The organism is Flagellimonas oceanensis (assembly GCF_003992595.1).
Taxonomy (GTDB): Bacteria; Bacteroidota; Bacteroidia; order Flavobacteriales; family Flavobacteriaceae; genus Flagellimonas; species Flagellimonas oceanensis.
Map to the genome: position 1 here is coordinate 1 of NZ_RZNA01000003.1, position 115,343 is coordinate 115,343.

The 115,343-nt window shown below is 41.5% G+C and carries 94 protein-coding genes, 3 tRNA genes and 1 pseudogene (1 of these 98 running past the window's edge); 67 read left to right on the top strand and 31 right to left on the bottom strand.

The window, feature by feature from the left end:
• Positions 1-11 precede the first annotated feature (11 nt).
• The 3 genes from EO132_RS00090 to mce form a co-directional block, all read right to left on the bottom strand.
• The gene (locus EO132_RS00090; protein WP_127136011.1) at positions 12-1,277 is read right to left on the bottom strand and encodes an IS256 family transposase; all 1,266 of its coding nucleotides are present in this window, start codon (positions 1,275-1,277) and stop codon (positions 12-14) included.
• A 292-nt stretch (positions 1,278-1,569) separates the two neighbouring features.
• Positions 1,570-1,643: transfer RNA gene (locus EO132_RS00095), tRNA-Ile, on the bottom strand.
• Positions 1,644-1,702: 59 nt separating this feature from the next.
• A complete protein-coding gene (gene mce / locus EO132_RS00100) occupies positions 1,703-2,110 on the bottom strand; it encodes a methylmalonyl-CoA epimerase (protein WP_127136012.1) in 408 nt (135 codons plus the stop codon).
• A gap of 101 nt (positions 2,111-2,211) precedes the next feature.
• Here mce and rbfA point away from each other — a divergent pair, with 101 nt between their 5' ends.
• On the top strand, positions 2,212-2,607 hold the full coding sequence (rbfA, locus tag EO132_RS00105) for a 30S ribosome-binding factor RbfA (RefSeq protein WP_127136013.1): 396 nt from the start codon (positions 2,212-2,214) through the stop codon (positions 2,605-2,607).
• 2 nt (positions 2,608-2,609) lie between these two features.
• Positions 2,610-3,812 carry an ABC transporter permease gene (locus EO132_RS00110; protein WP_127136014.1) on the top strand — a complete coding sequence of 401 codons (1,203 nt, stop codon included), beginning with the start codon at positions 2,610-2,612 and terminating at the stop codon, positions 3,810-3,812.
• Here EO132_RS00110 and dusB read toward each other — a convergent pair.
• On the bottom strand, positions 3,809-4,801 hold the full coding sequence (dusB, locus tag EO132_RS00115) for a tRNA dihydrouridine synthase DusB (protein ID WP_127136015.1): 993 nt from the start codon (positions 4,799-4,801) through the stop codon (positions 3,809-3,811). The genes EO132_RS00110 and dusB overlap by 4 nt on opposite strands.
• 52 nt (positions 4,802-4,853) lie before the next feature.
• The gene (locus EO132_RS00120; protein ID WP_127136016.1) at positions 4,854-7,274 is read right to left on the bottom strand and encodes an outer membrane beta-barrel family protein; all 2,421 of its coding nucleotides are present in this window, start codon (positions 7,272-7,274) and stop codon (positions 4,854-4,856) included.
• 150 nt (positions 7,275-7,424) lie between these two features.
• Here EO132_RS00120 and lepA point away from each other — a divergent pair, with 150 nt between their 5' ends.
• Entirely contained in the window at positions 7,425-9,221 is a 1,797-nt protein-coding gene (gene lepA, locus EO132_RS00125; RefSeq protein WP_127136017.1) for a translation elongation factor 4, read from the top strand.
• A gap of 578 nt (positions 9,222-9,799) precedes the next feature.
• Here the strand turns inward: lepA and EO132_RS00130 are convergent.
• A complete protein-coding gene (locus EO132_RS00130; protein ID WP_127136018.1) occupies positions 9,800-11,647 on the bottom strand; it encodes a cation:proton antiporter in 1,848 nt (615 codons plus the stop codon).
• 210 nt (positions 11,648-11,857) lie between these two features.
• On the opposite strand from EO132_RS00130, the gene EO132_RS00135 reads away from it, so the two are divergent.
• The 7 genes from EO132_RS00135 (at position 11,858) to EO132_RS19500 (ending at position 20,531) form a co-directional block, all read left to right on the top strand.
• On the top strand, positions 11,858-12,724 hold the full coding sequence (locus EO132_RS00135) for an MBL fold metallo-hydrolase (protein ID WP_127136019.1): 867 nt from the start codon (positions 11,858-11,860) through the stop codon (positions 12,722-12,724).
• Positions 12,725-12,749: 25 nt separating this feature from the next.
• Complete coding sequence (locus EO132_RS00140) at positions 12,750-14,399, top strand: S8 family peptidase (protein ID WP_127136020.1); 1,650 nt, start codon at positions 12,750-12,752, stop codon at positions 14,397-14,399.
• A 3-nt stretch (positions 14,400-14,402) separates the two neighbouring features.
• Positions 14,403-16,259, top strand: coding sequence for a M1 family metallopeptidase (locus EO132_RS00145; protein WP_127136021.1), 1,857 nt, complete (start codon positions 14,403-14,405; stop codon positions 16,257-16,259).
• Between the two features lie 107 nt (positions 16,260-16,366).
• Positions 16,367-16,819, top strand: a complete 453-nt coding sequence (rnpA, locus tag EO132_RS00150) for a ribonuclease P protein component (RefSeq protein ID WP_127136022.1) — start codon at positions 16,367-16,369, stop codon at positions 16,817-16,819.
• Positions 16,803-18,428, top strand: a complete 1,626-nt coding sequence (locus EO132_RS00155) for a S41 family peptidase (RefSeq protein ID WP_127136023.1) — start codon at positions 16,803-16,805, stop codon at positions 18,426-18,428. Before rnpA ends, EO132_RS00155 begins: the two co-directional genes overlap by 17 nt.
• A 424-nt stretch (positions 18,429-18,852) precedes the next feature.
• On the top strand, positions 18,853-20,100 hold the full coding sequence (gene dcm / locus EO132_RS00160; protein ID WP_127136024.1) for a DNA (cytosine-5-)-methyltransferase: 1,248 nt from the start codon (positions 18,853-18,855) through the stop codon (positions 20,098-20,100).
• Positions 20,101-20,258: 158 nt separating this feature from the next.
• The gene (locus EO132_RS19500; RefSeq protein ID WP_235856345.1) at positions 20,259-20,531 is read left to right on the top strand and encodes a hypothetical protein; all 273 of its coding nucleotides are present in this window, start codon (positions 20,259-20,261) and stop codon (positions 20,529-20,531) included.
• Between the two features lie 154 nt (positions 20,532-20,685).
• Here EO132_RS19500 and EO132_RS00170 read toward each other — a convergent pair whose 3' ends face one another.
• Genes EO132_RS00170 through EO132_RS00180 form a run of 3 tightly spaced genes read right to left on the bottom strand, consistent with a single transcriptional unit; the run spans position 20,686 to position 22,486 of the window.
• Positions 20,686-21,126, bottom strand: coding sequence for a GNAT family N-acetyltransferase (locus EO132_RS00170; protein WP_127136025.1), 441 nt, complete (start codon positions 21,124-21,126; stop codon positions 20,686-20,688).
• The gene (locus EO132_RS00175; RefSeq protein ID WP_127136026.1) at positions 21,126-22,049 is read right to left on the bottom strand and encodes a cation diffusion facilitator family transporter; all 924 of its coding nucleotides are present in this window, start codon (positions 22,047-22,049) and stop codon (positions 21,126-21,128) included. Before EO132_RS00175 ends, EO132_RS00170 begins: the two co-directional genes overlap by 1 nt.
• A 5-nt stretch (positions 22,050-22,054) precedes the next feature.
• Positions 22,055-22,486, bottom strand: coding sequence for an RpiB/LacA/LacB family sugar-phosphate isomerase (locus tag EO132_RS00180; protein ID WP_127136027.1), 432 nt, complete (start codon positions 22,484-22,486; stop codon positions 22,055-22,057).
• 593 nt (positions 22,487-23,079) lie between these two features.
• Here EO132_RS00180 and rnr point away from each other — a divergent pair.
• From rnr to EO132_RS00195, 3 genes are read left to right on the top strand one after another with little or no spacing between them, the layout of a single operon-like run.
• Complete coding sequence (gene rnr, locus EO132_RS00185) at positions 23,080-25,263, top strand: ribonuclease R (protein WP_127136028.1); 2,184 nt, start codon at positions 23,080-23,082, stop codon at positions 25,261-25,263.
• Positions 25,264-25,315: 52 nt separating this feature from the next.
• Positions 25,316-25,996, top strand: coding sequence for a head GIN domain-containing protein (locus EO132_RS00190; RefSeq protein WP_127136029.1), 681 nt, complete (start codon positions 25,316-25,318; stop codon positions 25,994-25,996).
• A gap of 3 nt (positions 25,997-25,999) precedes the next feature.
• Complete coding sequence (locus tag EO132_RS00195; RefSeq protein ID WP_127136030.1) at positions 26,000-26,662, top strand: LysE family translocator; 663 nt, start codon at positions 26,000-26,002, stop codon at positions 26,660-26,662.
• Between the two features lie 34 nt (positions 26,663-26,696).
• Here the strand turns inward: EO132_RS00195 and EO132_RS00200 are convergent.
• The 7 genes from EO132_RS00200 to EO132_RS00225 form a co-directional block, all read right to left on the bottom strand.
• Positions 26,697-26,767, bottom strand: a tRNA-Cys gene (locus EO132_RS00200).
• Between the two features lie 95 nt (positions 26,768-26,862).
• Positions 26,863-26,934, bottom strand: a tRNA-Cys gene (locus EO132_RS19115).
• A 64-nt stretch (positions 26,935-26,998) separates the two neighbouring features.
• The gene (gene folB, locus EO132_RS00205; RefSeq protein WP_127136031.1) at positions 26,999-27,355 is read right to left on the bottom strand and encodes a dihydroneopterin aldolase; all 357 of its coding nucleotides are present in this window, start codon (positions 27,353-27,355) and stop codon (positions 26,999-27,001) included.
• 46 nt (positions 27,356-27,401) lie between these two features.
• Positions 27,402-28,361, bottom strand: a complete 960-nt coding sequence (locus EO132_RS00210) for a PorP/SprF family type IX secretion system membrane protein (RefSeq protein WP_127136032.1) — start codon at positions 28,359-28,361, stop codon at positions 27,402-27,404.
• A 20-nt stretch (positions 28,362-28,381) separates the two neighbouring features.
• Positions 28,382-42,595, bottom strand: coding sequence for a T9SS type B sorting domain-containing protein (locus EO132_RS00215; protein WP_127136033.1), 14,214 nt, complete (start codon positions 42,593-42,595; stop codon positions 28,382-28,384).
• A 15-nt stretch (positions 42,596-42,610) separates the two neighbouring features.
• On the bottom strand, positions 42,611-44,689 hold the full coding sequence (locus tag EO132_RS00220) for a PorP/SprF family type IX secretion system membrane protein (RefSeq protein WP_127136034.1): 2,079 nt from the start codon (positions 44,687-44,689) through the stop codon (positions 42,611-42,613).
• A gap of 6 nt (positions 44,690-44,695) precedes the next feature.
• Positions 44,696-46,954: a T9SS type B sorting domain-containing protein gene (locus tag EO132_RS00225; RefSeq protein ID WP_127136035.1), complete on the bottom strand. Its 2,259-nt coding sequence runs from the start codon at positions 46,952-46,954 to the stop codon at positions 44,696-44,698.
• Between the two features lie 265 nt (positions 46,955-47,219).
• Here EO132_RS00225 and EO132_RS00230 point away from each other — a divergent pair, with 265 nt between their 5' ends.
• The 4 genes from EO132_RS00230 to EO132_RS00245 all read left to right on the top strand — a co-directional run bounded on the left by EO132_RS00230 (position 47,220) and on the right by EO132_RS00245 (position 50,118).
• Complete coding sequence (locus EO132_RS00230; protein WP_127136036.1) at positions 47,220-48,905, top strand: glutamine--tRNA ligase/YqeY domain fusion protein; 1,686 nt, start codon at positions 47,220-47,222, stop codon at positions 48,903-48,905.
• Positions 48,906-49,222: 317 nt separating this feature from the next.
• Positions 49,223-49,552, top strand: a complete 330-nt coding sequence (locus tag EO132_RS00235; protein ID WP_127136037.1) for a YtxH domain-containing protein — start codon at positions 49,223-49,225, stop codon at positions 49,550-49,552.
• Between the two features lie 3 nt (positions 49,553-49,555).
• A complete protein-coding gene (locus EO132_RS00240) occupies positions 49,556-49,906 on the top strand; it encodes a phage holin family protein (RefSeq protein ID WP_127136038.1) in 351 nt (116 codons plus the stop codon).
• Positions 49,903-50,118 (top strand): DUF6327 family protein, encoded by a 216-nt coding sequence (locus EO132_RS00245; protein ID WP_127136039.1) that lies wholly within the window; start codon positions 49,903-49,905, stop codon positions 50,116-50,118. The genes EO132_RS00240 and EO132_RS00245 overlap by 4 nt, the downstream gene beginning before the upstream one ends.
• A gap of 65 nt (positions 50,119-50,183) precedes the next feature.
• Here the strand turns inward: EO132_RS00245 and EO132_RS00250 are convergent, their stop codons facing one another.
• Both EO132_RS00250 and gltX read right to left on the bottom strand, forming a co-directional pair.
• Positions 50,184-51,119, bottom strand: coding sequence for an SPFH domain-containing protein (locus EO132_RS00250; protein WP_127136040.1), 936 nt, complete (start codon positions 51,117-51,119; stop codon positions 50,184-50,186).
• Positions 51,120-51,213: 94 nt separating this feature from the next.
• Positions 51,214-52,710, bottom strand: coding sequence for a glutamate--tRNA ligase (gene gltX / locus EO132_RS00255; RefSeq protein ID WP_127136041.1), 1,497 nt, complete (start codon positions 52,708-52,710; stop codon positions 51,214-51,216).
• Between the two features lie 165 nt (positions 52,711-52,875).
• On the opposite strand from gltX, the gene EO132_RS00260 reads away from it, so the two are divergent.
• The 6 genes from EO132_RS00260 to EO132_RS00285 all read left to right on the top strand — a co-directional run bounded on the left by EO132_RS00260 (position 52,876) and on the right by EO132_RS00285 (position 60,785).
• Positions 52,876-56,301, top strand: a complete 3,426-nt coding sequence (locus tag EO132_RS00260; protein WP_127136042.1) for a hypothetical protein — start codon at positions 52,876-52,878, stop codon at positions 56,299-56,301.
• A complete protein-coding gene (ybeY, locus tag EO132_RS00265) occupies positions 56,294-56,713 on the top strand; it encodes an rRNA maturation RNase YbeY (protein ID WP_127136043.1) in 420 nt (139 codons plus the stop codon). The genes EO132_RS00260 and ybeY overlap by 8 nt, the downstream gene beginning before the upstream one ends.
• 2 nt (positions 56,714-56,715) lie before the next feature.
• Positions 56,716-58,584, top strand: a complete 1,869-nt coding sequence (gene mnmG / locus EO132_RS00270; RefSeq protein ID WP_127136044.1) for a tRNA uridine-5-carboxymethylaminomethyl(34) synthesis enzyme MnmG — start codon at positions 56,716-56,718, stop codon at positions 58,582-58,584.
• Between the two features lie 99 nt (positions 58,585-58,683).
• Positions 58,684-59,229, top strand: coding sequence for a hypothetical protein (locus EO132_RS00275; protein WP_127136045.1), 546 nt, complete (start codon positions 58,684-58,686; stop codon positions 59,227-59,229).
• A complete protein-coding gene (locus EO132_RS00280; RefSeq protein WP_127136046.1) occupies positions 59,207-60,037 on the top strand; it encodes a class I SAM-dependent methyltransferase in 831 nt (276 codons plus the stop codon). Before EO132_RS00275 ends, EO132_RS00280 begins: the two co-directional genes overlap by 23 nt.
• Positions 60,038-60,278: 241 nt before the next feature.
• Positions 60,279-60,785, top strand: a complete 507-nt coding sequence (locus tag EO132_RS00285) for an OmpH/Skp family outer membrane protein (protein WP_127136047.1) — start codon at positions 60,279-60,281, stop codon at positions 60,783-60,785.
• 37 nt (positions 60,786-60,822) lie between these two features.
• Here EO132_RS00285 and EO132_RS00290 read toward each other — a convergent pair whose 3' ends face one another.
• The 5 genes from EO132_RS00290 to EO132_RS00310 are packed head-to-tail and all read right to left on the bottom strand — an operon-like array spanning position 60,823 to position 63,648.
• A complete protein-coding gene (locus EO132_RS00290) occupies positions 60,823-61,416 on the bottom strand; it encodes a DUF7010 family protein (RefSeq protein WP_127136048.1) in 594 nt (197 codons plus the stop codon).
• A gap of 18 nt (positions 61,417-61,434) precedes the next feature.
• Complete coding sequence (locus EO132_RS00295) at positions 61,435-61,617, bottom strand: hypothetical protein (RefSeq protein WP_127136049.1); 183 nt, start codon at positions 61,615-61,617, stop codon at positions 61,435-61,437.
• A gap of 9 nt (positions 61,618-61,626) precedes the next feature.
• Positions 61,627-62,076, bottom strand: coding sequence for a hypothetical protein (locus EO132_RS00300; RefSeq protein ID WP_127136050.1), 450 nt, complete (start codon positions 62,074-62,076; stop codon positions 61,627-61,629).
• Positions 62,077-62,088: 12 nt separating this feature from the next.
• Positions 62,089-62,484, bottom strand: coding sequence for a DoxX family protein (locus EO132_RS00305; protein WP_127136051.1), 396 nt, complete (start codon positions 62,482-62,484; stop codon positions 62,089-62,091).
• 12 nt (positions 62,485-62,496) lie between these two features.
• Positions 62,497-63,648, bottom strand: a complete 1,152-nt coding sequence (locus EO132_RS00310) for a DNA polymerase III subunit (RefSeq protein ID WP_127136052.1) — start codon at positions 63,646-63,648, stop codon at positions 62,497-62,499.
• A gap of 182 nt (positions 63,649-63,830) precedes the next feature.
• Between EO132_RS00310 and EO132_RS00315 the strand changes: the two genes are divergently transcribed.
• The 3 genes from EO132_RS00315 to EO132_RS00325 all read left to right on the top strand — a co-directional run bounded on the left by EO132_RS00315 (position 63,831) and on the right by EO132_RS00325 (position 67,759).
• Positions 63,831-65,021, top strand: coding sequence for a phosphoglycerate kinase (locus EO132_RS00315; RefSeq protein ID WP_127136053.1), 1,191 nt, complete (start codon positions 63,831-63,833; stop codon positions 65,019-65,021).
• Positions 65,022-65,140: 119 nt separating this feature from the next.
• Positions 65,141-66,745 carry a lytic transglycosylase domain-containing protein gene (locus EO132_RS00320; protein ID WP_127136054.1) on the top strand — a complete coding sequence of 535 codons (1,605 nt, stop codon included), beginning with the start codon at positions 65,141-65,143 and terminating at the stop codon, positions 66,743-66,745.
• Positions 66,746-66,757: 12 nt separating this feature from the next.
• A complete protein-coding gene (locus tag EO132_RS00325; RefSeq protein WP_127136055.1) occupies positions 66,758-67,759 on the top strand; it encodes a DUF4837 family protein in 1,002 nt (333 codons plus the stop codon).
• Positions 67,760-67,835: 76 nt separating this feature from the next.
• On the opposite strand, the gene EO132_RS19120 is transcribed toward EO132_RS00325, so the two are convergent.
• The 3 genes from EO132_RS19120 to tatA form a co-directional block, all read right to left on the bottom strand.
• Complete coding sequence (locus tag EO132_RS19120; RefSeq protein WP_164732245.1) at positions 67,836-68,006, bottom strand: DUF6747 family protein; 171 nt, start codon at positions 68,004-68,006, stop codon at positions 67,836-67,838.
• Positions 68,007-68,258: 252 nt separating this feature from the next.
• Positions 68,259-70,310, bottom strand: a complete 2,052-nt coding sequence (locus EO132_RS00330) for an OmpA family protein (RefSeq protein WP_127136056.1) — start codon at positions 70,308-70,310, stop codon at positions 68,259-68,261.
• 219 nt (positions 70,311-70,529) lie between these two features.
• Positions 70,530-70,727: a twin-arginine translocase TatA/TatE family subunit gene (gene tatA, locus EO132_RS00335; RefSeq protein WP_127136057.1), complete on the bottom strand. Its 198-nt coding sequence runs from the start codon at positions 70,725-70,727 to the stop codon at positions 70,530-70,532.
• A 165-nt stretch (positions 70,728-70,892) separates the two neighbouring features.
• On the opposite strand from tatA, the gene EO132_RS00340 reads away from it, so the two are divergent.
• The 19 genes from EO132_RS00340 to EO132_RS00430 all read left to right on the top strand — a co-directional run bounded on the left by EO132_RS00340 (position 70,893) and on the right by EO132_RS00430 (position 90,758).
• Positions 70,893-71,762: a M23 family metallopeptidase gene (locus EO132_RS00340; protein ID WP_127136058.1), complete on the top strand. Its 870-nt coding sequence runs from the start codon at positions 70,893-70,895 to the stop codon at positions 71,760-71,762.
• The gene (locus tag EO132_RS00345; RefSeq protein ID WP_127136059.1) at positions 71,763-73,262 is read left to right on the top strand and encodes a GH3 family acyl-acid amido synthetase; all 1,500 of its coding nucleotides are present in this window, start codon (positions 71,763-71,765) and stop codon (positions 73,260-73,262) included.
• Positions 73,263-73,312: 50 nt separating this feature from the next.
• Positions 73,313-75,001, top strand: a complete 1,689-nt coding sequence (locus tag EO132_RS00350; protein WP_127136060.1) for a DUF6909 family protein — start codon at positions 73,313-73,315, stop codon at positions 74,999-75,001.
• Positions 75,002-75,005: 4 nt separating this feature from the next.
• Complete coding sequence (locus tag EO132_RS00355; RefSeq protein ID WP_127136061.1) at positions 75,006-76,055, top strand: hypothetical protein; 1,050 nt, start codon at positions 75,006-75,008, stop codon at positions 76,053-76,055.
• Entirely contained in the window at positions 76,052-76,870 is an 819-nt protein-coding gene (rfbD, locus tag EO132_RS00360; protein WP_262707578.1) for a dTDP-4-dehydrorhamnose reductase, read from the top strand. The genes EO132_RS00355 and rfbD overlap by 4 nt, the downstream gene beginning before the upstream one ends.
• 22 nt (positions 76,871-76,892) lie before the next feature.
• The gene (rfbB, locus tag EO132_RS00365) at positions 76,893-77,951 is read left to right on the top strand and encodes a dTDP-glucose 4,6-dehydratase (RefSeq protein ID WP_127136063.1); all 1,059 of its coding nucleotides are present in this window, start codon (positions 76,893-76,895) and stop codon (positions 77,949-77,951) included.
• A gap of 12 nt (positions 77,952-77,963) precedes the next feature.
• On the top strand, positions 77,964-78,836 hold the full coding sequence (gene rfbA, locus EO132_RS00370; RefSeq protein WP_127136064.1) for a glucose-1-phosphate thymidylyltransferase RfbA: 873 nt from the start codon (positions 77,964-77,966) through the stop codon (positions 78,834-78,836).
• On the top strand, positions 78,833-79,366 hold the full coding sequence (gene rfbC, locus EO132_RS00375; RefSeq protein ID WP_127136065.1) for a dTDP-4-dehydrorhamnose 3,5-epimerase: 534 nt from the start codon (positions 78,833-78,835) through the stop codon (positions 79,364-79,366). Before rfbA ends, rfbC begins: the two co-directional genes overlap by 4 nt.
• 400 nt (positions 79,367-79,766) lie before the next feature.
• Positions 79,767-80,783, top strand: coding sequence for an MBOAT family O-acyltransferase (locus EO132_RS00380; RefSeq protein ID WP_235856346.1), 1,017 nt, complete (start codon positions 79,767-79,769; stop codon positions 80,781-80,783).
• 8 nt (positions 80,784-80,791) lie between these two features.
• Positions 80,792-82,519 carry an alginate O-acetyltransferase AlgX-related protein gene (locus tag EO132_RS00385; RefSeq protein ID WP_164732246.1) on the top strand — a complete coding sequence of 576 codons (1,728 nt, stop codon included), beginning with the start codon at positions 80,792-80,794 and terminating at the stop codon, positions 82,517-82,519.
• 11 nt (positions 82,520-82,530) lie between these two features.
• Positions 82,531-83,067, top strand: a complete 537-nt coding sequence (locus EO132_RS00390; protein WP_127136068.1) for a hypothetical protein — start codon at positions 82,531-82,533, stop codon at positions 83,065-83,067.
• A gap of 17 nt (positions 83,068-83,084) precedes the next feature.
• The gene (locus EO132_RS19690) at positions 83,085-83,639 is read left to right on the top strand and encodes an acyltransferase (RefSeq protein WP_127136069.1); all 555 of its coding nucleotides are present in this window, start codon (positions 83,085-83,087) and stop codon (positions 83,637-83,639) included.
• A 2-nt stretch (positions 83,640-83,641) separates the two neighbouring features.
• Positions 83,642-84,328, top strand: coding sequence for a cytidylyltransferase domain-containing protein (locus EO132_RS00400; protein ID WP_127136070.1), 687 nt, complete (start codon positions 83,642-83,644; stop codon positions 84,326-84,328).
• Entirely contained in the window at positions 84,315-85,334 is a 1,020-nt protein-coding gene (locus tag EO132_RS00405) for an N-acetylneuraminate synthase family protein (protein WP_127136071.1), read from the top strand. Before EO132_RS00400 ends, EO132_RS00405 begins: the two co-directional genes overlap by 14 nt.
• Positions 85,334-85,966, top strand: coding sequence for an acyltransferase (locus EO132_RS00410; protein ID WP_127136072.1), 633 nt, complete (start codon positions 85,334-85,336; stop codon positions 85,964-85,966). The genes EO132_RS00405 and EO132_RS00410 overlap by 1 nt, the downstream gene beginning before the upstream one ends.
• Positions 85,963-87,339 carry a glycosyltransferase family 2 protein gene (locus tag EO132_RS00415; RefSeq protein ID WP_127136073.1) on the top strand — a complete coding sequence of 459 codons (1,377 nt, stop codon included), beginning with the start codon at positions 85,963-85,965 and terminating at the stop codon, positions 87,337-87,339. Before EO132_RS00410 ends, EO132_RS00415 begins: the two co-directional genes overlap by 4 nt.
• Complete coding sequence (locus EO132_RS00420) at positions 87,323-88,555, top strand: MATE family efflux transporter (protein ID WP_164732247.1); 1,233 nt, start codon at positions 87,323-87,325, stop codon at positions 88,553-88,555. The genes EO132_RS00415 and EO132_RS00420 overlap by 17 nt, the downstream gene beginning before the upstream one ends.
• Positions 88,556-88,689: 134 nt before the next feature.
• Positions 88,690-89,520, top strand: a complete 831-nt coding sequence (locus tag EO132_RS00425; RefSeq protein ID WP_205780290.1) for a polysialyltransferase family glycosyltransferase — start codon at positions 88,690-88,692, stop codon at positions 89,518-89,520.
• Entirely contained in the window at positions 89,520-90,758 is a 1,239-nt protein-coding gene (locus tag EO132_RS00430) for an O-antigen polymerase (RefSeq protein ID WP_127136076.1), read from the top strand. The genes EO132_RS00425 and EO132_RS00430 overlap by 1 nt, the downstream gene beginning before the upstream one ends.
• 3 nt (positions 90,759-90,761) lie before the next feature.
• On the opposite strand, the gene EO132_RS00435 is transcribed toward EO132_RS00430, so the two are convergent.
• Positions 90,762-91,829 carry an acyltransferase family protein gene (locus tag EO132_RS00435; protein ID WP_262707575.1) on the bottom strand — a complete coding sequence of 356 codons (1,068 nt, stop codon included), beginning with the start codon at positions 91,827-91,829 and terminating at the stop codon, positions 90,762-90,764.
• 70 nt (positions 91,830-91,899) lie between these two features.
• Here EO132_RS00435 and EO132_RS00440 point away from each other — a divergent pair, with 70 nt between their 5' ends.
• The 5 genes from EO132_RS00440 (at position 91,900) to purD (ending at position 97,836) form a co-directional block, all read left to right on the top strand.
• On the top strand, positions 91,900-92,991 hold the full coding sequence (locus EO132_RS00440) for a DUF1972 domain-containing protein (RefSeq protein ID WP_127136078.1): 1,092 nt from the start codon (positions 91,900-91,902) through the stop codon (positions 92,989-92,991).
• Positions 92,954-94,162, top strand: coding sequence for an O-antigen ligase family protein (locus EO132_RS00445; RefSeq protein ID WP_164732249.1), 1,209 nt, complete (start codon positions 92,954-92,956; stop codon positions 94,160-94,162). Before EO132_RS00440 ends, EO132_RS00445 begins: the two co-directional genes overlap by 38 nt.
• 75 nt (positions 94,163-94,237) lie before the next feature.
• Positions 94,238-95,536 carry an undecaprenyl-phosphate glucose phosphotransferase gene (locus tag EO132_RS00450; RefSeq protein WP_313781214.1) on the top strand — a complete coding sequence of 433 codons (1,299 nt, stop codon included), beginning with the start codon at positions 94,238-94,240 and terminating at the stop codon, positions 95,534-95,536.
• Positions 95,537-95,542: 6 nt separating this feature from the next.
• Positions 95,543-96,520: a UDP-glucuronic acid decarboxylase family protein gene (locus EO132_RS00455; RefSeq protein WP_127136081.1), complete on the top strand. Its 978-nt coding sequence runs from the start codon at positions 95,543-95,545 to the stop codon at positions 96,518-96,520.
• 44 nt (positions 96,521-96,564) lie between these two features.
• The gene (gene purD / locus EO132_RS00460; protein ID WP_127136082.1) at positions 96,565-97,836 is read left to right on the top strand and encodes a phosphoribosylamine--glycine ligase; all 1,272 of its coding nucleotides are present in this window, start codon (positions 96,565-96,567) and stop codon (positions 97,834-97,836) included.
• On the opposite strand, the gene EO132_RS00465 is transcribed toward purD, so the two are convergent.
• Positions 97,831-98,052 (bottom strand): DUF6341 family protein, encoded by a 222-nt coding sequence (locus EO132_RS00465; RefSeq protein ID WP_127136083.1) that lies wholly within the window; start codon positions 98,050-98,052, stop codon positions 97,831-97,833. The genes purD and EO132_RS00465 overlap by 6 nt on opposite strands.
• 39 nt (positions 98,053-98,091) lie before the next feature.
• Between EO132_RS00465 and EO132_RS00470 the strand changes: the two genes are divergently transcribed.
• From EO132_RS00470 to EO132_RS00485, 4 genes are all read left to right on the top strand, one after another.
• Positions 98,092-99,021 (top strand): DUF6427 family protein, encoded by a 930-nt coding sequence (locus EO132_RS00470; protein ID WP_127136084.1) that lies wholly within the window; start codon positions 98,092-98,094, stop codon positions 99,019-99,021.
• 39 nt (positions 99,022-99,060) lie between these two features.
• Positions 99,061-99,666: a DUF4254 domain-containing protein gene (locus EO132_RS00475; protein ID WP_127136085.1), complete on the top strand. Its 606-nt coding sequence runs from the start codon at positions 99,061-99,063 to the stop codon at positions 99,664-99,666.
• Positions 99,650-100,699, top strand: a complete 1,050-nt coding sequence (locus EO132_RS00480; RefSeq protein ID WP_127136086.1) for a glycosyltransferase family 9 protein — start codon at positions 99,650-99,652, stop codon at positions 100,697-100,699. Before EO132_RS00475 ends, EO132_RS00480 begins: the two co-directional genes overlap by 17 nt.
• A 102-nt stretch (positions 100,700-100,801) precedes the next feature.
• Positions 100,802-101,740 carry a hypothetical protein gene (locus EO132_RS00485; protein ID WP_127136087.1) on the top strand — a complete coding sequence of 313 codons (939 nt, stop codon included), beginning with the start codon at positions 100,802-100,804 and terminating at the stop codon, positions 101,738-101,740.
• Here the strand turns inward: EO132_RS00485 and arsS are convergent.
• A complete protein-coding gene (gene arsS, locus EO132_RS00490; protein WP_127136088.1) occupies positions 101,737-102,825 on the bottom strand; it encodes an arsenosugar biosynthesis radical SAM (seleno)protein ArsS in 1,089 nt (362 codons plus the stop codon). The two genes, EO132_RS00485 and arsS, sit on opposite strands and share 4 nt — an antisense overlap.
• Positions 102,826-102,838: 13 nt before the next feature.
• On the bottom strand, positions 102,839-103,174 hold the full coding sequence (locus EO132_RS00495) for an arsenosugar biosynthesis-associated peroxidase-like protein (protein WP_119607732.1): 336 nt from the start codon (positions 103,172-103,174) through the stop codon (positions 102,839-102,841).
• 209 nt (positions 103,175-103,383) lie between these two features.
• On the opposite strand from EO132_RS00495, the gene EO132_RS00500 reads away from it, so the two are divergent.
• A complete protein-coding gene (locus EO132_RS00500; protein ID WP_127136089.1) occupies positions 103,384-104,157 on the top strand; it encodes a patatin-like phospholipase family protein in 774 nt (257 codons plus the stop codon).
• A 13-nt stretch (positions 104,158-104,170) separates the two neighbouring features.
• Here EO132_RS00500 and EO132_RS00505 read toward each other — a convergent pair whose 3' ends face one another.
• Entirely contained in the window at positions 104,171-105,217 is a 1,047-nt protein-coding gene (locus EO132_RS00505; RefSeq protein ID WP_127136090.1) for a ferredoxin--NADP reductase, read from the bottom strand.
• A 119-nt stretch (positions 105,218-105,336) separates the two neighbouring features.
• Between EO132_RS00505 and EO132_RS00510 the strand changes: the two genes are divergently transcribed.
• From EO132_RS00510 to atpA, 12 genes and pseudogenes are all read left to right on the top strand, one after another.
• Positions 105,337-106,806 (top strand): DUF5687 family protein, encoded by a 1,470-nt coding sequence (locus EO132_RS00510; protein ID WP_127136091.1) that lies wholly within the window; start codon positions 105,337-105,339, stop codon positions 106,804-106,806.
• Between the two features lie 21 nt (positions 106,807-106,827).
• Positions 106,828-107,523: an ABC transporter ATP-binding protein gene (locus EO132_RS00515; RefSeq protein ID WP_127136092.1), complete on the top strand. Its 696-nt coding sequence runs from the start codon at positions 106,828-106,830 to the stop codon at positions 107,521-107,523.
• A 38-nt stretch (positions 107,524-107,561) separates the two neighbouring features.
• Positions 107,562-108,239 (top strand): hypothetical protein, encoded by a 678-nt coding sequence (locus EO132_RS00520; RefSeq protein WP_127136093.1) that lies wholly within the window; start codon positions 107,562-107,564, stop codon positions 108,237-108,239.
• Between the two features lie 84 nt (positions 108,240-108,323).
• Positions 108,324-110,869 (top strand): annotated as a pseudogene (porW, locus tag EO132_RS00525) (type IX secretion system periplasmic lipoprotein PorW/SprE).
• 6 nt (positions 110,870-110,875) lie between these two features.
• Positions 110,876-111,295 carry a bactofilin family protein gene (locus EO132_RS00530; protein WP_127136094.1) on the top strand — a complete coding sequence of 140 codons (420 nt, stop codon included), beginning with the start codon at positions 110,876-110,878 and terminating at the stop codon, positions 111,293-111,295.
• Positions 111,273-111,506 carry an AtpZ/AtpI family protein gene (locus EO132_RS00535; RefSeq protein ID WP_127136095.1) on the top strand — a complete coding sequence of 78 codons (234 nt, stop codon included), beginning with the start codon at positions 111,273-111,275 and terminating at the stop codon, positions 111,504-111,506. Before EO132_RS00530 ends, EO132_RS00535 begins: the two co-directional genes overlap by 23 nt.
• The gene (locus EO132_RS00540) at positions 111,503-111,892 is read left to right on the top strand and encodes a hypothetical protein (protein WP_127136096.1); all 390 of its coding nucleotides are present in this window, start codon (positions 111,503-111,505) and stop codon (positions 111,890-111,892) included. Before EO132_RS00535 ends, EO132_RS00540 begins: the two co-directional genes overlap by 4 nt.
• Before the next feature lie 118 nt (positions 111,893-112,010).
• Complete coding sequence (gene atpB, locus EO132_RS00545; RefSeq protein WP_127136097.1) at positions 112,011-113,150, top strand: F0F1 ATP synthase subunit A; 1,140 nt, start codon at positions 112,011-112,013, stop codon at positions 113,148-113,150.
• A 31-nt stretch (positions 113,151-113,181) separates the two neighbouring features.
• Positions 113,182-113,373, top strand: coding sequence for an ATP synthase F0 subunit C (gene atpE / locus EO132_RS00550; RefSeq protein ID WP_053970734.1), 192 nt, complete (start codon positions 113,182-113,184; stop codon positions 113,371-113,373).
• Between the two features lie 95 nt (positions 113,374-113,468).
• Complete coding sequence (locus EO132_RS00555) at positions 113,469-113,969, top strand: F0F1 ATP synthase subunit B (RefSeq protein WP_127136098.1); 501 nt, start codon at positions 113,469-113,471, stop codon at positions 113,967-113,969.
• Between the two features lie 6 nt (positions 113,970-113,975).
• On the top strand, positions 113,976-114,515 hold the full coding sequence (gene atpH, locus EO132_RS00560; protein ID WP_127136099.1) for an ATP synthase F1 subunit delta: 540 nt from the start codon (positions 113,976-113,978) through the stop codon (positions 114,513-114,515).
• Between the two features lie 2 nt (positions 114,516-114,517).
• Positions 114,518-115,343, top strand: the 5' portion of a protein-coding gene (gene atpA, locus EO132_RS00565) for a F0F1 ATP synthase subunit alpha (RefSeq protein WP_127136100.1). It continues 755 nt past the right edge of the window; the window shows 826 of its 1,581 coding nt (coding positions 1-826); the start codon lies at positions 114,518-114,520; its stop codon lies off the right edge, out of view.

The following is a 115,343-nucleotide window of genomic DNA, read 5'->3' on the forward strand; positions in this document are numbered from 1 at the left end:
GGGTCTGTAAATTAAACTCTGTCCGATCCATCAATCCCTCTGGGGCTAGCCCCAGAGGGATTGGGATTTAATTCCAAGGGAATCCTCTCCCCAAATTTAATATAAAGTTGCTGGACCACCAGGCTCCAATTCTGCAGGGGCGATGTCCATTTCTTCTCGATGTTCCTGGTGGCCAGGTAGACCAGCTTGAGCAGGGCCATATCGTTTGTAAAGGCCCCTTTGGTCTTGGTGACCTTGCGTACCTGGCGGTGGAAGCCCTCCACGGCATTGGTGGTATAGATCAGTTTGCGGATGGGCGGGGTGTATTGGAAGTACTGGGAGAGCTCTTCCCAGTTGTTCTGCCAGGATTCAATGACCACGGGATATTTGCCTCCCCATTTTTCGCCCAGGGCCAGGAGTCCGTCCTCGGCCACCTCCTTACTGGTGGCCCGGTATACCTCTTTGAGGTCCCGCATGAACTCCTTTTGGTCCTTTGAGGCAATATACCTGAGGGAATTGCGTATCTGGTGTACAATGCACTTCTGTACCTGGGTCTTTGGGAATATGCTGAGTATGGCCTCGGTAAAGCCCTTCAGGTTATCGGTACAGGCAATAAGGATGTCCTGCAGTCCACGGTTGTTCAGGTCGGTCAGCACCTGGAGCCAGAAGTTGGCACCCTCGCTCTCGGAGATGTACATGCCCAAAACTTCCTTATATCCCTCCTTGTTGATGCCAAGTATGTTATAAAGGGCCTTGTGCTCGATCTTCCCATCGACCTTTACCTTGTAGTGCATGGCATCCAGCCACACGATGCAATAGAGGGGCTCCAGGGGACGGTTCTGCCACGCCTTTACATCGGGGACGATCCGATCGGTGATCTGGCTTAAGACCGTATGGGAGATCTCCGTATCGTACATCTCCTTGATATGGGACGAGATGTCGCGGTAACTCATCCCAAGGCCGTAGAGCCCGATGATCTTCTCCGAGAGATTGTCCGCCAGGATGGTCTGGCGTTTCTTCACAAGTTCCGGCTCAAAGCTGCTCTGGCGGTCCTGCGGGGTATCGATGTCGAAGGTCCCAAAACCACTTTTCAGCGTCTTTTTTCCCTTGCCATTGCGTTTGTTGCCCTTGGTGCGCTCACCCTCGTCCAGATGGCCGTCCATCTCCGCCTCAAGGGCCTTCTCGATCACATTCTTCAGCATGGGGGCAAAGGCGCCTCCCTCACCGAAAAGGTTCTTGCCCGACATGAACTGCTCGAGCACCTTCTTTTCAAATTCTGTCTGTTCTTTCTTTGTCATGGTACTGTCTGAATAAAATTAATACTTCTAATCTTTTTCAGACAGAGTTCAGTTTACAGCCTAACACCACAAAAATTATTACAAATTCTAATCGCTAAAGGACACAACACACTTTTAGGCTTACTTTCTACTCTTTCACGAAGTTTTTCTGATTCTCTTAAAATCAGCGAGCCATATTTGGCAATATATAAAGATGAGATAAACTGAATGTTTTTGAAATGTTGTACCTATGTTGTACCCATATAAAAAAGAAAAACCTCCCAATTGCTTGAAAGGTTTATCTTTGTTGAGGTGGTCCCACCTGGGCTCGAACCAGGGACCCCCTGATTATGAGTCAGGTGCTCTAACCAGCTGAGCTATAGGACCCGCATTTTGCGGATGCAATATTAGTGTTTATTTTTCTTCAGCGCAAGGTTTTAACGGCTCTACTCCTCTTTTATTTCTTGGCAAAGCTCCACCAGTACGCCATTCGTGCCCTTTGGATGCAAAAACGCCACCAGTTTGTTATCCGCCCCTTTTTTGGGTGTCTCGTTCAAAACCACGAAGCCCTCATCTTTTAATCGGTCTATTTCCGAAACAATATCCTCCACCGCAAAGGCCACATGGTGGATGCCCTCTCCTTTCTTATCCAAATATTTAGCGATGGGGCTATCAGGTTTGGTAGCCTCCAATAATTCTATCTTATTGGGACCCGATTGAAAGAAGGACGTCTTTACCCCTTCCGAGGCAACTTCCTCTATTTTGTAGTGGGGCACACCCAACAATTTTTCAAACAAAGCATTGGATGCCTCTAAATCTTTTACTGCAATCCCGATGTGTTCAATTTTATCCATAGTTGCTATAATAGGCGTTAAAAATTCACCTTTTGTCAAAATTACGCACTGTAAATGGTTCATAAAGTGAGGTTAGTCATTAATTCGCTTATTTTTGCAGTATGGAGGAAACACAAAGACAGAAAAAAATAGCAGGAATCATTCAACAAGACCTGGCCGATATTTTACAACGGGCCGCTACCGATGGTGGCCTCAAGGGAACTTTGATCTCCGTGTCCAAGGTTTCCGTAACCGTAGATTTATCCTTGGCCAAGGTCTACGTGAGTATTTTTCCGAACAAAGGTGCCAAAGAATTGTTGGAGGGCATTAAAGAGAACCAAGTGGCCATTCGCTACGAGCTGGCCCAGCGCACCAAACACCAATTAAGACGTGTGCCCGAGCTCAATTTTTATCTGGACGATTCCTTGGAATATATAGAAGGGATTGAAAAATCATTGAAAAGAGAAGAAAACCCTATCGAGAACAGAGACTTGCTCGACAAACGTAAGAAATCCTGATTTTGAACTTTCCTCTTTATATCGCAAAGCGTTACTTACGGTCCAAAAGCAGCCAAAATGCGGTTAATATCATCAATTTCATCACTTTTTTAGTGATTGTGATAGGTTCTGCGGCTCTTTTTATCGTGCTTTCCGCTTTTGCTGGTCTAAAGACGTTCAGCCTTTCCTTTTCCAATACATTTGATCCCGATTTGAAGGCATCGCCCACCATGGGCAAGCATTTTACCCTTTCTGCAGATGAAGAATCAGACCTTGCGGAAATCGAGGGGCTGGCTAATTTTTCCAAAGAATTGGAAGAGCGGGCCTATCTTACCTACAAAGAAAAAAGTACCATTGCCTACATCAAAGGTGTAGACGAAAACTACCGAGCCGTTACAGGGGTGGACAGTACGCTCATTTATGGAAATTGGGGGCCCGATATCTACAATGCCGTTATTGGTTTTGGGATTTACAACCTGTTGGGCGTGCCCACGAACAATAGGGCTCCCATGGAAGTTTTGGTTCCGAAACCTGGAGAGGGCTCTCTATCACAAGGCTTTAATCCCAAACCTTATGATGACCTTTCCTTAGTCGTGAGCGGAGTATACGCGGTAGAAGAATCTTTGGACAAAAAATATGTGTTTGCCCGTCTTCCGTTAGTGCAAGAGCTATTACAGAAAGATAGTACCGATGTCTCTGGCATCAATTTTAAATTGATGGAGAATGCCTCCCCGAACGATGTTAGGAACTCCATTGCCGAAGTTTTGGGCGAAAAAGCTTCCGTTTTAACGCGGAGGGAACAAAACACCTCGCTCTACCGAATGTTGAATACGGAAAATTTAGCGACCTATCTGATTTTCACACTTGTATTGATCATTGCGCTTTTTAACGTGGTCGGGGCCATTATCATGATGATTTTGGACAAACAGCAGAACTCCAAAACACTGTTTAGTCTGGGCACGACCATCAAAGAACTACGTCGCATCTATTTTATTCAGGGTATCTTGGTTACTTCGTTTGGGGGGCTGATCGGTGTAGTGATCGGTTCTTTATTGATTGGATCCCAACTGGCCTTTGGGTGGTTGAAGATTACACCGTCTTTGGCCTATCCAGTGGAATTCAATGTCATCAACTTGTTGATTGTCATTGGAACCATCGTGGTTTTGGGGATTATCTCTTCGAAAATCGCGAGCAGCCGAATTACCCAAAAATTGATTTCCGCTTAAGCGAACTGATAATCACCGAATTTCTCCTGAACCTCGTCAAAAGCGGCAAAAACATCCGCGGCATCATCGTTGGTCACCATTTTCATTCGGTATTCCTTAAAGTGTGGAATGCCCTTAAAATAGTTGGTATAGTGTCTTCTGGTTTCAAACACACCTAGTTTTTCACCTTTCCAATCAATGGCCATCTGCAAGTGTCTTCGAGCAGCCTCTACCCGTTCCAGCATGGTGGGAGGTGCCAAGTGCTCACCTGTTTTAAAATAGTGCTTAACTTCTTTAAAAAACCAAGGGTAACCAATACTTGCCCTACCGATCATGGCGCCGTCCAATCCATATTCGTCACGCATTTTTACCGCTGCTTCGGGGGTGTCCACATCGCCGTTTCCAAAAACCGGAATGTGCATCCGTTGATTGTTCTTTACCTCGGCAATGGGTTTCCAATCCGCCTCGCCCTTGTACATCTGTACACGGGTACGTCCGTGAATGGAGATGGCCTCAATGCCAACATCCTGCAATCGTTCCGCCACCTCAATAATTTTGATGGAGCTTTGGTCCCAACCCAAACGTGTTTTTACGGTTACGGGCAACTTGGTTCGCTTTACTATTTCCTCGGTCAATTTTACCATTAAGGGAATATCCCGTAAAATACCCGCTCCGGCATTTTTGCTGACCACCTTTTTAACCGGACAGCCAAAATTGATATCGATGATGTCCGGATTCGATTTTTCCACAATATCCACCGCCTGCAACATAGAATCCAGTTCGGCACCAAATATTTGGATGCCCACAGGACGTTCCTTCTCATAAATGTCCAGTTTTATGACGCTCTTTGCGGCATCCCTGATCAATCCTTCGGAAGAAATAAACTCGGTATACACCATATCGGCGCCCTGCTCCTTGCACAGTTTACGGAAAGGAGGGTCGCTCACATCTTCCATTGGCGCTAGAAGAAGCGGAAAATCAGGGAGTTCTATGTTTCCAATTTTTGGCAAATCCTACGGTTTTTTGGACTGCAAAAGTACAAAATCGCTAAGAATCAAAAAGCTAGTTCTGCGATTGTAGTCGATCGCGTTCATTTTTGTCGATGCCACGCTCGTTATCCTCCAATCGGAAATTCCCAAAGTTATAGGTAAAACCAAACCGGATAAACTGCGTTTCGGGACGTCTTCTGTAAAAATTATCCTGATTGAGGTACTGCGAACGGTACGTTGGCACATATTGCTCTAAGATATCTTCGGCAGCAAGCGACAAGGTGATTTTATTGTCGAACAGGGTTTTTCTTAAGCCTATTGTGAGGTTAAATTGTTCGTCGGAAACATATGACCCAAAAAGAAACTTGGAAATATATGTTCCCGCAATCTCCCCTGTAAAAGTTCCATCTTTTGACAAGGTCAAATAGTTGCCCAAATAGGCATAAACCCCATTTACTTCGTTCGTAAAGCGTACATTGCCGCTCTCTTCGGCCAAAAAAGTCTCTTCTTCGTGGAACAAGGAGGTGTAGGCATACATAAACCATGCAGGGGCAATGGATTTACTCAAGGTAAAATCCAACCCGTAGGATTGACTTTCCAGCACATTCTGCTTCAGCTCCACCAAAGTTTGGTCGTCATTGTCCTGAAACACCAAATAGGCAATGTTACTTCCATTGTCGCGGTAATACACGTCAAAGAAATATTCGCTGTTCAATGTATAGTTAAAGTTGAAATTATTGCTGAAGCTTGGCCTCAACCCAGGGTTTCCTTCCTCAAAATCGTTTTCATTATAAAAAAAGCGGAAAGGGTTTAAATCGTTGTATTTAGGCCTATTGATATTTCGTCCATAATCAAAAGAAAAGCTATGCTTATCCGATGGCGAGTAGAGTAGGTATACGGACGGGAATGGTTCAAAAAAGTCTTGGGTATTGGTCTCTCCCAATGAAATGGAGTTTCCTTCTGCCATGGTCAATTCGCCGCGAACTCCAAGTTTCATAGACCATTTATCCCAATTTTTCACAAAACTCAAATAGGCGGCATACACGTCCTCATCGTAAATATACCTGTCGGACTGTGATGCATCCACCGTGTTGCTTGAGCCATTAAAATTGAAAAAGTTCATCGTATTTTCGGAGGTAATCGATGAAATCTTGGCCCCGGATTCAAACGAAGCGCTTCCAATTGGGGTGGAATAATCCAGCTGTCCCGTAAAAATCTTGATTTCTTGGTCCGAGTCTGTATCAAAACCAAAGTCCCTCAAAAAAGTGCCGTTGGCATCAAAATAATTGGAAGACAGCCGTTGGAACATTTCCCCATTAAAATAGGTATAGTGCCCATTCGCTCGGATTTGAGCCCCCTCTTTCTTCAGCTTGTGCACATAGGTCAGGTCGAATGCCAGGTTGGTGTTGTCCATGTTGGCATTGTTCTGTGTCGTGAACGTGGAGTCCAATTGTGCTTGGCCGTTCCTCATTTCGTTGTTGAGCAAGGTTTCCTGCTCTTGATCCAAATTGAAAAGCAGGTTGGATGTGACATTCAAGCTGTTTCGGTCATTAAAATCATAATCCAGGATAAAGCTTGCATTTTGCGATTGTGATCTATCGGTTAGTTTGTAATCCGTATCCCAAATAGAGAAAACATCATTGGATTCATCCATAAAATTGATGCCCTTTTTGGTTTTATTGATTTCCTTTTTGGGGTTGATGGTATAATTAGCGAACAAGTTGAGTTTGTCCGTTTTGTAATAATGACTGGTTCCAATACTGAACTTAGGAAACACGGCCTGTGTAAAAGTTCCGTTGACGCTGCCCTTGTATCCTGGAACAATGTTTTTACTGGTCACGATGTTCAATATCGGTCCGCCTTCGGCATCGTAACTGGCGGGGGGGGTTGCAATTACTTCAACCGATTTAATATTGGTGCCCGAAAGCCCCTTTAACAAATCCTGAACCTCTTGTCCCGAGAGCTGTACCTTTCTATCGTTGAGGTAGACGGTTGCATTTTGACCACGAATCAATAATTCATCTTGATTGACGATGACCCCAGGTGTATTTTTAAGAATGTCCCATGATGTCCCTTGGGAAACGACAGTGTTTTCAACCGAGAAGACCAGTCTGTCTGGCAGTCGTTGAAGCTTTGGACGTTGCGCTGTGACCACTACCTCATCCAATTCATTGGTTTCCATGGGAATGATGAGTGCTCCAAGGGAAATATTGTCTTTTATGTCCAATGCCCTCGGCTCGGAACCTCTGCCCACGTAACTTGCCTGCAACAAATAAAGGTCGGGTGCTACTTCAGATAGTTCAAAAAAGCCTTCCTCGTTAGCGGAACTACCCTGCACAAAAGTTGAATCCGTGGCTTGTAGCAGTAAGATATTTGCATAGGGAATTACCTGATTCTGCTCATCCACCACCTTTCCCGTAATCGAAAAGGTTTGGGCGTACATGCCATATATCGCAGAAAACACCAATAAAACACTAAAGGCGAGGTTCTTCATTAGAGGTTTGGGTTGAACATCAAATCTAAGAAATTATTTTTGAGCGAAATATGCCACAATTTTCTTATCGACAAAAAACATTTGCAGGTATTTAAAACAATTATATTTGCAGTTGATTAAATCCCTTTTTTAGGGTATGTTATTGTTGATATGGAGAAGATCAGGAATTTTTGCATCATTGCACATATAGACCACGGTAAAAGTACCTTGGCAGACCGTTTGTTGGATTTTACAGGCTCAGTGACCGAACGCGAAAAACAGGACCAGCTGCTTGACAATATGGACTTGGAGCGCGAACGCGGTATCACGATAAAGAGTCACGCCATTCAAATGGATTACGTGCACAATGGAGAAACCTACACCCTTAACCTGATCGACACTCCCGGACACGTCGATTTTTCATATGAGGTTTCCAGATCTATCGCAGCCTGTGAAGGCGCTCTTTTGGTAGTGGATGCCGCACAGAGTATTCAAGCGCAGACCATTTCCAACCTTTATCTGGCCCTGGAAAACGATTTGGAAATCATTCCCGTCCTCAACAAAGTGGATCTCCCAAGTGCCAATCCCGAAGAAGTTACCGATGATATTGTGGACCTTTTGGGCTGCAAACCAGAGGAAGTGATTCCTGCCAGTGCAAAAACAGGAATAGGTATCGAAGAAATCTTAACGGCCATTATTGAACGCATTCCCCCTCCAAAAGGAAACCGTGACGAGCCGTTACAGGCCTTGGTCTTTGATTCCGTTTACAACCCATTTAGAGGTGTTGAAACCTATTTTAGGGTAGTCAACGGAGAAATCACAAAAGGACAAAAAATAAAATTCGTTGCCACGGGCAAATCCTATGACGCGGATGAAATTGGTACATTAAAGTTGACCCAGCATCCCAAAAAGAAGATTTCCACGGGTGATGTGGGTTATTTGATCACAGGAATCAAAGACGCTCGCGAAGTAAAAGTGGGGGATACCATTACCGATTCGGCAGAGCCGACCAAAAACCCCATTGGTGGTTTTGAGGATGTAAAGCCTATGGTTTTTGCTGGTATCTATCCTGTGGACACCGAAGATTTTGAGGATTTGCGTTCTTCCATGGAAAAACTGCAGTTGAACGATGCTTCTTTGGTCTTTACACCTGAGAGCAGTGCTGCTTTGGGCTTTGGTTTCCGTTGTGGGTTCTTGGGAATGTTGCACATGGAAATCATTCAAGAGCGTTTGGAGCGGGAGTTTGATATGACCGTGATCACTACCGTGCCCAACGTTAGTTATCATGCCTACACCACCAAAGGTGACCCTGAACCAATCATCGTAAACAACCCAACAGATCTTCCTGACCCTTCGACCATTGATAGGGTCGAGGAACCATATATTAAGGCCACCATCATCACAAAAGCCGATTTTGTAGGCAACGTGATGTCCCTATGTATTGAAAAGCGTGGACAAATCGTGAATCAAACGTACTTGACCACAGAGCGGGTGGAGTTGGTTTTTGATATGCCTTTGGCAGAAATCGTTTTTGATTTTTATGATCGCTTAAAAACGGTTTCCAAAGGATATGCTTCGTTTGATTATTCCCCTATTGGAATGCGTACCTCCAAATTGGTTCGTGTGGATATTTTATTGAATGCACAACCTGTGGATGCCCTTTCCGCTCTGGTTCACTTTGACAATGCCTACCATATCGGTAAAAAGATGTGTGAGAAATTGAAAGAATTGATTCCAAGGCAACAGTTCGACATTCCGATCCAAGCAGCGATTGGTTCCAAGATTATTTCCAGGGAAACCATTAAAGCGTTGCGGAAGGATGTGACCGCTAAATGTTACGGTGGGGACATTTCCCGAAAACGTAAATTGCTCGAAAAGCAGAAAAAAGGTAAAAAGCGTATGCGCCAGGTGGGCAATGTGGAAATTCCACAACAAGCTTTCATGGCCGTGCTAAAACTAAATGATTAACGCCTCCCTTTTTAAATAAAAGTTGTCTTAAAACTGTAGTTCGCCAGTATCATATTGACAGGTTATTCCTATAAATTCATAGGGGAGATACCCCTCTAATTCGCCCTCTGTGATTGTTTGAGTTATCCTATTCATTGGTAAATTATATGTGCCATCACCATTATCACAAATTGTAAACTCATTTCCAATTTAGGAGATGCAAGATTCACATCCGTCTTCTTTACAAGATTTATCAACAAACCCTTTAAGAGTGCGCCCATCCAAATCTGATTTAGAGATTGTGGTGGTTATACCATAAGCAGTGCTTTCATAGGTTCCATCCCCGTTATCACAAACTTCAAATTTGTTTCCTAGTTCCGAGGTACATGATTCACATTAAGGCCCATCATCTTTTGAACAGGCGGTCATAAACGCTGCGACCATTGCAGCCACTAGTACAAGTTTTTTCATGTTTAAATGATTTATATTGGTTAATGAGCCACCAAAATACTTGTACTAAATCTTTTATTTACCCCTCAATCGATGGATGCCCTATATGAATTGTTGTATCGGAAATATCCCTTTATTTGCTGTTTGCGCTACTCTTCTTCTCCGCCATTTTTCTCAACCTCTAGAATTTTACCAAGGTAAACCAATTTGAAGCCTTCGCCCTTTGGGGTAAAGTCCTTACTGTTGGCTGGAATAATTTCAATGCTACCATTGGGAGCCTTCGTAAACAACGGAACAATATCACGCTCCTGGTAAGTAATGTCGATAAGTTTATCGTAATGTTCTTTGTCCTCTAGATCTATTTCATGAATGGTTGGATGCTTACGCACCGTATCCATCAGCTGAATAAAATCGTCCGTGTGGGAAAAGAGACCTTCTTTAGGGTTGTTCTCTGGATCATTTACCTCTTCGGTGTTCACCAAACGAAACGCACCATTCTCTCCAAACTGTTTCTGGAACTTATTGATGGCAAATTTGTTGATATCCGAGTTGCCTGTGAGCGCCATCAAATAGCCCATGTCGTTCAACTCGATATTATCGGTAAGCGTATCGGAAAAAATGTTGGCCGTGATAGCTTCCAACCCTAATTTTTTGGCCTTTTCCACATTGTTCTGGTTGTTATCTATCAAAACAACGTGCCTGTTGTTCTTTCTTAGGTAATTACCAATCAGCCTAGATAGTTTGGATGCACCAATAATCAAAATACCTTCGGACTTCTTCAAGAACACCCCTACAAGCTTGGCAAACAATCGGGCTGTAGTGGCATTCAACAATACCGTTCCCAACACGATCATAAACACCAAAGGAGTGATATAATCCGCCCCAGGTTCCCCCCTAAGCTTCAATTTAGAGCCAAAAAGGGATGCAATACCTGCAGCAACGATACCTCTGGGGCCCACCCACCCTATAAAGAGCTTTTCGTTGAACTTTAAATTGGACCCCTGTGAACTCAGAAACACCCCCAAGGGCCTCACAATGAAAACGATTACGGCAAAAAGTGCTACGGTGTTCCAATTGTATATCAGTTCCATGTCGCTCATGTTGATGTTGGCGGCCAATAGAATAAAAAGTATCGAGATCAAGAGTACACTCAAGGATTCTTTGAAATAAAGCAGTTCCTTAATATTGGGCAGGTTCATGTTTCCCATGACCATACCCATGACCACAACGGCCAAAAGCCCTGATTCATGAGCAAAAAGATCGGATTCCACATAAACCAGAAGTACGGTACTCAAGGAAACCACATTGAGTAAATAGTGTGGGATAAAGTCCTTTTTAATGGCAAACGCAAGTGCATGGGCAAAAGTGAATCCAAAAGTGGTCCCAAACAGAATAATTTTACCAAACTCAATAAGGGCTGTTTGTGTAAAGGCTTGCCCTTCTCCAACACTGATAAACTCAAATACCAATACCGCCACCAATGCGCCAATGGGATCAATGAGGATTCCTTCCCATTTTAATACGGCGGAAACGTCTTTTTTGAGCGGAATGTTCCTTAAAATCGGTGTGATTACCGTAGGTCCAGTAACAATGATCAACCCGGAGAACAAGAAGGAAATTTGCCAAGAGAGCCCGAAAATGTAATGGGCCGCTACCCCAGCACCAAAAAAAGTAACAATGGTCCCGATGGTGATCAATTTGGTAATTACCGGTCCCACGTTGGATATTTCGGCCCTTTTCAACGTCAGTCCCCCTTCAAAAAGAATGACACTAATGGCCAAGGACACGAAGTAGTATAGCCCTTCTCCTGGAAATAGGCCTTTCTCTCCGTTCCAAATTGGTTCTATAAGTTTTGATCCGTCTTCGGTATATAAAGTGGCGATGGGGCCCACCAACAATCCAATCAATATCAAAGGCAAAATTGCCGGTAGTTTAAACCGCCAAGCCACCCATTGAGCAATAATGCCTAGAATTATAATTCCAGCAAGTTCGAGCATGGTCTAAGTTTTGTGGAAATTTACTGTTTTTCTTTTAGATATTCATTATAGCTAGAGGTTGTCAAACAGATTGATGGTGCCCTAACCGTTCAAACCTTAGCCGATTTAACGAAACTCATCCTCTTTTTGTTAAAATACGGCCAATATATCTTTATTTTTTCGCCATTTGGGTAGTGCTTTTCTTATTTTGCAACCCATTTTACTTTCAGAATGACAATTTATCCCATAGAGACCGGTAATTTTAAGTTGGATGGTGGTGCCATGTTCGGTGTGGTTCCCAAATCCATTTGGAACAGAACCAACCCTGCGGACAGCAATAACATGATCGACCTTGCTGCACGTTGCCTTTTGATAGAAGATGGCGACAGGCTTATTCTAATCGACAATGGACTTGGAAACAAACAATCTGAAAAATTCTTCAGCTACTACTACCTGTGGGGCGACCATTCTTTGGACAAGTCCTTGAAAAACGCAGGTTTCCATAGAGATGATATTACAGATGTTTTTTTGACCCATTTACATTTTGATCATTGTGGAGGCAGTATTCAATGGAACAAGGACCGGACCGGATATGAACCCGCATTTAAAAATGCCAAATTCTGGACCAACAAAGATCATTGGGAATGGGCAACCAAGCCAAATGCAAGGGAAAAAGCCTCTTTCTTAAAAGAGAACCTTTTACCTATGCAAGAAAGTGGTCAGCTTCATTTTGTGGACCGACAGGAATCCTCCTTTGTTGAAAATTCGGAACTCGGTTTCGGCATCCACTTTGTGGATGGACACACGGATAAGCAAATGCTTCCCCATTTAACATACAAGGGTAAGACCTTGGTTTTTATTGCTGATTTAATTCCCACCGTAGGTCACATTCCGCTTCCTTATGTAATGGGATACGATACCCGACCATTACTGACCCTAAAAGAAAAACAATCATTTTTAAATAAAGCCGTGGAGAACGATTGGCTGCTATTGTTCGAGCACGATGCCCACAATCAAATCTGTTCATTAAAACAGACCGAAAAAGGAGCTCGTTTGGATCAATTGTTTACCTACGGAGAACTATTCAAAGTACAATAACCTCACTTTTTTACATATACATTTTATGAATCGCACATATAATAAACTATCATTCCTATCCGTATCCGCCGCTCTGTTTTTAATGGGGTGTGGATCAACCGCATTGGTTTCAACCCCTGTTGAGAACATTGATGCTGTTCCCTTAAAAGTTGCCGATCTTACCGAAGCCGAGAAGAAAAATTGGGGCCACTTGGACCTTATCAAAGACACCATTCCCGGTATGAGCGTGGATAGGGCTTACAATGAAATCATTCAGAATAGAAAGGGAAAAACTATAGTAGTTGCCGTTTTGGATTCTGGAATGGACTTGGAACACGAAGATTTAAAAAATGTTCTCTGGACCAATTCCGATGAAATACCCAATAATGGCAAGGACGATGATGGCAACGGATATGTGGACGATGTTCACGGTTATAACTTTTTGGGCGATTCTTACAACGAGCAATTGGAATACGTAAGAATGCTTCGTTTGAACATCGGGGATGCATCCGAAAGGGCAGAAGCAAGACTTCTGCTTGACAAGGAATACCCGGAAGCTGTTCAGAACAAACAGCAATACGAGCAAATATTCCAAGTGGTAAAAGGCGCTGATCAGTTGGTAAAAACCGAATTGGGCAAAGAAAGCTACACCAAAGAGGATCTGCTTTCCATCGAACCTAAAACCACGCAAATGGAACAAAGTGTTGCCGTTTTGACCCAAATGTTCACCTATGGCGATAGCATTCCTGAAGTTTTGGACGAGCTCGAAGAGGGCATCAAATATTTTACGGAACAGGCCAATTATAACCTCAACAAAGACTTCAACGGGAGAGCGCCTGTGGGTGACGACCCTTATGATATTTCTGATGTTCCCTATGGCAATGGAAACCCAAAAAATCAAGTGGATAGTGAAAGCCACGGCACCCATGTGGCCGGAATCATCGCCGCTAAGCGAAATAACGGAATTGGAATGAACGGTGTGGCCAATAATGTTGAGATTATGAGCATTAGAGCCGTTCCCAACGGAGATGAATATGACAAGGACATTGCTTTAGGCATTCGCTATGCGGTTGATAACGGTGCGTCCATAATCAACTGTAGTTTTGGAAAATCATTCTCCCCAAAAGCCGAATGGGTATACGAAGCCATAAAATATGCGGCTTCCAAAGATGTTTTGATCGTACACGCTGCAGGTAATGATGGCGAGGACTTGGAAGACCCTAAAAACAGAAATTACCCCAATGACGATATGGAAGGGGATAGTGAGTTTGTGGACAATATGATAACCGTTGGCGCATTGTCCAGCAGTTATGGTTCTGAGATGGTGGCCTCTTTCTCGAATTACGGTAATCAACGTGTTGATGTATTCGCCCCTGGAGCAGAAATTTATTCTTCCATGCCCAATAGCGAATATGAATTTCAAGGCGGAACATCAATGGCTGCCCCAGCAGTTGCCGGTGTTGCGGCCCTGATTCGTTCCTTTCATCCAAATTTATCAGCTTCACAGGTAAAAAATATCATTATGCAGTCCGGTCTTAGAACAAAAACATCGGTGATTGTAGCTGGAGATGAGACCAAAGCCACAACTTTTGACAAAATTTCCAAGTCAGGTAAAATGGTAAATGCATATAATGCCTTAATTTTAGCAGATAACATCTCAAAAGGTAAATTGACCTTAGAAACTAACTCAAAATAACCTATGAAGCATTTAAAATCACTCTTTTTCTCCGCTTTTCTTGGAGCAAGTTTTTTCATTACTGCGCAAAACAACGCGTATTGGCAGCAGCATGTGGACTATACCATGGATGTGGAGATGGATGTAGAAACATTCCGGTACACCGGCACCCAAAAACTGGTCTATACCAACAATTCCCCGGATGAATTGAGCCGTGTTTTTTATCATTTGTACTACAATGCCTTCCAGCCCGGAAGTGAAATGGACATAAGGCTCCAGAACATCAAAGACCCTGACAAAAGGATGATGGAAGACGACAAAAGTAGAATTGCGTCACTATCAGAAACCGAAATAGGATACTTGCATGCAAAATCCCTTACCCAAGATGGCCAACCTGTTACCTTTACTGAAGAAGGAACCATTTTGGTGGTAGACTTGGCCAAACCTATCCCTTCTGGAGGAAAAACCACCTTGGAAATGAGGTTTGAGGGGCAAGTTCCCGAACAAATCAGACGTTCTGGTAGAAACAGTAGAGAGGGTGTGGCACTTTCGATGAGCCAATGGTACCCTAAGCTTTCCGAATACGATTTTGAAGGATGGCACCCCAATCCATACATTGCTCGTGAATTTCACGGGGTGTGGGGCGATTTTGATGTAAAACTCACATTGGATAAGGATTATACTGTTGGAGGTACGGGTTACCTTCAGAATCCTCAAGAAATAGGCCATGGCTATGAAGCCAATGACACCAAGGTAAAAACAAAGGGGAAAACTTTGACCTGGCACTTTAAGGCTCCCAATGTACACGATTTCATGTGGGCCGCTGACCCAGATTACATCCATGATGTTTATGAGATGGTAGATGGGCCAACGCTTCACTTTTTGTACAAAAACGATCCTGAGATTATTGAGAACTGGAAAAAGCTTCAGCCCAAAACAGCGGAAGCTATGGCATTCTACAGCAAAAACATAGGGGAATACCCGTACGATCAATACTCTGTCATTCAAGGAGGTGATGGAGGAATGGAGTATGCCATGAGCACCTTGATTACCGGTGGGCGAAATTTTGGGGGCTTAGTAGGGGTAATGGCCCATGAAATGGCCCACTCTTGGTTTCAACATATATTGGCCACCAATGAGTCCGAGCATGAGTGGATGGATGAAGGCTTCACTTCGTTTATCAGTAGCCTATGTATGAACGAGATAATGGATAGAAACAAGGAGAATCCCTTCCAAGGATCTTACAGAGGCTATTTTGCCTTGGTCAACTCTGGTTTGGAAATGCCACAAACCACACATGCAGACAGATATACCACCAATTTTGCCTATAGTGTTGCCGCTTACAGTAAAGGGTCTATTTTCCTTTCCCAGTTGGGTTATATAATCGGTCAGGACAAACTCATGGAGACCATTCATAAATATTTTGAGGACTTCAAATTCAAGCACCCTGTTCCGAACGATATCAAAAGAACGGCAGAGAAAGTATCGGGCATGGAGCTTAACTGGTATTTGACCGATTGGGCACAGACCACCAACACCATTGACTACGGCATTAAAAGCGTTGAAGCAGATGGTGAAAACACCAAGGTTACCATGGAGCGCATCGGAGAAATGCCAATGCCATTGGATATTTTGGTCGTTGGCAAAGATGGAACACAGAAAACTTACTATGTACCATTGCGTATGATGTACGGGGAAAAAGACAATCCTTATCCCAACCTAGAGCGTACCGTTTTGGAAGATTGGCCTTGGGCTTACCCAACATACGAGTTTAGCTTGGATATGCCTTTGGATAATGTAAAAGCCATTATGATCGACCCATCGCAATTGATGGCCGATGTAGATGGGGAAAACAATGTATACCAAGCAGAGGAGGAGTAATTCCCTTTTCCTTATAAAATAGCAAGGGCGGCCGTTTGTGTCGCCCTTTTTTATTCCATGTAAGATTTATTTAAGTAATTTACCTTTTCAAAGGAGTTATATCTGAAATGCAACGTGAAAAGCCTGGTTTTGAAACAGAAAAAACACCCCTAAATTTCTCGAAGGGGGTTAATTCTGATTTTTCCTTCCCCAAAAAAGAGAAGCTTACCAATAAAAAACTATTCGAAGCCCTTTTTACCGAAGGTAAAGCCCTTAAGGAATTTCCTATCAAACTTATTTATCTACCCACCCATTTTGATGATGGCACGCAGGTCAAGGTTGCAGTAGTCGCTCCCAAAAAACGCTTTAAAACAGCAGTGGACCGTAACCGTATCAAAAGGTTGCTGCGAGAGGCGTACAGGCTCAACAAGCCCTTGATTTTTAACAACATTGAGGGAAATTTTGCGTTCATATTTTTATACCTTGGCAAGAAGACACCAACGTTCAATGAAGTGGATACAGCAATGAAAAAGCTGTTACATGCCTTTATAAATATAGAATCCGATGAAAAGATTGATTAAAAAACAGGTTTTGATTCCCATTTTGGCCGTGGCCGTTCTGGTAGGTGCCAGTAGTTTTAAAAGCGACTTTTTTGAGATTGCCAAACAGATAGAAATCTTTACTACCCTGTTCAAGGAACTCAACATGAACTACGTGGACGAGACCAATCCCGCTGAGCTGATGGATTCCGCCATAAAAAATATGTTGGGTGAGTTAGATCCCTATACCCAGTTTTTGAACGAGCAGGATGTGGAATCTTACAAAATCAATAATTCCGGTGAATATTCAGGGATAGGAGCCTTGGTACGTTCATATGAGAACAAATTAGTGGTCGTGGAACCGTATGAAGGATATGCTGCGGATAAGGCAGGCCTTAAGGCAGGGGATGAGATTATCAAGATCGGGGAGACCTTAGTGGCCGATTTTGACGATAATGCAGGGGAATTGCTAAAAGGCGCCAATAATTCTTCCGTCGAAGTTACTTTTTTAAGGCAAGGAGCCACCAAAACCGCAACCATCACACGTGAAGGTGTAGAGGTTGATGCGGTTCCTTTCTATGATATGATCGATGACAAAACAGGATACATCGTATTGTCCCGCTTCAACAGGAAAGCTTCCAAACAAACGAAATCGGCCATGCAAGACCTTAAAGGTCGTGGTGCGGAAAGATTGGTGTTGGACCTCCGTGGAAATCCAGGAGGACTCCTATCAGAAGCCATTAACGTGACCAATCTGTTCGTGCCCAAGGGCGAATTGATTGTAACAACGAAATCCAAGGTCAAAAAATTCAATCAAGAATATAAGACCAGAAACAAACCCGAGGATGAAGAGATTCCCTTGGTCGTCCTAATCAATGGAAAAAGCGCCTCTGCGAGTGAGATTGTTTCGGGCGGACTGCAAGATTTAGATCGTGCCGTAATTATCGGGGCCAGAAGTTTTGGCAAGGGATTGGTGCAACGTCCTTTGAAATTGACGTATGGCACCCAATTGAAAGTGACCATTTCCAGATATTACACCCCATCAGGAAGGTGCATCCAATCGTTGGATTACTGGAACCGTGATGAAGAAGGCAATGCAGTTCGAAACACAACATTCAATGAATTTACCACTAGAAATGGCCGCAAAGTCTGGGATGGTGGTGGTGTAATGCCCGATATAACCATTGAATCCCTAAAGACCAATTCCTTGATTGAAGCTCTGGAAGAAAACAATATTGTTTTTGATTTTGCAACGGAATATTTCTACGATCACAGTTTTGATTCTGTGGACAACTTCAAATTTTCCGACGCGGACTACAGTGCTTTTAAGACCTATGCCAAAGACCAGAATTTCTCCTACCAGACCAAAACAGAAAAGGTGTTGGAAGAGACCATCAATAGTGATGATACGTTATTGGGTTCAGAAGTCCAAGAAAAGTACAAAGACCTTCTGTTCGCTGTAAACAGGGGTAAAATTGAGGCTTTGGATACCTTTGAAAATGAAATCAAAAAGAACCTTGAGGACGAAATCATTACCCGATACTTTTATCGTGATGGGCTTTACAAATACTATTTAGGTAACGATGAGGCCATTCTTACCGCCAAAGAGTTGTTGGCCGATGCAACAAAATATGCCGATATTTTAAAATAAAAAAAACCTTCAACCAACTCATATAGGTCATCTATCAATTCAAATACGGTAACCGTCAAGTTTAGCAAAAAATTTACATAGCAAGGTGCTAACTTAACTGAAAAACCAGAAAATGACCTACACGATTTTAACCCTGACCTTGGTTGGGATTGTTCTTCTGTTTTGGCTTTACAACCTGATGAAGAATTGTTTTTCTCAGTCTTTCTGTATTTTGAGAAACCGAAAAAGCAGTTCCATTATTACCAAAGATGCCTCCATTATCTCAGTAAGAACCATCAAAAAAGGAAAAAAACCGCTTCCTGAACATTTTATTTATGGTGGTGGCCTTTATTTTTTCGGCTGTTTTTGTCTTCTCGTTTTACCAAACCGTTTTCGGTGCCCATATTTAAAATCGTAAAAGCAAGAATAAATCCTATTTTTGGGCATGCAACAACTCAAGGTCTGTGAACTTTTTGCCGGTGTGGGCGGCTTCCGTCTCGGATTGGAAAATACGGGCAAATATTCCGTTGTATGGAGCAATCAATGGGAACCTTCCACCAAAATGCAGCATGCTTCTTTGGTCTATGAAGCTCGTTTTGGTGCTGAAAATCATTCCAACGCAAATATTGAAACTGTTGCTACTGAGGAAATTCCAGATTTTGATATGCTGGTAGGCGGCTTTCCCTGCCAAGACTATTCCGTGGCCACATCTTTGAAAAATTCCAAAGGACTCATCGGAAAAAAAGGGGTTTTGTGGTGGTCCATCCATCGGATTTTGTCCGAGAAAAAGAAAAAACCGAAATATCTTTTTTTAGAAAACGTAGATCGTCTTTTAAAATCGCCGTCGAATCAACGCGGAAGAGATTTTGCCGTGATGCTCCGCAGTTTATCGGATTTAGGCTATGCTGTGGAATGGCGCGTAATAAATGCGTCTGAGTATGGAATGCCACAGCGACGAAGGCGCGTTTTTTTTCTGGCGTATTTTAAAGGTTCAGAGCTATATAAAAAACTCCTAGAATCCGAGTCGATTGACTGGATACTCAGAGACGGAACCTTTTGTGATGCCTTTCCTGTGGCCCAAACGTCTGAAAAACCGATTGAATTTGAATTGGACGAGGATTTAGTATCCGTATCTGATAATTTTAATCCTGAAAAAGGGCTTTCCCCATTTTTGAACACGGGTATTTGTGTAGATGGGAAGGTTTCAACCCTTAAAACAACACCTTCCTACGATGGTAAAAGAATCCTTTTATCGGATATTCTGATGGCAGATGACATACCACCTGAATATTATATAGATGTCAATGATTTGCCCAAATGGGAATATTTAAAAGGCTCCAAAAAAGAAATACGCAAGACCAAAGCTGGTTTTGAATACAATTACAGTGAGGGCAGCATGGTTTTTCCCGATGCCCTTGATCAACCTTCCAGAACCATTATAACCGGAGAGGGCGGCAAGTCCCCATCCCGGTTTAAGCACGTAGTCCAAACCTCCAAGGGGCTGCGAAGACTTTTACCTGTTGAATTGGAACGGTTGAACATGTTTCCGGAAAATCACACAAAATTGGAGGGCATTTCAGATGCCAAACGTGCCTTTTTTATGGGTAACGCTCTGGTAGTGGGTATTGTGGAACGGGTTGGTACATCCTTGTTCCAGAAAATATCCCAACTTGAAAAGCAATTTCAAAGCTGATCTATCCAAAGAAAAACAACTGACCTCCTTATTGGATTTTTATTATCAAAAACACTTGAAGAATTACACCTTTGAACGTGTTTCCCTTCTTAAAAAACAATTGCAAGGCATTGATTTTATCCTAAGGGATAAGCAATCGGGAAAGCAATTTTTTCTGGATGAAAAAGCTCAACTGCATTACATCAACGAAAGCTTGCCCACATTTGCCTTTGAACTATTTTATCAAAAAAGGGGTTCAAAAACAGGGCTGGTTGTTCGATGCTTCCAAAAAAACACAGTTTTATGCCTTGATCACCAGTATTTTTTCTGACGAAAAAGATGAGTTCACAAGTTGTAATATCACTTTTGTAAATCGGGAGAAACTGATTTTTCTGTTGGACAAAAAAGGATTATCCAGAACATGTCTGGAACATATCATTTCGGAAAACTAAAATGTACACGGCAAATGGATATTAGAGCAATTAAACTCAAAAGCTGAGGGTTACCTCTTTTTTTCTACCCAAAACAAAGCGGAAAAACCAGTAAACCTCGTTCTTAAACTTGACTATTTGGAGCGCTTTGGTGTGGCGAAAAAGTTGGTTTAAACTACTCTTTCAACATTCTTCTATGGGGAATTCCATCTTCCAAATATTCTTCGCCAAAGGCGTTAAAACCAAGGTCGGTATAAAACTTCAACAGATAACATTGTGCAGAAATTTCAATGGGTTGATTCGGAAACCTTTGGTCTATAGCAGTCAGTGAGGCTTGCATAATCTCTTTACCCAAACCATATTTACGTTGGTCTTGGCTTACCACTACCCTTCCAATACTTGTATTTTTAAAATAGTCCCCAGGTTTAAAGATTCGGGTATATGCAACCACATCGCCATCTTTACTTCCGATGACGTGTAGTGCTTTTTGGTCCTTGTTGTCCACATCTTGGTACACACAATCCTGTTCCACTACAAAAACTTCACTACGGAGTCTTAGTATTTGGTACAGCTCATCAGTGGACAGCTCATCAAAAGTTTTAACGGATACCTGCATTAATCTTGGACTATTACACTTTTGGAATCGCATTTATCAAACTCCGGCTGTATGTTCACGTGGTTGATACCGTGCTTGTGGTAGACATGCTCCTCTATTTTTTCAAGGATTTCGTCAAATTCTGACAATCGGATGTCATTTTTAAAATCGATGTGGGCTTCCAAATGAACCTCTTCTTCATTCAATTGCCAAATATGTACATGGTGCACATTTTTTACGGGTTCTATAGTACAGATGGATTCCACAATATCTTGAATAACCACGGATTTCGGTGTAAAAAGCATCAACACCTTAGTGGATTCCTTTAAAAGGTCATATCCCATATAAATCAAGTATACGCCAATAATCATGGTAAGCAATGCATCTACCCAGTAAATCTGGAAGTACTTCATCAAAACACCACCTATCAACACGGCTACGGAGGCCATCATATCGGTAAGGAGATGTAAATAGGCGGATTTCATGTTCATGTTGTGATTGGAATCCTTTTTCAACAGCAAGACACTGAATCCATTTCCTGCAATGGCAATCAGAGCCAACCAAATCACAAGATTGGATTCAATGGTCCGTGGATCCAGCAGTCTTTCAACGGCTTCCTTCATTAAAATAATGGCCACAACAACAAGGGTGGCGGCGTTTATGAAAGCCGCTAAAATTTCAGCACGTTTATAACCGAAGGTTTTAAGGCTGGATGCCTGGCGTTTCCCCAACCTTTGTGCACCATAACTAATGACCAAAGAAAGAACATCGCTGAAATTGTGAAGGGCATCGGACAACAAGGCCAGACTCCCCGATAACAATCCCCCGATAATTTGGGCCAGGGTAATGCCAATGTTAAGGACAATTGAGATAAGAAGGTTTCTTCCCTTTAAATCGGGATGTGCATGCGTATGTGAATGTCCGTGATGATGATGGTGACCCATAGGGCTTATCTACAAGGAATTTTTTCTATTCTACGTTCGTGTCTGCCACCTTGGAACTCGGTATTCAAAAATGTCTCCACCATATCCAATGCCTGCGGAAGTGAAATAAAACGTGCGGGCAAACTCAATATATTGGCATCGTTGTGTTCCCGTGCCAATTGGGTTATTTCCCTGTTCCAGCAAAGGGCACCGCGAATGTTTTGGTGTTTGTTGATTGTCATGGTAGCGCCATTACCACTACCACAAAGTACTATTCCAAAATCTACCTTACCTTCGGCAACGTCAGTGGCAACTGGATGGGTAAAATCCGGATAGTCCACACTATCGGTACCATCGGTACCATAGTTGACAACTTCCATTCCCTTGGATTTTAGAAGACCTATGATAGCAAGTTTATAATCGGTTCCTGCATGGTCGTTTCCTATGGCAATTTTCATGGTTTTGTATTAAAATGGGTACATCACAAAGGTACAATATCTTTTCATGTTATGCTGTTTATAAAAATGAAGGGATTTTTGCATTGGGTTCAAATACAAACAATTAACAATAACACCTTTTTGTTAACTATTTGCAGAAAACTAATGGTAATGAAATTTTGTTTTTCAAGAAAATCGATCAGTAGAAATTATTATTTAATGTTGGGGTAATATTCCATTAAAAATTAATCAACCAATATGAACCTTTTTTTGTGGGTAATTAACATTAAAATCACATTAACTTTTCAATAAATTGATGTTGATAACGGTTATTAAAAACCGTGGACAAAAAATCTAATCCGTTGATTTTTAATTTTCTTGTCTTCTGACAAATTGTGAACAACTAATTGGGATCGTTCAAAGCAACTTTTTAATGAAAATTTTATTCCACATTTCAACGATCCATCATAATCATCATTTTAATAAAATTTAAAAAGGAAGAAAAAAGATAATATTGATTATTGTTGATAAAGTTCATTTTGTTTTGGATTACTTTTCCTTTCCTTGTTGGTCAAGGATTATAATTCGTATTTTTCAAAAAAATAAGGACGTTAATGTCAAAGAAAAAGAAGAGAGCTGGTAGTCAGCGAAAGAATGAAATTACGAAGGGCATTTTCACCGTACTGGAAAAAGAACCATCCAAGACCTTCAATTACAAGCAAATAGCTTCTAAATTAGGTATTACCGATACACAAGATAGAAACCTTTTGATCAAACGTTTGGGGCAATTAAAAGCCACCGAACGTATCGTGGAGCCCGAAAGGGGCAAGTACCGGAAAAAAGCATCCCAATATACGTACTACACTGGAAGGGTTGATTTGACCACTAGTGGCAATGCCTATATTGTAGTGGATGAATTGGAGGATGACATTTTTGTATCCAACAACAATCTCAATAGGGCTTTTCATGGAGATACCGTAGAGGTATTTATAAAACCTAGAAAGAAGAGCAAGAAAATGGAGGGGGAAATCTCCAAAGTGCTCGAACGGAAAAAGACTTCTTATGTAGGTATTGTGGACAAGCAAAAAAGCTTTGCTTTTGTTCGACCTACCGATTCCAGGATGTACACTGATATTTTCATACCGCCTGAAAAATTGAAGAAAGCCAATGATGGTGATAAAGTATTGGTCAACCTTGGCGATTGGCCCGATGATACCGATTCTCCTTATGGGGAAATTGTGGAGGTATTGGGCAGACCTGGAGAGCACAATACGGAGATCCATGCAATTTTGGCCGAGTATGGTCTGCCGCATGAATTTCCTTATGAAGTGGAACAGTTCGCCAAAACCTTGGATACCAGTATCAAGGAATCGGAAATCGCGAAGCGTAGGGATATGCGGGACGTATTGACCTTTACCATAGATCCCAAGGATGCCAAGGATTTTGATGATGCACTTTCCTTTCAACAATTGGAGAACGGTAACTATGAAATCGGAATCCATATCGCCGATGTTTCGCATTATGTGCAGCCCGATACCGTTCTGGAAGGGGAAGCCTACGACCGTGCCACATCCGTTTATTTGGTGGACCGTGTGGTTCCGATGTTGCCTGAAGTGCTGTCCAACAAAGCCTGTTCACTGAGACCGAATGAAGAAAAATATACGTTTTCCGCAGTTTTCGAGATGGACGATAAGGCCAGATTGGTAAAACAATGGTTCGGCAGGACTGCCATTAATTCCAACGAACGCTTTGCCTACGAAGAGGCCCAACACATTATTGAAACGGAGCAGAACAGGATTCCAAAAGACATATCCATCAGGGAAGGAGCCTATTCCGTTTCTGATGATATTGTCCAAGCAGTGCTCACTTTTGATAGATTGGCCAAAATCATGAGACAGGCCCGTATGGATGCTGGGGCCATCTCTTTTGATAAGATCGAGGTTAAATTCCATCTGTCCGAAGATAATGAACCCGTGGGTGTCTATTTCAAGGAAGCCAAGGATGCCAACAAGTTGATAGAGGAGTTCATGCTCCTGGCCAATAGGAAGGTTGCGGAATTTATTGGCAAGCAAAAGAAGACATTTGTGTACCGTGTGCACGACAAGCCCGATGAGGAAAAATTAATGGCCCTCAACGGGGTTATTTCCAGATTTGGACATAGTATCGACCTTAAGGACAGTAAAACCATCAATAAGTCCCTGAACCAGTTATTGGAGGACGTAAAGGGTAAGAAAGAACAGAACTTGGTGGATACCTTGGCGATTCGCAGTATGAGCAAGGCCATCTATACCACGGAGAATATCGGGCACTATGGATTGGGGTTTGAATACTACACGCATTTTACCTCTCCCATACGGCGTTATCCCGATGTGATGGTGCACAGATTGCTGCAGCATTACTTGGATAAGGAAAAAACACCAAAGGCCACTTTGTACGAGGAAAAGTGCAAACATTCTTCGGATATGGAACTATTGGCGGCCAATGCGGAACGTGATTCCATAAAGTACATGCAGATCAAGTTCATGGAAGACCATAAGGATCAAGAATTCTTGGGCGTGATTTCAGGTGTTACCGAATGGGGCATCTATGTAGAGATTGTGGAGAACAAATGTGAGGGCATGGTTCGTATCCGGGACATCAAGGATGACTATTATGTGTTTGATGAACGCCAGTATGCGATTGTCGGCGAACGGACCAAGCGAATGTACCAGCTGGGGGATGAAGTATATGTGATGGTAAAGAACACGGATTTGATCAAACGGCATCTGGACTTTTCGTTGATCGGTAAAAAGAAATGATACTATTTTGGAATAAAATTTGTTATCCTATTGAGAACCAAATTTTTATAACATGAGAGTCATTACGTTTGTTATAGTATTCCTATCCCTTCAATTTATTGGGGCACAGGATGCGACCATAACCCAAAACCTGCAAAAGTTTACCCAGGTCAAGGGCTTTGATGGAATTTCCATCAATCTTATCAAATCCAATGAGAACAAAGCGGTGGTCACAGGGGCCAATACCGATAATGTGGCCATTGTAAATAATGATGGTGTCTTGAAAATCCGAATGGAAATCATTAAAATATTCAGTGGATACAGAACCTATGTGGATTTATATCATTCGGAAGAACTGGTGGTAATAGATGTAAACGAAGATGCAAGAATATCATCCGATGATACCTATGTACAGGAAGTTTTGGAACTTAAGGCACAAGAGGGTGGAAAACTCGAAATCAATTGTGAAGTGGACCAACTATTGATCAAAGCGGTATCTGGAGGAGAGATTTTTGCCGGTGGATTTTCAAATAACCAGGATGTGATCATCAATACCGGTGGTACTTACAATGGAAGAACCTTTAAGACAAAATTTACCACCATCAGCGTGAATGCTGGAGGAACTGCGGAAATATTCGCATCAAACTATGTGAAGGCCAATGTGAAGGCCGGTGGTGAGGTGCTGGTTTATGGGGATCCCAAAACAATGGACGAACACACCCTTTTCGGTGGAAAAATAAAAAGAGTAAAGTAAAGAATGATTGACGATATCCAAGCTGCTATCCCTTTGGGATTTTTGTTGAGCTTTATGATTGGCCCCGTTTTCTTTGTTTTGTTGGAAACAAGTGCGACAAAAGGCTTTAGGGCAGGGGTTAGTTTGGATATAGGTGTAATTCTGGCCGATATCGTTTTTTTGCTCATTGCCTATTTCAGTAGTTTTCAGTTATTGGAGAATTTGAGCAATGAACCGGGACTTTTTGTGTTCGGGGGAATGATTTTACTGGTCTACGGAATCTTTCTGTTTGTGAAAAAGGCAAAGAAAAAGTCCAATGTCAAGGCTTCCAAGGGAACTTATCTTGGTCTTTTGGTAAAAGGTTTTCTTTTGAACTTCATCAATATCGGTGTATTGGCCTTTTGGTTGGGATTGATCATAGTTGTGGGGCCTAGCTTGGAAAACAATCCGAATCGAATGATGGTTTTCTTCAGTACTGTACTGATTGTTTATTTTGCCACGGATCTGATGAAAATAGTTTTGGCAAAGCAATTAAAGCGCTATTTAACGCAAGAACGTATTGTGCTTATTAAAAAAGGCCTGGGCATAGTTTTGATTATTTGCGGGATTGTACTGATTACCAAAGGATTTTTGCCCAAGGACCAGTTTGATATACAGGAGAAAATTGAAAGGATAGAGAACCTGTAAAACAAAAAAACCCAGCACATTGTACTGGGTTTTGAGGCATCGAGCGGATTCGAACCGCTGTACAAGCTTTTGCAGAGCTCTGCCTAGCCACTCGGCCACGATGCCAATTGGATCGCAAAGCTAAAAATATTTTATGAATTTTTAGATGGAAAAAGTAATCTAAATAAAATGTAGCATACTTTAATAAAAGCATATCTTTGAGGCATCGGGTGGACTCGAACCACCATAAAAATCCTTGCGGGACTTTGTCTATCCAATTCGACCACAATGCCGTTTGTATTGTTGCAAACAAAAATAATAAAAGATTAACATTGGTCACTTGCTAAAAGTGGTTGTTCATCGAGTAATTCCGAGTTTCACCGAAACACTCTCTACATCACCACCAATGGGTGGGTTTATTTTGGAAACTTCCACTTCCACTTCGGTTACTTCCTTGATTTCCTTGAATATACGGTCAATGATGCGTTTGGCCACGTGTTCCAATAAATTGGAACGCACTGTCATTTCCTCTTTGATTATATTATTCAAGTGGACATAATCCACTGTTTCGGATAGTTGGTCCGAAACGGCAGGTTGGGAAAGGTCAGCGGTAATTTCAAGATCTACCCTGTAATCGCTCCCTATGAGCATTTCTTCCTTTAAACATCCGTGGTTGGAATGTATTCTAATGTTTTTTAACCTGATTTTGCCCAAAGTCCTCGTATTAAGAAAGGGCAAAAATAGGGTAAAACGGTTTAAATCAATACATGCACCTACAGTTACTTATCCCTTGGAATAGATCCATTCCCACGGTAAGCACATGGGTTCCTGTACTATAGCCTAAGATTTCGTTGGTTATCACTTGATAGGAATACCCAAAATAGAAATTACTTTTCTTCAGACCCGCTATGGGTGCAATGTAGAGTGGACTCCCCAACTGGTCATTCAAAAAACGATAGGTAAGGCCCACATAATAGTAGTCTTCAAAATCCCTGAAACGGAATTTGGTGTTCAAATCGGTAACGGAACGGCCATCACTCTCGAACCATTGGAAAAATACAGAAGGCTCTATTTCCAATCTACTGTTCTTGCTCTTGGAAAAGCTATAGCCTGTATAAGCATAGTAATTTCTGAGTTTATTGGGTTCAATGGTAATAATATCGGTATTGAAGTTGGATAGATCTTTGTTGAGTACGTTTCCCGCATTCAAACTAAAAAAGAACTTATCGAAGCGATAAAGTACACCGAGATCGAAGTTATGGTTGGTTGTGGCCTTGTCATCCGCGGGCAATTGACCGTTGTTTTCCTCGAATTCCTCCACATCTATCCTAAACTGGTTAAAGTTATAGGAGATACCAAAGGAAAGGAAGACATCCTCGTAATAGTCCAGTGTCAAGTGGTGGGCAAAGGATACCCGTGCCCCTCGTTGTCTGGTGTAGCCATTACTATCGTTGTATAAAAGCATACCTACCCCAGATCTATTTCCTACCCTTGCATCGGCGGCCAAGGTCTGGGTATCCGGAGCATCCTCTATACCTACCCACTGCGTCAAGCCGTTTAAACGAACTTTTATATGATCCCCTATACCTGCATAGGTAGGGGACATCAAAAATGGATTATCGGCTATGTATTGGGATAATTGGGGTACGGTCAACTCTTGTCCTTTGACAACGAATGCCAAGGAAAACAATAGTATAGTTGAGTAGACTTTTTTTAACATGGGGTAATGTAGGTTAAGCGTTATTCTCTGTATAATGTAAAGTGACCTACAAACTCTCTGTTGTCTTGTTCTCCTTCGAGTCGGACAACATACCAGTAGTCTCCGGTCGGTAATGGTTTTCCATCGTAATTTCCATCCCAACCTTGGACGTTTCGGGTCATCTCTTCCACTACTCTACCATAACGATCGTAAATCTTAATTAGTACGTCCGGGAACCCTTCAATGTTGTCAGGTATCCATATATCGTTGCGACCGTCGCCATCTGGAGTGAAAAAGTTCGGAAAATCAATGTCCATGAACTCCATGTATATCTCCGCAGTAGCTTCACAACCGTTCTGATCAATAACCGTTACCGTATACGTACCGGTTTCACTGATGTAGTATATGTTATCGGTTCCGTTGTCGATATCATTGAAATAGTAGGTATATTCCTCTACGCCCCCAGCTGCTATTGCGGTTATTTGATTGTAAATATTGTTTTCCAAAACCAATGTAAGTGGTTCGTAAGCTTCAATGGTAAAGTCGTAGGTGGTCATACATCCATTGGCATGTGCAATGGTAAGATAATGTTCACCTGGTGTCATATTGCCAAAGTCAGCGGATAGTTGCATATCCGCTGGATCTGTGGAATCCAAAGCGTACATAAGGTCGGCCCTTATGGATTCATCCTCCAATTCAATCTCCAAATAATTGTCAGGAACACTGCCCGTACACTCATAAATTGGAGTTACGGTAGCGGCAAGGTTTACACCGGGTCCTATTTCGACAATCACATTGGTTTCACAACCTTGTGCATCCCTGATGAACACCACATGATTTCCTGCTGCCAGGTCTTGGAAGATGAACTGGTCTTGGACAAAGTTTCCATCAGCACTTGAATTCAAACTGGTTTCATAAGGAGCTGTTCCTCCGGATATTTGCAATTCGAATGAACCATCCCCACTTTCAAAACATACTTCGTCCATAATGTTGACAGCTTCTGCCACGATGGGTTCTGGTTGTGTGATCTCAAATTGGAAGGTTATGAAACATCCGTTCACATCTTGGGCGATTACATCATAGATACCGGGTTCTAGATCAGTAAATGTGTTCGTCGTATCAAACTGATCTAGATTTGGTGAAATGGCGTAAAGGATTTCACCTGTTCCACCCGATACCTCTACTGTAATAGTACCATCGTTCATTCCTGAACATGTAATATCTGTAAATTCTTCTCTATCCACCACCAATGGCTCTGGATTTACTATGGTGATTACCGGTGATACCTCAACACAGTCCTCACTGGTTACCCTTACGTAGTATTCGCCTGCTGGCAATCCATTGAATGTTCCATTGGTTTGTGGACCATCGATCAAATTGGTCAATGCGGCATCGCTGAACAATTCATAGTTGTAGTTGCCCAATCCACCTGTTGCCTGGGCAATTATGGTGGCAGATGCTTCGCCCATACAGTTGATAATGGCCGCGGACCCATCGATATCCAGCATCAATTCCGGAACTTCGTCAACAGTCACTTGGTTTGATATCATGGCATCACAACCATTGGCATCACGAACATAGTATTGATATGCTCCTGGTCCTACATCGAAAGTATGGGTATCACCACTATCCATCGCTGTAAAGTTGATTCCATCGGTACTGTAGAAATACGGTGCAGTACCTCCTATTGCGGTTAATTCCAACTGGGCATCATCGTTACAGGTCATTTCACTCAACTGAATAAGCGAGGCACTTGTTTCTGTGGGTTCTGTTATGGTTACGGTATCTGTGGTATCACTACAGTTCCAACCATCTGTAACGGTAATACTGTAGGTTCCAGCACCCAATCCATTAAAGGTATTGCTACCTTGTGAACCGGTCGTGAAAATGATGCTTGTACCGGTTTGATTATAGTAATTCAACTGGTAGTTATAAGAACCACTTCCTCCGGCAACATTGTCCGCCCAAACAGAAGCACTGTCATCTCCGTAGCACAATAGATCTATTGGAGCAGCGTCAATGTCAGCTGTGATTGGGTCTGGTACTTCCAAAGTCAATCCTCTATCTTCATAACAACCCCCATCATCGGTAACCCGTACGGTGTACACTCCAGCTGATAATCCCGTGAAGACGTAACTTGATACATCGTTCATGGTATAAACTTGTGATGTGGTCGTATTGGTCAGTACAATATCATAAGGTGCATAGCCCCCTGTTGGATTGATCAAAATCTCACCTTGATCATTGGTACAGGTAACATTTGCTACTTCTTGTGGTGTGTAACCCAATTCAGCACTTGGAGAAATAATGGTTACCGTACCTGATACTGCTGGACAGAAAGGTGCATTGGTCCCCACAATTTCCACGTAATAGTTGCCACCTCTCAGGTCTGGGTGGGTTATGGCTACCGAACCAGAAGAAGTATTATCGCTTCCAGATACGATCAGTGTACCATCCGTTCTATATACATCATAGTCATAATCTCCTGAATAGCCTGAAACATTTATAGTTAATTCTCCTGCATCATCAAAGCACATAGCTGGTCCTGTTGCTGCCGCATCAACGTCAATGGTGTCGTATGGAGCAATTGTATAGGTTTCCTCTACGTAACATCCTGTGACATCGTTAGTGGCACGGAAGGTATAACTACCGGCTTGGGTCAACTCAAAAGTAGCGGTTGTGATGGTTGAAGCTGTCATTGATCCATAAGGATTACCAATAGGTAACAGTTCAAATGTATAGGTATCACCAGGGTTACTTTCCGTAACGGTAAGGTTTACCCTTTCTGGATCGTTACAAGTTATGGCAAAATCCTGCGCAATACCCAAGGTAAAGGTATTCAAGGGTTGAATAGTGATAGTGTCTGGATATTCACAACCATTGGCATCCCTAACAATGTAGTTGATCGTTTGAACGGTTCCATCGTCCACTACATCAAAAGTGTTGTCCGATGTAAAGCTGTTCCCCCCAAAACTGTACAGATAAGGGTTGGGACCTGCAAATGGGGTACCTCCACTTGGGGTTACGGTAATGGTCGATTCATTCACGGTGTTGCCTGGAGAACACACAAAGTCAGTGGCCGTGGCCGTAGCACCCAACGGATTGGGTTGATCAACGGTTTCGGTTTTGATGTCCTCACACTCCCTATCAGAAACCACACGTACTTGGTAAGTTCCTTGGGGAAGATTCTCGAACAATGGTTCATCTTGAAGCGGTCTGCTTGGAGCACCTACACTTATTCCGATCAATTCGTATTGATATGGTGGATTAAGCGCAGTGGAAGGATCTAGTTGGGCCAAGATACTACCATCACTGCCTCCAGCACAACTTACGTTGATAATGGTTGCATCCTGTAATACGGGATCCACCTTATCATCCAATGTTTGGCGGACTTCATAGGTACAAGGCTCGGAAGTATCCAAATCGGTAATGGTGAAGATATATTCCCCAGGTTCCGTAAGACCTGTGAAAACACCATCCGCATCTGCATCAATAGTAATATTGCCCAATGGATCTTCAACACTGTACTGCAAGTTGGAAGAGCCACCAACTACGTTGATGGTGATCTGTCCTCCTGGATTCATGGTACAGTCAATGGTCTTATCCACGGTAGCATTGGCTGTCATGGCATTGTACAATTCCAAATTATCCGGAAGTGTTATGGAACAGCCCCACTGATCGGTAATCAGTACTTCGTATGTACCTGCGCCCAACCCAGAGAAAATAGTACTGGTCTGAGGAGAGCCAAAATTGCTTCCATCCTTGATCAATTGATACATGTAGTTGCTTCCTTGTCCACCGGTAGTGCCCACTACTTCAATCTCGCCCTGTAAATTCACACAGTTGGACTGGTTGATTTGCAATGTGGCCGATATGGGGTCTGGATCTTCAAGAGTGATTGTATCAATATGTTCTTCACAACCTCTGGTATCTCTTGTCCAAACTTCATAAGTATTTGCGGTAAGTCCAGAGAAAATAGGGTTTGATACGTAGGTACCGGGAGCGCCAACACCTACATAGTAAGTGTATCCACCCCATCCACCAGAAGCGAGGACTTCAATAGTGCCGTCATCCACACAAGTAATCTCGGTAGCAATGGCAGAACCAGTGATTGCCGCATTGGGCCCTGCTATGTTGAAGGCTTCCAAATTGGTACATTCCGGGAATGCATCCTGGGAAACCTCAACGGTATAGCTTCCGGCCGGCAAAGAAATAGGGGCAGTTGGCCCTGTAGTAGCAGAGGTTCCGTTGGTTACAGGAATATCATCAGCGGTGTTGGTAGGTGTTCCATTGGTATCATAAATGGTCCAGTTAAACCCTCCTGCATATGTGGCGTCCAGAAGCTCAAATGTTACTTCGCCAGTGGCCGTACCATAACAGATGACATTGCTTACAACATTCACATCAATATTGAATGTGTTGGGGTTGGTTATGGTTTCAGAAGTGGAAACCACACAACCTGTATCCAAATGACGAACAAGGAAATTATGGGTTCCAGCATCCAAACCACCAAATACATTAGGGTTTTGCCAAGAAGAACCGTTGTCGATACTGTATTCGAAACGGGAGGGGTCGCCCAAGGTCGATGTAACCGTAATGGTAATTTCCCCATCCATCCCTGGATTACAGCTCAATGGGTTTGTGATGGCCGCTACGGCATCGGTTATCTGGTCATAAGGAGCAATAACTGCCGTTGTTGTTCCCAAACATCCATTGTCATCATATACATTGATGGTATAGTTTCCTCCATTTGTATCGGTTTCAAAGTAAGTAGGATTACTACCTGATTGAACCACTACCGAACCTGCATCGTTGATAAACTCGTAACGAACATAAGTTCCACTTCCTCCAGTTATGGATGAAGTATCCACGGTAATGCTGGCGTTGTTTGGATTGTTGCCCACGGCACATGCAAACTCCACCACATCAATATCGATGTTGTCGATCGGTTCGGGTTCGGTTATAGTAACCGATTCTAAATCATCGCAATTATTGGCTGCGACAACTTCTATATCATAGGTTATACCTGTTGTGGAACCTGCTAGTCCTGTAAAGGTAGCCGTTGTGGCCGTTGAGCTTGAAGGCGCAATCGGTGTACTGATGGAACCATCGGAAGCTGAAATAATTTGAAATGTATACGGACCTATTCCATTGTCCACTGCTTGAACGGAAATGGTTCCGTCATCAACACCATTACAGGTTACATCCGTGTAGGTTGTTGTAAAGGAAGGGTGAGGAGCTTCAGGTACATCCACTGTAATTGTTTTGGGACAGTTTGGTGGTGATGTTCCCATATCGAATACAATAACATTGTAGCTTCCTGCCACACCTGCACCAGTCCAAGTTAATGGATTGGTTGTAAGTACACTTCTTGGTTCGTCATATGCTGTTCCTGGTCCATCAATGATGTATTCATAATTTCCAGACCCGGAAATCACTTCGATTTCAAGTTCTGCATTACCATTAGTGCCCAACTCGCAATCCAATTCAACGGTTTGAGTCACTATAAATTCCAATGGAGGGTGTATATCGAATGTTACATCATCAATACAACCGTTCAGGTCTCTTACTTCAATGGTCTGACCCAAGCCTGAGCTCAATCCTGAAATCAGGTGTTGATCGCTTCCATCAAAAGCAAAGTTTTGGAATGCCCCGCCATTTACACTGATTTGGAAAGGCGCCATGGCCTCAGCAGGATTATCCAAAGTGACCATTACTTCAAACAAGCCTTCATCGACACATTCGTCGACAATGGCAATGGATATTTCCGGGCTTGGGTCTTCATCAACTGTAACAGTATCACTTTGAATACAATCGTTGGCATCTTTTACATAAACGATATAATTTCCACCATTATCTACCGTGGCAGTAGTGGAACTGGTCCACCCGCTCGATGTTGGTGTCGGAGCTGGATCTGTGGTCGGTAGATATTGGAATTCATATGGGGGCAAGCCAAATCTTGCAGTTGCTGTAATAACCCCTGAATCTGGATTACAATTTGCATTGGTCGGTGAGTCAGCAGATATTTCAAGCAAGGTTGGAGCTTGTTCAATTAGGAATGGATCTGAGGCAATTACACATCCAGCATTTGGGCCATCAGCTTCTTCAAAAAGAATGTAGTATTCACCAGGACTTAAACCAGATGCAGTATCAGTTTCTGGACCGCCCATAACTCCGGATATTGTACCTGTAATTCCTGTTGAGACATTGGTTACATTATAGAAAATCTCATAATTTACGTTGTTTCCTCCATAACCCGAAACGGTAAAGTCAACACTCCCATCCATGGCGCCGGTACATGAAATATCTGTTGAAGCATCTATTGTTGGTGCCAAAGTTGAATTTGTCGCTACTGGAACCGTTGCTTCTTGAACATATTCACAGTTGGTGTCAGTATCAAATACTATGAAAGTATAGGTAACACCGGGAGTCAACCCAGTAAACAAGTATGAGTTGGCCGGTGCAGGTGGTGAAGGGTCTTCCGAAAACCAAGCAGGATCAGCTGCATTAAATGCAGGGGCAGGATAAACAGCAAAATAAAAAGTCCCCACACCCAAGGTTCCATTTGAAGCTTGTGCTTCAACGGTCATTTCTCCACTGCCCGGAGTACATCCAGCGGCACCTATAGTGGTTATCAATATATCCGGACCCGTTGTAATAGTAACTGTGGATATATTTTGACAGCCATTGGCATCTGTGATTTGTACGGTGTAATCTCCAAAATCAAGCCCTGTGAAGGTATGATCATTGGTGCCGGTTGAGGTGTCGTAAGTAAGGTTTACACTAAAATCGTTGTTGGATACCTGATAGATATAGTCTGGTGTTCCTCCAGAAGCATCCACGGTAATTGTTCCCAACTCAGTCGTTGATGCAACACAAGTAAGATTAGTGTGCGATGTATTTGGAGAAATTGCTGTAGGTTCAGAAATTGTTACCGAGTATGGGTCTGATACACAACCTTTAGCATCGGTCACAGTAACTTGGTAGTCACCAGCGGGCAATCCTGTGGTCTGGGTTAAATAGTCTATTCCCGTAATTGTCTCGTATACATTTATGGTGTAGGGAGGAACTCCTACGGAGGTATCGATCACAATGTCGAGTGCACCGGTACTTTCCCCATTACAGAGAATATCAGTTGGTGTAACATTGCTTATCACAGGTTGATCTGCAGGAGTCACTACAATACTGTTGGTCGTAGTGGTACAACCAGCTGAATCGGTTACACGAAACATATAGGTTCCATCAGTGTTCGTATTGAATACATTTCCTGTGAACCCTGTTGTGTTATAAGTAGTTCCTCCATCATTGGACCATTCGTAGGAATACGAACCAGTACCGCCGTTCGCGGTCACGGTAATGGTGGCATCTGCCAAACAGGTCAAATCATTATCAAGGAAAGCCGAAGCGTTCAAAGCAGGATTTATCGTTGCTGTATCCTGGACAGAACAACCATACTGATCTCGAACATCGATAGTATAGGTTCCGGCAGTTAGGTTGTTAAATGTATATGTCAGATCGGTTGAGGGCGAAGGAGTCATCCAAGCGCCGCCATTTAAACTGAACTGATAGTTTCCATTTCCGCTGGTTACATCCACTTGAATACTTCCGTCATTGTTTCCACTATAACAAACAATCGGCGCTAGATCAAATGCAATGACTTCGGCTGGATCTACGGTAATGTTCGTTGTATCCTCGCATAGGTTTGTATCCCTTGCCCTGATTACATAATCGCCTGCAGGTAGACCAGAGAACACATTTGAAGATTGGTATGCTACAATAATAGTGGGCGTAGCACTTGTATCCTCCAATTGATATTGATAGGCAGGTGTACCTCCGGTAGCTGTGGCAGTAATCGTTGCCCCACCGTTGGTACAGGTAAGTTCCGTAGTCACGGATGCTGTGACATCAACCACATCGGGTTGTGTCAAGGTTTGGTTCAAGGCTACGGAACATGCGGGATCTCTAAGATCAACCAGGGTAATGGTATGATTCCCTGCTGCAAGACCGGAAATAGTAATTGGACTGGCTGTTTGCGTGCTGGACACTGGATTACCATCCACTTGATAGGTAAACCCTATTCCAGAATCAAAGTTTTCAACTTCAAAAGTGATGGTTCCATCATCAGCACTGTTACAAGTAAGATCGGTAAATGAAGTAACGGCCCCATCAAAAGCATGACCGTCCTCAACATTCACATCCAATGTGATGGCTCCGCCACAAACTTCAGGAATCTGATAGGCCTCGATATCATCTATGGCAATATCATTTCCATCTGTTACGGAAGAGTTCGTACGGATTACAATATCCAAATTGGAATTGGACCCAGGGTTAAGCGTTACATTATAGTCGTGCCAATCGGTAACCCCGGTATTTTTTGGGATACTTCCAGTTGTTGTGCTTTGAATCACTGTTCCTCCTGCATCGACCAATTGGATTTCTATGGACGGATCCCCACCGCTTGTCCCTGTTCTCAGCAAGTTAAATGCCCAAAGTGATACGGTAATGTCCCTGTTGGGCACCACTTCAACGTCTGTTTTTTGATACACAATCCCACCTACGCCGGCTACTCCACCTACATTGATGGCCAAGAACCTACCATTGGACAAGCCTGAATGGTCATCGGGGCTTTCCCAGGTTCCATAAGGGTTTATGATTTCCTGTGTTACGGAATACTCCCCATCTTGAATATGGGTGTCCGTACCAAAACCACATAGGCTCGTGCTGCCATCTTGAGGCTCGTAACAATACACGGGATCTATTTCAGAGATACTCGTATTTGGTCCTGTTCCGAAGTTTTCAGAAAGCAAAATACTTGGAGATGGTGCCGAATTACTAAGATAATTAATGGTTATGGTATGGTTTCCAACGGGCACATCATTAAATACATTGGAGTCGTTGGGCGTATTTGGCGAACCATCAATTTCATAGGTGTAGTCAAAATCCGAACTGTCAGGTGTTACCGTAATAGTTCCTTCGCCATCACATTCATAATCCACGGAAGCGGTTGCACCGGGAGGGGTTGGTTCAGGGTCGATCGTGACCGACATAGGATACGTACATAGATTGGCATCCCTAATGTAAAGGGTATGTGTGCCAGGCAAAAGGTATCCAATGGAGCTGGCTCCATAGGTAGAGCCGCCATCAAAACTGTATTCGTAAGGAGCGGTACCCCCGATGGCATTGGTAATCCGTACCTCAGCACCCATACCTGGATAACATTCTGCCAAAGCAGTAACTGCAGCAGAGGCTGAAAGGGTAATTGGCTCGGTAATGGAATATATTTCGGTTACTTCACAATTGTTGGCATCCCTTACACGGATATTGTAACTGCCAGCAGGTTGGTTGTAAAATGTATTGGAAGTCTGATATGTTGCACCATTGTCAATACTATAGGTGTATGGTGCTTCTCCACCACTTGCTGTAATGGTAATTTGTGCTTGTGACTCACCACTACAAAGAATATCGGTATTGGTCACAGTAATAGCCAACGGATCATCTTGGACAATGGTAATGTCATAGGAGGCTTCGCAATATCCTGAAGCTCCACCATTATCCCGTACATAAACATCGTAATCACCAGCTACTACACCTGTAATAGGGTTTGTTGGGGCAAAATCGGAATCGGCTGGGGTTGCTCCATCCGCAACCACGGCATATACGTAGTTCCCATCGCCACCAGCTGCGGTAACGGTTATTTCGGTGTCCGCTTCACAAGCAGTAATGTTTGGAGCGGAAGCCACTACGCTGAGTTCTGGGTCTATGGTAATGGATTCGGAATCAGTACATCCGTTGCCATCCCTAATATCAATTGTGTAATCTCCTGGTGCAAGTCCAGAAAACACATTGTTCGTAATAAATGGTCCTCCATTTAAGCTGTACTCATAATTTCCATCACCTCCAGCGATTACATTGGCTGTCAAGGTCAATCCCACGGCGTCATCGTAACAAATATCGTTGGGAACAATTTCCAGTTCTGGGGCAACGGCTTCGTTTATGGTAAAGATATCCGTGAACTCACAACCGTTGGCATCTGTTACAGTGTAGTTGTAGTCTCCGCCAAGGGTCAAACCACTGAATGAGCCATTATTCTGTGAAGCAGGAGGAATATAACCTGTGGGACCGGAAGTGATCTCGTAGGTGTAGCTTCCCCATCCACCTGTGGCCACAATGTTCACTGAACCATCTGCCAAACAGGTAGGTTGTACAATTGTTGGTGTTGCATCAAGTAAAGATGGTGGCGCATTAATGGTCACATCAGCGGTATCCGTACAATTGGTAAGATTATCGGTTACGGTAATGGTGTATGTTCCTTCGGCCAATCCGGTCAGGGAAATGGTACTGTTGGTCTCGTTTGTTCCAGAGAAATTGTCTGGTCCAGTAACGGTGTAATCGTAATCTGAATTAAAATTATTTACGGTGTATTGAAGTTCGCCATCGCTATTGCCAAAACAAGTAATATTGTTTACGAGCTGCCCGGTTACTGAAATTTCAGTTACTGGAGCAATGGTATAACTTTCTTCATAGCTACATCCATCATTATCTGTTACTCGGAACATGTAAGTTCCGGGAGCCAATCCTGTAAATGTATTGTTGTTACCATTGTTTACAGCACTTGTCGCTGGTGAGATAAGTTCGTACACCAAGTTCGGTTCCCCTCCTGTTACCGATAAAGTGATATCGGAAATAAAGGTTGGACACAGCGGGTCTGTAGCTGAAAAATCGATATCCGTTGGAGGTTCCAAAGGATCAATGGTAATGGAATTGGTTGTAAATGTACATCCTAAATCATCCCTAACGGTTACCGTGTAAGTTCCATCTGTAAGGTTATTAAAGGTAGTGGAACTACCAAAGTTAACCCCGTCTATACTGTATTCGTATGGTGCAGTACCCCCAATTACATTTTGAACATTGATGATTCCATCTTGCAAACAGGTGTATTCCTGAGTCAACACGGCATCTGCATCCAAAGCAAAAGAAGGAGCTGAAATACTTGAATATTCAAAATAATCACATGAAGCACTACCTTTTCGTTGGTTGATGACCACTACATAATCACCATCGGTCAATCCTGGGAAGTTACCAGATGCGTTTGTTGCCAAAGCATTTGCATAATCGTAATTTGTTTCATCAAATCCGGTTGCATCAAACAGGTAATAGGTCAATTGATAGCCATTGTCATCGACAAGGTTGAATGTGATTGAACCTGTGGAATCACCATAGCAAACCACATCTGTAACGGTTGTTGCGTTATACTCTGCAGCTGGCCTGAACTCAATGCTTACTGTATTGGAAAAGTTGTAACAATTATTTTTGTCAACAACTACAAAAGTGTAGTCTCCTGGTTCCCAAATATCCCAGATGTTTCGTTGCGTAAACTCAGATGCTGGTATGTCACTTACCGAAGGATATGAGATTTGGGTTACACCATCTTCATCCACATAGGACCAAATAGCAAACGAATGGGGTGTTGTTCCTCCAGAGGGGTCCAAAAGAATATTTCCTTCCCTACAGGTAATGTGCTGGGAAATCCTTGCCGTCAATTCCAAATCCTCTGTATCGACAATGGTTACCTGTTCCGTATACTCACAGCCATCATCGGTGGTTACAGCGACATCGTATATGCCACTGTTCAGGTTTTCAAATGTGTAGTTATTATCGTTGGATGGTCCTTGGGTATCTATCACAGTACCTCCTTGGGAGATTTCGTAATAATATTGTGCTTCCACATTAAGTACGGAAATGGCAATTTCACCCAAACCGTTGCAGTCGGTGTCTTGAGGAACAACATTTACCTGGAAATCCCTGTCCAAAATACCAATGTTGTCCAAAACAAATACACAACCATCAGTAACACCTTGTTGTCTCATTTCTACCATGTAGGCACCATTGTTGGTAATGTCAAAACTTGGATTGGAGCTGTAAGGCACAACAACATTACCGGTAGATTGATCTACAAGTTGGAACTCATAGGTCAATGGCATATTGGTTACCGTAATGTTACCTGGGGTATCACAAATAATATCACTAGAGGTGTACTGGGGATCTAATGGGTTTTTGTAGATATTGAAATAGAATCTACTGAAACACCCATTTTGATAGTTGATCACCAATCTATATTGGCCGGTGTTTTCGGCCAAGAAGTCGTTTCCTGTGTCAACTGTGTTCCACGTACATCCCGCGTTGGTGTTGGCACAACCATCAACAGATGCACCACAACTGGCTTCGTCCAATTGTTCCCAAACAATACTGGTGGCATCTGGAATGTTTATTTGGATAAGTTCGGTGTCGTTGAGTCCGCAAAGGAATATTTCGGGCAACTCGCTACCATCATTGGGGCATATTTCAATGTCTCCATCAATGGTGTTGGAAGTATCGTTGATCAATGCTGTGATGGGATTGGATTGAACCGAACCGAACAATTCAACGGTAATGATTTCCTGGAAATCCTTACATGGGTCGGCAACTTGCTTGTCGACAATATAAGTTCCTGTTTCGCTTACCAGAATGGTACTTGGATCATTGTCGGAATCACTGTCCGTGATAACGGTATCCGTTCCTACATCAATAAGGTTGTTTCCGTTCACGTCACGATACCAGACGTAATTGTCAAAGTTATCCCCCGCATCCAATAGTACATCATCACCGCAAAGTTGAACGGTTCGTGAGAAGTTACAGGCACTGAGATCATCCAAAAGGAAGTTGGTGGCACCTGGGTAGGGAAATCCACAGCCATCTATGTCGTAAACACTGGGGTCATCGGTTATTTGCGCATCGTTGAGTTCGCCACGGTAAGAAGAGTAGGCCAAGTTTTCAATGATATCGGTACAGGCGTCTATAAAATCAAAGCAGTTTTCTGCCACTTGTACCCGCATTCTGATACTATAAGGGCCATCACTTTCCTCAACTATATTATCGGGTATGGTGAAAACAATGGTCCGTGTTGCGGGGTCAAAGGTATAAGTAACCCCCGTAGGCATATTGATACTGGACTCATCCAATGTTACATTGATGGGAAGAACATCTCTAATGGTGTACCCAACGGCATCATCATTCCCCACATTCTCAAAGGTGAGCACATAGTCCAAGTATTGGCCTAAGTGTACACCTTGTCCCGTAATATCGTTACCGCCGATATCTTCAACGGTTTTGGCCAGGTTTATTTTGGGCTCTATGATCTCTACATCCAAAGAGGTAAAAAAGATGTCGTACTTGTCCTGTGTGGATGATGCCCTAAGCGTAGCTCCGGTTTCATCATTGGGAATAACGGAATTGGATGGATTGGGAATGGTAAAAAGATCCACGTCCCATCCTAAAGTGTTGACGCTGTTAGGGTCTCTGGTGGTAATTAAATTACCTTCAATGGTAATATTACTATTGAAAAAGTTATTCCATGGATTTTCCGTGTTGGATAATGTCGTAAAGGAACCATTGCTGTCGGCCCTTATGGCCAATTGGTCTCCTGTGATTCTATTGTCCCCCTCCAATGTGGCTACCCCTAATTTGGCGTTCACAGGAAAGGGATTGGGAAGTGTGGTGAATCCACTGAATGGAATATCTACGGTCTCACCGGACTTGATACCTGCATAGCCATCAAAAGTTGTGATGAACTTCCCGGGATAGGTTGGGTTTTCATAGACGACCACCATGGTCCATCCACCTGAAATACCACCAGTTATGGAACTGCCCGAACTAGCCCTTACATTGGCCACGAAATAGTCGCCATCCGGATTGGCCAAAGCAGTTATCATATCGGTTACGTCCTTGTAACAGGCATAAGGGCTGTAACTTCCAAAATCCCCGTCATTGTAACCATCGAAGAGTATTTCATCTGCGGTCAAGTCCACATAGGAACCTCCGGGGACCCTGAATTTGACTTGATCAAAATCACTTCGGTCACTTCCTTTATATACAGCGGACCAGTAGAGTCCAGCGTATCTAATCTGTGAACAACTGGGGTCTGGAACGGTCAATGTTGCACTACTGGAACTGAATGTTGAAGGATCACCATCAACATCTATGTATTGCATGTTGAGCCTATCATTGTATTCTGAAGATCCGCCGGTCAAGTTATAAGGGTCTTCAGGAGAAGATCCTCCCTCATCCCTGTTCACTATATTATTGGCAATAAAGGTCAGATCACCTTTGAGCCTGTTTTCATAACGAACATCAAAGTCGTTCTTTATCTGTGACGTACCTGTATACGCAAATAGGAGTATACAAACAAGTGTGCCCCACCGGAGTAATGATATTTTCATAAGCATGGTGGTTGGTTAAATGGTTGTGTTTGGTTTTATACGCATGATCCACATTTCTTCGTCATACGAAGCATTCAATTTCGTATAGTATGAGGTCAATGCATTGTTCCAGGTCTCGTGTCTTTTTAAATACACGTACCTGTTATTATCGGCAGGACTTACGAAATAGCTTGCATGTAGGCCCTTTGCATTCAAATCCTTGACAAATTGTTTGGCACTTGATGAATTTTCAAAAACATTGGCAATGATGTAGTACCCTTCTGCCAATCCATCTCCGGACTGCGTGCTAAGAACTACATGATTGCTGCCTCCTTTGTTGGGTAGGCTGGTAACATTTTTAGAAAGTTGGTTGTTGCCGTATTTGGAGCTTTGGTTATCCACGGAACCAGAATATCCCGCAATTGGAGAATCTCCTCCGTTGACGTTCATTACCCAGGCATCACCTTGGTAGGCACCGTTCATTTTGGAATGATAGGCATCCAGAGCTTCGTTTTTGTTGCTGAAGTCGCCTATATAGACGTAGTTGAGTCCGTTCTTTGGGTTTTGGAAATAATCTGCCTCAATCCCTTGCGAACGTAGCTTTTCTATAAAATTGTTGAGGTTGTTGGTGTCTCTGAAGACATTGGCTATCAAGTAATGACCGCTTTCCACATTGGGCACGGAATGTGACTTGAATCCTGTTGTTTTTTTACTTCTTACCGGCCTGTAGGTATTATCTCTTTTGGCCTTGGAGTTTGATGCATAACTTGCCTTGGTGTTGTCCTTGGCCTCGTTGATCTTTATGACCTTTTTGGTGGATGTGTTATTGGACAATCCATGGTTGGCCAAGGGCTGTCTTCTTTGGGTCACGATATCGGCAGTATCCATATTGGCAAAGTATACTTTCTTGGCTTTCTCCTCCAATGCTGGGTTTTGCCCGCGAGTTTCGCGTTTCACCATTTTCATCACGGTCTCAAAGCGTCGTTCCAAATCTTTTTTACGCGTGGATTCAATGGAGTCCTGACGCATCAACAGTTCATCAAGTATGGCATCGTTTTCGGCCAACTTTTCCTGTAATTGTGCGATTTCAAGGTCTTTGTCAGTAATATTGAGGCTGTCCTGTGGCACGTCCTCATCATTGGAGGCCAATGTTTCATTGTCCTTTTCAAGCATTACACGATCCTCGGTAAGGTTGGGCGTAAAGGAGTATGCCAAAGAGATTTCGTGGGTAACACCAAAGTTTTCAAATTCATTGGACAACCCTTTTTCCACGGTATATCCCAAGGAAATATTTTTGGTCAAGTTGAAACCCAATCCTGCGGAAGCTCCATAAAAGTCATCGTAGCCCGCTTGTACCCAACCTAACCTGGGCAAGTCAAGAATCAAGTTTCCTCCCAAGGTAATTTCTTCTTCGCCTACTTTGCGCACTCTTGCCAAAGGCATTAAACGTGCACTTTCCATAATGCCCCTCCCATTTTCAAACTGATGGGTATATTGTAGGTGGCCAGAATATGTTTTTTCATTGAAATCTGTTACGGATTCACTGGTTTTCAAGTTGTAATCGAACAGATTTTCGGCAAAACCACCAATGTCGAACTTTCCTATGGAAAAGTTGAAACCAGGTTGGAAACTTACCAGGGAGCTACTTTCCAAATTGCTCAACAATGGATCGATCTCAACAGAATTGGCCCTATCTTGATTAAAGGCACTCTGATAATAGCTTACGTTGGCTCCGAAGGTAAAAGTGTTCTTAGGACTCAAGCGTACACCATAGGCATAGTTGGCGTGTACACCAAAGTTATTGAACAGGCCCTCACGGTTGGTAAACAAGCTGACACCAACACCACTCCTGTCACTTACTCTACCGCTATAGCTCAAGAAGTAAACCTGGTTGTTGTCATCAAAAGATACCGATTGGTTTCTGTGAAATAGGTTGATGTACGATTTGTCTTCCCTAACTGTGGAAAAGGTAGGGTTGAGCAAGAACCGATTGAACTTCAATAGGTTTTGGGATGGCACGTTATACGGCACATAGGCTTCTTCTTCCTGTCCTCTCATTCCAGAGAGGGCAAGTAGCAAGACGGCAAGTAATAGTAGAGGTTTATTCGTCTGCATTGCTGCTTATTTAATAACAGTGATGGTTCCTTGTTTCAGGCTCTTACCACCACGTGTGATCTTGTAATAGAAAATCATGCTTTGTTTGTTGAAATTTGTGGTGGACTGTGGCCAGTTGTTTTCATAGCCAGCTTGGCTAAAGATTTGTTCTCCTCGTTCATTGAAAATAGTAACGAGAACATTGGGATCTCTGGAATATGTGTTGGGCAACACCCATAGATCGTTGATACCGTCGCCATTGGCGGTAATAACGTTTGGTATGTTGAACATATCCCTGTAGGTCACGGTAATTACTTTACTAACTGTACAGGTTCCGAAACTGGCGATCAACAGGAACTCCCCTTCTTCAGCAAAACCATAGGAATTGCTGTTGGAAATCAGGTTGTTACCCGCATCATACCATTCGTATGAATCTGCACCGCTAGCGGTAAGGGTTTGGGTCTCCCCTTCAATAATGATGAGGTCTTTGGGTTTATCGAGAACCAACAGAGATTCATCAAAAGCACTGATGGTTATTTCGTTTGATATGATTGGACACTCGTTGGATGTAATAACAAGTTGATACACCCCGGTTTCGTTTACCGTCAAGCTCTCTGATGCTGAATCGACCACAGTTCCATCTTTCTTCCACTGGAAGGATTCGTTGGAAATATCTGTAGCGCTCTCAAGTACTATCGCTTCGCCTCCTTCACACAACACAGTACCATTGGTGGTTATCTGTAGTGATTCGTTGGAAGCAAGTTTTAGCTGTAAACTGTTGGATGATGCCTCAAAAGCATCTATGGTGCCGACCAAGGTATAATTTCCGTTGTCATCTTGACTTGATACCGTGATGGTTTTGGAATTCTCTCCAATCACATCGGTACCGTCAAGTTTCCACTGATAGGCAAATGAATTTTGTAAATCCCCTGTCACATCGGTTTTGGTTCCATTGTCGCTTACCGCATTGATGGTGGTAAGGCTCAAGGTGGCATCTGTGCTCTCGCAGGAAGAATAAGTGGTTACGTAGTCGACCACAAATTCAAATGAATCCGGCGAAACAACAGTGGTTTTTGCTGAAGCCATTGGGGCAGGCGTACAAGCGCCGCCGTTTTCGGTGACTTCAACATAGTACTCCCCTACCTCATTGATGGACAATGAGTTGTTCGTAGCATCAGCAATCGCAGCGCCATCTTTAAACCATTGGAATGTTGGGCTTGTTGCGGTTGTGTTTACCGACAATGTTTTGGACTGCGAAGGAAGTAATACAATGTTTTCTGCATTGTTCAGTGTAATTTCGTAAGAACCTGAACTTGTAACGGATACCGGGTCTGATAGTTCCACACAAATCCCTGAGCCTGAAATTTCAACCTCGTAAGAACCTTCAAAACCGCTGGTCCCTCCATCAACAGTATATGTGCTGGCATCCACAGTGGGACCACTGACTATGCTTCCGTCCTTGTACCATGTATAGGTGTATCCTTGACCGCTGATATTGGCCTCAAGCAATTGGGTTTCCCCTGGGCAGATCTCAACATTGTTGGCACCATTGATGGTCAATCCGGAACTGGTTCCAGTTGAAATTTCAATAGTGTTTGATAAGGTATTTGCGGATCCCGAACAATCTCCATAATCAAGTTCCACGTAGTACATGCCCGGCTCGGAAACGGTGATGCTTTCCGACTTTTCAGACAATAGTGTTCCACTGCGATACCAATTATAGATGTAGGTGCTGGAATTAGGAATATTATGCGGCTTTAAGGTAACCGAACCTCCGCCACATATTTGGATAATGCCTCCAGAGGGAATATTTCCACTTCCATTCTCACTGATCAATAACGGTAAATTGTAGTCGATGAAATACATGGAAAAAGCCTCCGAAGCGGGACTTGTCTTAGCGGGATTGGTACTTCGAACCCTTATTTTAAAGTTATCGCCCCTGATATCCGAAGGGAGTTCAAATTGAAACTCAAAATCAAAAACGGTGTTCTTATCAGTGACGCGCGCCAATTCGGTGGGAGCTGAAAAATAACCATCAGCGTCCGATAGCTCAAGGATAAACTCGTTATCGCTTTCAACAAAGGGAGGGTCCCATTGGAAGTTTACAAAGTATTGGTTGAAGTTGTTGGAGGCGCATACTGCTGTCCATGGGGTATTTCCACCAAGATTTGGATTTGCAGCTGGCTCGGGTTGGTATAGCACCTGTGCCTGCATACCGATAGTGCCTAGTAGCAAAAAAGCCAAGGCCAGAACCAGAACGCTATACGTTGAATTACTTTCTTTCATCACCGTTAGTTTTTAAGAGGTTATGGGCTTAATAGCCCTGTTAGTTTGTGCCCCTTAATTGTAATTCATTCAAAAAGACGTTGTTCAGGCGTCTCTTTCGCATATAGTATTCAATAACAAATATGTCTCTAATTTCGATGAAAGGAAAGATATTGTTGTAGGCTATACCCAAAGTGTTGTGAAATCACCTATTTTGTATACACAGATTCACGAAAAATAGCTATCAACAGGGGATTTTACTACATTTGCGCATCAAATTACTGGTATGGCAGAAGAAGCTAAATCGCTCAATTTTATAGAACACATCGTAGAGGAAGACCTTAGGGAGGGTTACACACAGAATGACTTAAGGTTTCGTTTTCCACCCGAACCCAATGGCTATTTGCACATAGGACATGCTAGCTCTATTTGCCTGAATTTTGGTCTGGGTTTGCGCTACAATGCACCCGTTAATCTCCGTTTTGATGATACCAACCCCGCCAAAGAAGAGAAGGAATATGTCGAGGCCATCAAAAAGGATGTGAGCTGGTTGGGTTTTGAATGGGACACTGAATGCTATGCATCCGATTATTTCCAACAATTGTACGATTGGGCAGTTATGCTCATCAAGGATGGGAAGGCCTATGTGGACAGCCAAACCTCTGAAGAAATTGCCAGTCAAAAGGGAACTCCCACCGAACCAGGCAAGGAAAGCCCATATAGAAATCGCTCTGTAGAAGAGAATCTAAAACTTTTCGAAGGGATGAAAAACGGTGAGTTCAAGGATGGCGAGCATGTATTGCGAGCCAAAATTGATATGGCATCTTCCAACATGTTGATGCGAGATCCTGTAATGTACCGGGTACTACACAAAGCACACCACCGCACAAATACCGATTGGTGTATTTATCCTATGTACGACTGGACACATGGAGAAAGTGACTATATTGAACAAGTTTCGCACTCCCTTTGTACATTGGAATTTTTACCCCACCGAGAGTTGTACAACTGGTTTTTGGACCAAGTGGTATCTTCCGATAAACTACGCCCTAAACAGCGTGAATTTGCTCGAAGAAACCTGAGTCATACCGTAGTGAGCAAACGTAAGTTGCTTCAATTGGTGGAAAAGGGAATTGTTTCGAGCTGGGACGATCCCCGTATGCCCACCATATCCGGATTGCGAAGAAGAGGTTTTACTCCGGAGTCCATCAGGAATTTTGCTGATACCATCGGAATTGCAAAACGAGAAAATGTTGTTGATGTTTCCTTGCTCGATTTCCAAGTTAGAGAACACCTTAATAAAATAGCCCCACGGGTCATGGGGGTACTCAATCCTTTAAAAGTGGTCATCACCAATTATGAAGAAGGTAAAGAAGAATGGCTTGAAGCCGAAAACAATCCAGAGGATGAATCAGCTGGAACCAGACAGGTCCCTTTTTCAAGAGAATTGTATATAGAGCAGGAAGACTTCCGTGAGGAGGCCAATAGAAAATTCTTCAGACTTAAGCTTGGTGGCGAGGTTCGCTTAAAGAACGGCTACATCATTAAAGCGGAAAGTTGCACCAAGGATGATGATGGAAATATCATAGAAGTACAATGTACCTACGACCCCAAAAGTAAAAGTGGTTCCGGTACCGAGGAAAGCCTTCGAAAAGTGAAGGGTACGTTACATTGGGTTTCCATCCCGCATGCCATTACCGCCGAAGTGCGATTGTACGATCGTCTTTTTACCGATGCTACACCGGATAGTCATAAGGATAAGGATTTCTTGGATTTAGTTAACCCTGATTCATTGCAAAAGGTTACTGGTTACTTGGAACCCAGTTTAAAAAATTCCAAAATCGGAGATCAAGTACAGTTTCAACGATTGGGCTATTTTAATGTTGACAAAGATTCGACTCCCGAAAATTTGGTGTTCAACAGAACGGTCACTTTAAGGGACACTTGGGCCAAATTAGAGCAAAAAGGGTAGCATAACATTTCCTTATTTAAACATGTTGGTTCATTGAGGAATTCTATTAAAAAAGACTTCTTCAGGTCGCATATGAGAGTAAAAAACTTTTAGCTGTATTGATTGTTCAAGTCCGTTGTTGAAAGGCCCTCAAATGCGCTCATTTTCGATTTTTCTTCAAATTTTATCTAAAGCGTCAAGGTTTCGAGCGATTGCATCGATCATTGCGGTTTTCCTACCTTAATTTTGAGATAAATCGATTGGAACAGGAATTTCTTCACTTTTAAATCTGACCGATTGATTGATTCACTGAAGTCTAATTTAAAATATACAACATTATGTCAAATAACACTGGAAACGTATTAACCGCATTGTTAACTGGAGCTATAGTAGGAGCCGGAGTTGGTATTCTATATGCACCAGATAAAGGAAAAAAAACAAGAAAGAAAATTAAAAAAAGTGCTGTGAAAGCAAAAGATGACATCTCACAGAGCTTAATCACAGCCAAAGAGGAATTTTCCAAAAGTGCTGATGCCAAAAAAGAAGAGTTTGAAGAAAAACTCGAGGATACATTATCGAACATGAGTTACAAAGCCGATGATATTTTGGTAGCTCTGGAAAAGAAATTGGAAGACCTTAGAGAAAAGAACGCCCAACTACAGAAGTAATATATGGCATTCGAAGATATCAAAGAACAGATAGACCATGTAGAGGACGGAGTTAAGGCCTACGTGAAAAACAGCTTGGACTTTTACAGACTCCAAAGCTTCAGGTCTATGATGAAGGGAATAACCATGGCCACTAAAGTCCTTCTTATAGGAGGGGTGGTTTCCATAGCCCTGCTGTTTCTTTCGTTGAGTGCTGCCTTTTGGTTTGGCAATATGTTGGACAACACAGCACAAGGGTTTCTAATTGTAGGAGGGTTTTATGTACTGGTCGGTATCATTCTCTTCTTAATGAGAAGAAAAATTGAAAAGCCGCTTTTGAAAAAGTTTTCCAAATTTTATTTTGACGAATTATGATTCAGACACAATACACATCTTTTGAAGAAATTGACCGCGACCTTAAAATATTGAAGCTGCAGCGACAGATTGAGGAGGAAAAGGTAAAGCTGGCGATTCAGAACACCAAAAAAGAATTGTACCCCACCAATATTCTTGGAGGATTGGCGCCTCTTATTCAAAAAGTCGCCATCTCCATGGTTGCCAAGAAACTATTGAATAAACTCAACTAGTTTTAGCCCTCATATCAAAACAAAAGGCTCCCAATTGGGAGCCTTTTTCTCTTATGAATAGTAGTCTAAGAGTCAGCAGAACCTTTCTCGTTCTGTTTGCGTTTCATGGCCTCACCAATTTGGTTACTGGCTGTAAATGAAGCCACCATATTATTCAGCATATCACTTCCTGCTTGGGGCGAGTTTGGCAATAGAATTAAGTTGGTGTCCGTTTCTTCTCCAATGGCCTGCAGGGTATCGTAGTGTTGGGTAACGACAATCAATGCTGATGCTTCCTGGGAATTGATGCCCACTTTGTTCAGTACTTCGACGGATTCTTCAAGACCACGGGCAATTTCCCTACGTTGATCGGCAATACCCTGCCCCTGTAATCTCTTGCTTTCCGCTTCCGCTTTAGCTTTTTCAACAATGAGGATACGTTGTGCATCACCTTCAAATTGAGCGGCGATTTTTTCACGTTCTGAAGCATTGATTCGGTTCATAGCTGCCTTGACCTGGGCATCTGGATCTATATCGGTTACAAGGGTTTTGATGATGTCATAGCCATAATCCAACATGGCATCTTGTAACTCTGTTTTCACGGCGATGGCAATATCATCTTTTTTAACAAAGACATCGTCCAATTTCATTTTTGGAACTTCGGCACGAACTACGTCAAAAACGTAAGAAGTTATCTGATCGTGTGGGTATTCCAATTTGTAAAAGGCCTCGTAAACCTTATCAGTAATTACAACATATTGTACGGATACTTTCAGTTTCACGAATACATCGTCAAGGGTTTTGGTCTCAACGATAACATCCAATTGTTGGATTTTCAGGCTCAATCGACCGGCAATACGGTCCACAATCGGAATTTTCATTTGAAGCCCGGAGCTTCTGATACTGTGAAACTTACCGAAACGTTCCACCGCAACGGCGGTCTGTTGTTTAACGATAAAGAAAAACTTGAAAAGAATAACAAGCGCGACAAACGCAATAGGTATAAGTAAATAGCTGCCCATAGTGTTTAGATTTTTATGTTAGAAATGGAAATTACGAAACTTGGCCATAGTATTAGTAGCCATTTGTCAAATAATGTTACACATCCGTCAATTTCTAAAGCTGGGCAATGGCTGTTTTGATACGTTTGATACTTTCCTCTTTACCAATAAGGTCCATAATATCGAACAAGTGCGGTCCCTTCATATCTCCGACGATGACCAAACGGAGTGGGGGCATTACTTTTCCAAAGGAAAGCTCCTTTTCCCCGATCCATGCCTTAATGGTTTCTTCAATTTTCGATGATTCAAAATCTTGAATGGATTGCAGCACGGTGGTAACCTCTTCCATGATTTCTGGGGTGCCTTCTTTCCATTGTTTTTTGACCGCTTTTTCATTGTAAGAGGTAGGTGCTTGAAAGAAATAATCGGAAAGCTCCCAGAAATCTTTCACGAAAGTAGCGCGTTCTTTAATGGAAGACACCACTTGTTTGATATAGCTCTGCTCTGCAGAAACCCCTTTTGCATCAAGTTCTTCGGCAAACAGTCTAGCAAGTACCTCATCTGACTTTAATTGAAGCCATTGCTGATTATACCAATTGTTTTTTTCTGGGTCAAAACGGGCCCCTGATTTATTCACACGTTCTAAAGTGAAAGTATCGACCAATTCTTCCAGGCTGAAGATTTCTTGTTCTGTGCCCGGGTTCCAACCTAACAATGCCAAAAAGTTGACTACGGCTTCAGGGAAAAATCCGGCTTCTCGATACCCTTCGGATTGGTTCCACGTCAGCGGAAAAACGGGAAATCCTCCTTTTTCGCCATCACGTTTGCTCAATTTTCCTTTTCCCACAGGCTTCATGATCAAAGGTAAGTGGGCAAATTCCGGAGCATCCCAACCAAAGGCCTTATACAACAACGTATGCAATGCCAAGGAAGGCAACCATTCTTCACCACGGATTACATGGGTAATCTGCATTAAATGGTCATCAACAATATTGGCCAAATGATAGGTAGGCATGCCATCACTTTTGAACAAGACTTTGTCATCAAGAATGTTGGTGTCTATTTTTATTTCTCCACGGATGATATCGTTGAGCACTAATTCTTCATTCTCGGGAGATTTAAATCGAATCACATAATCTTCTCCAGTAGCTATTTTATCTTTTACTTCCTCATTGGAAAGCGAAAGGGAGTTGGTCAATTTTAAACGATTGTGCCAATTGTAGATAAAGGTTTTTCCTTTTGCTTCATGGTCTTTTCTGTGCTGGTCCAAAGCTTCAGAAGTATCAAAAGCGTAATAGGCCATGTCCTTTTCAACAAGTTTAAGGGCGTAGGATTTGTACAGTTGCTTGCGTTCGCTCTGTCTATACGGTCCAAAATCGCCTTCCTTTACAGGTCCTTCATCAAAAGGAATTCCACACCAGTTCAGAGCCTCGATAATGTATTCTTCGGCACCTTCAACAAATCGGTTTTGGTCGGTATCCTCGATACGAAGCACAAAGTCGCCACCATTTTTTTTGGCAAATAAATAGTTGAACAAAGCGGTGCGAAGACCTCCAATATGTAGCGGTCCCGTTGGGCTTGGTGCAAATCGAACTCGTACTTTTTCTCTCATAATACCGAAAGGTTAGACAGCAAAGATACAGTGCAGCATAGTAAATGGAAAGCGTTTGACCACTGTCTTTCATTTGATTTATGAGATGGAGAACTTTAAGGTTTAACAAAATTTTGCTGCACGTTTCCCATGGATCGGGTATTTTGGTAATATAAACACCCTATTTTGAGTGCATATCAGGACATTTTAGCCAAACTAGAGGGCTTTATCAAACGCTTTTATACGAAGCAATTGATAAAGGGCATCTTCTTGTTTTTAACTCTGGGCACCCTTTTTTGGATTGCCATAACATCATTTGAATATCTGTTATGGTTGGATAATTCGTGGCGATTGACCTTGTTTATTCTCTTTATTGTGGTGGAAGCATTTCTCTTGTATCGATATGTGCTTGTACCCTTGTTGTACTTGTTTAAGATGCGGAAGAGTATCGACAACAAAGTGGCATCCAAGTTGATCGGAAAACATTTTCCAGATGTCGATGATAAGCTTCTGAATTTGTTGGAGCTTTCCGAGAACCCTCAAAAATCGGATTTGTTAGTGGCAAGCATTGAGCAACGGGCCGCAATTCTTGGTCCCGTTCCTTTTGCTGAAGCTGTAAATTTTAGGGAAAGCTATTCCTATGCGAAGTACATCATCATTCCTGTACTCTTATTTGGTTTTATCTGGATAGCGGGGGATATCGTTTCTTTCTTTAATTCCCATCAAAGAGTGATGCATTACGACATGGCCTACGAACGGCCTGCTCCATTTACGTTTCAGGTTCTGAATTCAGATTTGGAGGTAATGGACAATGAAGCATTGACGATACAGGTCAAAACGGTTGGCGATATTAGACCAGGTAATGTTGAGATTTTTGTTAACGGGGAATCCTTGTTAATGCAGAACCGTGGGTCGTTTTATGAGTATACTTTTCAACCGCCAGTTCAAGATAGTAGTTTTTATCTATCAGCGAACGGATGGGATTCTAGGAGTTACACCATAAGTAGTTATAGAACGCCTAAACTGGTTGATTTTGCATTGGAATTGGTATACCCAAAGTATCTTAACCTTAGACCAGAAGTGATTACCGGAACAGGTAATGCTGAGATTCCTGAGGGCACTAAAGTCACATGGAAGATACAAGGGGATTATGTGGACAATATTAAAATGATTACTGCTGATACGACTATCTCCTTTCAAAAAGACGACAATCTTTTTTCCAACTCTAAAAGGCTGTTCAGTCATTTTGATTATGAATTGAGTACATCTAATAATAAGGTTCAGGATTTCGAGAAATTGGCGTATCGGCTTAGTGTGATTAAGGATGCAAAAGCAACGGTTCAGGTAGATCAGGTTTTGGATTCTTTGAACCCTAACGAATCGTATTATACGGGTCAGGCCGCCGATGATTATGGGTTGCGTGAGATTCGTTTGGTTTGTTACCCTTCGGATGATGTGAACAATGTACAGCGGATTTCACTTGAAGAGCCTAATTCCAATGTTTATCAATTCTATTACACCTTTCCGTCAGGCTTGGCGCTGGAGCCAGGAAAGCGGTATAAATTGTTTTTTGAAGTTATTGATAATGACGGAGTTAGAGGTGGTAAGGTAACCAAGAGTGAAGTTTTTAACGCTACTCTTTACGACGATAACCAGTTGAATAACAAAGAGGTAGAGTTTCAAAAATCTACATTGAACAAGATGGGAGAATCCTTAAAGAATTTTAAGGAGCAGGAGGAAAAACTATCTGACATTAACAATTTACAGAAGGAAGAAAAGTCTCTTAGCTTCGAGGACAAGAGTCAAATCAAGAATTTTTTGCAACAACAAAAGAAGCAAGAGGAACTGATGCAGAAGTTCAGCCAAGATTTGAATAAAAGTATAGATAAGACCTCGGAGGATACCGAAATGAAAAAGATGCTTCAAGAACGATTGGAGCGTCAAGAAGCTGAAGCAAAAAAGAATGCTGAGTTACTTGAAGAGCTCAACAAGATTGCGGATAAAATAGACAAAGAGGATTTACAACGCCGCTTGGAAGAACTGGGTAAAAATCAAGGTAAGAATACCCGCAACCTAGAGCAGATATTAGAGCTGACAAAACGCTATTATGTTACAGAAAAGGCGTCTCTGATATCCAAAGAACTTGATGAGCTGGCTAAAAGGCAGGAGATATTATCTGAACTAAAGTTGGGCCAGGATTTTAGTGATAAGGAGCAGAAGAAGTTAAATGAAGGTTTCGACAACCTAGAAAAAGAAATTCGTGCGTTGGAGAAGGATAATGATAAGCTCCAAAAGCCACTAGAGTTTGATACTGATAAGAAGATGACGGATGCCGTTAAGCAGGACCAACAAGAGGCCCTAGAAGAAATTAACAAGCATCAAGGTATGGAGGAGTCTTCTCAGTCAGAGGAGAAACAACAAGCAGGAAATAATGCTTCCAAGAAACAAAAATCAGCAGCTCAGAAAATGAGAGAGATGAGTCAATCCATGAAATCGAGTGCCATGGGTGGAGGTGGAGAAACAGATGCAGAGGATACGGAGATGCTACGACAAATTTTAGATAATTTGGTAACCTTTTCATTTAAACAAGAGAATCTTTTTGATAACATTCAAAGTGCCGATGTAGACATTTCACAGTTCTCTAGAACTGTGAAGGACCAACAAAATTTAAGGAGATTGTTCGAGCATGTCGACGATAGTCTTTTTGCGCTTTCATTGCGAAGAGCGGAGTTGTCTGAGTTCGTTAATGAGCAAATAACAGAGGTGTATTATAATATCGATAAGTCCTTGGAAAGCATTGCCGAGAATCAAATTTACCAAGGAGCTTCATATCAACAGTACGTAATTAATGCGACCAATTCTTTGGCAGATTTCTTGGCAAACATTTTGGATAATATGCAACAAAACATGAGTCCTAGCCAAGGCAGTGGAGGAGAGGGTCAGGATTTTCAGTTGCCGGACATTATCAAAGGACAACAGGGAATACAGGAAAAGATGAGTGGCTCAGGTCAGCAAGGCAAACCGTCTGAAGGACAGGGTGAGCAAAAGGGAGAGAATCAAGGCGGTCAGCAGGAAGGAGATAAAGGAAGCGAAGGCCAGGGTCAAAATGGACAAGAGGGAGAAAATGGAGAGAAAGGCAAACAGGGTTCTGGACAGAGTGACGGTGGTCAATCCAATGGAAACGGACTCAGTGAAATGGACCTCAATGAAGTCTATGAAATTTACAAAGAACAACAGTTCCTTCGCGAAAACCTCGAGAAACAGCTGGAGGATATGATGCGTGAGTCCGACAAGAATTTGGCTCAGAAACTGATTCAACAGATGGAGGATTTTGAGAACGATTTATTGGAGAACGGAATCACAGAAAGGACGCGGAACAAGGCCAACAATATTCAACACCAATTAATGAAGTTGGAAAACGCTTCTATGGAACAAGGAAAAAAGAAGGAGCGAGAAAGTAACACAAATCTAAACCAGTATTCTAATCCCATCACGACGAAACCGGAACTACTTCAAGATTACCGGAATAGCATTGAAATATTAAATAGACAAGCATTACCTTTGCGGAAAAATTTTGAAAAGAAGGTAAAGGTTTATTTCGATAATGATTGAGTTTCATTTTAAAAGCGACTTGCTGTTAGAGGATAAATCCAAGTATGCCGATTGGATAGATAGGATTATTCAATCAGAAGGATTTGTTGCCGGTCAAATCGATTATATTTTTTGCACGGATGAATATTTGTTGCAGCTCAATCAAGAGTATCTAAACCACGATACTTTGACTGACATCATCACTTTTGATTATACCGACGCAAAGACAATTTCAGGGGATATTTTTATTTCAACTGATAGGGTTGAAGACAATGCGAAGGAGTTTCAGGTGGATGTTTGGAATGAACTTCGACGAGTAATGAGCCACGGTATTTTACACTTAGTGGGTTATGGGGATAAGAGTGATGATGAGGCTAAATTGATGCGTGAAAAAGAAGAGGAAAAAATTAAAATGTTCCACGTGGAACCATAGATATGTTTGAGAAGGAATATGATGTTATTGTAGTAGGAGGAGGTCATGCAGGCGCAGAAGCAACTGCAGCCGCCGCCAATATGGGTTCAAGCACTTTGTTGGTTACAATGAACCTTCAAACTATTGGGCAAATGTCTTGTAATCCCGCTATGGGTGGAATTGCAAAGGGGCAAATTGTCCGTGAAATCGATGCCCTGGGAGGTTACAGTGGTATCGTAACGGATAAGTCTGCCATCCAGTTTAAGATGCTGAACAAGTCCAAGGGTCCTGCGATGTGGAGCCCTCGAGCGCAGAATGATCGTATGCGTTTTGCTGAGGAATGGAGGATGGCTTTGGAGAATACACCGAATGCGGATTTTTATCAAGAAATGGTCAATGGCCTTCTGGTTGAAGGCGATAAGGTCGTGGGAGTAAGAACCAGTCTTGGTTTGGAAATCAGGGCTAAAGCTGTAGTCCTTACAAACGGAACCTTTTTGAATGGATTAATTCATATCGGAGAGAAACAATTAGGTGGGGGGAGAGCTGGAGAAAAAGCGGCAACGGGTATAACCGAACAACTTGTTGAGCTTGGTTTTGATAGTGGCAGAATGAAAACAGGAACACCCCCAAGGGTTGACGGAAGGTCGTTGGATTATTCCAAAATGATCCTTCAACCTGGCGATGAACTACCCGAGAAATTCTCTTATTTGAACACTCCCATACTTCAAACACAACGCGATTGCCACATGACGCACACAAGTAAATTGGTGCATGATTTGCTTCGCGAAGGCTTTGAAAGGTCTCCCATGTTTAATGGTAGAATTCAAAGTATTGGGCCTAGATATTGCCCCTCGATAGAGGACAAGATCAATCGGTTTGCCGATAAAGATTCACACCAAATATTTGTAGAACCGGAGGGGTGGAATACCGTTGAGGTTTACGTAAATGGTTTCTCTACATCCTTGCCCGAGGATGTTCAATACAAGGCATTGAAATCTGTAAAGGGGTTCGAACACGTCAAGTTTTTTAGACCAGGTTATGCTATTGAATATGATTATTTCCCACCTACCCAATTGAGGCATACACTCGAAACGAAGCTGGTCAACAATCTATATTTTGCAGGTCAAATTAATGGGACAACTGGATATGAGGAGGCAGCTTCTCAGGGTTTGATGGCGGGTATAAATGCCCATTTAAAAATCAATGAAAAAGAGCCATTTATTCTGAAAAGAGATGAGGCCTATATCGGGGTTTTGGTTGATGATTTAATCACAAAAGGAACGGAGGAACCGTATCGAATGTTTACATCAAGAGCTGAGTATCGCACATTGTTGAGACAGGATAATGCGGATTTACGATTAACACCAAAGGGGTATCAAATAGGATTGGCGAAAGAAGAGCGTCTAAAACGAATGGAGGATAAGATGAGCAAGTCCGACAATTTTGTCAAATTCTTTAAAAAGACCAGCTTCACTACAGATGAGATCAATCCTATTTTGGAATCATTGGATTCATCCTTGGTTAAGCAATCCGATAAGTTGTTCAAGGTATTCTCAAGACCAAAGGTTACCATGGACCACATGCTTCAATTGGAATCTGTTTCCGATTTTGTGAGGGAAAATGAGTTGGATACAGAGGTCTTGGAGCAGGCCGAAATACAGGTCAAATATTCAGGCTATATCGAAAAAGAAAAGACCAATGCGGACAAATTACAACGTTTAGAAAATGTCCGTATTCCTGATAATTTTGATTATTCAAAACTTAAATCGCTGTCCTACGAAGCAAGGGAAAAATTGGAATCGATACAGCCTGTTACCATATCACAGGCATCTCGGATCAGTGGCGTTTCTCCTGCTGACATAAGTGTTCTTTTAGTGTATTTGGGCAGATAACCCATCAACTTGTTCCACGTGGAACAAGTGCCTTTTTATTTTCATTTATATATAAGTGGCTCGGTTTTTGAATTCATCTTTGGTATAACACTATGCCAGATGAAACGATTTTTACTCACCATTTTTGTTGTGGTCTTTTTAGGCCCCTGTATTCCATTACGGATTGCTCCAAACATAAAAGATTATAAATTGACCCAAGGAAAACGATTTAAAAAAGGTCTTCCCAAAAAGAATGTTTTTGTTTTTGAAGACCCAAAAGATGCGAATGAATTTTACGATTACATCAACACAAAATTCAATCTCAATGATTATTATGTGGATGTACAAGTTCCGTTTTTGGTTGATGGCAATACCTGTTATTTTTCATTTTATGAAGTTGAAATTCCGACCAAGACCATTAATTTAATTCCCATGGCTCTGGATTTAGCGTTGAGTAAATCTGCCGATATGAATCCAATTTTGGAAGATGCATATTCCTCTCGAGTGGGAAACTGGTACATTGCCATTGAAGTTTTTAGCGATACGGAAGAGGATTGTTTAGCTGAAGATTCAATTTCAAGAGAAAAGGTTTTGTCCTATCTTCGGAAATTGAAAAACGAATATTTGGCAACAGATAATTATAATGAAGTTGTTTTTAAAAACTAAAGACTTTTCTGTTTCAGGGGAAGCGTTCGAGCTATATCGAGATGAAGGATTGGATATGCTGGTAACCAAACCGCAACCACAAAACCTCGGTCCATATTACGAAAGCGAGGACTATATTTCCCATACAGACGCTAAATCTACTCTTACAGACAGACTGTACCAGCTGGTTAAGGCAAAAAATCTTAAGGATAAGGTTCAATTAATTGAAAATCAATATGTTAAAAGCAAAAGCCTTCTCGATTTAGGGGCCGGAACAGGGGATTTTCTAATTACTGCTCAAAATTCAGGTTTTAGGGTAACAGGGATAGAACCCAATGCTAAAGCGAGGAAGTTAGCTGAACAAAAAGGAGTACATCTACAGGAAAGCTTAAAAGAGGTATCCGGACAAAAATTTCAAGCCATAACACTATGGCATGTTTTGGAGCACCTTCCTAATCTTGAGGAGCAAATTACAACCTTGGCCAATCTTTTGGAAGAGGATGGCGTTTTGGTAATTGCGGTACCCAATTTTAAATCCTTTGATGCGAAACATTATAAGTCGTATTGGGCAGCTTTTGATGTGCCCAGGCATCTTTGGCATTTTTCTAAAACGTCCATTGCAAAACTTTTTGCTCCCCATCAAATGGAGGTGGTAAAAATCAAACCGATGTGGTTCGATGCTTTTTACGTTTCCATGTTGTCGGAAAAATACAAGGGGAACAAACTTTATTTAATCAGTGCTTTTTTTGTGGGATTATGGTCCAACTTTAGAGCCATCTTCACTAAAGAGCATTCCTCTTTAATCTATATCCTCAAAAGGAAGAAATAAGTGATTTTCGGGGCCGTTGTCGAACGAACCCACCTTCTGGCACACAATCCTATCAAACCAAAAAGAAACGCTTAAAACGACCCGTTTCTGAGGGTCAACAAAATAAAGGGAGACAATACCCCGGGAATATTTGCATAGAAAATGCTTATGGTTAAGTGAACCCCAATTTTGAGATGACAAAAACTTAATGATTGGCTTTCCAAAAGCTTTTCTATTTTTGCGCATCGATAAAAAGTAAAAGATGAAAAAATTAGTAGTGTTTGCGATTGCCATCACGGCCATGGCATGTCAGCAAAACAAAATTGGATATGTGGATAGTGTTAAGATCATGGACGACTATCAAGAAAAAATTGATGTCGACGCCAGATATCAAACCAAGGCCCAAGCCATAACACAAAAAAGGGATAGTATTTCCCAAGCCTTCCAAATGGAATTACAGCAATTCCAGACAAAGGCGCAGAGCATGTCCCAACAAAGTGCACAAGAGGAGTATTCCCAACTACAACAGCGAGGGCAACAAATAGGGCAGCAGTTGCAACAAGAAGAGCAACAATTGCAACAAAAAGGCCAGGCTGAGATGGATACCTTGGTAAGAAAGGTTAAAAAAGAAATCAGAGCTTACGGTAAGGCGAATGGTTACACCTATATTCTAGGCGGCGGCGATGGCGGTTCCGTAATTTATGGAGACGATGCCAAAGACCTGACCAACGAAATCCTTAAGATTTTGAACGATAAGTACGAGAACTAAACTCGATACATCCCTTTACGTAAATAAAGCCCACTCATTAGAGTGGGTTTTTTGTTTTGGCGGCAGCTGCTTTATAAGAGAAAAACATATATACCCCAAATCCAAGCTCTATGATTGAGCCAGAAAGGGCCGAAATGGATGGGGACGCCTCAAGGAAAAACAAGATAAAGGACGATGCGCCCAATAGAGCACCCAATATCCAATAGGTTTTAATGCCATAAAGCGTAGCAAACGTTAAATACCTTCCTCCGATAATCAACAACATGCCTTGGAAAAACCAAGCATGGTCCTGGAAGGAGAGGAGCAGGGCCAAGGGAATACACATCAACATAAAAATGGTGTTTTCCATGACCAATTGGCCCAAAGGGTTTTGTTTGGAATGACTTCCTTGAATACCCGCAACCTTGGCCAGTAACAATCCCAAAGGATGAATAAGCATACCACCAAAAAACAAGGTCCAAATAGCGGTTTGCGAAGAAACCAAAAAGGAAACCAGTGCGGCCGTCATCCAGACCATTCCAGAAGCTAAAATACCCAAAGAGCCATCAGCATAAGCTTTTCTTAAATCCGCTTGAGCAGTTGAAATGGAATTAACCGAAGAATCCTTGGTGTTGTGTAATTGTTCGTTCATTCTTTTATTGAAAGATGATTATTTTTTGGACTTTTTCTTGTTCTCGAAGATTACAATGACCATGGCAATAATCAATAATATATTCGAGACAATGCCCCATATGGCAGTATTGCCATTTTTCAATCCCATCAGATTAATAACAAGAAGCACTAAACTGATTACGATGACCACCAAAGGAGCGATTGTTTTTTTGTCAAACATGGATTGTGTTTAAAGTTCAATATCAAGTTGTCTACCCTCTTCTTTTGCCTTTTTATCCATATTTGAACCCATGGCAAGGCCAATTGACATACCAACGGGCAAACCAATGCCCAAAAAAGCCATGTTCCTCAAGCTGACTCCCAAAGCGGCTCCGATGGGAAGTCCAAAAACCGTCATACCCAAAACAAACCATGTTTTTTTGAAATAATTTTTAGGCACGATTTTGAGTTTTTGGGCCAACAAACCAACAATTTTGGATTGCTCTTTGCGGATTTCGTTGCGCAATTTTTTATCGGCATCCGATACAGCATTGAGTTGTGTAATATGCTTATTGATGACCAGCTCGATTTCTTCGGGCAGTTTCTTTTTTTTGATTTCTATGATCAATCTTTCGAATTGCTCGTAAGCACTTTTGGTTTTGTCAGTGAGCTCAGGACGTTGTATGGGTTCTAGAATCATGCTCGTAAAGCTTTATTGCATCAAATACACTAAAAAAATAGTTGGAATCAGGTATACAACAATAGTTTGTGCCCCTACATAGTCTTTGGCCACACGCTGACCTAACAAAAGCATCAAAAGTGTCACTGAAGAAAGTATGGCGCCATAAAAACCGAACATGCTTTCACCGTCCACAGCAAGTTCGAATATGCCTACTCCAGAAAGTATTCCAGAGAGCATTTCCAAGACCAAAATTACACCCAGAAGCACGGGAACCGTCCCTTTGAAAATTGACTTGGAAAAATGACCGGTCAGCCAACCCAGGTTGCCTTTCCAGTCCATGAGTTTATCGATTCCGCTCTGTAAAAAAGTAATGGTTAAAAAGGCCAGCAGCAATATTTCTGTGGCGTTAGAAAATACGTTGTTCATGGTTAGGTTTATTTAAGCGGCCTTTGCATGCAAAAGCCGTGTGAGTTTTATGGATAGATCCGTGAAAATCAACTTGGAGTTCCCATTGCGTTCCACGTGAAAAATCGCTTGTTCCAACTCTTGTACAATATCCAAAATATTGTTCTCATGTACAAAGGGAGCAAATTTCCTTAGATCAAAACCTTCCATATGAACTTTTACATGAACCAGTTCGTTGGCCTTATAATTGAGCAAGAGAGCTTGTCGCATCATGGTCAGACAATAGTTCAGGAACTTTTTTTGCACTTCACGGCCTGTTTTGGCCACCTCTTCGCTCCATAGGATCAATTCTTGAACGGCGCCTTTGTTGCCCTTTGCCTTAAAAGCGCTCCGGACCCACTGTACAAACCAACGCTCAAAGACCAGATCTTCAGAATCCTTGTTCAGCAGGTCGAGTGCCTTGTTGAAATTGCCATTGGCTTCCAAAGCAATGGTCAGCGCCTCGGTTTGGGGCACCCCTTTCAGTAAAAGTTCATCTGTGATGACCTGTTCCGCCAGTGGTGGAAAATTCAGGATTTGGCAACGGGACCGTATAGTATTGATAATTTGTTCCTCCTCTTCGGCCAAAAGAAGCAATATGGTTTTGTTCGGGGGTTCCTCGATGAGTTTCAAAAGCTTATTGGCAGCGGAAATGTTCATCTTTTCGGCCATCCAGACAATCAATACCTTATACCCACCTTCGTAGGATTTCAAAGAGAGCTTTTTCACCATGTCCTGGGCTTCGTCAACCCCGATTTGGCCCTGCTTTTTTTCAATGCCGATGTGGCGGTACCAATCAAACAAGTTGCCATAAGGTTGTTCCTTTACAAATTGGCGCCACTCTTCCAAATAATGATCACTGACCGCATGTGATTTTACCTTGTCCGAATTGGAAACGGGAAAGGCAAAATGAAGATCGGGATGCGTCAAAGAGTTGCATTTGGTATTGCAAACGGTGTTTTCCCCGTCATTTTCACCACCCGTATTGCCACAGAGCAAATATTGGGCATAGGCGATCGCCATGGGCAGCACCCCAGAGCCTTCGGGTCCTACGAACAATTGCGCGTGTGCCACTCGACCCGTTTCTGCCGTGGTTACCAAATGGTTTTTGATGTGCTCGAGACCTAGAACATTTTTAAAAAGCATGTCCCAAAGATACATTTTTAAGTGCTGAAGTTGGTCAAGGAACCCTTGCCTGGCGTTCGGCTGGTTTAACATATCAAACCGAAAAGGTTAAAAAGCGGAAAACTTTGAAATATTAGGCCCGTGCGACCACCGAAAAAGCAGGAAATCTTTACATTTGGAACTCGCAAAAAAGAACACACCACATGAAGACGATAGACGATTTTAATTTCGAAGGAAAAAAAGCATTGATCAGAGTTGATTTCAACGTGCCGTTGGATGGCGATTTCAATGTGACCGACACCAGCCGCATCGACGCTGCAAAACCGACCATACTCAAAGTTCTGGAAGATGGCGGTTCCGCTGTTTTGATGAGCCACTTGGGCAGACCAAAGGGGAATCCAAACCCGGATATGTCCCTATCCCATATTGTTGAAAAAGTGTCCGAGATTATCGGGGTACAGGTAAAGTTTGTTGAAGACTGCGTAGGCGCAAAAGCCGCCGAAGCTGTTACCGGTTTGCAGGACGGGGAAGTGCTGTTGTTGGAAAACCTTCGTTTTCATGCCGAAGAGGAATCCGGGGACGAATCTTTTGCCGAACAATTGTCCCAGCATGGGGATATTTACGTGAACGACGCCTTTGGAACCGCTCATAGGGCCCATGCCTCAACGACTATAGTCGCGAAGTTTTTCCCAGAAAATAAATGCTTCGGATATTTATTGGCCAAAGAAATCAAAGCCATTGACAAAGTGATGGAAACGGGGGAAAAGCCTGTGACCGCTATTTTAGGAGGGGCCAAAGTATCCTCCAAAATCACTATCATCGAAAACATATTGGACAAAGTCGACAACCTCATCATCGGCGGTGGAATGACCTATACTTTTGTTAAGGCCAAGGGAGGTAAAGTAGGAGACTCTATCTGCGAGGACGATAAGATGGAGTTGGCTTTGGACATTCTAAAGCAGGCCGAAGCAAAAAATGTAAAGGTATTCTTGCCGGTTGATGTTTTGGCGGCCAACGACTTCGATAATAGCGCCGACACACAATTTGTTGATGTGGACAAAATTCCTGATGGATGGCAAGGATTGGATGCAGGTCCAAAGACCTTGGAAATCTTCAAGCAAGTGATATTGGCCTCCAAGACCATTTTGTGGAACGGTCCCGTTGGTGTTTTTGAAATGGAGAACTTTGCCAAGGGAACCATCGCCGTAGGTAATTATATTGATGAAGCTACCCAGGGAGGAGCATTCTCTCTCGTAGGAGGGGGAGATTCCGTTGCTGCGGTAAAACAGTTCGGTTTCGAGGACAAAGTAAGCTACGTATCTACAGGGGGCGGAGCCATGTTGGAGAGCCTGGAAGGTAAAACCTTACCGGGAATCGCTGCAATATTGGGCTAAGTCTCACGTTGTGAGTTATTGGGGGAAACGTTAAAAGAGGGAGATTTTTGTCTCCTGGCTTTACTATTTCAGAAAAAAAAGCCATTTTAGTTCGCCCCAAATATCAAACCTTAGTCCAAATGAACCAAAAATTGAAGATAGCTGTTCTTGCAGCCATGTTTTCCGCGGTTTCCTTTGTAAATGCACAACAAGAAGATGTTGCGTCGAATTCGGAAAAAGATTCCACGTTAGTTGACAGGGAGGAAAGAGCAGCCATTGCCGTATCCAATATCAAAATAGATGGTCAGCTGATGGCCTTGGAAACGCATGAAGACGGAAAGTTCAAATTGCGTGATTTGGAAGAGGCTTGGCGTTACGACAGTCTATGGCTGAACGAACTCCATAGCAACGCTGAACTGTTCAGTGATATGCTGTTGGAGATCCAAAATGGACCTGGACAGGACTCTATCTTTACCGTAGACCTGCCCACTGATACCTTAAAGGCCCGCTTGGCTCGAATGGATGAAAAAACACCATTCAACATTACATACAATTCATCGTTGGAGAGCGTGATCAAGTCGTTTTTGACAAGAAGAAGGGATTTGATGCAACGGATGATCACGGCTAGTCAGTTTTACTTTCCATTGTTTGAGCAAGAACTGGACAACCAGAACATTCCTCTGGAAATTAAATATTTGGCCATTGTGGAATCGGCCTTGAACCCCAAGGCAAGGTCTAGAGTGGGTGCCAAGGGACTATGGCAGTTTATGTACAGTACCGGAAAAATGTACGATTTGGACGTGAGCAGCTATGTGGATGAAAGACACGACCCAATCATGGCCACAAAAGCAGCCAGCAAATATCTTTCGAGACTCTACGGTATTTTCGGGGATTGGGATTTGGCCCTGGCAGCATACAACTCCGGTCCAGGCAATGTGAACAAAGCCATTCGACGCTCTGGAGGATACGAAAACTATTGGAACATTCGCCCGTTTCTTCCACGTGAAACAGCGGGGTATCTTCCTGCATTTTTGGCCACCATGTACATTTTTGAATATGCCGAAGAGCATGGATTACAATACAAAAAAGCGGAACGCGCCTATTTTGAAACGGATACCGTTCATGTTAAAAACCTCATCACTTTTGATCAAATATCCAAGTTGGTGGATATCGGAACAGAGGAATTGGAAATGCTTAACCCAGCCTACAAACTGAATATCATTCCGAAAGTGAAAGGGAAGGATTATGCATTGCGATTGCCCGTGTCCAAAATTGGAAAATTTGTGTCAAATGAGGAGGAAATCTACGCCTATGTAAAAAAGGAGTTGGACTCTTTGAAAAAGCCAATGCCCAATATGGTAACGGCTCAAGACCAAATCAGATATCGTGTTAAAAGTGGGGATTATCTGGGCAAGATTGCGGAACGATATGGCGTTGGGGTTAGCCAAATAAAAAGATGGAACGGATTGAGAAGCAACAACCTCCGGATTGGGCAACGATTGACTATTTTTCCAAGAAAGCCCTATATCGCCAAAAACACGGCAAAAAGCACCAGTTCCAAAACTTCAGGAACCACGGTTGCAGGGGGTTCCAAAATCCATACTGTAAGGTCTGGCGATTCGTTGTGGACCATTTCCCGTCAATATCCTGGGATTTCCATTGAAAATTTACGAGAATGGAATGGTATTAGTGGTAATAATCTAAAACCGGGCACAAAACTTAAATTGTGTGATTGTTCTTCGTAAATTTAACACAAGATGAAAAAATTAGGAACACTATTATTTGCTACAGCGATGTTGGCATTGGGAGCTTGTAAGGACTCAGGCTCAAATGAAAGATTTCTTCCGCCTTCCACAGGGGGCATCAATTCCTTGATGGTCATTATGGACACCGAGCTCTGGAGAGGGCCCGTAGGAGAAAAGATAAGGGACGAATTTGCGGCCCAAATTGTTGGGCTGCCACAAATAGAGCCAAAATTCAGTATAACCCAGGTGCCCCCAAAGGTATTCAAGGGCACGACCACGCATTCCAGGTCTATCCTTTATGTGGAGCAGGACTCTACGTCTTTAGCGCACATCAAGGACGATGCGTATTCAAAACCGCAGAAAGTAGCGGTCGTGACAGGACCTACGGAAGAAGTGATGATCAAAAACTTGGATTCTTTGGCTGATAGGGCCATTAAAGAATTTAGAGCTAACGAGATAGCCGAGGCCCAAAGACGGTTTCAACGTTCTTTGAGTAAGGACAACGCCTTGGAGGAAGAGTTTGGCATTCATTTAAACGTGCCATCCTTGTACAAAGTAGGTAAAAGGGAGGATAACTTTGTTTGGATGGACATCGAAATCCCAAAAGGAACCATGAACATCATCGCATACGAAATGCCATGGGATTACTTTAGCAACGATTCCACTTTTGTGCAGGATATTGTTCACATGCGTGATTCCATCGGTCAAAAATATATTCCAGGGCCTTACGAGGATACGTACATGATTACCGAAAAAGCCTTTTCTCCGTATGTATTTCCCGCAGAAATAGGAGGTAAAAAGGCCGCGGAGGTCAAAGGTGTTTGGGAAATTCATGGCTACCCAATGGCGGGCCCATTTTTAACCTACATCATCAGCGATAAGGAAAACAACCGGAAAATGGTCATAGAAGGATTTACCTTTGCACCATCCGAAGCAAAAAGGGATTATATGTTTGAATTGGAAGCTATATTGAAGACGATTGATTTTGAACCGTCTACCCCTGCTTCTGATTAAGTAGAAGACAATTTATATAAAGCAAAAAGGCCCGAACGATTAGTTCGGGCCTTTTTGTTCTTTAAAGCTTAGGGGGTTAATCAAATGCAAAGCCCGTGGCTATCCTGTATACAAATGCATAAAGCACTATGAAGAACATGACAAAGCTGAACCAGGCAAAGATTTTAAAATATTTTTCAACTAAAAAGTGCCCCAAGTTGCGGAACCCTTCAATATAAATCTCTTTAACAAGTAGTAATTTTTTCATAAGTATGATTTAAGGTTTAAAGACATGTCAAAGATTTGATTTGTAGCATAAGCATCGAAATCTGGAGGTTGAAAAGCACTAAAAAAAGGTTGAAAGAGAGGGGGAAGGACTGAAAATCCGTAAGGCTATTTCTTTGATCGATGAAATGCATATTGCCATGAGCAGATAGCCGAAGGAAATAATCGACGAAATGCACTTTGTTCGCCACTTTCAGGCTTGAAATGCTATGAAACCAATAAAATAAGGCAGGAATTATTCAGAAATAAGGATAAACTCCGATCTCCTGTTCAAATGATGTTGTGCGGGTGCACAGGGATGACCATCTGAACAATCATTGAGCAGTCGCTCCTCTCCGTGGCCAATGGCGCTAATGATTCTTGATTCGTCAATTCCTTGAGCAATCAGATAAGCCTTGGTGGATTTGGCCCGCTTTTCGGACAGGTATTTGTTATAGGCCTTTGGCCCAATGGCATCGGTGTGGGACGCTATCTTCAGGGATAATCCCTTATTGTCTTTTAGGACGGTAACGAGTTTGTCCAATTCCCTTGCTGATTTCGGGGTAATTTCAAAACTGTCAAAATTGAAAAGAACGTCCTTGGGCTCGAAAACTTCAACAATGGGCTTTTCTTTTTTGACCTTCCTTAAAAACTGTTCTACGGAAACATTCTCGTTTTCCTTGGTGCTTACTGATAAGCTGTCGGTCCCATAACCCTCTTTATTGGCTACCACCATGTAGTCAGTGGTTGGGCTCAAATATTGGAAAGTATAGTTCCCTGTGGAATCAGCAACTAAAGTATTTAGTGCCGAACCATCTTTGGCGATAAGGGAAACATCTGCGTTGGGGATGGGCTGTCTGGTTACCATGTCAGCGACACTGCCTGAAATGGAATTTGAATTAAGGGTATATGCAAAGGAATAGATGTCATCATCCCCTTTGCCACCTTTCCGGTTGGATGCAAAATAACCTTGAGTCCCTTTTTCATCAATAATATAGGAGAAGTCATCACGATTGCTGTTTATGGGTTGTCCCATATTGATACCAACACTGAATTGTCCATTCGTACCTTCAGATTTGTACACATCCAAACCGCCAAACCCCAAGGGCCTGTTGGAAGAGAAATAAAGGGCGTTTTCCGCGATGTAAGGAAACATTTCCTTTGCTTCGGTGTTGATGGTCCTTCCTAGGTTTTGAGGCTCGGAGAACGTGCCATTTTCATGAATGTCCACCATGTAGATGTCCGTTTCCCCAAAACCGCCAGGTCTATCGGAAACAAAGTACATTTTTGTGCCATCCTTGCTTATGGCAGGGTGGCCAGTGGAATAATCCTCGCTATTGAAGGGTAGCTCTTCGCCCTTGGTCCAAGCTCCACTAACGAATCTTGAACGGTATATTTTTAAATGGTTGATGCCGTTTTTACCCCTTTTCAGCCTTTTGCCATAATTGTTCCTCGTGAAATAGATGGTTTTCTGGTCTGGGGAGAAAGCCAGGGAGGCCTCATGGTATTTGGTGTTGATGTTCTTGGAGAATTTTTTCGGGGAGGATAGGTCCCCTTCCTCATTTTTCCTTTTTGAAACATATAGGTCCAAGAAGGGCTGATTGGTCCAACGATATTTTCTGGTGGTCAGTACAGAGGAATCCTTAGCGGAAGAATAAACGATATCCGATCCGTTGTGAAACATAGGGGAAAAATCCGAATAAGGGGAGTTGATTCCCAAATTTTTGATTTTTACCGTGTAAGCTCCTTTCCAGGTGTTATTGTCGATTTTTTTCAGTTCGTTCAAGGGTTCGTCCCTTTTTTGCCGTACTATTTTTGTGAGGGCGGCGGCTCGTCGATATTTGCCGGTCCCCTTCAGGGTTTGGGTATACTTGAAAAAAGTGTCCTCCTCCATCTGATTTTCGTACGACCGGTAGATTTCGTTATACCATTTGTAGGACTTCTCAAGGTTCCCGATGTAATAGTGGGAATCCCCTGCCCTGGAGAGCAATGGTAGGGTATGCTTAGCCTCGGTCTTCTCCAGTACAATATCAAAAATGCGTGCGGATTCGGCGTACCACATTTTGTCGAAGTACTCGTTTGCTTTTTCAATAAGTTTTTCGGCAACACCTTCTTTTTCAAGGTAGCGGGCAAGCTTTTTATCGGTCAACCCATCAAGTTGTGTTACATCATCTGAAGAATTCCTTTTTGAATATGGCCTTAAGTTGCCGGAATGTGAAGATGTCCCATCATGCTCGGATAGGGCAAGCTCTTGGGAAAACATCCCAAAAGAGCATAATAAGAATAAAAGCAAGATCAGTCTTTTCATTACCACTCCATCTGCACAAATGAACGATTTTGGTTCATTTGGAGGTTAAGCATAGGGGGCTTAACATTTTAGTTTGAACCGCTAAAATAGAATATGGTAAGTGGGGTGATAATTTTTTGTTGTGAAAGAAGTGATTTGCAGCATTGAACGTTGAAAAAATGTTGTCGTTGGTCGAAAACCAACTAAAAAACAACGGGTTTCAAGCTACAAAAGGTCAATTTAGGATTTTGACTCTTTTCTTTCTCCTTCGATTTTGTCGTCTTCCTTGGTAGCGTCCTTGAATTCTTTGATTCCGCTTCCCAATCCTTTCATAAGCTCAGGAATTTTTCTACCTCCAAAAAGTAAAACCACCACAGCAACGATCAAAGCGATCTGCCAAGGGCCCAGCATTCCAAGAAATATAGTTTGAGCAATCATATCTTCAAAACTTTGATTAGAAATGTAAAAGTACTAAAAAGATGTTGAAGAGCATGTTCGATTAACGAAAATTAGCATTTGAAAATGATTTTTAAGAACTTATCCCCTTCAGCTTTTTAAAAAGCTTAACATGCATATTAAAATCTAAGCCTATCTTTGTTCATCATGGCAAAGGACAAAAAGAAAAGAAAGGAGATAAAACGCAAGCTGCTGCACAAGTACCGCTTGGTCATTCTTAACGAGAGCACCTTTGAGGAAAAGATATCCTTTAAGCTCAACAGGCTGAATGTTTTTGTTACCGGGACCATGTTCATTATTGTTTTGATAGGAATTACCACCTTGATCATTGCCTTTACACCTTTACGGGAATACATTCCGGGCTATTCTTCCACCAAATTGAAGCGCCAAGCCACGGAACTGACCTATAAAACGGACTCTTTGGTTACCGTACTTAACTATACCAATCGGTATTTGGATAATGTCAGGAAGGTGCTGCGGGGCGATGTGGAGAACAATCAAATGAACCGTGATTCTCTTTTTGAGCAATACAAGTTGGATCCAGCCTCCGTTGATCTAACTCCGATACGACAAGACCTGCTCTTGCGCGAAGAGGTGGAGCTGGAGGACAAGTATAATCTTTTTGAACGGGACGTGGAGAATCTGGGGACCTTGTTCTTCTCCCCTGTCAATGGAACCGTTTCCCAAGGTTTCGACCAAAAGACCAAACATTATGCGGTGGATTTGGTGGCGCCGAAGGACACGCCTGTAAAGTCCATTGCCGATGGCACCGTGCTGTTTGCCGAATGGACCACGGAAACAGGCTATGTCATCATCATAGAGCATCAAGAGGGAATTACTTCTGTGTATAAGCACAATGGCTCATTGAGTAAGTCTCAAGGTGATTTGGTCAAAGCAGGTGAAGTGATTGCCTCCATCGGAAATACGGGAGAACTTACTACGGGTCCCCACCTTCATTTTGAGCTTTGGAGAAAAGGAAAGCCCGTGAATCCACAGAACTATATTGATTTCAACTAAATGTCCTTAAAAGCATTTGCAGCCAAAATATTTGCCAACCGGATTGCCAAAAAGACCGAGAAATGGGTCAACCAACCAGTGAAAACCCAGCAAAAGGTGTTTAATCACTTGGTTTCCCAGGGCAAGGGAACCATTTTTGGCAAGGACCATCAATTTGGGACAATCAAATCACACCAAGATTTTGTGGAATGTGTTCCCATTAGGGATTACGAAGAGCTTAAAGGCTACGTAGAGCAAATTATTTATGGCAAGGCGGATGTACTTTGGCCGGGCAAACCCATTTATTTTGCGAAAACATCAGGAACCACATCGGGGGCCAAATACATTCCCATTACAAAACCCTCCATCAAAAATCAGGTCGAGGCATCACGGAATGCGATACTCAACTATATACACGAAACGGGAAATGCTGATTTTGTGGATGGACGTATGATTTTTTTACAAGGGAGTCCCGAATTGGAAGAAAAGAACGGCATCAAATTGGGTAGGCTCTCGGGAATATCGGCTCATTACGTCCCCAATTATCTCCAGAAAAACCGGTTGCCCAGTTGGGAAACGAATTGCATAGAAGATTGGGAAACCAAGGTGGACAAAATCGTTGAGGAGACGGAAAACGAGGATATGACCGTTATTGCCGGGATTCCGTCCTGGGTACAGATGTATTTTGAAAAACTCCATGCCAAGACAGGGAAAAAGGTCGGCGACCTTTTTAAAGGATTCCAATTGTTCATCTACGGCGGTGTGAACTATGAGCCCTATCGTGCCAAATTTGAAAACCTAATGGGCAGAAAAGTGGACAGTATAGAGCTTTTTCCGGCCAGTGAAGGGTTTTTTGCCTATCAAAACTCGCAAAATGAGAAAGGGATGCTTTTGCTATTGGATGCGGGTATATTTTACGAGTTCGTAAAGGCAGATGAGTTTTTTGATGAAAACCCCAAGCGATTGACCATTGCCGATGTGGAATTGGATGTGGATTACGCAATGGTCATCTCCACCAATGCCGGGTTATGGGGATACAACCTTGGGGATACCGTTCGGTTTGTTTCTAAGAACCCTTATAAAGTGGTGGTTTCTGGGAGAATCAAGCACTTCATTTCCGCTTTTGGGGAACATGTGATTGCCAAAGAAGTGGAAGAGGCACTTAGACTGGCGGTTGAGCAGACGGATGCCTTGGTAAATGAGTTTACGGTGGCTCCACAGACTACTCCAGAGGAGGGAGAACTACCCTATCATGAATGGTTCATTGAGTTTGAACGAGCACCATCAGACCAAGCAAGATTCTCTAAGATTATTGAAGAGAGCATGAAAAAGCAGAATAGTTACTATTTTGATTTGATTGACGGCAACATTCTTCAGCCATTGAAAATCAAGAGTATTCAACCGAATGGTTTTCAGGACTACATGAAATCCATAGGGAAATTGGGTGGTCAGAACAAGGTGCAGCGCCTTGCGAACGACCGCAAAGTGGCCGATGGGCTGCAGCCCTTTAAAATTAGTTGACTTGGAACGGCTTCATTTTCATAGGAATTCACTTATTTTTGCCAGAAGTTATGATGGCAACAGAAGTAAAACAGACGACTAGGGCGCAGGAGTCCACCAATGCGATCGAGCGCTTGTACATTACCATGCGACATTTGCTCAACCGTGGATTTTACAAGCCCTCGGGTGTTTCTGGGAATGCACTGCGCAGTGCTCTTTTATTGTTACGACCCGAAATTTACGGCACCATTGCCGAAGACAAAGCGGAACTCAACGGACTTATCTATGTGCTGGAACGTTTGCCGGAAGGGATCGAGGAGTGCCGATTTATCAATTTGACCTCGGATGAAGGTTTTGCCAAATCCCATTTAAAAGCGATTGTTCCTCCCAAACGTAGGAGAAACTGTTACCGTATCGATGATGAGCAGATGAACATCGAGATCACTCGTGGTAGGAGCGACATCTATGATATTTTGACCCACCTGACGTTTTTGTTCGTTGAGTCGGGCAAGATCTGCAGAAGGGTGTTGGTGGATAATGGCAATGCCACCATTCGTGATTGGGACAAGCTAACGGAGTTTGTGCTTTCCGAAGAAAAAGATGATGAGGAAAGAGAGGTTGCCTTGATTCATTGCGCCAATATCCTGGGCAGGACCTTTGATGAGGTGGTGGAAATTGAGAATAAACTGAAGACCTCAGAGGACCCTGACCGTTTTCTCAACGTGATCTATTGGTTGGGTAAATTGGCCATTGAGGAAGAGACCACGGGCAACAAAAGGACCATTACCTTCAGCCCGCTGCTAAGGGAGCGTTTGGGACATCATTTGCATGGTGAGAAGTGGGCGGATAAAATCAAGAGTACGTTAAAGGATCATAATTTGATCCACAGGCCACTTCATATCATAAGCGCCAACATGCACAGTGTGATGAACTCCCTTTTTGCCAAAAAGGCATTGGCACAAGAGTTTCCAGACAGTGATTCCTTGGATATTTATGAGGCATTGGGCTCCGAGAAGCATAAATCGCTCAATAAAAAAGTAAGAAGCCATGCTGAAAAGAACGGCATGATCTTTCTTGAGGACGAATCCGGGGCCAACATCGATGTACAGATTTTTGATACGGCCAAGTTCGGCAAGCAAAGTTGCTGTTATAAGTTCCCAGAAGGTATTTCACAGGAAGAAAAACCCGTTATATTTGTGATGGACTATGCCTTTGGGGAACAGGCTTATGAGACCATAGATGAGCTCCTAAAGCCCATGGAAGAAGGAGAAGAAAAGATTTTTCTTAATGTGGATTCGGTCTCCATCATGGGAAAGGCGGGCATTTTGGAAGGCGGCAAAGGCGATTTAATGATTCCATCGGCCCATATTTTTGAGGGAACAGCTGACAACTATCCCTTTAAAAATGAACTTAGCGGATCAGACTTTGAAGGTCATGGTCTTAAAGTAATGGAGGGCACCATGGTAACTGTATTGGGAACATCATTGCAGAATAGGGACATTCTCCAGTTCTTCCATGAATCCACTTGGAACGTGATTGGATTGGAAATGGAAGGAGTGCATTATCAAAAGGCGATACAATCGGCTTCCCAAATACGAAAGAGCATTAAAAAAGATGTGAGAGTACGATACGCCTACTACGCATCGGACAATCCCTTGGAAACTGGAAGCACATTGGCTTCTGGTGGATTGGGAACAACAGGGGTAAAGCCCACATATTTGATAACGGACAGGATTTTAAAACAACTATTCAATTTATAAGGTAATGGCAGACCAACCAGTAAATCAGAACAATTCGGATGAAATAGATTTGGGACAGTTGTTCCAAATGATTGGCAGGGGCTTTCAAAAGTTCTTCAATTTCATTGGTAGCATATTCAAGGGAATTTTTCATATCATCATGCTGTTTCTCCTTTTTGTTCAAAAGAACATTATAGTAATAGCGGCCGCGATTATTCTAGGTGGTGTTGGAGGCTTTATTTTGGATAAGGTTTTGCCGGAGAGATATATTTCCAGAATGGTGGTAGAGCCAAACTTCAATAGTGTTCAACAGTTATACAACAATATTGCTTTTTATAATGATTTGGCCAAGGCACAGGACTCTGTAGCTCTGGCTACCGCATTGGACATCACGGAACATGAAGCGGCTAGTATAAAAGAGATTTTTACAGACTCCTATTCCGATGAAAATCAGAAAATCAAGCTTTTTGATGAGTTTATTAGAGAGTTGGACACTACCACCGTTAAGGCAATTGATTATGAGAATTATCTGCAGAATTTTAACTCCATGGATGCCAGGTTCCATCAAATTTCTTTGATTAGTACGGATAACAGAGTGGCAAAGAAAACTCAACCTTCAATTATTAACTCTATCTCTGTTAATGAGTATTTCAAGCTTCAGAAAAGGATTAATGATGAAAACCTGGACCTTCAAGAAGAGATTTATAAAAGACAGTTGACTGAAATTGATTCGCTTCAAAGTCTATATCGAACTGTCTTGGTAAAAGAAGCTGATAAACCTATGCAAGGTACTAGTATCAATATGGCAGAAACAGGTGAGGCAAGTAGTAGAGAACTCGCCCTAGTGCAGGAAAAGGATGTACTTAAGGAAAGACTGGTGCAATTAAATAGGGAGAGAGCCAATAAGTCAACCATCATCAATGTAATCAGTGATTTTCCAACCCGTGGAGTAGAACAAAAGGGTATTTGGAATAGCTATAAATTTAAACTCCCCGTCTTATTATTGATATTGGTGTTTGGAATCTTGGCGTTGTTGGAACTTAACAGATATTTAAAATCCTATAATCAGAAATAGCCTTAGTTTTAGTTCAGGATAAATCAAACAGAAAAACAATGAAACGAATCTTGGTAACTGGAGCAGGGGGGCAGCTGGGAAAAACATTGAAGGATTATATCATTGATTTTAAAGAATCGATTTTTGACTTTAAAACCTCAAGGGAACTGGACATCACTATCCCTGAAGAAATTGAACAGACCTTAAAAACAGGCAATTATAATTATTGTATTAACTGTGCCGCATATACCAATGTCGAACAGGCAGAAAGGATTCCTGTTGATGCCTTTAAGGTAAATGCTGAGGCTGTAAAATCCTTAGCCATGGCCTGCAAGAAACAGAATGTTACATTAGTTCATATTTCAACGGATTATGTTTTTGATGGCAACAAAGATCAAGCCTACACAATAGAAGATGTAACCAACCCAATCAACGAATATGGAAAATCAAAATTAGAGGGGGAGCAAAATATTCGCAAAATATTACCCAACCATTTTATTATTCGGACATCTTGGTTGTACAGTAAAAAGTTTGGGCATAACTTTTATCGTACTATTCTGGCTAAGGCAGAACAAGGGTTGGAGTTAAGGATTACCGACCAACAGATAGGGTGCCCAACGGACACCGAGACATTGGCAAAATTTATCCTAGAGGAGATTATAATGGGTGAAAAATTCTTTGGCACATACCATGTTACAGATGGCAAGGCAATGACATGGTACGACTTTGCAAAGAACATACTCCACGAAAATGGGCTAACAGGAAAGGTGAGTCTTGTTTTGGATAGGAATTACCGTACATTCGCCAAAAGACCAAAGAATAGCGTACTTATTTAAGAAAATTACACTTCAAATTTTAATGGGGAAAGGCAACAAAAAAAATATATTAGTTACAGGAGGGGCCGGTTTCATAGGTTCTCACGTGGTAAGACATTTTGTTCAAAACTACCAAGATTATCATGTCTATAATATTGATGCACTAACTTATGCGGGTAACTTAGAGAATCTTAAGGATATTGAAGACCAAACCAATTATACATTCATAAAGGGGGATATAACGGAAGATGATTTTCTGACTAAACTTTTTTCAGAAAATGAATTTGATGGTGTTATCCATTTAGCAGCAGAGTCTCATGTGGATCGGTCTATTTCTGATCCGCTTTCTTTTGTGAAAACTAATGTTTTGGGCACAGTAAACCTATTGAACCAATCGGTTAAAATAGCAAATAAGAACCCAGATTTCCGTTTTTATCATGTTAGTACTGATGAGGTTTATGGAGCTCTGGGAAATTCGGGCCTATTTACTGAATCTACACCATATAGTCCTAACTCCCCTTATTCGGCGTCTAAGGCGAGTTCAGATCATTTTGTTAGGGCATATGGGGAAACTTATGGGTTACCTTTTGTAATCTCCAATTGTTCTAACAATTATGGGCCAAACCATTTTCCCGAAAAATTGATACCCTTATTCATCAACAATATCATTCAAAATAAAGCGTTGCCCGTTTATGGGGACGGAAATTATACCCGAGATTGGTTGTATGTAAAAGACCATGCCAAGGCTATTGATTTGGTTTTTCATAGAGGAACGAATGGTGAAACCTATAACATTGGCGGGTTTAACGAATGGAAAAACATTGATTTAGTTATGCTGTTATGCAAGCTAATGGACAAAAAACTAGGAAGAACTGAAGGAGTTTCCGAAGAATTGATAACTTTTGTTAAGGATCGCCCTGGTCACGATTTGCGATATGCCATAGACGCATCCAAAATAAATACTCAGCTTGGTTGGGAGCCCTCTGTAACCTTTGAACAAGGTCTTGAGCTAACTATAGACTGGTACTTCGATAATCAGGAGTGGCTTAACCATGTTACTTCGGGAGACTACAAAGAATACTATAAAAAGCAATACCTATAAATTTCCAAGAAAATGAAAGGAATCATTTTGGCCGGAGGGTCAGGTACTAGATTACACCCATTAACCTTATCTGTTAGTAAGCAATTAATGCCTATCTATGACAAGCCAATGATTTATTATCCACTATCCACTTTAATGTACTCTGGAATAAGGGAGGTCCTTATTATTTCAACACCAAAGGATTTACCACTTTTTAAAGATCTATTGGGTGATGGAAAGAAATATGGGTGTTCATTTACCTACGAAGTTCAAGAATCACCTAACGGTTTGGCTGAAGCTTTTGTCATAGGCGAAGAGTTCATTGGTAATGACAAGGTGGCTCTTATACTTGGAGACAATATATTTTATGGTACCGGCCTGTCAAAACTTTTACAGGCAAATAATGAACCCAAAGGGGGTGTTATTTACGCTTACAGAGTTCATGATCCGGAACGCTATGGTGTGGTCGAATTTGACAATGACGGCAAGGCAATCAGCATAGAAGAAAAACCAGTCAACCCAAAATCCAACTATGCAGTTCCAGGAATATATTTTTATGACAATGAGGTTGTTTCTATTGCAAAGAACATAAAGCCAAGTCCGCGGGGAGAATTGGAGATTACCGATGTAAATAAGGAATACCTAAATAAAGGCCAACTCAGTGTAAGCATACTGGATAGAGGAACAGCTTGGTTGGACACTGGAACTTTCCAATCGTTGATGCAGGCATCTCAATTTGTTGAGGTCATAGAAGAGCGTCAGGGATTAAAGATCGGCGCTATAGAGGCCGCTGCATATGAAATGGGCTTTATAGATGAAAATCAATTCAAGGAATTAGCAGAACCACTAATGAAAAGTGGCTACGGGAAAAACCTTTTAGGCATTTTGAACAAGGAGAACCAATGAAGATAACTGAAACCAAGTTGAAAGGATGTTTTATTATAGAACCAAGAGTTTTTGAAGACGAACGAGGTTATTTTTTTGAAAGTTTCAACCATAAGGCCTTTTGTGAGGCAATCGGGCAACAAGTAAATTTTGTACAGGACAATCAATCTTATTCAACAAGAGGAGTTTTAAGAGGGCTACATTTTCAAAAAGGGGAACATGCCCAAGCCAAATTGGTCAATGTTATAAAGGGAAGTGTTTTGGATGTGGCCGTTGATTTAAGAAAGGGTTCCAAGACCTATGGCCAACATGTTTCTGTCGAATTAACCGCTGAGAATAAAAAACAATTGTTCGTTCCAAGAGGATTTGCACATGGCTTTGTTGTGTTGAGCGAATCGGCCCATTTCTTTTACAAGTGCGATAACTATTACAACAAGAATTCGGAGGGGGGAATAAGATATGATGATGCCAGTTTGAATATTGACTGGCAATTTTCAGGGGAAATCAACATTTCATCTAAGGACATGGGATTACCTTTTCTAAGACATTGATCAAATGATATTCAGCTCAACAACTTTTTTGTTTCTCTTTTTGCCAATTGTCCTTGCTGTTTATTATCTGATAAACACCAAATATAGGAATGGATTTTTAGCTTTGGCGAGCTTGTTCTTCTACGCTTGGGGAGAGAATAAATTGGTTATGCTGATGATTTTCTCAATAGCCCTTAATTACATTGGCGGACTTTCTATTGGGCTATTTCTAAAAAAAAATCAGCAAACAAACTCCAAATACGCTCTTTGGTTTTTTTTGCTAATAAACATTCTACTTTTAGTCTATTTTAAATATGCCAATTTCTTCGAAGAATCACTAAAAAACTTTGGCATATTGGAGAATACTAGTTTGGGTAAAATAATATTACCGATAGGGATATCTTTTTTCACATTTCAAGGAATGTCTTATCTGATAGATGTCTATTATGAAAAGGTAAGACCACAAAAAAACCTTGTCTCGTTGGGCCTTTATATCTCCATGTTCCCTCAATTAATAGCCGGTCCAATAGTCAGATATATTGATGTTGAAAAACAAATACGCAAAAAGAGGAAGTTTAATTTTGAACAATTTTCTGAAGGCATAAAAAGGTTTATCGTTGGGCTGTTTAAAAAAGTGGTAATAGCCAATCAAATGGGATTTGTAGCAGATTTTGTTTTTGATGGAACAGGGTATGCAGGAGCACCTTCCTATTGGTTGGGAATCGTTTGTTACGCGTTTCAAATATATTTTGATTTTTCTGGCTATTCCGACATGGCGATTGGTTTGGGAAAAATGTTTGGATTTGATTTCTTAGAGAATTTCAACCTTCCATATATAAGTCGATCCATAAAGGAATTTTGGAGAAGATGGCATATTTCACTATCCAGCTGGTTTAGGGATTATCTTTATATCCCATTAGGGGGGAACAGAAAAGGTCTGGCAAGAACGTATATCAATCTTTTGATAGTTTTTTTCATAACAGGTTTATGGCATGGGGCCAGTTGGAGCTTCATAGTTTGGGGCCTTTACCATGGTTTTTTTTTGATTTTGGAACGTCTTGGACTAGAAAAGCTTCTTACCAAGACCCCTCGTTTGTTTAGGCATGCTTATACAATGCTTGTTGTGCTTTTCGGGTGGGTGTTTTTTAGGGCCGAGACACTTTCCTCTGGATTGAGTTATATTGGCTCAATGTTTTCGTTGAACAACAATTATAATGAGGTGTTTCAGTATATGAATCCATATTTCATGTTCGTCCTTTTTTTGGCGATTTTATTGTCTACAAACGTGAAGACATATTTGCTAAGAAAAATTGGACACGAAAAGACAACGACTATTTTGTCCTACATAAAACATCCCTTTTATATACTATTGTTTGTGTTTAGTTTGTTTGAATTGGCAACGAACAGCTATAATCCCTTCATATATTTTAGGTTTTAATGAAGTTGATGAATAAGAAAAGCCCTAAACATATATTGTTGTTTCTCATTTTCTGGGGAGGTTTGTTCATTGGTATCTATAGCTATAACAAAAACTATGTTTTAACTAATTCGAGTTCTCCAGAGATAGAGATTGATATTAAGCTTAAAGTCCAAGAGGATGATGTCTTTCAGCTTTTTTATCGTGATTCGATTAAGGTTTTTAATGAGAAATATTCTCAGAGAATTTTAGTTGAAGGGTCTAATGACTTTCAATGGATAAAATTCTCAATACCTGATAGTTTGAATTTAGCCCAAATTAGATTCGATTTTGGCAATAGGCTCAAAACTTCTCCCGTAGAGATAGACAAAATTGACTTTAGATATGGAAAAAACATCAAAACCATATCAAAAGGCAATTGGGAGGCCTACTTTACTCCCAATAGTTTTGTAACTGTTAAAGAGGGGATGGTCTTTGGCAGAAAGGTAAGAGGAAATAGATCGGACCCATTTTTTATCTCAAAGAATTTACGGCCCTTGGTGAAGCAATTAACGGAAAAGAAAAGTGAAGGTAAAATTGCAGTAAACATAACTCTCTCATTAGTATTTTCTACAGCCCTGATATTTGCATTTTGGTTAAGGTTCAGAGAGACCCAAGTGAAGGTGACTTTCGAAATGGTTTTTGCAATCATTTTTTTGCTTTTAATAGCTTCTCCTTTGATGGATAGCATCTTTGACCTGGACAACACTGAAATACAGGAAAAAAGAGAACTGTTTGCCAAGCCAAAGTTTAATTATAATTCAATAGATGAATATCCTCTTCAGTTTGAAAATTATTTTAACGACAATTTTGGATTTAGGGACAAAATGATATCCTATGGGGGAATAATCAAGGCTAAAATTTTTAATACATCCCCAAGGGAAGAACGCGTAATTGTCGGGAATAACGATATGCTTTTTTACTGGGTGGATCCAAGTAGACATTCATACTACAACAACAACCCTTTTCCAAATAACAGTTTGGAGCATTTGGGTTCAATGCTCTACAATGCATCAATAAAGGCCGATTCTATCAATGCGGATTTTTACGTGAGTATTTATCCTGACAAGCATAGCGTTTATGGAGAAAATATACCATATAGATTTAGCAGAAAGGAAAAACAACCCTTGGAGAGGGTTAAACAACTTGAAAAGTTTTTGGCAAACACAAGCATTGATTTTGTTCCTCAAAAGCAAGAAATATTGGAATTTAAGACCAAAACAAACTTGCCACTTTACTTTAAACTTGACAGTCATTGGAACTCTTTGGGTTCTTTTAAGGCCTATCAGAACCTTATCAACAAAATGGGATACAATTTAAATGTGTCCAAAGCACTCACAATAGATGACTTTAAAATTGATGTCAATAAAAACTATTCTTCGGGGGATTTGCTAAATTTAATGGGTGTTGACAATTCTTATTCCTTTTTCAAGGACACAAAGATCACGTTTGTTCCCAAAGATAGGAACAGCTTTAAATTTACTTCAAAGAAAGGAAAAAATGGCGCTAGGATTATTACAAACCCTAATAACAACAAGGGCCTTTCCCTTATGATTGTTGGAGATTCCTATACTTTTGAATTACTTAAATTCTTGCCTTACCATTTTAAGGAAATAATTTTTGTAAGAGGAATCAGAATTAATGAAGAATTAATTGAGCTGCATCATCCCGATGTAATTTTATATGGAATAGTTGAACGGAATCTAGAAAATTTTTAAATCACAAAAACATGAAAAATTTTTTTTTAATCCTTATTGCCCTGTTTAGTATTATTGGTTGTAAGCAAGAACCTAAAACCGAAAAGTCTACGGAAGACTCGACCCAAATAAAAGAGTCTCCGAATTTAAAAGTAGTTTTGGAGGTGTTGACAAAAAAGGATGATGTTTTTGAGGTATATTATTATGAGCCAGGAGAAAAGACGTTTTCATCAAACAAATTTGTTTTTGCAAGAGTAAATGGTTCAATGAATGTTCAAGAAGTCACTTTTAATCTCCCATCAGATGTTTTTCCTGAAAGGTTAAGATTAGACTTCGGCAAGAACGAACAACAAGATGAAATGAAATTTCTGGGCGCTAAATTGGTTTATGGAGACAAAGAGTATAAATTTTCCCAAGAAGAAATGGCCAATCAATTCAAACCAAGCAAATTTTTATTGTATGACCCCAGCAACAACAACATAAAAACGATGTCAATAAATGGTAGATATGACCCTTATTTCTACACTATGAAAGTAAACAATATTGTAAATTTTTTAATGGAGGATTAACTCCACAACTATTTATTGTGAAAGAGACAAATCAGTTAAGGAAACATTTAAAATTTAATTACTTAAATAGGATAAGATTTTACGTTCAACGAAAACGTTTAGGTTTCTTGGGACGAAATGTTTTTATTGATAGGAATGTTTCATTGCTACGTTTCCCCAAGAATATTTTTGTGATGGACCAAGTGGTCCTAAAAGAAGGTGCTAACATCTGTTCTTGCAACAAGTCTGCAAGAATACAAATAGGAAATCGCACAACAATTGGTTTTTATACTTTTATATATGCCTCCAACAATATTAAAATAGGAAGTGATTGCTTAATTGCCCCTTTTGTATATATTGTAGATAGCGACCATGATATTGCAAAGGGAACAAACATTAATCAACAACCAAATATTACTGCACCGATAGAAATAGGAAATGATGTTTGGATTGCAACCGGCGCCAAGATTTTAAAAGGTGTAAGAATAGGAGACGGCGCTGTAATTGCCGCAGGCTCCGTAATCAATACCGATGTGCCAGAAAATTGTATTTATGGGGGAATTCCAGGAAAGAAAATTGGAGAAAGAAAGTAGGTATGACAGGAATTATTATTTTATGTAGGTTTAATTCGTCCAGGTTGCCGGGAAAAATTTTAAAAAAAATAAATGGAAAAACTATACTCGAATATATAATTGAAAGGTTGTCTCCACTTAAAAACGACTATCCAATAGTTGTATGTACCTCTGCTGAAATTTCGGATGATCCTATTGAAAAATTTTGTCAGGACAAAGGGTGGGAAGTGTATAGGGGTTCCTTGGAAAATGTTGCGGAAAGATTTAAAAATTGCGCTAATCAATATGGCTTCTCAAGTGCTGTAAGGATTAATGGAGATAATATTTTTGTTGACCCAGAACTTGTCAAAAAAATTATTCAAGAGCATGAATTGGGCGGCTATCTTTTTTCATCAAATGTAAAAGACCGTACATTTCCAAAGGGCATGAGTGTTGAGGTAGTTAATATTAACTATTATGAAAAAAAATACCCGTTTTTCACGGAAAGTGATTGCGAGCATGTAATGACCTATTTTTATAAAATTGAAGAGGACATGCATAAATTTCATTATAACACCGTGAATTACGGTAAAACATTGAACTTTGCAATTGATACCCAAGAGGACTTTGAAAGAGCGAGTAATGTTATTGATAAAATGAATCCAAGGGATATTTTTATTGGTTTCGAGGAAATATTAGAATTATATAACAAGATAAATGAAGAAAAGTAACTGGGAAGGCAAAAACGGACCACTATTGATAGCGGAAGTAGGAGGCAATCATGAAGGTGATTTTGAATATGCCAAAAAACTTACTGAATTGGCAATTGAATCAGGAGCGGATTTTGTAAAATTTCAACTATATTCTGGTGATACTTTGGTGAGTAGGATTGAGTCACCACAAAGGAACAAACATTTCCAGAAGTTTGAACTTGGTAGGGATAAGTACATTGAACTTGCAGAAATGTGCAAGGCCAACAAGGTTGGGTTTATGGCTTCGGTATGGGATCCTGATTATGTGAGCTGGATAGATGATTATATGCCTATTTATAAAATTGGCTCTGGAGATTTGACTGCTTATCCACTCTTGAGAAAATTCGCAAATTTAAGAAAGCCCATCATTTTATCAACAGGACTTGCAAACACTCAGGACGTAAAAGGTGCTGTTGAGTTTATTCAACAGGAAAATGAGATTTATAAAAGCCCGGAATACCTATCATTATTACAATGTACTTCCATGTACCCTATTCCATTTGAGGATGCAAACTTAGAGGTTATGAAATCATTTTCAGAAACCTTTGGTTTGCCGGTAGGATATTCCGACCATACCGAAGGTTATTTTGCCTTGTTAGTTGCTGTCGCGATGGGAGCACAGATTTTGGAGTTTCATTTTACCGATACAAGGGAAAACAAAGAATTTAGAGACCACAAGGTCTCTTTAACAAAGGATGAGGTTAAAGATTTGATTGAACAGATTAAAGATATCGCAAAACTTAAGGGTTCGCCAGAAAAAAGACCACTTGAAATAGAAGGGGACCATCCTACCACATTTAGAAGAGCTGTTTATCCCAAAAAGGACCTTAAGAAAGGTACTGTGATCAAGGAAGAAGATATAACGGTGCTAAGGCCCAACCACGGCATAGATGCACGGGAGTACTATAATTTGATAGGGAAAAAGCTGGTAAGGGATGTCTTGGAGCATCAAAAGCTAAGCTGGGACCTATTTGAGGATCAATAATGTTTGTAGCACTATTATCAAAATATTACAGTATTAAGGCCAGAATATTAGGCTTTTTAGTTAAGCTTCTTTTTTCTGGAGGTAGAATAACAATAGGGAAAAACTTTGCCTGTGATTCTATACCAAGGATAATTATTGATAAGAACGCCAGATTGGTTATTGGAGACAATGTGATTTTCAGAAGAAATGTCGAAATAAGATGCCATAATTCTTCGAAAATTAGCATTGGGGGTAATTGTAGGATAGATCGAGGCGTAAGGATTCTGAGTGCAAATGAAAGTAATGTCTCATTAGGGTATAAGTGCAGAGTGGGACTGTATACCGTATTCAATGGTGGGGATAATATTGAAATTGGGGAAAATACTTTGATATCTGGATTTGTTTATCTCCAGACTAGTATGCATAATTATGAAGGGGACGGAAACATTAATGCCCAAGGATATCAACATGCCCCAATTAAACTGGGCAAGGACTGTTGGCTGGGCACTCATGCCGTGGTATTTCCAGGGGTTGTTCTGGGGCCTGGTTGTGTTGTTGGCACAAGCTCTGTCGTCAACAAATCTTTTGATAAAAATACCGTAGTGGCAGGAATACCGGCTAAAGAACTAAAAAAGAGGAATACAAAAAAATGAACTATTCGACACCACTGGTAACCGTTTACATTACCAACTACAATTATGAGAAATACATTGAAAATGCCATAGAAAGTGTATTGGGTCAAACAATGCAAAATTTCGAATTGATAATAATTGATGATGGTTCCAAAGATAATTCCAGAGATATTATTGAAAGATATTCGGAGCACCCAAAGATTTCAATTATTTATCAGCAAAATAAGGGCCTCAATATCACAAACAATGTTGCTCTTAGGGCTTCCAAGGGAAAGTATATCGTCCGGCTAGATGCCGATGACTATTTTACAGAGGACGCGCTAGAAAAAATGTCTTCTATATTGGAGGAAAATGATACTCTTGGCCTAGTTTTTCCAGACTATTTTATTGTTGATTCGGAGAACAATGTGGTTTCAGAGATCAGAAGGCATGACTTTGAAAACGAAGTTACCATCCTTGATCAACCTGCACATGGAGCTTGTACGATGATAAGGGTAGAATATATGAAAAGTGTCGGTGGCTATGATGAGAGCTATACGTGTCAAGACGGGTATGAGCTTTGGGTAAAGTTCATTAGTAAGTTTAAGGTGACCAACATCAAAGAAACCCTTTTCTATTACCGCCGGCATAATGCTAATTTGACCAATAATGAAGATCGAATTTTGTCCACCAGGTTTAAGATCAAGGAGGCTTTCGTTGAAAACGAATCTTTGAACCTGCCAAAAGTAATGGCTATAGTGCCCATACGACTTGGATATAATCTTGCGATGGAGAGGCTTAATGGAACAACATTTCTAGATTACAAGATTCAATCACTGCTAGAATCCAAAAAAATTGACTTAGTTGTGGTTGTTTCCAGTGATAAGACAATAAAAAAGCACGTAGATTCCATGTACGGTGATTCGGTTTGTTTTTATGATAGACCTTCCAAACTGGAAAGAATAAACGTAAGCCTTTTCCAAACACTTTTAATGCTTTCGAAAGAGCCTAGACTAGCATCGATGGATTGCGCAATGTTTTGCTCACTCAATTATCCTTTTGTTTCTGAAGAAACAATAAATGACGCCGTAAATACATTAACTATTTTCAAGGCTGATTCTCTGATAAGTGTGCGACCTGAAAACAATAAATTTTTTAGGCATACTGGTCAGGGTATGCAGGCCATTTTACAACAGGACAAGTTTACCAAGTTGGAAAGGGAATCACTTTATAAGTATTCCGGTGGGATTTTGCTGGGAAACATTAAATCGGCACTTGCTGCCGGAAAAATAGTCCATGGAGATGTAGGGCACATTGTAATCAGTGAGAAGGCCTCTTTGAATGCTGAATCTAGCTTTGAAAAAGGTATTTGTAGACTACTCATGGAAAAGAACGAGATTGAGGCAAAAAGTTAAAAACTTAAGCAAGGGAGAGGGATTGCTCAACCTGGGCCTGAGGGCCTTGGCAATTGGCGCAAAATTTTTATTGTCAATATTAATTGTTAAAAAGCTTACCGTAGCCGATTTAGGTGTATATGGCATTTTACAGACTACAATCACTCTATTAATATATATCCTAGGTTTTGACTTTTACACTTATAACGCCCGTGAAATCCTAAAAAAAGACCAGAAATCTTTGGCAAGCTGCATTATCAATCAACTGGCATTTCATGGACTGGTCTACCTAATTGTAATCCCAATAAGCTTTTTCTTATTCATGTATGGGGTCATAGAAACCAAATACATGCTGCTTTTTTATCTATTGCTGGTATCGGAGCACCTGTCTCAGGAGTTATATAGACTATTGATAGTTTTAAAGAGATCGGTAATAGCTTCACTTATTTTGTTCATTCGCAGTGGTGTTTGGATCTTCTTACTTGCACTGATTTGGTTTTTGGAGTCTCAAACCTCAAGTATATACCAAGTTTTAATTTATTGGCTGGCCGGCGCCTGGTTATCGGTATTCGTGGGAATCAGGATGATATTGCCGTTACATAGCTCAAAAATCGATTTTAACTGGATAAAAAAGGGCATAATAATTTCACTCCCCTTTTTTGTAGGGACTATCTTCTATAAAATAATGGAGTTTTCCGGGAGATATTTTTTGGATTACTACGGGACAAAAGAAGATGTTGGAGTTTTCACTTTTTTTTCCAGTTTATCCAACACAATCTTTGTTTTTGTACAGGCCACTGTAATAATGGTATATTCTCCTTACTTGATTGAACACGCACAACTTAATTCGGAAGACTTTAAAAAGTATTTTTCAAAGTTCAAGAAAAAAACATTGATAAACACCTTGCTCGGCTCATTTTTAGGAGCCGCCTTTATTTATCCGTTTTTGATTTATTTAGACAATAAAACATTGAGTGCTGACATTTATGTGTTTTTTGTTTTATTGTTAGCAACAATCAGTTTTTGCATATCTTATATTCCTCATTACAAGCTTTACGTTTTTAACCAAGACATCCACTTGTTAAAAGCGTCCATAATTGGAGCGGTCTGCAACCTTTTTTTTAATTTTATTTTGGTGCCTAACTATGGTGTTGAAGGCGCCGCATATGCACAGTTTTTGGGAATGTTCTCATTATTAATTGCAAAAACGGCTTTCTCATTTAGTCGCAAAACATGAAAAGGACGACAAATATTTTTATTGTTCACACCCCCCTTCAAAACTATTTTGTGACCCAAATCGCGGAAAATTTTTTTGGTGGGAATCAGTATGAAAACATTTTGATCAGCTCGGTTCAATCGAAGGAAGTTGATATGTTCGATAGAATTCAAATCATTGAAAAGAAAAATGGCATTAAAAAGATAATAGGAACATTAAAATCAAAATTTTTAATAGACAGGTACTCTAAAAAAAAAGAAGTGAAAATTTTCATTTCTCATACATCCGGCTTGTTGGATAATTATATTTTCAATAGGATCAAGGAATCTAGGCCTAGTATAGAAATAAATTTTTTTTACGATGGAATCTTATATTTTTATTGCTATCGGGAAAGGTTCAGAAAGTCGCATAAAACAAGAAAGATTATAGGCCGTCTTATAGGAATCGATTACAAGTACGACCCTGTGATCTTCCCTCATGATTCTGAAAAGATATCCAAAATTTATACTATGTTGCCAAAATACACCCTTGGATTACCGGAAAAACATGTGAAGGTTGAATTAAGGGGATTGGAGTACAGGCCCAAACCCTTAAGTTCACTGATTTTGGGAGGAAAACCTGCTTTGTTGACAAATGCTGAGGTACAGAAAATATATTCACATATTCTCGATAAAATTAGTTTGAACAAAAAGCACAAACTGTTTTTTAAGGGGCACCATGCTGATGTGTCACGAAATTTTGAAAAGGCAAATGTTGCTGGTCAGGGCTTTGAAGATGTTACTCAGGATAGCCCTATTGAGGAGGTGATTACGCGGTATTCACCAGCACGAGTTTATTCTTATCCATCTTCTGCGCTTATTAACCTAAAATCGATGTATGGTGATTCCATTGAGCTTTTTTGTTTCTACATAAAAGAAAAAAAACAAGAGATAGATTATCTCATGCCAATTCTTGAAGATTTGGACATTAGTGTTGAATTAATATAATGGTTCTTTTAACTGCCGTCATCTTACTTTATATGGTCAATAGATTCTTTGATATTAAGAACCTGTTGAACCCTTTTGTGTTTTTTTACTTGTACCAAACCGTTTTTTGTTTTATTGCGCTTTCATATTACGAAAGGTATCCTGTGGAAATAAGCGAAGAACTGAAAAGACTACTGTTTTCAGCTTACATTCTCACCTTTGTTGGCGCCATGTTTTCTAGATACCTATTTCAAAAAGCAGGGATAAGATATGTTAAGTACAATGAAATAGGCATTGGCAGCAAACCATCACGAGCATTCTTAAACTCGGGTCTTTTAATATTGATTCTAGGCTTTTTGATTTTTGCATATTTCACTTACCGAACAGGGGGACTAATAATTTTCGGCGATGAAATCGAGAATGCAAGAATTGAAAAAAGGAAAGGGGCGGGCATGGTAAATGTCCTATTTATCTCATTTATGTTATATGGCTTTTTGGTATTGTTGTTGGACAATCGTATATCAAAGGGAATAAAGGCGGTGAGCTTCATATTTGTAGCGTTCGCCCTTTTGTCCTTTGGAAGCAGAGCTCCGCTGATTAAGCTAATTGTTGCAATGTTCTTATTGATCGGGGTATTATCCTCAAAGAAATTTACCATAGGAAAATATTTCCAGATAGGTTTGTTTTCTATATTGATCGTGGTGGTCCTGGGTGCTTTGAGAACCAACCTTAAAGGAGATGTTGGCTTTATTGATTTAGTTTTGTCTAGAGCAGGATGGAGACCCTTTGTCAACATACAAAATCTTCAAAGAATTTTTGATTTTTTCCCGGAACAGCATCCATTCCTATATGGGGAAACCTACATATATGATCTGAAAATATTATTGCCGGGCCACAACCCTAACTTTGGCACACAACTAAAGGAAATAATGAATTGGGAATTTGATGGCGGCAGTATAACACCTACTTTTTTGGGTATTGGATACATAAATTTTGGGAAGTCGGCATTTTTTCTCTACCCTCTGATGTATGGTTTCTTTTTTAATTCCATTTACCAATTGTTTTTTTATAAACCCGTATCAAACAATTTTAAAGTGGTTTTTTTGATATTGTTTTCTATTGGGATAGCTGGCTCACTTAGCACAGGGCTATTGCCGGCACTCATAGCCAATACCGTTTTTCTGTTATTTTGTGTTGTGGTACATATAGTGTTCAAGCAGTTATTTATGAAGAAACCATTTAGGTTAAAATTTGATTGAAAATCATTTCCTAAAGGCATTAATAAAAGGCTTTTCGATATATGTATATACCAGAAGGCTGATTCCAAAAGTTAGAGAAACACAAATAGCAAAGTTCAATCCTGCTCCAACATTTTTAAAAAGTTCATAATTGTTGAGTGTGTAAAAGGTAAGAGGATGAATAAGATATATGGAGTAACACATTTCACCACATTTGTCCAAAAACACCTGGAATGGTCTGGGGAAAGAGTATTCAAGCTTGTAGGCGGAGAGAACCATGGATGCGGATAGCACAGAGAAAACAAAACGATTTATGCCTCCTACCAGATTGACACGGTCTCCTGATACGGGGTATATTATAAATCCAATTAAACCAAATAACAATATCAATCCAAAAATGAGATTATTTTTCCGGGTCTTCCCAAATAGCTTTACGATAACAATTCCCGAGAAAAATAGAAAAAACTGATTGAAAGGGTTAATGTAGGATTTCCAATTAGAAGATAAACTATTGGTTTCATCTATTACAAAAAAGGCAAAATAGGCTCCGATCAAAACAGAAATTCCAAAAAGGATATAAAGTAATTTTTGACCCCATCTTTCGAGAAAGATAATCAAGGGAAAAATGGAATAGAAAACCAGTTCATTGCCAATGGACCACGCTCCTGTGGATATATATCTTTCGGGAGCATAAAAGCCAAACATTCCAGTAAGGTTTAAAATTAGGGTCGCCGCGGGACGTGCTTTACTGAAGTAAACCTCCCAGTCCCTTAAAAGAAAGATGGTCAATAATGTCACCAATATCAATAATGGATAGATTCTAAGTGACCTCCTTACAAAATATTTTTTTAAAGTTTGGACATTAAGCTTTTCCGAATACACCCAATAAAGGGTTAAACCACTTAAAATGTAGAAAATGGAAACACCGTACACGCCAATTCTCCCTAAGAAGGTAGAGGAATCGAAATACCCATAAATCCATGAAGAATAATGGTATATCATTATTAATATAGCCATTATTCCCCTTAGATGGTGGAGTCCTGAAATTCTGTTGTTCTTCAAAGTCAAGTATTGCTCGCTAAAATTAATCACTTTTTGGAAGAAGTTTGATTAATATTGTAAACAAAGTAAAATTAAACTGGCATAGAAAAAATTGAGATAAATGCGGATAGCAATTTTAGGTACTAGGGGAATACCGAACAATCATGGTGGTTTTGAGCAATTTGCTGAATATCTTTCGCAATATTTGTATGAAAAGGGCCATGAAGTTTATGTTTATAATTCTCAGCTGCACCCCTATCAAGAAACTATTTGGAAAGGAGTAAACATTGTTCATTGTAAAGACTTGGAGGATAAGCTCGGCACTTTTGGTCAATTTATCTATGACTTTAATTGTATTAGGGACTCTAGGAAAAGAAAATTTGACATAATACTTCAATTGGGTTATACCAGCAGTTCCGTTTGGGGGTGGTATTTGCCAAATAGTTCTGTGATTGTTACCAACATGGATGGCTTGGAATGGAAGCGAACCAAATATAGAAAGGGAGTAAGGCGGTTTTTAAAATATGCAGAGAAATTAGCCGTCAAAACAAGTGATTATTTTGTTTCTGATTCCATTGGCATCCAAAAATACCTTTCAGAGAAATATAACCTGGAATCAGTTTATATTCCCTATGGAGCAAATGTTTTTGAAAGTCCAATACCTGAAGTGATAAAAAAATATGGATTGACAAATAACGGCTATAATATGCTAATAGCAAGATTGGAGCCAGAAAACAATATTGAGACTGTTTTAGATGGCCATGTTCTGAGTGAATCTAAAATCCCATTTTTGGTAATTGGAAAGCATGAAACAAAATATGGTGAATATTTAAAGAAGAAATACTCCAATAATAAATGCATTCGGTTTTTGGGAGGGATTTATAATAACAATCATCTTAACAACCTAAGATTTTTTTCAAACTTGTATTTCCATGGTCACTCTGTTGGCGGAACAAATCCATCTTTGTTAGAGGCCATGGCTTCAGGGGCATTGATTGCTGCACATAACAATGTTTTTAATCGAAGCATATTGGGTCAGGATGCAGTGTACTTTAAATCTTCCGAAGATGTTTCAAAAATAATGAATGTTCAGAAATCCGAGTGTTTAAGTTATGTTAGGAATAATACGGATAAAGTTGTTCAATTTTATTCGTGGTCAAAAATCAACCAAGCTTATGAGGAGTATTTGGTCAAATGCTTTGCTAAGCAGTAAAAATCAGCTTTTCGGCAATTCAATTCTTTTTTTTATTGCAAGTCAATTTTATGGGAATGCGTTGGTCTCAATAGCTTTAGGGCTTTTGATTGGAATGGGGTTACTAAAATTTGCTTTTGATAAAAAAAGCAGAAACATTAAAAAAGTTCCGCTTCTACTTCTTTTTTTCCCCATTTTCTTCACATCAAATTTTATTTCCGCAGTAATTAACAGTTATGATTTCTATGACATTGGAAAAGCTTTTAAGTTACTTCCCTTCATATATTTTCCTTTTATTTTTTTGATAGGCAAAAAGTTTTTTTTGGACAAAACATTCAGAGAGAAGTGCCGAAAGGTATATTTTTTTTCCGCTACGTTGAATTTTCTAGTACTATTGTTTTGGGCGCTTTTCAGAACAGTAGAAACGGGCAATTTTATTTTCTTAACATATAACAACCTCGCTTCTGTTTTTGGTTTACAGCCAATTTATCTTAGCGCCTTTTACATTGTCGCTGTGTTATTTGGTGTTGAGCTCTTTTTTAAAAACAAAACCAATACGAAAGCCTTGTATCTCATAGGGTCACTTATTCTTGTTATTGGTGTAATTCTTTTGGCTTCTCGAACAAGCTGGATTATCTTAATCATGGTCTTGCCAATTAAGCTGTACCCTTTTTTTAAAAGAAAGATTATTTTTTGGAGTCTAATACTGTCATTTGGATTAATTGCTACAAGTATGGTATTTCTAAGTCCTACCTTAAGGTCAAGATTGGTTGGTGTCCATGCTAATGTTGCTTCTTATTCCGGCCTGGACTTGAGAGTCAAGATCTGGAAAAATGCATTAAAATTGATTGAAGAAGAGCCACTTTTCGGATATGGTATGAACAATTCAGATGAAGCCTTAAAAAACAGATATATGGAGACCAATTTTAGAAGAGCATATATATATGGACTAAATACACATAATCAATATCTTCAAACTTGTCTTGATTCGGGTCTCATAAGTCTATTGTTTTTGATTTTAATTGTTTTTGCTCTCCCTTTTTTCTACAAATTGGATAGAGACGCTATCCTTTTTATCGTCATTATCTCTTTATCTCTATTAACAGAATCTTATTTTAGGCGTTTTAATGGAATAATTTTCTTTACTTTTTTTTATCTCTATTTCGTACCCAGTTCAATTAAGAAGCATTAAAAACCATCGTATCTTTGAATAATGTTTTTCAGACAACACAGATATTCCAACTTAATAACACCTATTTCAACAGGAATGGACTTGCTGATTGTAAATTTGTTCTTATATATACTTCCAATCAACTTTCAGACCCCGCTTCTCATTCATTTTTATATTACCCTTGCTTGGATAGTTATATCCACTAAAAACAACTTCTATACTGTTTATAGATTTTCAAAAGTCACCCATATACTTCGGTTGATTTTTGTGCAATTTGTCTTTTTCTTTTTAATGCTATATGCATTTATTGGGTTTTTTAAACAACCGATTATTAGTAGGCTAGCTTTAGGAGAGTATTTTGTTCTAGTTTTTTCTTTAATATCAATAATCAAATTATTTAGCTATTTCTTGTTGATGGAGTACAGGGAAAGGGTAAAGGGCAATCTGCGTAATGTTGTTATAATTGGGAAAAACAAGAAAACAGATCAGTTAAGAAAGGTTTTTGAAGAAAGGACAGAGTTTGGGTATAATTTCACAAAACAATTTTCACCAAAATCAGCGGGCTTTGATCTAGAACATTGTTTTGAGTACGTGTTGGGAAACAGTATTGATGAAATTTATTGTTCCGTGTCAGAGCTTAAGAACGAGGAGATTGCGAAATTTATAAGTTTTGCCGACAACAACTTAAAAACGCTAAAGTTTATACCAGACAACAAAAATATATTTTCCAAAAAGCTGAAGTTTGAGTATTATGACTACATTCCTGTTCTATCCCTTAGGGATATCCCATTGGACAGCCCCATAAATTCATTTATTAAAAGGAGTTTTGATATAGTTTTTTCTTTACTTGTAATTCTAGGCCTACTATCATGGCTCACCCCTATTCTGGCAATATTGATTACTTTGGAATCCAAAGGACCGGTATTTTTTAGGCAAACCAGAAACGGTATCGATAACAGGGAATTTTATTGCTATAAATTCCGGTCAATGGCACCAAATAAAAATGCTGATGACATTCAAGCTACCAAGAACGACATGCGCATTACAAAAATTGGAAAATTCATCAGAAAAACGAGTATAGACGAGCTTCCACAATTTTATAATGTGTTGTTTGGAACTATGTCTGTTGTTGGCCCGCGTCCACATATGGTAAAGCACACCAATGAATATGCAACAAGTGTAGACAAGTATATGGTCCGTCATTTTGTGAAACCGGGGATTACAGGGTTGGCACAAGTTCGTGGATATCGCGGGGAAATTGAGCAAGAAGCCGACATCCAAAACAGGATTAAGTTCGATATTTTTTACATTGAAAACTGGTCGTTGTTCCTAGACTTAAAGATTATGCTCCAAACAGTGTTAAATGCATTTAAAGGGGAGGCCAAAGCGTATTAAAATTATATGAAAAAAACACTCATTACCGGAGCAGCCGGATTTTTAGGTTCTCACCTTTGTGACAGATTCATAGCCGAAGGCCACCATGTCATTGGTATGGATAACCTCATTACTGGCGACATTAAGAATATAGAACACTTGTTTCATTTAAAGCGGTTTGATTTTTTCCATCACGATGTGACCAAGTTTGTCCATGTCCCGGGAAAAATGGATTATATCCTTCATTTTGCATCTCCTGCGAGTCCAATCGATTATTTGAAGATTCCTATTGACACTCTAAAAGTTGGGTCATTAGGGACTTTGAACTTGTTGGGCCTTGCCAGAGACCACGGAGCGCGAATTCTTGTGGCGTCGACTTCTGAGGTATATGGAGATCCTCTGGTTCATCCGCAAAACGAAGACTATTTTGGAAATGTAAGCCCCATTGGTCCACGTGGGGTGTATGATGAAGCAAAACGTTTTATGGAGTCTATTACCATGGCCTATCACAGGCATCACGGATTGGATACACGAATCGTTCGGATTTTCAACACCTACGGTTCCCGTATGAGATTGAATGATGGTCGCGTGGTTCCCGCATTTATGGGACAAGCGCTCCGCGGTGAAGATTTGACCGTTTTTGGGGATGGCTCGCAATCCCGTTCCTTTACCTACATCGATGACCAAATCGAGGGAATCTATCGCTTGTTGATGAGTGATTATGTTGAGCCCATCAATATTGGGAATCCGGATGAGACCACCATTCTCGAATTCGCCGAAGAAATCATCAAACTAACAGAGACCGACCAAAAAATCATATTCAAGCCTCTGCCACAAGATGACCCCATGCAACGTCAGCCCGATATTTCCCGTGCTAAGGAAATTTTGGATTGGGAACCCAAGGTACATCGTTCAGAAGGACTGAAAAAAGTATTCGAATACTTTAAATCCCTTTCTCATGATCAGTTATGGGAGGCGCATAGAGATTTCTCTCCAAATAACTAGACAAAAGTTCCTGTCAAAACGTATTTTTGCCAAAACGTTGAATCATGAATATTCTGGTCTTAGGCTCTGGCGGTCGTGAACATGCCATTTCACTTAAAATCTCTGAAAGCACTAAAGCATCTAAACTTTTTGTAGCGCCTGGTAACGCCGGGACCTCTGAAATAGCCACAAATGTTGAGGTAGAGGTAAACGATTTTGAAGCCATCAAGCAATTGGTGTTGAAAGAAAATATCGAGTTGGTTGTAGTGGGCCCGGAAGACCCCTTGGTCAATGGAGTACATGATTTCTTTCTGAATGATACCGAGCTTACATCCATACCCGTTATCGGACCGGAAAAAGCTGCTGCAGAACTCGAAGGAAGTAAGGAATTCGCCAAAGAGTTCATGATGAGGCATAATATTCCCACGGCTGCTTACGAAAGTTTTACCAGTGAAACATTGGAGAAAGGATACGCATTTTTGGAAACACTGAAACCACCATATGTTTTAAAAGCGGATGGACTTGCCGCAGGAAAAGGTGTTTTGATTCTGCAAGATTTGCAAGAAGCCAAAGACGAGCTCAAATCTATGCTGCTCGATTCCAAATTTGGAAATGCCAGCGCCACGGTGGTGATTGAAGAGTTCTTGGATGGGATTGAACTGAGCTGTTTTGTCCTGACTGATGGAACCAACTACAAGATTCTGCCAACCGCCAAAGACTATAAAAGAATAGGCGAGGGAGATACTGGACTCAACACAGGGGGTATGGGCGCTATTTCCCCAGTTCCTTTTGCAGATTCCATCTTTATGGACAAGATAGAGCGTCAAATCGTAAAACCGACCGTAGAGGGTCTTAAAAAGGATGATTTGCCTTATGTGGGCTTTATCTTCATCGGTTTGATAAAGGTCGGTGAAGAGCCCAAAGTAATCGAATACAATGTTCGGATGGGTGACCCTGAGACCGAAGTAGTTATACCACGACTCAAAAGCGACTTGGTGGAAGTACTTCTCGCAATGGCCAACGGAACCTTGGACCAAGTAGACCTTCAAATTGACGAAAGGGCCGCAACTACGGTAATGGCCGTATCGGGAGGGTATCCTGAAGCTTATGAAAAAGGCAAGGAAATCACAGGTACGGAAAATATCAAGGATTCCATAGTGTTCCATGCGGGAACCAAACTGTCAGACGGAAAAGTGGTTACCAATGGAGGGCGCGTGATAGCCATAACTTCCTTTGGAAAAGACTTTAAGGAAGCACTGAAAACATCCTATCAAAATATGGAGAAACTCCATTTTGATGGTATGTATTACCGAAAGGATCTAGGATTCGATCTATAGGTAGGAGTGGGAGCTGATGCTCTTGTTTTCCTCGCCGTTGTCGTTGAAAATTTTCAACTGCTGCATCCAGTATACCGCGGCAATCAAACCAATAACAAAGAAAATCCAGTTAATGGTGTTGGAACCCCACCAGCTGTGCATAAAACGGAAAAAATCCAATGGTGCGAAAAGGTAGTTTACAAATAAGTCCTCTATACCGTAAAAAAACTTGCTCATGTTGGCTATATTTACTTTACAAAAGTAGCAAAAGATAGGATGATTTCAAGCTTTTTCGGAAAAACTAAACCCATAAACTACATAGTTCTTGCCATCTTCCTGTTCCTGTTCTATTTTACCAATCTGTTTTTTCAACTTAACGGGCAGAAAATCAACCAAGTCATCCCCTTGGAATTGTTGTTGTTCTCGGTCTTATTGTTCTCGGTTTTCATCATCAATCAGATTGTAAGAACCGAAAAGGCAACAGAGTCCAACTCTTATACCATGCTCTTTTTTGTTTTGATGATCGTGACGTTTTCCGATGAACTGGTGCTCAGGTATGTGGATTTTGCCAACTTCTTTCTGCTCTTGGCCTTCTGGAGAATACTGTCCATTAAGTCCACTAGAAATGTGAAGCATAAGATTTTTGATGCCTCATTGCTGATTGCCATTGCGAGCCTGTTCTATGATTGGGCAATCGCATTTATGCTTTTGGTTTTCTTTGTAATTGGGGTGTACGACCGTAAAACCCTAAAAAACTGGTTGGTCCCTTTTTTGGGAATGGCAACCATATTCATACTTAGCTTCACGGTACTCAAACTTAAGGGGACACTCAACTTTTTTGAAGACCATTATCAATTTTCCCTTGGGCTTTTTACCACCAGATCTTTTTTTCAAGTACTCAACATAAAGACCTTGATTTATCTGATTTTGTCGGTTATGGTTTCCATGGTCGTATTTGTTCGACTTAGAAATGTAAGTGGTGGAAAGCTGTTGTTGTTGCGTATAGTGTTCCTCATATTTTTGCTGGGAACAACCCTGATACTCTTTACCCCGGCCGATGCTTCCCCGGTATTGCTCACTTTTTTCCCATCAGCTGTTTTTTTGACCAATTATTTCGAGGGCATCAAAAAGCGCAAGTTTCAAGAGGTAATGCTTATCGGCTGTATGGTTTTGGCCTGCACGCTTTTTGTGTTTCATTTGAATTAAGTACGGCATAAAGCAATATCTTTGAACAAATTTTAAGCTATGTTCAGCGATTTTGCCTTCAACATATTTGAGAAAAGTATTGAAACTTATCACATTAAGGACGATGTGCACCAAGAATTCACCAACCCTTATCCAACTGATAAAGTAGAACATTTGCTCTACAGAAAAAACTGGATAGATACCGTGCAATGGCACTACGAGGACATCATTCGTGACCCCGATATCGACCCCGAAGCGGCACTGGACCTCAAACGAAAAATCGATGCCAGCAATCAGGACCGCACCGATTTGGTGGAGTACATCGACAGTTATTTTCTAAAAAAATACCAATCGGTTCAAGTAAAGGATGATGCCACGATAAATACCGAAAGCCCGGCCTGGGCCATCGACCGACTTTCCATTTTGGCATTGAAAATATATCACATGCAGGAAGAGGTCAACCGTACCGATGCATCCCAAGAGCATATCGACAAATGCAGCGCGAAGCTGACCGTCCTTCTGGAACAGAAAAAAGACCTTTCCACTGCCATTGACCAATTGTTGGCCGATATTGAAGCCGGAGATAAGTACATGAAAGTCTACAAACAGATGAAAATGTACAACGATGACGAACTAAACCCAGTGTTGCGTGGACAAAAAGGGTAAACATACCCATATTCTGGTCATTCGCTTATCGGCCATGGGCGATGTGGCTATGACCGTCCCCGTGCTTCGTACACTGATTGAAAAATACCCTGGAATACAGCTAACGGTGCTTACCAAAAAACCATTTACTCCTATTTTTGAGGGGCTAGAGCGTGTGCAGGTAAAAGTGGCAGATGTTAAAAACCGTCATAAGGGTTTGATGGGATTGTGGCGGTTGTACAAAGAACTCAAGCCATTGAAGTTTGATGCCGTAGCCGACCTTCACAATGTATTGCGCAGTCGTGTGCTTAAAAAGTACTTTGCTTTGGAGCGTATTCCTTTTGCCCAAATTGATAAGGCAAGAAAGGATAAAAAAGCATTGACACGGCCCAAAAATAAAGTTTTTGAAAAGCTAAAGACGACCCACGAACGCTACGCCGATGTTTTTGCGGAACTGGGTTTTCCAATTGACCTGGCCACGGCCAAATCATTGGACCGAATCCAACTCTCGGAAAACGTATTGGGATTTGTACAGCAGGACACCAAAAAATGGGTGGGCATTGCCCCTTTTGCAGCCCATGAGGGTAAAATGTATCCGTTGGACTCTACCGAGGAAGTCATCAAGCAGCTTAACAATACCGAAAAGTATAAAATCCTGTTGTTTGGTGGAGGGGCCAAAGAAGAGGAAGTATTGGAGGGACTGGCCAATCGTTACCAAAATGTGGAATGCATGGCGGGTAAACTCAGTCTATCCGAAGAACTACAACTTATTTCCAATCTGGATGTGATGCTGTCCATGGACAGCGGCAACGCCCACATGGCGGCCAATTATGGTATCCCTGTAGTTACCATCTGGGGCGTTACCCACCCGTATGCCGGTTTTTATCCCTTCGGACAACCCATGGAAAATGCACTTATGGCCGATCGAGAGGCCTATCCCTTGATTCCGACCTCCGTGTATGGCAACAAAGTGCCCGACGGGTATGAGAAAGCCATGAGTACCATCAAAACGCAAGAGGTGTTGGATAAGCTGATGAGGGTTCTGGAGAGTTGAGCAACCTATTGTTGGTTGTTGCATCATTTCCATAAAAACATTTTATAGTAACTTCCCACTGTCCATTTATGACATTGACCCAAGTCACATAAAAAACAAACTATGAAAAAGACAAACTTGATTTTTTCCGTATTGATGGGAATCACTATGTTTTCCTGCTCCACGGATGACCCAATCGTTGATCCAAGCCAAGAAGACCCAAGGTTGAACATTACCTTTATCATGGATGTTGATGCCGAACGATTGGACAATTTGGGTAAGCCCGTAGTGGTGTCTGAGGGCAATGCCGCACAAGACCCCGATTTCGAGATTCTGGGACTGCACTTTATCGGATTGTACCCTGATAAATTTACACCCTACGATGGTGGCGTTACCATTTCTTCCACAGCAACTACGGGAAGTGGAGGCGAGACCGCAATAGATTTCAACGGCGAGATCTTTTTCAATGAAGAGGTAAATACCATAAGTGTGCCTTTGAAGAATGTTGCTGCGGGCTCTTATGAATATTTGAGAAGTTCCATTGGCTATCAGAAGTATAAAATCACTTACAATTTGGAAGGTGCTGCAATGGAGATTCCCGATTGGCCAGAAGGCGTTGACGATAATATTGATGTGGACGGCGCTGTTGCCTCCTTTTTAGGATATAACACCTATATAGGAAGTTATGTTATCGATACGCAAACCGTCACGGTAAACGGAAATAGGGCCCAAGGATATTTTGGAATGGAAACTTCCGGGGATATCCAAGGATTTCAATTCATAGAGCTTACCGAAGGGGAAGCACCCCAAACCACAGTGCCCAACCCGATCAATGACACTTCTCCCGTACCCGAAGGCTCTTGTGTGGTAACAGGGCAATTCCCAACCGCTTTAGTGATTCCAGAAAACCCTTCAGAGGATATCAATATAGAAGTTGTCATATCCATCAACAACAGTTTTGAATGGGAAGATGGTAACGGAAATGGCAAATATGAGCCCTTGCTGGGTGAAACTGTCGTGGATATGGGTACTAGGGGGGTGTTCCCCTCAGTGGTAAATTAAGCCACCGTCCCCTGACAACTACTTCCCGCCCCTGCCGTACAGCCGTAACAATGCTGTGAGATGATGATATCCCGATTGCTCAATATATCATCATTGTAATCCTTGATGTGCTTTACCTTGCTCGCGACCTTTAGGTCGAGCATTTGGTTAAAATCACAATCATACAACCATCCGTCCCAGCTAATTGAGATGGTGTTGGTGCACATCACATTTTCAACAGCGGCAGGGTTATAAGCCTCCACCAAAGAGTACATATAGTCCTCATAATTGTCCGAAGCGATGAGGTAGTCCAAAAAGCGTGAAATCGGTAAATTGGTAATGGCAAATAGATTGTGGAAGTCAATATCAAAATCCTCTTTCAGCGCCTTTTTGAAATCGTGTTCCATGGCTGCTTGGTCGCCAGGTAAAAAGGCGCCGGAAGGATTGTACACCAAATCAAGGCGCAAATCACTCTCTGGCATACCATAACCTACCTCATTGAGCATCTGCAAGGCTTTTATGGATTTATCAAAAACACCATCGCCACGTTGCTTGTCCGTTTTGCCCCGGGTGTAGTGTGGCATGGACGATACCACATGGACATTGTGCTTTTTAAAGAACTCGGGAAGGTCGTGGTATTTTTTATTGGCCAAAATAATGGTCAGGTTGGATCGGACTATAAAATCTTTGATGCCCGCTTTGGAAGCTTCTTCCACAAACCATCTGAAATCGGGGTTCATTTCGGGTGCGCCACCGGTAAGGTCCAAGGTATGTGCTCCTGTATTTCGAATGACCTCCAGACATTGCTCCATGGTTTCACGCGTCATGATTTCCTTGCGGTCCGGTCCTGCATCCACATGGCAGTGCCCACACACCTGATTGCACATATACCCCACATTGATTTGCAGCACTTCCAAAGTTTTGGGCTTTAACGGAAACTGTCCCGTTTCAGCGATTTTATCTTTAAAATAGGGCAACTCGCCATCTTCAAAAGGTCCTCCATTCAGAATTTCTAATTGTTTTTGGGTGTTGGCAAGTGCATCCTGTTGTGCCTTCAGAGACTTCTTTGCTGCTTTTTTTATGTCTGTGAGTATGCTTTGCGTCATCAATAAAATAGGTTTACATGGACAGTTTGTCGTACTTGTTCATCATCTGTACCCCATGTACCAAGGTCGCACCGCTCTCTATGGCGGCCCCGGCATGGACGGCTTCCATCATTTCTTCTTTTGTAATGCCCCGTTGTAGGCCATCTTTGGTGTAGGCATCAATACAGTACGGACATTTGACCACATGCGAAACCGCAAGGGCGATCAAGGATTTTTCCCGGGCACTCAGAGCACCTTCTTCGAAAACCTTTCCGTAATAATCAAAAAACTTATTGCCCAGTTCTTCGCTCCATTCGGTGATCTTTCCGAATTTTCTTAGGTCTGCTGGGTCGTAATATGATTTGGCCATGTTTCTTTATTTAATGTTACACCTAAACATACAACAAATATCACTATTCACTTTGGTCGAAAGGCTAGGGGAAAGATTACAATTTCTTATGATAAAGGATGCATTTCCCATTAGAGCTTTTGCCTAGATTTGAAAATGAGAGGGTTAAGCCATAAAAAAGAACCAAACTAAAGAGTACTTTTGTTAAGTCAGAAAAAACAACAATACGAATGCTCAAAGATAAATCCATAGGCCTGGTGCTTTCCGGGGGAGGTGTACGGGGAATGGCGCACATAGGATTGATTAAGGCCATGCGCGAACATCAAATTGAGGCCAAAGTGGTTGCCGGTACCAGTATAGGCGCCTTGGTGGGTGCCCTATATGCGAACGATAATACGGTGGATGAGATGTTGACCTTTTTTAAGGAAACACCATTGTTCCAGTACAGCTTTTTTGCCATCAACAAGCCTGGGTTTATAGATACCGAACGCTATGTCAGTATTTTTAAGGACTTTTTCCCTGACAATAGCTTTAAAAGTTTGAAAAGACCCCTTTTTGTGGTTGCAACGGACTTGCTCAAGGGCAACGAAAAGGTGTTCTACGATGGCGAACTCATCAAACCATTATTGGCTTCTGCAGCTTTGCCCCCTGTTTTCAGTCCTGTGAACATTGACAATATCCTATATGCCGATGGAGGTATCATGAACAACTTTCCAAAGGAATATGTGGACCACTTGACGGATTACGTTATAGGAAGCAATGTTTCCATAACCGTCCCTCTGGAGAAAAGGGACCTGAGGAATTCATTTCAGCTCACGGCCAGGGTCACCAGTCTGATGATTCATGCCTCCAACCACGAAAAATTGCAGGAATGTGATGTTTTTATTGAGCCAGGTGAATTGGATTCCATTGGTGTACTGGACAAAAAAGGTATCGAAAACGCCTTCAATATCGGGTACGAGCACGGAAGCAGGGCCTTGGAAAAACTTTTGTCAAAGTCGTAAGCCCATCAATCCGTTACACATCGTCGTAATCCACCTTTATCGCTGAGGTCAACGGATGTGATTGGCATGTCAGTATGAATCCCTCTTCGATCTCCCCATCGGTAAGGATCTGGTTTTTTACCATTTCCACTTTCCCAGCGGTAAGGCGGGCAATGCAACTACTGCAAACCCCTCCTTGGCACGAATAGGGGGCATCGATATCCTCTTTGAGGACGGCATCCAGTACGCGTTCCTTTTTGTCCATCACAAAAGTGAAGGTTTCATCATCCAACAGCACTTCAACTTTGGTCTTGCCTTCGAGTTCTTCGGCAAGTTCATCCTCGGTGTCGTCGCTGGTAAACAGCTCAAAATGGATTTTTTCCTTAGGCACACCATTGTCTTCCAAGGTGTCGGTCACCTGTTCGATCATTTCTTCAGGGCCGCAAAGGTAGAAGCCATCAAACTCGGTTCCCTTGAACTTGTTTTTCAGCACAAAGTTCACGGTCGATCGCTCTATTCTCCCAAAAAGGGCGTCCTCTTCATGGGACCTACTGTAGATGTACTGTACGAACAAACGCCCACCATATTGCTCTTTCAAAGCTTGGATCTGTTTGAAATACATGGTCTCCTCGGGAGATTGATTTCCGAATACCAATACGAAAGTACTTTCCGGATGGCTTTCCAAAACGGTTTGGGCAATGCTCATGATAGGGGTAATGCCACTCCCTGCAGCAAAGGCCGCTATTTTTTTCGGCGAGGTTTCATCAAAAACAAATCGACCTTCAGGAAACATCACATCTATGGTATCGCCGGCTTTTAGTTCCTCGTTGGCATACACGGAAAAGGCTCCCCCTTCCATCTTTTTGATGCCCACTGTTAATTTGCCCGACGATGGCGGAGATGAAATGGAATAGGCCCTACGAAGTTCCTTTCCGTTCAATGTGTGCTTTAGGGTAATGTACTGCCCCGCTTTAAAGCTGTAATCTTCTTTTAAATCTTCAGGAATGTCAAAGGTAAGGGCCACGGCATTTGGGGTCAATCGATCTACCGCGGTTATCTGTAAAGCATGGAAATGACTCATGAATGGAATTTTGCTCCAAAATTAAGCAATACACGCCTTTTGAGCATCAATTTTAATAAAAAGCACTTCTTTGTGTAACAAATCCGATAAATTAGACACCAACTAAAAAAATGCCAACCATGCTCAAACATTTTATTGGACTCCAATGGAAGTCTTTTTTTAGGTCTGCCAGTTTTAAAACAGAGATCTGGTTTAAAATATTGATGGCCTTAGGGGCGTTGTATTTTATCGTTGTCTTCTTGGGAATGGGCGTCGGAGCCTTTTTCATCATCGAGGATATGGAAATTGGGGACCCCCTGCGAGTGGTCAACCAGTTTATGGTCTATTATCTGGCCTTTGACCTTGTGTTCAGGTACATGCTTCAGAAAATGCCCGTGACCAATATAAAACCCTTGCTGTATTTGCCCATCAGCAAAACCAAGGTGGTCAACTTTTCGTTGGGGAAAACGGTAATCTCCTTTTTCAACATTGCCCATGCTTTCTTTTTTGTGCCCTTTAGTATCGTGCTCCTTACCCAAGGTTATCCGCCATTACAGGTAATTGGGTGGCATTTGGCATTGATGGCCCTTTTTTACTGTAACAATTTCATCAATGTTATGGTAAACAACCAGAATGTTGTTTTCTATGTGTTCGCGGCCTTGTTTATTGTGGCAGGAGCATCTCAATATTATCAATGGTTTGATATTACCCTCCATACCCAACCTATTTTTGACTTCTTCTATGATATGCCCTGGACTGCCATTGTGCCTTGGGCGCTATTGGTAGGGTTGTATTATGGTGCTTTCGCTTATTTCAAAAAACATATGTATCTGGATGGGGGATTGGCCAAAAAGCAGACCGAGGCCAAGACCGAGAACCTGGAGTGGCTGGATCGTTTCGGGAATCTGGGTACTTTTTTGAAGAACGATATAAAACTGATAAAACGAAATAAAAGATCACGTTCCGCCGTGATTGCTGGAGCCTTCTTTATATTTTATGGACTCCTCTTTTTTACCGGTGCACTAGAGGTTTACGACGGGCCTTTCTGGAAAATCTTTGCAGGGATATTCGTTACGGGTGGGTTCCTGTTCAGTTTTGGGCAGTATGTGCCCAGCTGGGACAGCAGCTATTACCCTTTGATGATGAGCCAGAACATCAAGTATCGTGAATATTTATCATCTAAATGGTATTTGGTGATCATAGCGACCATCATTTCAACCATTTTGGCCACTTTTTATATCTATTTTGGCTGGGAGGCCTATGCCGCTGTATTGGTGGGCGCCATTTATAATATTGGAATCAACAGCTATTTGGTGCTTTGGGGAGGAGCTTATGTAAAGACCCCGATAGATCTTACATCGAACAAAAAGGCATTTGGGGACAAACAGGCCTTTAATGCCAAGACACTTTTGCTCACCTTGCCCAAGCTGGTCTTGCCCATCGGGATTTACGCCATTGGCCACTTTTTGATCAGTCCCATGGCGGGATACATCTTTGTGGCCGTCTTTGGAATCCTTGGATTTGCTTTCAAGAACAAGGTCTTTACCATGATCGAGGGCATTTACAAAAAAGAGAAATACAAAACATTACAAGCATACAAACAGAAATAACCTCCATTAACAGAAAAATACATGATCACAGTTCATAATTTAACCAAGACCTACGGTGAGAACACCGTTTTGAACATTGACAATCTCGAAATCCCCAAAGGACAGAGCTTTGGTCTGGTAGGGAACAACGGGGCGGGAAAGACAACCCTTTTCAGTCTGTTGCTGGATCTGATACAGCCCTCGTCCGGCCATATCATCAACAAGGATGTGCAAGTGGACCAGAGTGAAGATTGGAAACCATTCACCTCTGCTTTTATCGATGAAACCTTTTTGATAGGGTATCTTACCCCTGAAGAGTACTTCTATTTTATCGGGGAACTGCGCGACAGGAACAAAGCCGATGTGGACGCACTCTTGTCCAATTTCGATGATTTTTTCCACGGAGAGATCTTGGGCCAGAAAAAATATTTGAGAGATCTTTCCAAAGGAAACCAAAAGAAAGTGGGCATTGTGGCCAGCTTTATCGGGAACCCCGAAGTAGTGGTTTTGGACGAACCTTTTGCCAATTTGGACCCCACCACACAAATCCGATTAAAAGGGATCATTAAAGATCTCGCGGCAAAAGAAGGGGTGACGGTGCTGGTTTCCAGTCACGATTTGATTCATGTTACCGAAGTCTGTGAACGTATCGTGGTGCTCAACAAAGGCGAAATTGTGAAGGACATCCATACTTCTGCCGAAACCATGAAGGAACTTGAGGCTTTCTTTGCAGGTTGATCTGAAAATCGCCAACTTTAGGACATCAACCATTAACCATGTCCAGTGACTTAGACTTGTTGATCGATTTTTATCAATGGGAAAAGCAGCGCCTATTGCTCGAGATTGAAGAAAATAAAAGAGATCAAGATTATCTGGCTGTTCATCATATGCACGATGAGCTACGATATGTCCAGAATGAACTGGATTGCCTTTTGGAACTTCGGAATGCGAATCACCGAAAAATCCAACGGCTTAAAAGAAATATTGATTCATATACCGAAGAAGATTCTTCAGGTTATTTTAAACCTCAAATCGACCAATACAAAAGGGAATTGGAGGAATTAAACAAGAAACGCCCAATTGCCCCTGAGGAAACCCAGATATTGGACGAAGCATTATTTTCTTTGGTCAACGAAGAAATCGAAGGATTCACGGTTTATTTTGATTTGAAAAAGCAGGCCTACATCGATGTGGTCAAGATTGAAACAGGTCAGATCCGGTTAACTTTGGCAGAAGGAACAAGCCAGGGTGGTTTTGGGTTCCTGAAGGAATATATGTTCAAGGACGAACCAAAATTAATCCTCGATGGGTCATCAAAAAGTCTGGTTGCCTTGCTCAATGTGGATCGATATAAAAATGTGCTCCCCATCAAAGAAACCATCTCCAGAATAGTGATAGGATCAAAGTATTGGTTGGGATTGGACGACACGATTTTCTTAAAACTGAAGCCTTGATCAAGGAATAATGCATTTTATCGATAAGCCTTATAATAATCCGCCCATTTTTGAGTTTAAGGTTACACAAGATTATCGATAATTTTGAAGCTTCATCATACATTTTTAGGCGCCATGGTTTTGGGAGGACTTGCATTCAATGCGTGTTCCACCCAAAAGGATAAATTCATCAACCGAAATTGGCACGCACTCAATACCGAGTTCAACACCCTGTACAACGGTAATTTGGCCTTTCAACAAGGCTTGGAGGAAATCAATGCCAACTACAGGGATGACTATTGGGAAATCCTTCCCGTGGAGCGCCTCAAGGTCACCGATGAGATAAAACTCGACTCCGAGGACAACAACCCCAACTTTCTTATTGCTGAGGAAAAGGCCACCAAGGCCATCCAAAAACATAGCATGGACATCAAGGATGAGGAACGGAACCCACAAATAGACGAGGCCTTTCTTTTGCTTGGGAAGTCCCGTTATTTTGATCAGCGCTATATCCCCGCTTTGGAGTCCTTCAATTATATCCTTAGAAAGTACAGTAAAAGTGATGGTCTTAACCAGGCTACCATTTGGCGGGAGAAGACCAACATGCGTTTGGACAATCCCGAAGTGGCCATCAAAAACTTGAAGCGCCTTTTCAAATATGAAAAGCTAAAGGATCAGGAATATGCGGATGCCAATGCAGTTCTGGCCCAATGCTACATCAACCTGAATGCGCCCGACACCGCCATCCAAAAACTGAAAATATCCCAGGCCTATACCAAAAAGAACCCAGAAAAGGGAAGATACCTGTTCATTATTGGGCAGTTGTACGACCAGATGGGGCATCAGGATAGTGCCAATTACGCTTACAACAAGGTCATTGAACTGAACCGCAAATCGCCAAGGGTGTACATGATCAATGCGCATCTAAAAAAAATCCAGAACACCGAACTTACCGAGAGTAACAAAGAGGAAATGTTGGAATACCTTACAGATTTGGAAGAGAACCGGGAGAACAGACCATTTCTGGACAAGATTTATCGGCAGGTGGCCCAATATCATCTAGCGTATGAGGAAGATAGTTTGGCCTTGGCCTATTTCAACAAATCAATTCAGGCAACACAAGGTGAACGCAAATTATTCGCTTTGAACTATCGGAGTCTGGCGGATTATTATTTTGATGAGGACGCATACCGAATGGCAGGATCCTACTACGATAGCACACTGACCAACCTGAATGAGAATACTAGAAAGCATCGTGATATCAAAAAGCGATTGGACAATCTTGAAGATGTCATTAAGTATGAGGATATCGTTCAGCATGCGGATAGTGTAATCACTTTATACCAAATGCCCGTTGCCGAGCGTACGGCCTATTTTGAAGATTACATCGCCGGGATAAAACGTAAAGAAGAGGCCGAGGCCGAGAAACAACTGGAACGCGCCAATGCTGGTTTTGCCACGTTTGCCGAAAGCAAAGGGGGAAAGGAAAACCAAGGCAAGTTCTATTTTTACAACATCACAAGTCTAGGACAGGGCAGGAATGGTTTTAGAACCCGATGGGGCACAAGGACCTTGGAAGACGATTGGCGATGGAGCAATAAATCCAAAACATTGGTTTCCGAAGCCACAGGGGAGGAAATCGCAGCCAACGATGAGGTGTTGACCGAGGATCAAAAGTATTCGGTGGACTATTACTTGGAACAGGTCCCCACCGATTTGGCCGTAATTGATAGTCTGAAAGGCGAACGCAACTTTGCCAATTATCAATTGGGATTGATCTACAAGGAAAAGTTCAAGGACAATATGCTGGCCGCCGCAAAATTGGAACGTGTACTGTCCTCCAATCCCGAGGAACGTTTGATTCTCCCATCAAAATACAATCTGTACAAGATTTACGAGGAATCAGGGAGTCCTATGGCGGTAAGTATGAAGCAAAACATCATTACGAACCATCCCGATACACGTTACGCGGAAATTTTATTGAACCCACAAGCCGTGTTGGATGGAAATACCGATAGCCCCGATGCGAGGTATGCGGCTTTGTTCAAACAATATCAAAAGCAAGAGTTTTTGCAGGTCATTACCCGGTCGGAAGAATACATCAACCAATTTACGGGAGACCCCATTGTTCCCAAATTCGAGATGTTGAAGGCGAATGCCATAGGCCGTTTGCAAGGATTCGAACCATTTAAGGAAGCTTTGAACTATGTGGCGCTTACCTATCCCAACAATCCTGAAGGGAAGAAAGCGGAACAAATGGTGGAGGAGCAATTGCCGAAATTGGAGACCAAGGAATTCTCGCCGGAAACGGGTTCCACAGGAGCTGGAAACTGGAAAGTGGTGTTTCCATTCAAAATCAAGAGCGATGAAAAGGCGACCAAGCTCAGAGATCGTTTGATGGAGGTCATCGATGAACTGAACTACAAGAACATTGTTTCCAAGGACATCTATAATTTGGAGGATGAGTTCGTGGTGGTCCATGGCTTTCCATCGAAAGACTTTGCCCTTGGCTTTGCCGAGCTTATAAAAAACAATAGGGACTACCTTATTAAAGATGAGAATTTTGTAGTTTTATCGGACAATTACAAAATCATACAAGTCCACAAGAACCTAGAATCATACAAAGCGCAATTTTAACCCCAAAACCCTAGAACACAATGTTTTCTGACAACAAGAAACCCCGGCCTATGAATGAATTTGGCGGACAGCCCAATAGAATAGAAAAGAACACGAAAATAAAGGGTGACATTACCTCCGAAGCCGACTTTAGGATAGACGGTAAATTGGAAGGCAATGTGACCACTTCCGGCAAAGTTGTCATAGGAAAGGACGGCTACATCAACGGAAAGGTAGAATGTGTGAATGCAGATATCGAAGGAAGGTTCAATGGAGAACTTATGGTAAAGGATTTACTTTCCCTGAAATCTTCAGCGACCATTGAGGGCACCGTTAGCGTGGCCAAATTGGCGGTAGAGCCCGGGGCGACCTTCAATGCGGCCTGTACCATGGGCAAAGGAGCTGCATCCACTACAAAAATGCAGTCCACAAAGAAAGATGAGCCAGCAAAAGCCTCCTAAAAAAAAGTACAACAAAACCATCAATACAGCCGCCCGTTTGTCTGGTTCCGCCATTCAAATGGGCGTGGTCATTTATTTGGGCGTTTGGGGAGGCAAATGGCTTGATGGTCATTTTGGGACCGAAAAAGTGTTCTTGCCCATCTGTACGATTCTAGCGGTAGCGATTTCCATATATTTGGTTATACAACAAGTAAAAAAAATCAACGATTGAAATTCAGGCCGTATCCAATTCTTTTTGTCTCCATTCTTTTTGCGGGATTATTGGCGCTGTTCTTTGTCCAGGGTTGGGTTTTGGAAGATAAAGGGCATGACCTTTCCTCCCTTCATTTTACAAAGAGCTATGTGCTCAATGCTATCATGGCCCTGATCGTTTTTTTTGCCATTTATATATTTAGGAACAAATACCGTGATTTGTTGGGCTTCTTTTTCTTGGGAGGGAGTCTATTAAAGTTTGCACTTTTCTTCATTTTTCTTTACCCTTCCTATAATCAAGACGGTACTCTGGAACGTTTGGAGTTCCTTGTGTTTTTTGTGCCGTACGGATTTGCCTTGATGCTGGAAACCTACTTTTTGGTGAAACTGCTTAATACTGTGTGACAAAGGGTGGAAATCCTTGGAAAAAAACAAAGAAAAAAATAATACTCAAAAAAGCTTTTTTCTTTTGAATGGGGAATGTATTTTTGCACCAATTTTTGAGGACCCATAGTTGGATCATATGCGATATTCTTTTTTCAGTAAAAAACTAGTTGCCGTAATTTTTTTGATTGCGGGATTTGTATCGGCCCAAAACCATGAGGGAGAAGAAGTTGAAACCGGTGCCCACGATTTAAAGACCGAGATTAAGGAATACATCGACCATCACCTTTTGGATTCGCATGATTTCAATCTATATTCTTACACTACCGATGAAGGTGAGCACAAATATGTCGGGTTCCCACTTCCTGTGATTCTTTGGGACAATGGGTTGAAGGTTTTTCTTTCTTCGGAGTTCGAGCATGGAGAGGCGGTTGCTGAGGTGGATGGGAATCACTACGCACTTTACCACAACAAAATATATAAGACAGATGCGGAAGGCACCATCAATTTTGAGGGCCATCATGGAGATGAAACCCATACGGAAGATGCCTACGGAGAGGATTTGGTAGTGGATGATGCCCATCCTTCCAACGAAAAGCCTTTGGATTTGTCCATTACCAAAAACGTGGTCTTTATTATAGCCGTAGCGCTTTTAATGTTCTTGGTTTTCCGTTCCATGGCAAAAAGATATCAGAAGAGTACCATGCCTCGGGGTGTTGGTAGATTCTTGGAACCCTTGGTGCTATTTGTGCGTGATGAGATTGCCATTCCAAACATTGGTGAGCATAAATACAAAAAGTACATGAGCTACTTGTTGACCGTATTCTTTTTTGTGTGGATCATCAACCTTTTGGGCTTGACGCCACTTGGTGTCAACGTAACCAATAACATTGCCGTTACATTTGCCTTGGCAATGATCACATACCTTATTACAACTTTTACAGGGAACAAAAACTACTGGAAGCACATCTTTTGGATGCCTGGCGTGCCGGTTCCCATGAAAATTATATTGGCACCCATCGAATTGTTGGGAACGTTCATCAAACCATTCTCATTGATGATTCGTTTGTACGCCAACATTACTGCGGGTCACGTAGTGTTGATGAGTATTATCGGGTTGATGTTCATATTTAAAAACTGGATAGGAAGCCCATTGTCCTTCTTGTTGGCATTTGCACTTTCATTGTTGGAATTGTTGGTGGCCGCATTGCAGGCATATATTTTTACCATGTTGTCCGCCCTATATTTTGGTATGGCGGTAGAAGAAGATCATCATTAATTAGAACGTTTAATATTTAAATTCATATATCATGACAATTCCAAACATCGTAGGAGCTGGTTTGATCGTAATCGGAGCAGGATTGGGCATCGGTAGAATCGGTGGTCAAGCAATGGAGGCCATTGCTCGTCAACCTGAAGCTTCTGGTAAGATCCAAACAGCAATGTTGATTGCAGCAGCCCTTATTGAAGGTATCGGTTTCGCCGCTCTTTTTGCAGCGTAAGGACCGTAAAAACATTGATGAAGGCCATAGCGGTTGGCTATGGCCCTTCATTGATTTAAAGTGATAGAGTTTAAAGAATTTATATTTTAAGATAAATGGAAAAGTTATTAGAGGAATTTTCCTTAGGGTTGTTTGTCTGGCAGTTGGTTCTTTTTGTGGGCCTACTGTTGTTGCTGAGAAAATACGCATGGAAGCCCATTCTTGGCGCGGTAGAAAAACGTGAAGAAGGCATAAAAGACGCTCTTGACGCTGCAGAAGCCGCCAAGAAAGAAATGCAGAACGTGACTGCAGATAGCGAAAAGCTGTTGAGGGAGGCCAAAGTGGAAAGAGATGCCTTGTTAAAGGAAGCGAGAGAAATCAAAGAAAGCATTATCTCTGAAGCAAAGGAGCAAGCTCAGGTGGAAGGCGATAAAATGATCAAGCAGGCCCAAGCAACCATAGAAAGCGAAAAGAAAGCTGCTGTTGCCGATATTAAGGCACAAGTAGCTAACCTATCCGTGGAGATTGCCGAAAAGGTGATCAAAGAGGAATTGTCCGACAAAGGCAAACAGCAAAAGTTGGTCGAGGACATGTTGGGCGATATTAAACTGAACTAAGGGAACATGAACCAAAACAGGGCAGCCATACGCTACGCAAAAGCAACCTTGGATTTCGCAGTCGAAAAGAAAGCGGCAGATGCCGTGGAAAAGGACATGCGGGAGATAGCTGCGACCATTTCCGAGAACGTGGAGCTTCAAAATATGTTGGAGAGCCCGATCATCAAATCAGAGGTAAAGAAGAACAGTCTGTTGGAAATCTTCAAGGGTGCCAACGAAATCACTAAAGGTCTTCTTCAAACCTTGATCGGCAACAAGCGAATTGCCATGTTGCAGGAAGTGGCCTATAAATACATCATCCTTCATGAAAAATTGAAGGGCGAGGAAGTAGCTTACGTAACCACTGCCGTCCCATTGACTTCCGATTTGGAGAAGAAAATTTTGGAAACGGTGACCAAGGCAACCGGAAACAAGGTTACCTTGGAAAATAAAATCGATGAGAGCATCATCGGAGGATTTGTGCTACGGGTGGGAGATACCCAATACGATGCCAGCATCGCAAACAAATTGAACGGATTAAAAAGAGAATTTACAAATAGTCTATAAAAATGGCAGGAGTAAAAGCCGCTGAGGTATCAGCAATTTTGAAAAAACAGTTATCAGGTTACGAAGCATCCGCTTCTTTGGATGAAGTAGGTACCGTATTACAAGTAGGTGATGGTATTGCCCGTGTATATGGACTTTCCAATGCCCAGTATGGGGAGTTGGTGGAGTTCGAGGGTGGTATGCAAGGTATCGTTCTTAACTTGGAGGAAGACAACGTAGGTGTTGTATTGTTGGGCCCATCACAAGAGATTGTGGAAGGTGCTACTGTGAAAAGAACCGAGCGTATTGCTTCCATCAATGTTGGTGAGGGAATTGTTGGCCGTGTGGTGGACACCTTGGGTAAACCAATCGATGGTAAAGGACCTATTGCCGGCGAAACCTACGAGATGCCCTTGGAACGCAAGGCTCCTGGTGTAATTTTTAGACAGCCCGTTGACGAACCCATGCAGACAGGTATCAAGGCGATTGATGCCATGATTCCGGTGGGGCGTGGACAAAGGGAGTTGGTGATCGGTGATAAGCAAACAGGTAAGACCACCGTTTGTATCGATACCATCCTTAACCAAAAAGAATTTTACGATGCCGGGGAACCTGTGCATTGTATCTATGTTGCCATAGGTCAGAAAGCATCCACAGTGGCTGCTATTGCCAAGACTTTGGAGGAAAAAGGAGCATTGGCCTATACGACCATTGTTGCCGCCAACGCTTCCGACCCTGCTCCAATGCAGGTATATGCTCCATTCGCTGGTGCAGCTATCGGGGAGTTCTTCAGGGATACAGGGCGCCCAGCCTTGATCATCTATGATGACTTGTCAAAACAAGCGGTTG

Excerpts from the sequence above, each read along its gene's own strand:
- EO132_RS00090 (WP_127136011.1), bottom strand. The coding sequence starts at position 1,277 with ATGACAAAGAAAGAACAGACAGAATTTGAAAAGAAGGTGCTCGAGCAG.
- mce (WP_127136012.1), bottom strand. The coding sequence starts at position 2,110 with ATGGATAAAATTGAACACATCGGGATTGCAGTAAAAGATTTAGAGGCA.
- rbfA (WP_127136013.1), top strand. The coding sequence starts at position 2,212 with ATGGAGGAAACACAAAGACAGAAAAAAATAGCAGGAATCATTCAACAA.
- EO132_RS00120 (WP_127136016.1), bottom strand. The coding sequence starts at position 7,274 with ATGAAGAACCTCGCCTTTAGTGTTTTATTGGTGTTTTCTGCGATATAT.
- lepA (WP_127136017.1), top strand. The coding sequence starts at position 7,425 with ATGGAGAAGATCAGGAATTTTTGCATCATTGCACATATAGACCACGGT.
- EO132_RS00130 (WP_127136018.1), bottom strand. The coding sequence starts at position 11,647 with ATGCTCGAACTTGCTGGAATTATAATTCTAGGCATTATTGCTCAATGG.
- EO132_RS00135 (WP_127136019.1), top strand. The coding sequence starts at position 11,858 with ATGACAATTTATCCCATAGAGACCGGTAATTTTAAGTTGGATGGTGGT.
- EO132_RS00140 (WP_127136020.1), top strand. The coding sequence starts at position 12,750 with ATGAATCGCACATATAATAAACTATCATTCCTATCCGTATCCGCCGCT.
- EO132_RS00145 (WP_127136021.1), top strand. The coding sequence starts at position 14,403 with ATGAAGCATTTAAAATCACTCTTTTTCTCCGCTTTTCTTGGAGCAAGT.
- rnpA (WP_127136022.1), top strand. The coding sequence starts at position 16,367 with ATGCAACGTGAAAAGCCTGGTTTTGAAACAGAAAAAACACCCCTAAAT.
- EO132_RS00155 (WP_127136023.1), top strand. The coding sequence starts at position 16,803 with ATGAAAAGATTGATTAAAAAACAGGTTTTGATTCCCATTTTGGCCGTG.
- dcm (WP_127136024.1), top strand. The coding sequence starts at position 18,853 with ATGCAACAACTCAAGGTCTGTGAACTTTTTGCCGGTGTGGGCGGCTTC.
- EO132_RS19500 (WP_235856345.1), top strand. The coding sequence starts at position 20,259 with ATGAAAAAGCTCAACTGCATTACATCAACGAAAGCTTGCCCACATTTG.
- EO132_RS00170 (WP_127136025.1), bottom strand. The coding sequence starts at position 21,126 with ATGCAGGTATCCGTTAAAACTTTTGATGAGCTGTCCACTGATGAGCTG.
- EO132_RS00175 (WP_127136026.1), bottom strand. The coding sequence starts at position 22,049 with ATGGGTCACCATCATCATCACGGACATTCACATACGCATGCACATCCC.
- EO132_RS00180 (WP_127136027.1), bottom strand. The coding sequence starts at position 22,486 with ATGAAAATTGCCATAGGAAACGACCATGCAGGAACCGATTATAAACTT.
- rnr (WP_127136028.1), top strand. The coding sequence starts at position 23,080 with ATGTCAAAGAAAAAGAAGAGAGCTGGTAGTCAGCGAAAGAATGAAATT.
- EO132_RS00190 (WP_127136029.1), top strand. The coding sequence starts at position 25,316 with ATGAGAGTCATTACGTTTGTTATAGTATTCCTATCCCTTCAATTTATT.
- EO132_RS00195 (WP_127136030.1), top strand. The coding sequence starts at position 26,000 with ATGATTGACGATATCCAAGCTGCTATCCCTTTGGGATTTTTGTTGAGC.
- EO132_RS00210 (WP_127136032.1), bottom strand. The coding sequence starts at position 28,361 with ATGTTAAAAAAAGTCTACTCAACTATACTATTGTTTTCCTTGGCATTC.
- EO132_RS00215 (WP_127136033.1), bottom strand. The coding sequence starts at position 42,595 with ATGAAAATATCATTACTCCGGTGGGGCACACTTGTTTGTATACTCCTA.
- EO132_RS00220 (WP_127136034.1), bottom strand. The coding sequence starts at position 44,689 with ATGCAGACGAATAAACCTCTACTATTACTTGCCGTCTTGCTACTTGCC.
- EO132_RS00225 (WP_127136035.1), bottom strand. The coding sequence starts at position 46,954 with ATGAAAGAAAGTAATTCAACGTATAGCGTTCTGGTTCTGGCCTTGGCT.
- EO132_RS00230 (WP_127136036.1), top strand. The coding sequence starts at position 47,220 with ATGGCAGAAGAAGCTAAATCGCTCAATTTTATAGAACACATCGTAGAG.
- EO132_RS00235 (WP_127136037.1), top strand. The coding sequence starts at position 49,223 with ATGTCAAATAACACTGGAAACGTATTAACCGCATTGTTAACTGGAGCT.
- EO132_RS00240 (WP_127136038.1), top strand. The coding sequence starts at position 49,556 with ATGGCATTCGAAGATATCAAAGAACAGATAGACCATGTAGAGGACGGA.
- EO132_RS00245 (WP_127136039.1), top strand. The coding sequence starts at position 49,903 with ATGATTCAGACACAATACACATCTTTTGAAGAAATTGACCGCGACCTT.
- EO132_RS00250 (WP_127136040.1), bottom strand. The coding sequence starts at position 51,119 with ATGGGCAGCTATTTACTTATACCTATTGCGTTTGTCGCGCTTGTTATT.
- gltX (WP_127136041.1), bottom strand. The coding sequence starts at position 52,710 with ATGAGAGAAAAAGTACGAGTTCGATTTGCACCAAGCCCAACGGGACCG.
- ybeY (WP_127136043.1), top strand. The coding sequence starts at position 56,294 with ATGATTGAGTTTCATTTTAAAAGCGACTTGCTGTTAGAGGATAAATCC.
- mnmG (WP_127136044.1), top strand. The coding sequence starts at position 56,716 with ATGTTTGAGAAGGAATATGATGTTATTGTAGTAGGAGGAGGTCATGCA.
- EO132_RS00275 (WP_127136045.1), top strand. The coding sequence starts at position 58,684 with ATGAAACGATTTTTACTCACCATTTTTGTTGTGGTCTTTTTAGGCCCC.
- EO132_RS00280 (WP_127136046.1), top strand. The coding sequence starts at position 59,207 with ATGAAGTTGTTTTTAAAAACTAAAGACTTTTCTGTTTCAGGGGAAGCG.
- EO132_RS00285 (WP_127136047.1), top strand. The coding sequence starts at position 60,279 with ATGAAAAAATTAGTAGTGTTTGCGATTGCCATCACGGCCATGGCATGT.
- EO132_RS00290 (WP_127136048.1), bottom strand. The coding sequence starts at position 61,416 with ATGAACGAACAATTACACAACACCAAGGATTCTTCGGTTAATTCCATT.
- EO132_RS00295 (WP_127136049.1), bottom strand. The coding sequence starts at position 61,617 with ATGTTTGACAAAAAAACAATCGCTCCTTTGGTGGTCATCGTAATCAGT.
- EO132_RS00300 (WP_127136050.1), bottom strand. The coding sequence starts at position 62,076 with ATGATTCTAGAACCCATACAACGTCCTGAGCTCACTGACAAAACCAAA.
- EO132_RS00305 (WP_127136051.1), bottom strand. The coding sequence starts at position 62,484 with ATGAACAACGTATTTTCTAACGCCACAGAAATATTGCTGCTGGCCTTT.
- EO132_RS00310 (WP_127136052.1), bottom strand. The coding sequence starts at position 63,648 with ATGCTTTTTAAAAATGTTCTAGGTCTCGAGCACATCAAAAACCATTTG.
- EO132_RS00315 (WP_127136053.1), top strand. The coding sequence starts at position 63,831 with ATGAAGACGATAGACGATTTTAATTTCGAAGGAAAAAAAGCATTGATC.
- EO132_RS00320 (WP_127136054.1), top strand. The coding sequence starts at position 65,141 with ATGAACCAAAAATTGAAGATAGCTGTTCTTGCAGCCATGTTTTCCGCG.
- EO132_RS00325 (WP_127136055.1), top strand. The coding sequence starts at position 66,758 with ATGAAAAAATTAGGAACACTATTATTTGCTACAGCGATGTTGGCATTG.
- EO132_RS19120 (WP_164732245.1), bottom strand. The coding sequence starts at position 68,006 with ATGAAAAAATTACTACTTGTTAAAGAGATTTATATTGAAGGGTTCCGC.
- EO132_RS00330 (WP_127136056.1), bottom strand. The coding sequence starts at position 70,310 with ATGAAAAGACTGATCTTGCTTTTATTCTTATTATGCTCTTTTGGGATG.
- tatA (WP_127136057.1), bottom strand. The coding sequence starts at position 70,727 with ATGATTGCTCAAACTATATTTCTTGGAATGCTGGGCCCTTGGCAGATC.
- EO132_RS00340 (WP_127136058.1), top strand. The coding sequence starts at position 70,893 with ATGGCAAAGGACAAAAAGAAAAGAAAGGAGATAAAACGCAAGCTGCTG.
- EO132_RS00345 (WP_127136059.1), top strand. The coding sequence starts at position 71,763 with ATGTCCTTAAAAGCATTTGCAGCCAAAATATTTGCCAACCGGATTGCC.
- EO132_RS00350 (WP_127136060.1), top strand. The coding sequence starts at position 73,313 with ATGATGGCAACAGAAGTAAAACAGACGACTAGGGCGCAGGAGTCCACC.
- EO132_RS00355 (WP_127136061.1), top strand. The coding sequence starts at position 75,006 with ATGGCAGACCAACCAGTAAATCAGAACAATTCGGATGAAATAGATTTG.
- rfbB (WP_127136063.1), top strand. The coding sequence starts at position 76,893 with ATGGGGAAAGGCAACAAAAAAAATATATTAGTTACAGGAGGGGCCGGT.
- rfbA (WP_127136064.1), top strand. The coding sequence starts at position 77,964 with ATGAAAGGAATCATTTTGGCCGGAGGGTCAGGTACTAGATTACACCCA.
- rfbC (WP_127136065.1), top strand. The coding sequence starts at position 78,833 with ATGAAGATAACTGAAACCAAGTTGAAAGGATGTTTTATTATAGAACCA.
- EO132_RS00380 (WP_235856346.1), top strand. The coding sequence starts at position 79,767 with ATGTCTTATCTGATAGATGTCTATTATGAAAAGGTAAGACCACAAAAA.
- EO132_RS00385 (WP_164732246.1), top strand. The coding sequence starts at position 80,792 with ATGAATAAGAAAAGCCCTAAACATATATTGTTGTTTCTCATTTTCTGG.
- EO132_RS00390 (WP_127136068.1), top strand. The coding sequence starts at position 82,531 with ATGAAAAATTTTTTTTTAATCCTTATTGCCCTGTTTAGTATTATTGGT.
- EO132_RS00400 (WP_127136070.1), top strand. The coding sequence starts at position 83,642 with ATGACAGGAATTATTATTTTATGTAGGTTTAATTCGTCCAGGTTGCCG.
- EO132_RS00405 (WP_127136071.1), top strand. The coding sequence starts at position 84,315 with ATGAAGAAAAGTAACTGGGAAGGCAAAAACGGACCACTATTGATAGCG.
- EO132_RS00410 (WP_127136072.1), top strand. The coding sequence starts at position 85,334 with ATGTTTGTAGCACTATTATCAAAATATTACAGTATTAAGGCCAGAATA.
- EO132_RS00415 (WP_127136073.1), top strand. The coding sequence starts at position 85,963 with ATGAACTATTCGACACCACTGGTAACCGTTTACATTACCAACTACAAT.
- EO132_RS00425 (WP_205780290.1), top strand. The coding sequence starts at position 88,690 with ATGTTCGATAGAATTCAAATCATTGAAAAGAAAAATGGCATTAAAAAG.
- EO132_RS00430 (WP_127136076.1), top strand. The coding sequence starts at position 89,520 with ATGGTTCTTTTAACTGCCGTCATCTTACTTTATATGGTCAATAGATTC.
- EO132_RS00440 (WP_127136078.1), top strand. The coding sequence starts at position 91,900 with ATGCGGATAGCAATTTTAGGTACTAGGGGAATACCGAACAATCATGGT.
- EO132_RS00445 (WP_164732249.1), top strand. The coding sequence starts at position 92,954 with ATGAGGAGTATTTGGTCAAATGCTTTGCTAAGCAGTAAAAATCAGCTT.
- EO132_RS00450 (WP_313781214.1), top strand. The coding sequence starts at position 94,238 with ATGGACTTGCTGATTGTAAATTTGTTCTTATATATACTTCCAATCAAC.
- EO132_RS00455 (WP_127136081.1), top strand. The coding sequence starts at position 95,543 with ATGAAAAAAACACTCATTACCGGAGCAGCCGGATTTTTAGGTTCTCAC.
- purD (WP_127136082.1), top strand. The coding sequence starts at position 96,565 with ATGAATATTCTGGTCTTAGGCTCTGGCGGTCGTGAACATGCCATTTCA.
- EO132_RS00465 (WP_127136083.1), bottom strand. The coding sequence starts at position 98,052 with ATGAGCAAGTTTTTTTACGGTATAGAGGACTTATTTGTAAACTACCTT.
- EO132_RS00470 (WP_127136084.1), top strand. The coding sequence starts at position 98,092 with ATGATTTCAAGCTTTTTCGGAAAAACTAAACCCATAAACTACATAGTT.
- EO132_RS00475 (WP_127136085.1), top strand. The coding sequence starts at position 99,061 with ATGTTCAGCGATTTTGCCTTCAACATATTTGAGAAAAGTATTGAAACT.
- EO132_RS00485 (WP_127136087.1), top strand. The coding sequence starts at position 100,802 with ATGAAAAAGACAAACTTGATTTTTTCCGTATTGATGGGAATCACTATG.
- arsS (WP_127136088.1), bottom strand. The coding sequence starts at position 102,825 with ATGACGCAAAGCATACTCACAGACATAAAAAAAGCAGCAAAGAAGTCT.
- EO132_RS00495 (WP_119607732.1), bottom strand. The coding sequence starts at position 103,174 with ATGGCCAAATCATATTACGACCCAGCAGACCTAAGAAAATTCGGAAAG.
- EO132_RS00500 (WP_127136089.1), top strand. The coding sequence starts at position 103,384 with ATGCTCAAAGATAAATCCATAGGCCTGGTGCTTTCCGGGGGAGGTGTA.
- EO132_RS00505 (WP_127136090.1), bottom strand. The coding sequence starts at position 105,217 with ATGAGTCATTTCCATGCTTTACAGATAACCGCGGTAGATCGATTGACC.
- EO132_RS00510 (WP_127136091.1), top strand. The coding sequence starts at position 105,337 with ATGCTCAAACATTTTATTGGACTCCAATGGAAGTCTTTTTTTAGGTCT.
- EO132_RS00515 (WP_127136092.1), top strand. The coding sequence starts at position 106,828 with ATGATCACAGTTCATAATTTAACCAAGACCTACGGTGAGAACACCGTT.
- EO132_RS00520 (WP_127136093.1), top strand. The coding sequence starts at position 107,562 with ATGTCCAGTGACTTAGACTTGTTGATCGATTTTTATCAATGGGAAAAG.
- EO132_RS00530 (WP_127136094.1), top strand. The coding sequence starts at position 110,876 with ATGTTTTCTGACAACAAGAAACCCCGGCCTATGAATGAATTTGGCGGA.
- EO132_RS00535 (WP_127136095.1), top strand. The coding sequence starts at position 111,273 with ATGAGCCAGCAAAAGCCTCCTAAAAAAAAGTACAACAAAACCATCAAT.
- atpB (WP_127136097.1), top strand. The coding sequence starts at position 112,011 with ATGCGATATTCTTTTTTCAGTAAAAAACTAGTTGCCGTAATTTTTTTG.
- atpE (WP_053970734.1), top strand. The coding sequence starts at position 113,182 with ATGACAATTCCAAACATCGTAGGAGCTGGTTTGATCGTAATCGGAGCA.
- EO132_RS00555 (WP_127136098.1), top strand. The coding sequence starts at position 113,469 with ATGGAAAAGTTATTAGAGGAATTTTCCTTAGGGTTGTTTGTCTGGCAG.
- atpH (WP_127136099.1), top strand. The coding sequence starts at position 113,976 with ATGAACCAAAACAGGGCAGCCATACGCTACGCAAAAGCAACCTTGGAT.